A 114,175-nucleotide genomic window follows, 5' to 3' on the forward strand; every position below is an offset into this window, starting at 1 on the left:
TTCCGATCCGCATCGCAATTCGCGTCAGGTTCATGCCGGCGGCCTGATGTTGTCTGTCAGGCGGTTCAGTTCTTCTGAATCGAGCGGATCTGCAACGAACCTGATTTCGGTCGCGTTACATTTTGCGCATTCGAAGGTTCGCTTTTCGGAACGGTCGGCACCCATGACAACGTTGGCCAGTTGCATTCGAGTCAGGCATCTGACGCAATGCGGACATTCGATGGGTAAGAGGGCGGCGAACATCTGGCTAACCTCGGTGCAAGATTAACCCGCCGAGGAACTGTCGTCTGTCGGATCCCTGACATATGCCTTTGCGGCAATGCCGAGCAAAACGCAGGAAAATTTCCTGCAGTGCGAAAACGCGGCCGAACCCGCCGCCGGGATGGAAGCGAGGTGCAAAGGAACCATAGGGAGTATCGCTGATTGATACGGAGCTGTTGCGGGACCTAGCAAGAGATGGCGAAGAAAGCGAAGAAGCGCAAATATTCAAAGGGCGCGGCAAAGAAGGTAGGCCGCGCCATGAAGAAGCGCAAAGCCGGCACGCTGAAGAGCGGCCGCTCCGGCAAGAAGGTAAAGAGCAGGAAACAGGCGATCGCAATCGGCCTGTCCGAAGCCCGAAAAAGGGGCGCCAAGGTGCCAAAGAAGCGTTCGAAGAAGAAGTCCTAGTCCGATCGGGCCAGATCGGTGGCCGGATACGCTACCATCCAATCGTCAAGCAGTTCATCCCCGGAATCGTCGAGCGCACGAGGCCGACAGCGCTCGGGATTTCGGGACGGCGAGATTTTTCGGCTTCGGGGGAACGTTGGCTTTCGTGTCATCGGTCTACGCCGCTCCGTCGGCGTCCCCCCGTCCGCGGGACGACGATTAGAACGGCGAGGGGTTGACCGGGGTTCCTGTCACCCGCGCAAAATCGACGGGGGACGTCTCTACCGGCTTTTCCGCAGATCAAACCTGCGCATGCTGCCCGCCGGGACGTGAAATTCGGCTCAACGCCGCACCCGTCCCGTTGCCGCTTTGCACCAGCGCGATGTCGCCCAGCGCAATGATGCCGACGAGCCGCTTGTCGCGATTGAGCACGGGCAGGCGGCGGACCTGGATGTCACCCATGTTGGCGCACACCTCGTCGAGATCCTGGTCTTCGTAGCAGTACTTGACGTCGGCCGTCATCACGTCGCCGACCCGCGCCTCCGGGCCTCGGCCCATGCCGATCCCGCGGATCGCGATATCGCGGTCGGAAATCATGCCGACCAGGCGTTCATTGTCCGTTACCGGGAGCAACCCGACACCGAGCGCCGCCATGGCCTGCGAGGCGTCTCTTAACGTGTCATCGGGAGTGCAGAGTTGAACCTCGGGTGTCATCGCATCGGAAACTTTCATGTGAGTCCCTCCGCTTGCCGGTTCTTCACCCGCTAACAGGCACGTCGGATCGCCGTTCCAGTAGGGCAAATGCAATATTCCGACACTGGTGGAGAGACCTCAGACAAGCCCGAAGTCTCTCCTCGATTGTCCTACCAGCGGTTGCTGTCCACGCCGACGCCCACGCTTACGCCAGGTGCCCGGAAACCAACGCCGGCTCGCGGCCCGTCGTCCCAATCGCGATCGCGATAATATCGACGCTCGATATATCTTTCGCGCGGTGCATAGGCGTATGAATCGCGGACGATGACGCGGCTGCCGCCGCGGGTGCGATAACAGCGCCCGTCTTCGTCACAGACCATGCGGACCTGTTGTATCAGGTCGGAGTTTTTGTATTCGCTGTCGATGTAGATGTCGGAGGCATTTGCGCTGCCTGTCAGGAGCAGACCCGTGCCGGCCAGCAGGCCGATTGCGATTTTCCTCATTAAAGTTCCTCTCGTTCGAATGCTGCCCGCGGGCACAAAGCCTCGTAACCGCTTTGGTTCCGGGACTAAGTCGATGGAGGAGAAAGTTCCTGCAGAGGCAACCAGCCAGAAATTCATGCGTTGGGCCACATGGAGCACCGAATATGACCTCTGAATCGAAACCCCGCATTTCTCACAACGCACTTGTTCTCATCGGCGATGGCCAAAAGGCCCTCTTTCTCCGCAACAAAGGCACCCCGCAGCAACTCAATTTGGAGGTCGAGCACGTGCTTGAGCAGGAAAATCCGGCGACGCGCGAACAGGGAACCGATCGCCCCGGGCGGTCAGTCCAGAGCGTCGGCGCGGCCCGAAGCGCAATGGAGCAAGCCGACTGGCATTATATCGCCGAAGAGCGGTTCGCTGGCACCATTGCCGACGCGCTCTATCGGCTTGCCCACGGCAATCATTTCGAAAAATTGGTTGTGGTCGCACCGGCGAAAGTTCTGGGCAACCTTCGACAGGCCTTTCATGCCGAAGTGGCAGAGCGGATCGTAGGCGAGATTCCGAAGCAATTAACTTCCCATCCGATACCCGATATCGAAAGGCTGATGGCGGCTTAGCTCTCGCATGTCCCGGACGCGGCGCAGCGCTTAGCGCTGCACCGCAGAGCCGGGACCCACCGCCGCAGCGTGTGGACCCCGGATCAGCAGCGCACCACGCCGCTACCGCGGCGCGCTGCGCAGCATCCGGGGAACGCTGGCCACCGACGGTTCAGTTTTGACTCAGGTCACCGGACCGGGATTGAACAGCGCGAGCGCGTTGGTCAGCTTCCAGTGCTCGGCCCAGGTCTCGCGGCCGCTCGCCACGTCGAGGATCAGGCGGAATATCTCCCAGCCGACGTCCTCGATCGTCGCATCGCCGGTTGCAATGCTGCCGGCATCGACGTCGATCAAGTCGTGCCAGCGTTGCTTCAACTCGCTGCGGGTCGAGATCTTGATGACCGGCACGGCGGCAAGTCCATAGGGCGTGCCGCGGCCGGTGGTGAAGACATGCAGCGTCATGCCGGAGGCCAATTGCAACGTACCGCAGACAAAATCGCTTGCCGGAGTCGCGGCAAAAATCAGCCCCTTTTGGCTAACACGCTCGCCCGGCGCCAGCACGCCCGCGATCGGGCCGGTGCCGGACTTGATCACCGAGCCCATCGCCTTCTCGACGATGTTGGAGAGGCCTCCCTTCTTGTTGCCCGGCGTTGTGTTGGCACTGCGGTCGGCTTCGCCGCCGGCGAGATAGCGGTCATACCAGGCCATCTCACGCACCAGTGCGTCGGCAACGTCCTGGGTCGCTGCGCGCGGCGTCAAGAGATGGATCGCGTCGCGCACCTCCGTCACTTCGGAGAACATCACGGTGGCGCCGGCGCGCACCAGCAGATCCGCAGCAAAACCCAGCGCAGGATTGGCAGTGACACCCGAGAACGCATCGCTGCCGCCGCATTGCATGCCGACAACCAGCGCCGAGGCCGGGCAGGTTTCACGGCGGCGCCGGTCCAAAATCTTGAGGCGCGCATCGGCCATCTGCACGATGTCCTCGACGATCTCGCCAAAGCCGGTGAGGCCTTCGTCCTGCATGCGCATGATTTCGTCATCGGCGCTCATGCCCTCGGGCAGCAGCAGTTCGGGCTGCAGCTTCTCGCAGCCGAGGCCAACGATCATCACCTCACCGCCGAAATTGGGATTGCGCGCCAGGTTCTGCAGCGTGCGGATCGGTACGGCGGCGCCCGGTGCGTTGATCGCAACGCCGCAGCCATAGGCATGCGTGACCGTAACGACGTCGTCGACGTTGGGATATTTCGGCAATAGCTCCTTGCGAATCCGCTCCAGTGCGAATTCGACCGTGCCGGCGACGCATTGCACGCTGGTCGAGATCGCGAGGATGTTGCGGGTGCCGACCGAACCGTCGGCATTGCGATAGCCTTCGAACGTGTAGCCTTCCAGCGGCGGCAGCCGGATCGCGCCGCCGTTCGGCCTTGGCAGATTATCGAACGAGGGCGCGTCGGGCATTTGCACCAGCGATTCCTTGACCCAGCTCCCCTTAGCGATCGGCGCTGCGGCATGACCGATGATCTCGCCGTAGCGGCGAATGGCTTCGCCGTCTCCGATATCGGCGAGGGCAACCTTGTGGCCTTGCGGGATCTGTTCGATCAGCCGCAAACCGCACGAGAACTCAGCGCCCGGATGCAGACCTCCGCGGTTCGCGACGATCGCGACGTTATCGTCCGCGTGCATGCGGATGTAGAGCGGTTTCGCGGTGACGGGCTGCATATCGAATCCTTGTTCGCGGGCGGTATCAGGCAACGCGTAGCTGCGCTGTGTTAGTGAGGCAATCAAGGTCAAACCGCGTGCATGATCAAGCAGCCCCGGGCAAGACGCCGGCCGGGTGAGGGCGCCTGCCCTCCTTTGGGGGAGCAAATGCTCGGCTGGGCATGGGCGTGGGTTTGGAACCAAATAGTCAAATAATATGACTAGTCAGGGCTAATCTTCCGTGAAATATTCCCCAGCGCTGCCGCCAATGGACAGCGCTAGAGGTGCTTTGATACCGATTTCGGTGATGCGAGGCACCCTGACAACATTTTTGGGAGACTGCGCCTCATGACCTCCAAAGCCCTCCTTGCGGCCACCGCCCTGGTCGCCATCACCTTCTCGCTCCCGGCTACCGCCGCTGAATTGACCGTCGGCTTCTCCCAGATCGGATCCGAATCGGGCTGGCGCGCGGCGGAAACCTCAGTCTCCAAGTCGGAGGCCGCCAAGCGCAAGGTCACGCTCAAGATCGCCGACGCCCAGCAGAAGCAGGAGAACCAGATCAAGGCGATCCGTTCCTTCATCGCCCAGGGCGTCGACGCGATCTTCCTCGCGCCGGTCGTGTCGAGTGGATGGGATGCGGTGTTAAAGGAGGCCAAGGAAGCCAAGATTCCGGTCGTGCTGCTCGACCGTGACATCGATCCGTCGGGCAAGGAGCTGTATCTCACCGCCGTCACCTCGGACAGCGTGCATGAAGGTGCGGTCGCCGGCGAATGGCTGGCGAAGACGGTAGCCGGAAAAGCATGCAACGTCGTCGAGCTGCAGGGCACGGTCGGCGCGAGCGTCGCGACCAACCGCAAGAAGGGTTTTGACAGCGTCGTCGCCAAGAACGCCAACCTCAAGGTGGTGCGCAGCCAGACCGGCGACTTCACCCGCGCCAAGGGCAAGGAGGTGATGGAAAGCTTCATCAAGGCCGAGGGCGGCGGCAAGAATATCTGCGCGGTCTATGCCCATAACGACGACATGATGGTCGGCGCGATCCAGGCGATGAAGGAAGCCGGCCTCAAGCCGGGTAAGGACATCCTGACGGTGTCGATCGATGCGGTGCCTGATATCTTCAAGGCCATCGCGGCCGGCGAGGCCAACGCCACCGTGGAGCTGACGCCAAACATGGCGGGGCCGGCACTGGACGCCATCATGGCCTACAAGGGGAAGGGAACGGTGCCGCCGAAGTGGATCCAGACGGAATCGAAGCTCTACACGGCGGCCGACGATCCACAGAAGATTTACGACAGCAAGAAAGGCCTCGGCTACTGATCGGCCGACGCTATGCCGCCGGGTCCCAAGCCAGCCCCGGTCCCGGCGGCAAAAGCCTTCTCGACGAACCCGCCTCATGAGGCGCACATGCCATGCGTTCGCGGTCGACGCGAACGTCGGTGGGAGTAATGCCGGCATGAATGCAGTTTCCGACCCGGGCCCGGCTCTGCTGGAAGTGCGGGGCCTGAGCAAGAGTTTTGGTACGCTGCGGGCTCTGCAGGAGGTGGATTTCACCTTGCAGGCCGGTGAAATCCACGCGCTGCTCGGCGAGAACGGCGCAGGCAAGTCGACGCTGATCAAGGCGGTGACCGGTGTCTTCCCGCGCGATGCCGGCATTGTCAGGCTCAGTGGCACCGAGGTTGCGCTGCGCTCGGCCAAGGCAGCGGTCGATGCGGGGATTGCGACCGTCTATCAGGAGGTCAATCTGCTCCTGAACCTGTCGGTGGCGCAAAATCTTTATCTCGGCAGGCAGCCGACGCGGTTCGGTTTGGTGCGCGAGGCCGAGATGCGCCGGAACGCCACCGCGCTGCTGGCCGAGTTCGATCTGCATATCGACGTCGCCGAGCCGCTCGGAACTTATTCGGTCGCGGTGCAGCACATCGCCGCGATCGCCCGCGCCGTCGACCAGTCGGCGCGCGTGCTGATCCTCGATGAGCCGACCGCGAGCCTCGATCGCCACGAAGTCGAGATCCTGTTCGCGGTGATGCGCAAGCTGGCCACGCGCGGGATCGGCGTCGTCTTCGTCACGCATTTTCTCGATCAGGTCTATGAGATCTGCGACCGCATCACGGTCCTGCGCAATGGCCGGCTGATCGGCGAGCGGAGGACTGCCGAACTGCCGCGGATCGAGTTGATCCGCATGATGCTCGGCCGCGAACTCGCCGAGACGACGAGTGAGCGCGCGGCAGCGCAGGTGCGGCAGGCGGGGGAGCTCTGCGCGCGCTTCGAGGATTACGGCAAGGCCGGCTATGTTGCGCCGTTCGATCTCGCGCTTCGCCGCGGCGAGGTGGTTGGCCTGGCCGGCCTGCTCGGATCGGGGCGCACCGAAACCGCGCGGCTGGTGTTTGGCGCCGAGCGCGCCGACAGCGGCAGCGCCACAGTCGACGGCAAGCCGGTCCGGCTGCAATCGCCGCGCGATGCCGTTGCCCATGGCTTCGGCTATTGCCCCGAAGAGCGCAAGACCGAGGGCATCATTGCTGACCTGACCGTGCGCGAAAACATCGTGCTGGCGCTGCAGGCCAAGCGCGGCCTCGCAAAACCGCTGTCTCGCTCCGAACAGGACGAGATCGCGATGCGGTTCATCCGCCTGCTCGACATTCGCCCGCCGGAGCCGGAGCGGCCGATCGGGCTGTTGTCGGGCGGCAACCAGCAGAAGGTGCTGCTCGCCCGCTGGCTCGCCACGGCGCCGCGCGTTCTGGTGCTGGACGAGCCGACCCGCGGCATCGATGTCGGTGCGCATGCCGAGATCATCCGCCTGATCCGCGAACTGTGTGACGACGGCCTGGCGCTCCTGGTGATTTCTTCCGAGCTCGACGAGATCGTGACCTATTCCGACCGGGTGATCGTGCTGCGCGATCGCAGCCACATCGACGAGCTGGAAGGGGAAGCCATCGACATCTCCAATATTCTAGCGGCGATTGCCGCTAGCAGCACCATTGGCGCGGAAGCCGGGCAAGCATGATGCCAACCGTGATGCAAAGACTGCTGCAAAGCCGTGGCCTCGCCCAGATTGTCGCCTTGCTGGTGATCCTTGCGATCGACCGCGCGGTCTCGCCGCAATTCTTCGATGTGCGGATGCAGGATGGACGGCTGTTCGGCAGCCTGATCGACGTCTTGAACCGCGGCGCGCCGGTCGCGCTGCTTGCGCTTGGTATGGTGCTGGTCATCGCCACGCGCGGTATCGATCTGTCGGTGGGAGCGGTCATGGCGATCGCCGGCGCCATTGCCGCGAGCCTGGCCGACACCTACGGCCTGCCACTGGCGCTTGCCGCCGCGCTCGGCGCCGGGTTGCTGTGCGGGTTGTGGAACGGCTTCCTTGTTGCGGTGCTCGGCATCCAGCCGATCGTCGCCACGCTGATCCTGATGGTGGCGGGCCGCGGTGTTGCGCAGCTTGTTACCGAGGGGCGGATCGTCACCTTCACCGCGTCCGATCTGGTCTGGCTCGGTAACGGCGCCGTGCTCGGCGTGCCGACGCCGGTCGCGGTCGTTCTCGGCATGCTGGTTGTCACCGGCGCGGTGGTCCGCGGCTCGGCGCTCGGCCTGTTGATCGAGGCGACCGGCGGCAACGCAAGGGCGAGCGAACTGGCGGGGATCGGCACCCGCGGCATGATCCTCGCGGTCTATGTTTGGTGCGGCCTGTGCGCGGCGCTCGCCGGCGTTATCGCCGCCGCCGACATCATGGGCGCGGACGCCAACAATGCCGGGCTCTGGCTCGAGCTCGATGCCATTCTGGCCGTCGTGATCGGCGGCACTTCGCTGTTCGGCGGACGCTTTAGCCTCGTGCTGGCGATGGTCGGCGCACTAATCATTCAGGCCATGAACACCGGCATTTTGCTGTCGGGCTATCCGCCGGAGTTCAATCTCCTCGTGAAAGCGGCCGTCGTGTTGATCGTCCTGCTGCTGCAGTCGCCGCGCTTCGCCAGTGCCGGGGCCGTGCTGGGGAGGGCGCGACAATGAGGCGGCTGCCGCCGGTCGCGATAACGGCCATCGTTTTCGTCGTCGGATTTGCGCTCTGCACGGCGCAATTCCCCAATTTTGCTTCCACCCGCGTGGCGGCCAATCTGCTGACCGACAATGCCTTTCTCGGCATCGTCGCCACCGGCATGACCTTCGTGATCATTTCCGGGGGGATCGACCTGTCGGTCGGCTCGGTGATCGGCTTCACCACTGTGTTCGTCGCGCTGGCGATCGAGCGCCTCGGCGTGCCGCCGCTGGTAGCCTTCGCGGCGATCCTCTTGCTATGCGCCGCCTTCGGTGCGGCCATGGGCGCCATCATCCACGTCTTCGACATGCCGCCCTTCATCGTCACGCTGGCCGGCATGTTCCTCGCCCGCGGTGCCAGCTTCCTGATGTCGACGGAATCGACGCCGATCAGCGCGCCGCTCTATTCGACGGTGTCGGATTTCGCGCTGCGGCTGCCCGGGGGAGGCCGGCTCACCGCCATTGCCCTGATCATGCTCGCGGTGGTTGCGGCGGGCGCCGTGTTGCTGCATTTCACCCGCTTCGGGGCCAATGTCTATGCGCTCGGCGGCAGCCGCGCGACCACCGCGCTGATGGGCATACCGGTCGGATCGATGACGGTGCGCATCTACATGCTGTCGAGCATGCTTGCGGGGCTCGCCGGCATTGTGTTCTCCTTCTACACTGCGGCGGGCTATTCCTTGTCCGCGGTCGGCGTCGAACTCGATTCGATTGCGGCCGTGGTGATCGGCGGCACCTTGCTGACCGGCGGTCAGGGATCGGTGGTCGGCACGTTGCTCGGCGTGCTGATTCAGGGCCTGATCCAGACCTACATCAATTTCGATGGAACCTTGTCGAGCTGGTGGACCAAGATCGTGACCGGTATGCTGCTTTTCGCTTTCATCGCCCTGCAGCAGGCCATGCTCGGCATCTCCCGCCGCGCCGGCCCCCGTAAGGCAGGAGTTCTCAAATCATGACCTCCCGGCTTGTCGTCATCCCGACGCGGCGCGCGCATTCCAACCACGCCGAGGTCGCCCGCAGCATCGGCGTCGACATCATCGCTGGCCGCTACGCCGAAGGCGTCCGCCTTCCGGGCGATGCCGAGCTCACGGCGATGTTCGGCGTGTCCCGGCCGGTCTTGCGCGAGAGCGTCAAAACCCTGGTTGCCAAGGGGCTGCTCACCACCAAGGCGCGGGTCGGCACGGTGGTGCGCGAGCGCGGCGCCTGGAACATGTTCGACGCCGACGTGCTGGCCTGGCATCTCGATGCCGGCATCGACCGGCGCTTTCTCAACGATCTCGCCGAAATCCGGCTCGCGGTCGAACCGCGGGCGGCTGCGCTCGCCGCTAGCCGCCGCTCGGAGGCCGACATCGCCGAACTCAATCGGAGCATGGAGCGTATGCGGCGTGAGGCTTCCGACTCCGTCGGTTTTGCCGACGGCGATCTTGCCCTGCATCTGGCCGTCGCCAACGCGTCCGGCAATCTGTTCATGCGCTCGATCGGCAACGTCATCGAGGCGGCGTTGCGCGCTTCGTTCCTGCTCAGCGCCCCGGTCGAAACGCAGGACCGCGAGACCGTGCTGCTGTGGCATCAGCGCATCGTCGATGCGATCGCCAGCGGCGATGCCGAGGCAGCCACCGCAGCCATGACCGAGGTGATCCACAACGGATTGCGCCGTCATGAGGACGTTTCGCCATCGTCCGGCGCCGCGCCTGCGGTCTCCGCGGTGGTCGAGCCTGGAGAGCAATCATGAGCCCGCTTCGCGTCGCCATCGTCGGCTTCGGCAAGATCGCACGCGACCAGCACGTGCCGGCGATTGCTGCAACCGACGGCGTCGAGTTGGTTGCCGTCGCGAGCCGCAATGCCTCGCTTTCCGGCGTGGCGCATGCGGCGACGCTCGATGAGCTCCTGCGCGACGGTCCGCCGATCGACGCGGTAGCGCTGTGCACCCCGCCGCAGGTTCGCCACGCGCAGGCGGCAACGGCCCTTGCTGCCGGCAAGCATGTGATGCTGGAAAAGCCGCCCGGCGCCACGGTGGCTGAGATCAATCCGCTCGTGACCGCCGCGAGGACCGCGCAACGCACGCTGTTCGCCACGTGGCACTCGCGCTTCGCTCCGGCCGTCGAGCCTGCGCGGCAATTGCTGGCCGGGAGGAAGGTCACGGCTGTCAAAATTACCTGGAAGGAAGACGTGCGGGTCTGGCATCCCGGACAGGCCTGGATCTTTGAGCCGGGCGGGCTCGGCGTGTTCGACCCCGGCATCAACGCGCTTTCGATCCTGACGCGTATCTTGCCGCAGCCATTGTTCGTGACCTCGGCTGATCTCGCGTTCCCCGCCAATCGCGACGCGCCGATCGCCGCGACCCTTGCACTCAGTGACGCACAGGGGCTGAAGATCATGGCCGAGTTCGACTTCCGCCAGACCGGTCCGCAAAGCTGGGACATTGATCTCGATACCGACGGCGGTCCGGTCACCCTTTCCATGGGCGGGGCGAGGTTGAGGGCAGGGGGCGTTGAGCTCGTCGATGCCGCTGAGGCCGAGTATGCCGGGCTCTATCACCGCTTTCGCGAACTCGCTGCAACCGGCGACAGCGACGTTGATCTTGCGCCCCTGCAACTCGTCGCCGATGCGTTCCTGCTGGGGCGCCGCCGCACGGTTGAGCCATTCGAGGACGAGACATGAACACGCCGTCCGTTCGTCGCGTGGCGCGCTCCCACTTCGGTGTCCTGCCTGACGGCAGCGAAGTCGAGCGTATCGTCTTGCAATGCGATGGCGGGCTGGAAGCGCGCATCATCACCTATGGTGCAAGCCTGCAGGCCTTGCTGGTGCCGGATGTCGCCGGACGTCGCGACGACATCGTGCTTGGTCACGACGCCTTCGAGGGATATCTCGCCCGGCGGCAGTTCTTCGGCGCCACCGTCGGGCGTTACGCCAACCGTATCGCCGGCGCGCGCTTTGCGCTCGATGGCACTGAGGTGCAGCTCGCGGCCAACAACGGCCCCAATGCGTTGCATGGCGGGCTGGAGGGCTTCGATCACCGCAACTGGCGGATTGCCGGGATCGAGGACGGAGACCGTCCGGCCGTGACGCTCGCCTACACCAGCGCCGATGGCGAGGAGGGATATCCCGGCGCGCTCGATGTGGAAGTGACCTGGCGTCTCACCGGGCCGATGGAACTCTCGCTGGACATGACGGCGCGGACCGATCGTCCCACCGTGGTCAATCTCACCAATCACAGCTTTTTCAATCTGGCGGGTGCGTGCTCCGGCCAGAACATTCTCGATCACCGCCTCACCGTGGCGGCGGATCATTTCCTTGCCATCGATGCCGGCGCGATCCCGCTGCCGCAGCCGCCCACTGCGGTTGCCGGTACGCCTTTCGACTTCCGTGCAGGCGTGGAGATCGGCGCCCGTATCCGCAATGACCATCCGCAGCTCCGTGTTGGCCGCGGTTATGACCATAATTTCTGCCTCGCGCCGCCAAGTGGCGAGCCTCGCTTCGCCGCGCGGCTCGCAGCGCCAACATCCGGCCGCGTCCTCGAACTATTCACCAACCAGCCCGGGCTACAGGTCTATTCCGGAAACTTTCTCGACGGCTCCACCGCTGGAAAAGGCGGCCGCCTGTATCGGCAATCCGATGCCATCTGCCTCGAGCCGCACGCGTGGCCCGATACGCCCAATCGACCGGACTTCCCGACGGCACGGCTTTCGCCGGGCGAGGTCTATCGCCACTCCACGCTGTATCGCTTCACGCATGCGATCGAAGGCGCAATCGGGACACAATCCGTGGTAGAGTTGCCCGGGGAGAGCGGGCGATGATTGGTGGTTGCAAGAAGGAAGACGTGCCGACGACCGTTCTCTGCAGCGAGCGGTGCCATCTTGGCGAAGGGCCGACCTACGACGTCGCCACCGATACCGCGTGGTGGTTTGATATCATCGGGCGCCGGCTGTTCGAGGCGCAGCTCGATACCGGGCGGACCACCATCCATTCCCTCGGAGTGATGGGCAGCGCGCTTGGGCGGATCGACGCGCATCGGCAGTTGCTCGTCGCTGATGACGGCCTCTATATGCGCGGTACCGCGGATGGACGGATGACGCTGTACCGCCCGCTGGAAGCCGACAATGCCGCGACGCGTTCGAACGATGCACGGGTACACCCGTCCGGCACCTTCTGGATCGGCACCATGGGCCGCCAGGCCGAGCGCGGACTGGGCGCCATCTATGCGCTGCACGGCGGCGAGCTATCGCGCCTTTATGATCACATCACGATTCCCAACGCGATCTGCTTCTCGCCGGATGGAACCATCGGCTATTTCGCCGACACCGCGGAGAACGTGCTGTTCCGCGTCGAGCTCGATGCTGCGACCGGCCTGCCATGCCGAGAGCCGAGCGCGCTGGTTACCCGGCGGGGCAGCGGCGGCATCGACGGTGCGGTGGTCGATGCCGACGGGCTGATCTGGAACGCGCGCTGGGGTGGCGGCTGCATTGACGTCTATAGCCCGCAAGGCGAGCATCTGCGCAGTCTCCGCGTTCCGGCACGGCAATCGAGCTGTCCCGCTTTTGTCGGCCGAGATTTTTCGCGCCTGCTCGTTACCTCGGCCTGGCAGGGAATGGGGGAGGACGCGAAACGCGCCGACCCCGATCATGGCCGCACCTTCCTGCTCGACGTTGCAGCGCGTGGCCGCCCTGAACCAGACGTCAAACTTGCAACGGATTGATGGAGGAATACGAGGCGCGGCACAAACGCGCAGAGCGACAGAGTTTCGAGAACCGCAGCCAGCGGTCTGAAAATCCAGGAATCACAGATCCTCGGCGATCAAGGGAGAGAAGCATGATTAGTCTGAAAACCACATTGTCGGCCTTGGCGCTGGCAGCGACCATGGCGACGACGGCGGTGACCGGCGCGTTCGCCCAAAGCAAGGGGACGGTCGGCATCGCGATGCCGACCAAATCGTCGGCGCGCTGGATCGACGACGGCAACAACATCGTCAAGATCCTGAAGGAGCGCGGCTACGGCACCGACCTGCAATATGCCGAGGACGACATTCCGAACCAGCTCTCGCAGGTCGAAAACATGGTGACCAAGGGCGCCAAGGTGCTGGTGATCGCGGCGATCGACGGCACCACACTATCCGACGTGTTGAAGCAGGCCAAGGCCAAGGGGATCATCGTGATCGCCTATGACCGGTTGATCCGCGACACGCCCAATGTCGACTACTATGCCACCTTCGACAACTTCCAGGTCGGCGTGCTGCAGGCCCAATCGATCGAGCAGAAGCTGGGCTTGAAGGAAGGCAAGGGGCCCTTCAACATCGAACTGTTCGGCGGCTCGCCGGACGACAACAACGCCTACTTCTTCTACAACGGCTCGATGTCGGTGCTGCAGCCCTATATCGACAACGGCAAGCTGGTGATTGGCAGCGGCCAGAAGGGCATGGACAAGGTCTCGACCTTGCGCTGGGACGGCGCCACCGCCCAGGCACGGATGGACAACCTGCTGAGCGCGTTCTACGGCCGCAAACGGGTCGATGCGGTGCTCTCGCCCTATGACGGCCTTTCCATCGGCATTCTCTCTTCGCTGAAGGGCGTCGGCTACGGCAGCGGCAACATGCCGATGCCGATCGTCAGTGGCCAGGATGCCGAGGTGCCGTCGATCAAATCGATGCTGCGCGGCGAGCAGTATTCGACCATCTTCAAGGACACCCGCGATCTCGCCCGAGTCACCGCCGACATGGTGGACGCAGCCCTCAGCGGCAAGGAAGTCACCGTCAACGATACCAAGACCTACAACAACGGCGTCAAGGTGGTACCGTCCTATCTCCTGAAGCCCGTCGTCGTCGACAAGAGCAACTGGGAGAAGGTGCTGATCGACAGTGGCTATTACAAGAAGTCACAGATCGACTGAGCAGGACGGCGGCGCCGGCGATAACCGGCGTCGCCACTTGCCTGTCTGTGCGGCGGGCAGAGAGATAAAGGATATGATGGCGCGATGACCGCAATTCTGGAAATGCGCGGTGTGAGCAAGAGCTTTGCCGGCGTGCAGGCACTGCGCGACGTCAATTTCACGGTGGAGGCGGGGCAGATCCATGCGCTGGTCGGCGAGAACGGCGCCGGCAAGTCGACCCTGATGAAGGTCCTCAGCGGCGTCTATCCCCACGGCGATTACGAAGGCAGCATCATATTCGACGGCGAGGAGCGGCGCTTTCGCGACGTCAATGATTCCGAGGCTCTCGGCATCATCATCATCCATCAGGAGCTGGCGCTGATTCCGCTGATGTCGATCGCGGAGAACATCTTCCTGTCGCATCCGCCCTCGCGTCTCGGCGTGATCGACCGCGACACGGTTTACCGCCGCACTCAGGAACTGCTGGCCCAGGTCGGCCTCACAGACTTGCCCGATACGCTGGTGACGGACCTCGGTGTCGGCAAGCAGCAACTGGTGGAGATCGCCAAGGCTTTGTCCAAGAGGGTACGATTGCTGATCCTCGACGAGCCGACCGCCAGCCTGAACGAGAACGATAGCGCTGCATTGCTGGACCGGCTGCTTGCCTTCCGCGCCCAGGGCATCGCCTCGATCCTGATCTCGCACAAATTATCGGAGGTCGCCCGCGTCGCTGACCGGATCACGGTGCTGCGCGACGGCCGCACCGTCGACAGCATCGATTGCCGGGCCGAGCCGGTGGAAGAGGACCGAATCATCAGAAGCATGGTCAATCGCGACCTTGCGCATCGCTTTCCGCAACGCAGCGCAACCATCGGCGCACCGGTCTTCGCCGTGCAGGACTGGACGGTGCATCACCCGTTGCACAGAGATCGCCGGGTTATCAAGGGCGTCGATTTCGAAGTCCGGCGCGGCGAGGTGGTTGGAATCGCCGGGCTGATGGGCGCCGGCCGTACCGAATTCGCCATGAGCCTGTTCGGTCGCGCCTGGGGGGAGCGGATCAGCGGGCGTATCTGGCTCGACGGAAGGGAGGTCAACCTGACGAGCGTGGCGGCGGCGATCGACGCTGGCCTTGCTTACGTCACCGAGGATCGCAAGGAGCTCGGCCTGATCCTGGATGCCGACGTCCGCAAGAACATCACGCTGGCGAGCCTTGGCCGCGTGGCGCGGCAGGGCAGGATCGATGACATGTCCGAGCTGCGTGTCGCGAGCGAGTACCGCAACCGGATGCGGATTCGCTGTTCCGACGTCTATCAGGAGACCGGCCAGCTCTCCGGCGGCAATCAGCAGAAGGTGGTGTTGTCGAAATGGCTGATGACCGATCCGAAAGTATTAATCCTCGACGAGCCTACGCGCGGCATCGATGTCGGGGCAAAATACGAAATCTATTGTATCATCAACGAGCTTGCCGAGGCAGGCAAGGGCGTGGTGATGATCTCGTCGGAAATGCCGGAACTGCTCGGGGTTTGCGACCGCATCTGCGTGATGAATGACGGCGCTTTGGTCGGAGAATTCGCCGCCGCCGAGGCCACCCAGGAAAGGATCATGCGCGCCATCATGCGCAACAAGGAAATGCACAAGAAAGTACTTCAGGGAGATTTGCGGCCATGACCGACAAGACGGTTGCGCTGCCCGGGCACGCCGGCTTCATCAAGAACAATTTGCGCAACTACGGCATGCTGCTGTCGCTGTTTGCGATCATGCTGTTTTTCCAGGTCATGACCGACGGCACGCTGCTGCAGCCGCTGAACCTGACCAATCTGGTGCTGCAGAACAGCTACATCGTGATCATGGCGCTCGGCATGCTGCTGATCATCGTCACCGGCCACATCGACCTGTCGGTCGGCTCGGTGGCGGGCTTTGTCGGCGCCGTCGCAGCCGTGCTGATGGTGCGCTATCACATTGCCTATCCGCTGGCCTTCATCGCCTGCCTGCTGGTGGGCGCCCTGATCGGCGCTGCGCAAGGCTATTGGGTTGCCTATTTCAAGATCCCGTCCTTTATCGTGACGCTGGCCGGCATGCTGGTGTTCAAGGGGCTTGCGCTTGCCATCCTGGCGGGTCAGTCGGTCGGGCCATTTCCGCCGACTTTCCAGAAGCTGTCCTCGGGCTTCATCCCGGAACTGTTTCCCGGCGCCGGCACGCTTTATCCGACGTCACTCTTGATCGGTGCGGTATTGGCGGTGGCGCTGGTCTATACCAGTGCCAAGAGCCGGGCGCGGCAGGCCTCGCATGGCATCGAGGTCGAGCCGTTTGGTTTCTTCGTCGCCAAGAGCGCAGTGCTGTTCGCCGTGATCGTGTTCTTCGCGGGCCTGATCGCCTCGCATCGCGGCCTTCCCAATGTACTGGTGATCATGACGGCGCTGATCGCGCTCTATGGCTTCGTCACCACGCGCACCGTGATCGGCCGCCACATCTATGCCATCGGCGGCAACGCCAGGGCCGCCAGCCTGTCCGGCATCAAGACCGAACGGCTGACGTTCCTGACCTTCGTCAATATGGGCGTGCTGGCGGCTCTCGCCGGTCTCGTGTTCGCCGCGCGGCTTAATACCGCGACGCCGAAGGCCGGCGCCGGCTTCGAGCTCGACGTCATCGCCGCCTGTTTCATCGGCGGCGCGTCCGCCTATGGCGGCGTCGGCAAGGTCGGCGGCGCCGTGATCGGCGCCATGATCATGGGCGTCATGAACAACGGCATGTCGATCCTCGGCATCGGCATCGACTACCAGCAGGTGATCAAGGGCCTGGTGCTGCTCGGCGCCGTCTGCCTGGACGTCTACAACCAGCGACGATAGGGCGTTGCGGCTACGCGGCCGCGAGCTCCCGCTTCGCGAACTCGCTGGTTTTGAGACGCGCGACGAGTGCCGCCACTTCCTCGGTCTCGGCGGGCGTCAGGTCCGTCAGTGGCGAACGCACATGGCCGCTGTCACGGTCGATCACCCTCATCCCCGCCTTGATGATCGAGACAGCGTAGCCGCGTTTGCGATTGCGGATCGCGATCAAGGGGAGGATGAAATCGCGCAGCCCTGCCTGCACCGTCTCGCGGTCGCGGCGGCGCACGGCCGCGTAGAACTTGGTCGAGAACTCCGGGACGAAGTTGAATACCGCGGAGGAATAAGTGGTTACGCCCATTTCCAGATAGGGCAGTGCAAAAGTCTCGGCCGTCGGCAATCCGCCGATGTAGGTCAGCCGGTCGCCCATGCGCAGGTGGATGCGGGTCATCAGCTCGATGTCGCCGATACCATCTTTATAGCCGACCAGGTTGGGGCAGCGCTGGCACAGTCTCTCGAGCGTATCCTCGTTCAGGATCGCATTATCGCGGTTGTAGACGATGACACCGAGCTTGGTCGCGTTGCACACCGCTTCGACATGGGCGGCCAGTCCTTCCTGTTCCGAAAAGACCAGATAGGGCGGCAGCAGCAGCAAGCCGTCGGCGCCGGCCGCCTCGACCCCAATGGCAAGTTGCGTCGCCACCGCGGTGCCATGGCCGATCCCGGCGAGCACCGGCACGCGTCCCTTGGTCTCGTCCACAGCCGTGGCCACGACCTTCGCGACCTCGGCCGGGCTCAGCGAGAAGAATTCGCCGGTGCCGCCGGCGGCAAACAGGCCCGCTACCTCATACCCGCACAGCCAGTCGAGATTGGAGCGGTAGCGGGTCTCGTTGAACGTGTTGTCGGGCCGAAATGGTGTAACGGGGAACGACAGCAGGCCATCGCCGATCCGGCTGGCCATCTCCTTGGGGGTCATCTTGCTCATGCTCTGATCCTTCAGCGGCTTACGCCGAAGGATTAATGCAAGATGCCCACGGACGGAGACCCAATCACTGTATCGATCGATCCATTGATTGCATCGAGCCGGGTTGGCCGGCAAGGTCTCGGGCAATGCCGGCAATGACGGGGAGAAGCGGATTGTCATTGTCGCCGCGCCGGACAAAGAACAATTCGGCCGGGCGCTGCCACTGCATCAGGACGGGCCGCAGCACGACGCCGCTGAAGCGCAGGTTAGCTGCGGTCTCGGGGACTAACGCCACGCCGACACCCGAATGCACCATGGCAAGGATCGAATGGATCTGCGCAAGATGCTGCGCGTAATTCGGCACCAGATTTGCGCGTGAGAACAGCTCGACCAGGAGATCGTGGAAATAGCGGGCTTCATAGGGTTCGTACATGATGAAGGGCTCGCTTGCGAGATCCTCCAGACGTAGCTCGTCCGCCTGAACCAGCGGATGGTCGCTCGGCAGTGCCGCGACCAGCGGCTCCGCCGTCACGCGGAAGGCGTCAAGACCACCGCGCGGTATTGGCGGGCGGAGCAGGCCGATATCGATCTCGCCGGAATCGAGCCGCTTGAGTTGGTCGCTGGAGACCATTTCCTTCAGCGATATCTCGATATCGGGAAGTTCACGCCGGCAGGCCGCGACCAGCGCCGGCACGTAGCTGTAGGCGGATGTGGCCGTGAAGCCGATATTGATCGATCCGGCCTTGCCGCTTGCCATCCGCCGGGCCAGCACGGCCGCGCTTTCCGCCAGCTTGAGGAGATGCCGCGCATCGATCAGAAAACGCTGGCCCGCCGGCGTCAGCCGGACGGCGCGGTTGCTGCGCTCTAGTAGCGTCACATCGAGGACGCGTTCGAGAATCTGGATCTGTCGGCTGAGCGGCGGCTGCGTCATGTTCAGCCGCTGCGCCGCGCGCCCGAAATGCAGTTCTTCCGCAACTGCAACAAAGCAGCGCAACTGGCTCAGCTCAAACATGAAATCTGTATCTTCAACCTGAGACGAAGGGCCGGTGACCGGCCGGATGTCCGACTTCTACCGGCTGATGCGCGGCCGATCCATCCAAAAAAGGTATCGACCTATCCGCAGACTAATTCATAGGCCACCCTGCCCATGACCTATCATTCCTCCCCAACGCTGCCTCGAAGGTCTGCAGCCTGCCGGTGAAAACGGCGGGATCGCGCGGAATTGCGCTTTGAAACGGAGGAACGACCGATGTCTATGCCATCTCTCGCCCGGGCGATTGCCGCCGCTGTCCTTACGGTGTGTGCCTTGGCGCCAAGCGGAGCCGGCGCTCAGAATTTTGAGCGGCCCGTGCGGCTGATCGTGCCGTTCGCTCCCGGCGGCACCTCGGACATTTTGGCGCGCCTGATCAGCCCAAAACTATCCGCCGCCATCGGTCAGTCGGTCGTGGTCGAGAACAAGCCGGGCGCAGCGGGCAATCTCGGGGCCGACGCCGTCGCCAAGGCGCAGCCCGACGGCCACACCCTGTTGCTGATGGATGTCGGATCGCTGGCGACGGCGCCCAGCCTGTTCTCCGATCTCACGTTCGACGTTCAGAAGGACCTCGCGCCGATTTCCATGGTGATGTTCGGCCCCTATGTTCTGGCCGTCCATGAATCGGTCCCGGCGAAGACGTCCAAGGAGCTGATCGAATACGCCAAGGCCAATCCGAACAAACTCACCGTGGCCAATTCCGGCGTCGGCGGCGCCAATCATATCACCGCCGTGGTGATGGCGAAGGAACTGGGAATTCAGTGGAAGAACGTTCCCTACAAGGGCGGGGCGGCCGCCTCGCGCGCCGTCGTGTCCGGGGAGAGCGGCGTGATCATCAACGGCGCTGCGGCGACGATGCCCTTTGTGGTAAACAAGCAGCTTGTCGGACTTGCCGTCACCGGCGAGCAGCGGATTGCCTCGGCTCCCGATCTGCCGACTTTCAAGGAGGCGGGCCTGCCCGGCGGCGATGCCGGGACCTGGCAGGGCATCCTGACCACCGGTGGCACGCCGCCCGCCATGGTCGCGCGATTGAACGCCGAAATCCGCAAGATCCTGGAGCTGCCCGAGATTCAGCAGAAGATCGCCGAGCAGGGTGGCGTGGTGCGCGCCCAATCGCCGGAGGAATTCCGCAACTGGCTCAAGGACGCGACGACGCGCTGGGGCACGATCATTCGCGAGGCCGGCATCAAGGGCAGCTAAGGGCGGGCCGATGACGCGTTCCCGGATCGACGTGCAGGACCTGCTGTTTGGCCTGTTCCTCGTGGCGGTGGCGACGGGTACGCTCGTCGCCACGCGTAATCTGACGGTCGGTCACGCCGCCGATATGGGTCCGGGCTATATGCCCCGCGTCGTCGCACTCGCGCTGATGGCGTTCGGTCTTTTCTTCAGCGGACGTGGGCTCTGGCGCGCGGGTCGCGGCATCGCGCCCATTCAGTTGCGCCCGCTGCTGGCGATCCTTGCTTCTGTCGGCGTTTTCGCGCTGACGGCGGAGCGGTTGGGCCTCGCGATCGCCTCCGTCGCCGCCGTAATTCTCGCCAGCTTCGCCACCCGAGAAGGCCGGCTTGTCGAGACCGTGGCATTTGCCATCGTGCTTTCGGGCGCCGCCGTTCTTCTGTTCGTCAAGTTGCTGGGCTTGCCGATCCCGATCTGGCCCCGCTAGGGCGGCACGCTTCGCAGGCAGACGCATATGGAACTGTTTGACAATTTGCTGATGGGTCTTTCGACGGCCCTTCAACTCAACAATTTGATTTTCTGCCTGATCGGCGTGGTCATCGGGACCGCAATCGGCGTGCTGCCCGGCATCGGTCCGATTCCAACGGTGGCGTTGCTGTTGCCCTTCACCTTCGGCCTGTCGCCTGCGAGCGCCATGATCATGCTGGCCGGCATCTTCTACGGCGCGCAGTATGGCGGTTCGACCACCGCCATCCTGGTCAATGTGCCGGGCGAGACGTCGTCGGTCGTCACCTGTATCGACGGTCACGAGATGGCCAAGCAGGGCAGGGCCGGAACCGCGCTGGCCATTGCCGCGATCGCCTCGTTCTTTGCCGGCACGATGGCGACGATCGTGATCGCGGTACTCAGCGTGCCGTTGTCGGTGCTGGCACTCAAATTCACAGCGGTCGAATATTTCAGTCTCCTCGTGCTCGGCCTGATTGCCGCGGTCGTGCTCGCGCATGGTTCGGTTGCCAAATCGCTGGCAATGGTGCTGCTGGGGCTGTTGCTCGGCCTCGTCGGGATCGATGTCTCCTCGGGCGTCGCACGCATGACCTTCGGCATCGCCGCTCTATCGGATGGTCTTGATTTCGTGCCGATCGCGATGGGCCTGTTCGGGCTGGGTGAAATCATCGCCAATCTGGAGAGACCCGCCGAGCGCCGCGTCGTCAGCCAGTCGATCCGCAGCCTGATCCCGAGCTGGGTGGACTTGCGGGCGGCCTTTCCGGCCGTGGTGCGCGGCACGGCGCTGGGCTCTGTGCTCGGGGTATTGCCCGGCGGCGGTGCTGCGCTTCCGCCGTTCTCCTCCTACGCGCTGGAGAAGAAGCTCGCCCGCGATCCCTCACGCTTCGGCAAGGGCGCCATCGAGGGCGTTGCCGGTCCGGAGGCCGCCAACAATGCCGGCGCCCAGACCAGCTTCATTCCGCTCTTGACGCTCGGCATTCCCGCCAACGCTCTGATGGCGCTGATGATCGGCGCGCTGATGATGCAGGGCATCCAGCCCGGCCCGCAGATCATGACCGAGCAGCCGAAGCTCGTCTGGGGCGTCATCGCCAGCATGTGGGTCGGCAACCTGATGCTGCTGATCATCAACCTGCCGCTGATCGGCCTGTGGGTCTCGATGCTGAAGATACCCTATCGCCTGCTGTTTCCCGCCATCGTGCTGTTCTGCTGCATCGGCACTTACGGGATCGCCAACAGCCTGTTCAATGTCTGGCTGATGATGGGCTGCGCCTTGATCGGCTATTTCTTCATCAAGATCGGCGTCGAGCCGGCGCCGCTCCTGCTTGGCCTCGTGCTCGGTCCGCAATTGGAAGAAAACTTCCGGCGCGCGATGTTGATCGCTGATGGCGATTTCACCGTCTTTCTGTCGCGGCCGATCAGCGCGGTCATCCTCGCAGTCGTCGCCGCCTTGTTGCTGGCAATGCTTTCGCCGGCAATTCTGAGAACGCGGAAAGAGGCGCTGGCGCAATGAGCGGTGTGGGCGTTAGAGCGTTTTCCAGCGAAGTGGACACCGGTTCGCGTCAAGAAAACGCGTCAAAACAAGAATCTAGAGCCCGGTTCTGATTCAATCAGAACCGAAAGCGCTCTAGTCGCGCAATTGCCAGCGGCCGATGACCCGAAACCGCGAATTCGCATTGTCCTGACGACACAAGGCGATGGCGTCGATCGCGATCGGGCCGATGCCAGTTGTCGAAAACCTGCTGCGCAGCATTGCCACAATCGGCTCGCGCCGTTCGGCGGGAAGCCGTCCCGTCAGCGTCATGTGGAAGCGAAATTCTTCGAAGACGTAAGGGTAGCCCCAGCGGTCGAGATAGTCGCGCTGCCGCGGCGTCAGCGCCTCCGGACTTCGCCGCGCGCGATCTTCCGGGCTGAGGGGAGCACGGAACGAATCGAATGCCCTGGTCGCCTGGGCGGCAAGCAGGTCGAGATCTGCCGACCGTTCGCCGGGAATGACCGCAATGAAGCCGCTGATCGAATCGACGACCGGTTGGATCACGGGCACTGGCCGAGCCAGATCGGCGAACAATTCGCACGCCGCAGCAAGCTGCGCCTCGGCCTTGCCGTCGGCCAGCGCTATCGGCGCCTTCAGCGTGGCGTGAAAGCCGTATTTGCGCGGATCGCGCGTCAGCTCGCGCCAGTCCAACGGGAGACCGTCCGGAAAGGACAGGTCTTCGCCGCTATGGGCATCGTAGCCGAGCAGCACGGCGCCGAACCGGTCGAGCGCGCTGTCAGGCCTGGCGGTGTAATAGATTGCGTAACGGGGGTGATTTGCCATTGCGCCAGAATAGGGCCGCCTCACGCGGCTGCAACCGCCTTGCGTGATGCTGCAGACGAATGGATGAGACGGTTCGCCTCCGTCAGATGTACAAGACGCCCCGCGGCAATGACGGCGACGATGCGCGGGCGCAATGGCACCGTGTCATCGACGAGAAGGATGTCGGCGCGCTGCCCCGAGGCGAGCGTGCCGCGATCGGCAAGGCCAGCGGCGCGCGCCGGTGCCGCCGAGATCAATTGCCATGCCGCGGCCAGCGGCAGAACGCCGTCGGCCGCAAGGCGGAACGCCGCCAATAGCGGCGCCGGATAATAATAGTCCGACGCAAGCACCGAACAGAGGCCCTTGGCGATCATGTCGGAGGCCCTGGTCCAGCCTGTATGGCTGCCGCCGCGCACGACATTGGGCGCGCCGAACACGATGAAGTCTCCGGCTTCGGCAGCATCGCGTGCAGTTTCCTCGTTGACCGGGAATTCGGCGATTGCAACGCCCTGCGCACGGAAGGCCTGCCGCATCGCCGGGCTTTCGTCGTCGTGGGAGAGCATCCGGACGTTTGCCGCGCGTGCTGCCTGCGCCAGCCGGGCGATCGAAGCCGGCACGTCGTGGCCGCGGCAGACCACACGTTCCACCAGGCGATCGAACGCCTCATCGCTGAGACCCGTGCGCTCGACCATTCGGCTGCGCTTTTGCGGCTTGGCGAGGCTGGCGACCGTCGAGTCCATGTGGTCGTTGAAGGCGAACAGGTCGACGCGTCCTTCCGAGAGCCAGCCGATGATTTCGCCTTCCGCGTCGAGATTGTAGGTCTCGTGCCGCAGATGGAAGCGGGTGTCGGCGGCGAGCTGCGGCCGCATCTGCTCGATCGCCTCCAGCAAGCGCCTGGCATTGTCGGCGCTGCGCAGGCCAGGCTCCCACGACCAGGTCGTGGCATGATAGACGGTCGTGATCCCGTTGCTGATCGCCTGCCGGTCGCTGTCAACAAGCGCCACATCGATCGGGAAATCGACCCCGGGGCGCGGCATCATCTGCCGCTCGAAGGCATCGCCATGCAGATCGACAATGCCCGGCAATACCAGGAGGCCATCGGCATTGACGCCGCCGATGCCGTGGTTGCTGTCCGCACCTACGGCTGCGATCTCGCGGCCAGCGATCCGCAATGAGGTTTCGACGATTTCGTGGCCGAGCAGGGCCCGGCCACCTTCGATGAACAGTTCAGTCACGATGCGGCACTCTGGTTGAATGAACGGCGAGTAGCTGCTGCGCCGGCTTCGTACTTTTCGAGAAAGCCCTCTACATCGAGCTTGCGGAAATCGGGCAGGGCGCGGCGAAGCGCCTCATGGTCCCAATCCCACCACGCGAGTTCCGCAAGCCGCCCCGCAATGGATTCCGGAAAACGCCGCTTGATCGGCCGTGCCGGATTGCCTGCAACGATCGTATAGGCGGGGACATCCTTGGTCACGATGGCGCCGGCCGCGACCACGGCGCCGGTGCCGATCGAGCGGCCAGGCAGAATAACCGCGCCATGGCCGATCCAGACATCGTGGCCGATATGGACGTGATGCTTGCGGCGCCACGCAAAAAACTCGGCATCGTCGCTCTCGCCCGAAAAGTAGCTGCTGGCGCGGTAGGTGAAATGCGCCTGCGAGGCCCGGTGCATCGGATGATTACCCGGGTTGATGCGCGTCATCGCCGCGATCGAACAGAATTTCCCGATCATCGTATAGGTGATCTGCGAGTCGTTCACGACGTAGGAATAATCGGCCATCGTGACCTCGAGCAGGATGGTCCGGGCGCCGACCTCGGTGTAGGCGCCGAGCTGGCAGTCGCGCACTGACGCGGTGGGGTCGACCAATGGTTCAGTGGAAAGCATCTTGCCGGCCAACGGTAACGTCCATCAACAATCGGGGAAAGGGGCACCGGCTCGTCTTCGATGCGCTTGATGACAAGATCATGACGGATGCGTGACGTCAGTCCCGCTGTGGACGAAGGCCCCCGTTCGGGCCGACTGTCACACAACTGTTGAATCCGGACGCTAGCGATGGCGGCGCTGTAGAGCAATACATGCTGCGTCGTTCTTGATGCACCCGGCGGATTCGCCGGAGTGATCGGACGTTGTTGAAGATCGCCAGGCAATTCATCTGACTGTCACAGGCCGTTGTTAGCGATCGTGACCGCAGACCCACGAGGAGCGTACCGCTTGACATCGCATGCCATGATCGATGCACGAGATATCTCGAAGTCCTATCAGCGTGGCGTGCCTGTTCTGAACGGCGTCACGCTGTCGCTGCGGCGCGGCGAAATGGTCGCGCTGATCGGTGCGTCAGGCTCCGGCAAGTCGACATTGATTCGTGCGATTGCCGGGCTGACGCCGATCGACGGCGGCCGCAATGGCGGAGGCGGCCGAATCGAAGTGATGGGCGAGCCGATCCAGCGGGGTGGCCGCCTCAACAAGAATCGCGGCCTGCGCGCGCGCATCGGCGTGATCTTTCAGCAATTCAATCTTGTGCCGCGGCTTTCGCTGCTGACCAACGTCTGCTTCGGACTGCTGGGGCGATTGCCGATCCTGCGCGGAACCCTTGGTCAATTCAGCGAGGCCGACAAACGCGTGGCCATGCAGGCGCTGGCGCGTGTGGGCATCGCCGAACATGCGCTCAAGCGCGCCAGCGAACTGTCCGGCGGCCAGCAGCAGCGCGCTGCCATCGCGCGTTCGTTAGTGCAGGGGGCCGAACTGTTGATCGCGGACGAGCCGATCGCCTCGCTCGATCCGGCCGCTGCGCGCCGCGTTATGGATTTGCTCGCCGACATGAACCGCAATGACGGCCTGACCGTGTTCATTTCGCTTCATCAGGTCGAATACGCTCTCAAGTATTGCGCGCGCACGATCGCGCTCAAATCCGGCAAGGTCGCCTATGACGGCCCATCCAGCGCGCTGACGCCGGCTTTCCTCAACCAAATCTATGGCGCGGAATCCGAGGAGCTGTTTCTGCCCTCGTTTGAGGAGCAGGCGCGGCTTGCGCAAGAACGCCGAGACAGCGACGAACGGTCAGTAGCGCGCGCGCCGGCGAACCCCCCGGCTTTTGAAGTCGAACGGCTGTCCGCTTGAAGGTACGACCTCGCGCTTGGCGCTACCGAAAATACAACGCGTTCAAAACAGGAGAAGCGATATGCGCAAGCTAGCTCTGATCGGCACGGCCTTGGCCGTGGCGGCAGGCATCTCGGCCAACGTTGCCCGCGCCGAGACGACTGAAATCAATTTCGGCATTATTGCGACCGAAGCGAGCACAAATCTCAAGACCGTCTGGGAGCCCTTCCTCGACGCGATGGCCAAAGGGACGGGCTTCAAAGTCAACGGCTTCTACGCCTCGGACTATGCCGGCGTGATCGAAGCAATGCGCTTCAAGAAGGTGCAATTGGCCTGGTTTGGCAACAAGTCGGCGATGGAAGCCGCCAACCGCTCGAACGGCGAGATATTTGCGAAGTCCGTCGATTCGGACGGCAACCCCGGTTACTGGTCGCATATCATCGTCCACAAGGACTCGCCGATCAAGAATCTGGAAGACGTCCTCAAATGCGACAAGTCGATCGACTTCAGCATCGGCGACCCGAATTCGACCTCGGGCTTTCTTGTCCCGACCAGCTACATTTTCGCTGCCAAGAACGTCGATCCGAAGGCTTGCTTCAAGACCGTTCGCAATGCCTCGCATGAGGCGAACGGCATGGCGGTGGCGAACAAGCAAGTTGATGCCGCAACGAACAACAGCGAAAGCCTGCGCCGTTTGGAAGTCACCGCTCCCGAAGCCCGCAAGAACATCCGTGTGATCTGGACCTCGCCGCTCATTCCGAGCGACCCGCTGCTCTGGCGCAAGGATCTGGCCGCAGACGTCAAAGCCAAGCTCTATACCTGGGTCTTGAGCTATGGCCGCATCGGAACGCCGGAAGAAATCGCATCCGCGAAGAAGGTTTTGTCTGGTCTGCAGTGGGCGCCGTTTATTCCGTCGTCGGACGACCAGTTGCTCCCGATCCGCGTCCTTGAAGCCAACAAGTCGATCATGAAGATCAAGGGTGACGCCAAGCTGTCGGCGGAAGAAAAAGCCACCAAGACCGCCTCGCTCGAGGCTGACATCAAGACGTACCAGCAAGCGGCCGACAAGGCCGAGCATGGCGCGTTCATGAAGCAGGTCGCGCCGTTCTTCGAGGCAGACAAGGCCAAGGATCAGGCCAAGCTCAAGAAGCTTATCGGCGAGCTTGCGGCGAACGCTGCGACTGCGCCTACCAACTGATGCTGACGAAGGGCGCCAGCCGCCGTGGTTCGGCGCCCTTTAGACATTTTAGGCCATGACAGACATCATCGCTCCCATCGAAAGCCGGCCGTCGCGGCAGGCCCAGGAACCTCCAGTCCCGCTTTATCCCTTCGCCCGACGAGTGCGGGGTTGGCTGGGCTGGGCGTTCGTTTTCGGCTTGCTGGCCTGGAGTTGGGCTCCGGCCGAAATGTTCCGTGTGTCGGCGCTGTTCACCGACTGGCGCAATATGGCCGAGTTCGGCAGCGCCTTTCTCCATCCGAATTTTCGCGAATGGGATCAGTACATCAGCGACATGGTGGTGACCATCCAGATCGCGATCTGGGGCACCGCCCTGGCAGTCGTGTTTGGCATTCCGTTCTCAATTCTGTGTTCCGCCAATATCTGTCCGCCTTGGATAGTACAGCCAGTTCGTCGGTTGATGGATTCCTGCCGCGCCATCAATGAGATCGTGTTCGCGTTACTGTTCGTTGTGGCGGTGGGCTTAGGCCCATTCGCTGGCGTGATGGCGTTGTTCGTTCACAATCTCGGCGTGTTCGCGAAGTTGTTTTCCGAAGCGGTCGAAGCGGTCGATCCGCGGCCAGTGGAAGGCATTCGCGTGACCGGTGCGGTGCGCGTGCAGGAGGTGATCTTCGGTGTCATTCCTCAGGTGCTGCCGCTGTGGAGCTCGCTTACCCTCTACCGGCTTGAGACTAACGTCCGCTCGGCGACGACACTTGGCATTGTCGGAGCCGGTGGCATCGGCCAGACCCTGTATGAAAGCATCCGGAGTTTTCAGTACGCCGATACGGCCGCGCAAATCATTATCGTGGTCGTGACGGTGATGGTGCTCGATCTCATCAGCGCCTGGATCCGCAAAGTGCTGGTATGATCGTACGCCTCGTCGACTAGACTAGGCTGACGAGACGGTGCTGCAGCGCTCGGCGTCGTGGCGAAGGCGAATAGCCCCTTACAAATCCATCGATGAAGGGCAATCGATCGGATTTGCAACAAGCTTCGCTTCTGCGATTGCCAGATCGCGCGGTCGTCTAATCGCCGCTATTGACCATTCTCGATTAGAAACTCGACACGCTCCGCGGCGAAGCGCGCGCGTTTCGTTACCAGCGGTTTGCCGTCGGTATCGACATCGGTACTATCGACCACGAGAACGGGACGCCCGAGCGCGAGATCGAGCCTTGCGGCGTCGGAGGCGTCCACGATGGTGGCGGTGACGCGGGTTGAGGCGCGGCGGTAATCGCGAACGCCGTAATGCGCAAGCAGTTTGGTCATTGAGCGTACGTTGGCGAAGACCGCTCCGGCGCCCGGAAAGCGATCGGCGGAAAGCCAATTGGTGCTGACGCAGATCGGAGTGCGGTCAGCGAGCCGCACCGATTCGATCCGGACCAGCGGTGCGCCGGTCTTCAGTCCGAGCTCACGGGCCAGTTCGCGCGTCGCGGGCTCTTCGGAGGCATCGATCAATTGGCCGCGCGGCTCGCGGCCGCCGGCGCCGACGATCTCCGAAAACCGCGTCCGCGAGCGCAAGGGATAGGCGAGGCGCTGCGCCTCGACATAGGTGCCGCTGCCGCGTTCGGCGCGCACCAGGCCGCGTTCGGCAAGCGCAGCCAGGGCACGCCGCACGGTGTGGCGGTTGACCCGATAGGTATCGGCGATCTCGATCTCGCCCGGCAGCTTTTCGCCCGCAGCAAAGCGGCCGTCGGCAATGCCGCGCTCGATACCGTCGGCGACCTGCCGCCACAAGGCGACGCCGGAACTCTCCTGCAGGCTCATGGCGTGGTGATACCAGAAATTATCCGTTTGTCACGAAACAGTCATGGCGCTCCGTTATCAAGTTGTCTATTATCATAGACAACTTGATTCAGGCAAGGTTGCTCATGGGATTGACCGGGCGGAACAGCAGAGAGGCGCAGCGCAAGGCCGCGATGGCGGTGCTGGCGCATTCCGAGGCCGGCGACATTGCGGGCCATCTCGCGGCGATCGCGGTACCTGCGCACGAGAACCTGCGCGAGCCGGAGAATGGCCTTGTGATGGTGCGCGGCCGCATGGGCGGCGACGGTGCGCCGTTCAATCTCGGCGAGGCCACGGTGTCGCGCGCGGCGGTGCGTCTTGCGACCGGCGAGGTCGGCTTCGGCTACGTGCTCGGCCGCGACAGGCAGAAGGCGCAGATGATCGCGCTGTGCGACGCCATGGTGCAGTCGACGGAGCTTTCGGGCGAGGTCGAGACCAAGGTGATCGGGCCGTTGCGCGCCGCCATGATCGCCGATCGCAGCCGCAAGGCGGCCGAGGCTGCGGCGACGCGGGTCGATTTCTATACCATGGTGCGCGGCGAGGGGTGATGCGATGACGACGGTTGCAGAATTGCCCGCAGGGTTTGCCGACAAGGTGTTGTCGGCGCAGTCGACCTTCCGCGCCGTGATGGATGCGATGGCGCGTCCCGGCAGCGCGCAACGGGTCACGGCGTCTGTCGGCGCGCCAGCCGGGATGATGCGCGGCGCGGCCGCCATCGCGCTGACGCTGTTCGATCACGACACGCCGATCTGGCTCGATGCCGCGATGTCGGCCACCCCTGATGTGGCGAAGTGGCTTAAGTTCCATGCCAGTGCGCCGGTGGTCGCGGATTCCTCGATCGCCAGCTTCGCCCTGGTCGGCGACGCCAAGAATCTGCCGGCGCTCGATCGCTTCGCGTTCGGCAGCAACGAATATCCTGACAGGTCGACGACGCTGATCCTGCAGGTCGAGAGCCTGACGCAGGGGCCTACATTCGAGGTGAAGGGGCCGGGCATCGACGGTACGGCGCTGCTGCAGGCGACGCTCCAGCCGCGCGACCTCTTTCGGCGGCTCACCATCAACGAAGCCCTGTTCCCGCGTGGCATCGATGTCGTGCTGGTCCATGACGACTTGATTGTCGCAATCCCCCGAACCACGCGGCTGGTCGCAAGCGGAGCATAGCCCATGTATGTAGCCGTCAAAGGAGGCGAACGCGCCATTGAGAACGCCCACCGCCTGCTGGCGCATGAGCGGCGTGGCGACCGTGATGTGCCCGAACTCTCGCTGGCGCAAATTGCCGGGCAGCTCTCGCTCGGCGTCGATCGCGTCATGACCGAAGGCTCGCTCTACGACCGCGAGCTGGCGGCGCTCGCGATCAAGCAGGCGCGCGGCGACCTGATCGAGGCGATCTTCCTGGTTCGGGCCTTCCGCGCCACGCTGCCTCGTTTTGGCGCGACCGAGCCGGTCAACACCGGCGAGATGCAGGTGCGCCGGCGCATCTCCTCGACCTTTAAGGATATTCCGGGCGGCCAGATCCTGGGGCCGACGTTCGATTATACCCATCGCTTGCTGGACCCGCAGCTTGCGGACGGCTTTGTGCCGGAGCAGCCGGCGACGTCGGAGGCAACGCAGGCGGCAACGCCGCGCGTCACCGACATTCTCGGTCGCGATGGCTTGATCGAGCCTTCGCCGGCAGCGGATGCCGGCGCGCCGGTCGGCGATCTCACGCGCGAGCCGCTGAGTTTTCCGGCCGACCGCGATCTGCGGCTGCAAAATCTTGCGCGTGCCGACGAGGGGTTCCTGCTGGCGCTCGGCTACTCCTCGCAGCGCGGCTATGGCCGCAACCATCCCTTTGCCGGCGAAATCCGCTTCGGCGAGGTGGAGGTGGAATTCTACGCCGAGGATGCGGGCTTTGCTGTCCCGCTCGGCTCGATCGCGCTGACCGAGTGCCAGATGGTCAACCAGTTCAAGGGATCGGCGACCGAAGCGCCGTGTTTTACGCGCGGCTACGGCCTGGCCTTCGGACAAAGCGAGCGCAAGACCATGTCGATGGCGTTGGTCGATCGCAGCCTGCGCGCCCGCGAGCTGGGCGAGGAAGTGATCGCTCCGGCACAGGACGAGGAATTCGTGATGTCGCACTCGGACAATGTCCAGGCGACCGGCTTCGTCGAGCATCTCAAGCTGCCGCATTACGTCGACTTTCAGTCCGAGCTTGGTCTGTTGCGCAAGCTGCGCAAGGAGTTCGCCGAGGCCAATGAGGCGCCGGACATGCAGGAGGCCGCGGAATGAACGCGCCAGCTTACAATTTCGCCTATCTCGACGAACAAACAAAGCGGATGATCCGCCGCGCGATCCTGAAGGCGATCGCGATTCCGGGCTATCAGGTGCCGTTCGCCAGCCGCGAGATGCCGATGCCCTATGGCTGGGGCACCGGCGGCGTGCAGGTGACGGCGGCGATCCTCGGACCCCAGGATGTGCTGAAGGTGATCGACCAGGGTTCGGACGACACCACCAACGCGATCTCGATCCGGAAATTCTTCGGCAAGACCGCGGGCGTCGCAACGACGACCGTTACGTCGGACGCCACCGTGATCCAGACCCGGCATCGGATTCCCGAAGCGCCGCTGCATGCCGGGCAGGTGCTGGTCTATCAGGTGCCGATCCCCGAGCCGCTGCGGTTCCTGGAGCCGCGCGAGACCGAGACGCGGCGGATGCATGCGCTGGCCGAATATGGCCTGATGCACGTCAAGCTGTATGAGGACATTGCGCGCTTCGGCCATATCGCGACCTCCTACGCCTATCCGGTGAAGGTGAATGCACGCTATGTGATGGATCCGTCGCCGACGCCGAAATTCGACAATCCGAAGATGGACAATTGCCCGGCGCTGCAATTGTTCGGCGCAGGGCGCGAAAAGCGCATCTACGCGATTCCGCCGCACACCCACGTGGTGTCGCTCGACTTCGAGGATCACCCGTTCACGCGCTATCGGTTCGACGCGCCTTGCGCGCTGTGCGGCGCCGGCGATTCCTATCTTGACGAGATCGTCACCGACGACAAGGGCGGCCGAATGTTCGTCTGCTCGGATACCGATTATTGCGAGTCTCGCCAGTTGGCCGGCCATCGCGGCAGCGAGAGTGCGGCGCCGCACAAGGAGAGGGCGCATGGCTGAGCCGCAAGACCCCATGCAAGACGACCAGCCGCTTCTGGTCGCCGAAAACGTTGGCAAGAACTATGGCCGGTTGACCGCCTGCCGCGACGTATCGTTTGCGCTCTATCCCGGCGAGGTGCTGGCTGTCGTCGGCGAGTCCGGTTCGGGCAAGTCCACGCTGCTGCAACTGTTGTCCGCGCAGCTCGCGCCGAGCGCCGGGCGGGTGTCATACCGGATGCGGGACGGCGTGTTGCGCGATCTCGCCAGCCTCGGGGAGGCCGAGCGCCGCTTCTTGTTCCGTACGGATTGGGGCTATGTGCACCAGGACGCCGCGCAGGGCCTGCGCATGGCGGTCTCGGCCGGCGCCAATGTCGGCGAACGGCTGATGGCGGTGGGCTGGAATCACTATGGTCGCATCCGCGATACCGCCTCGTCCTGGCTGGAGCGCGTCGAAATCGATACCGCGCGTATCGACGACGCGCCGCGCACCTATTCCGGCGGCATGCGGCAACGGTTGCAGATCGCGCGCAATCTGGTCACCGAGCCGCGGCTGGTGTTCATGGACGAGCCGACCGGCGGGCTCGACGTGTCGGTGCAGGCGCGGCTACTCGATCTGATGCGCAATCTCGTCAGCGAGCTCGGCCTTGCCGCCATCGTCGTCACCCATGACCTCGCTGTGGCCCGGCTGTTGTCGCACCGCGTGATGGTGATGAAGGGTGGGCACGTCATCGAAACCGGCCTGACCGACCAGGTGCTCGACGACCCCCGCGAGCCCTATACCCAACTCCTCGTTTCCTCGATTTTGCCGGCATGAGCACGCCAATGACTGCGATGATCGACATCACCAGCGCCGAAAAGACCTTTACCATGCATCTGCAGGGCGGCGTCGAGCTGCCCGTGGTGCGCGGCGTCTCGTTTCAGGTCGAGCCAGGCGAATGCGTGGTGTTGTCGGGCCCTTCCGGCGCCGGCAAATCCTCGATCCTGAAAATGATCTTTGGCAATTACCGCTGCGATGGCGGCCGGATCGGCATCCGGCATCAGGGCACGGTGATCGATCTTGCTGCGGCCGAACCGCGGCAGGTGCTCAGCGTGCGCCGCACGACCATCGGCTATGTCAGCCAGTTCTTGCGGGCGGTGCCGCGGGTCGCCACCATCGACGTGGTGGCGGAGCCGCTGATCGCGAACGGAATTGCACGCGCGGAAGCCCGCGAGAAGGCGGGCGCGCTGCTGCGCCGCCTCAACATTCCCGAGCGGCTGTGGGCACTGCCGCCATCGACGTTCTCCGGCGGCGAGCAGCAGCGCGTCAACATCGCGCGCGGTTTCATTTCCGATCTGCCAATTCTGCTGCTGGACGAACCGACCGCCTCGCTCGACGCGGCCAATCGCGCTGTAGTCGTTGAGTTGATTGAACAGAAGAAACGACAGCGCGTCGCGATGGTGGCGATCGTCCATGACGATGAAATTCGCCATCTGATCGCCGACCGCATCGTCGACGTGACATCGTTCGCCGCCGCGGCATGAAGGAAGATGTGAGATGACTTCGAAGCACGAAACCATCCTCGGCAATGCCCGCCTCGTACTGGCCGATCGCGTGATCGAGCACGGCTGGATCGCTTTCGCAGATGGCCGCATCGCCGAATATGGCGAGGGCACTGCGCCGTCAGGCAGCGAGGACGCCGGCGGCGACCTGATCATGCCAGGCCTGATCGAGCTCCACACCGACCATCTCGAAATGCACTATGTGCCGCGCCCGAAAGTATTTTGGGATCCGATCGCGGCGGTAGTTTCCTATGACGGACAGTTGGCCACCTCGGGCATCACCACGGTTCTGGATTCGCTCCGGGTCTGGCGCGAGGACGGCGCCGAGGACGTTGACGGCAGGGCAGGCGTGCTCGCGGGTGCGATCACGGCGGCGCGTGAGGCAAACCTGCTGCGCGCAGAACACTTCCTGCATCTGCGCTGCGAAATTCCGATGCCAAGCGTCGTCGAGGAAGCCAAGGAGCTGATCGGCCGGCCGGACGTGCGGCTGATGTCGCTGATGGACCATACGCCGGGTCAGCGCCAGTTCCGCGACGAGGTCAAGCTCCGCGATTATTACCGCGGCAAGGGCGGCGGCATGACCGACGCCGAGCTCGATGTACTGTTCGAGAAGCGCTTTGCCTATCAGAAGGCCTATGCCGCGACCAACATGCGCGAAATCGTGGCGCTTGCCCATCGATATGAAATTCCGCTCGCCAGCCACGACGACACCACTGAGGAAAATGTCGCCGATGCGATCCAGGATCGCGTTTCCGTCGCTGAGTTTCCGACCACGATGGAAGCCGCGCGCGGGCTGCATCAGGCCGGCATCGGCATCCTGATGGGCGCGCCGAACGTGGTCCGCGGCGGCTCGCATTCCGGCAACATCGCCGCCATCGATCTCGCCCGCGAGGGACTGTTGGACATCCTGTCGTCCGACTACATCCCTTCCAGCCTTTTGATGGCAGCCCTGCAGTTGCCGCAGCATGTGCCGGCGATCGATCTTGCCTGCGCCGTCCGCACCGTCACCAAGACACCAGCCGAGGCCGTGGGCCTTGCGGACCGTGGCGAGATCGCAGCCGGCAAGCGGGCCGATGTGATCCGGGTGCATGTCGCCCGCAACATTCCGGTGGTGCGCAGCGTCTGGCGGGAAGGGTGGCGCGTGGCATGACGGAAATCTTGACAACCACAGCGCCGGGCCAGGCCGCCGCAATCGGGCCGGGCCGTTTGATCCTGGTGGTCGGTCCGAGCGGCGCCGGCAAGGATACGCTGCTCGGCCTCGCCACGGCCGCCTGCGCCGATGACAGCAAAATTGTGTTTCCACGCCGCGTGATTACGCGCGAGGCGTCGGCGTCGGAAGAAAACGAACAGGTCAGCGCCGGAACGTTCCGGGAGGCGCTGGCGCGTGGCGAATACGCCATGCATTGGGAAGCCCACGGCCATTGCTACGCACTGTCGCGCGCGATCGACAACGAAATCCGCGCCGGGCGAACCATCGTTGCCAATGTATCGCGCACCGTGATTGGCGCGATGCGCCGCGCCTATGCCGACGTGGTGGTGGTTTCGATCACGGCCCCGCCAAACGTTCTGGCCGAGCGGCTGGCGATGCGGCAGCGGAGCAGCGACGGCAGGCTCGAAGCCCGCTTGGGTCGCACGGTGGAGGATGCGGCCGCGCCCGACGTTACCATCGTCAATACCGGCAGTGCCGAATATCATGCCCGCCAGCTCGTCCGCGTCATCAAGGCCGAGAAATGGGACGATCGACGGGAGAGCTAAAGTGACTGTTATCGCGACCATCGAGCAGCTCGAGGCCATCTACGGCTTTCCCAACGATGCCTCGACCGTCAAGGTCGCGGACAGGATCACGCCAGCCTATCGGGCGTTGATGGACAAATCGCCGTTCGCAGCGCTCGCGACCTGCGGACCCGAGGGGCTGGACTGCTCGCCGCGCGGCGACCTGCCGGGCTTCGTTCGCATCCACGATGAGAAAACGCTGATGATGCCGGATCGCCGCGGCAACAACCGTTGCGATTCGCTGCGCAATATCGTGCGCGATCCGCGGGTGGCGCTGTTGTTTCTCATCCCGGGCTCGGGCAGCACGCTGCGCATCAACGGTCGCGCACACGTCTCCGCCGATCCGGAACTGCTCGCGTCGTTCAAGATGGAGGGCAAGGCGCCGCGCACCGTCATCGTCATGACGGTCGAAGAGGTTTACTTCCAATGCGCGCGCGCCATCGTGCGTTCCGATCTCTGGAATCCCGACAAGCGCGTCGACCCTAGATGCTTGCCGACGCCCGGCCAGATCCTTGCCGAGATGAGCGACAACACCGTCGGTGGCGAGAAGTACGATCGGGAATGGCCGGAGCGCGCGCGGCAGACCATGTGGTGATGCGCTGATGGTCGTCGCTGATCATCCTGCCGGCACATGCGGGCAGGTCATGGATCGCGGCTTGCTGCCGCGCCTGTCGATGGGCACGTTGCAATTGTCGATCCGTTGCTCGTCCATCCACTTTTTTCCCAGGCGCTCTTTTCCGGTCAGCGATGACCCGTCAGCCGGCAGGGCGGTTTCCGCATTCGGTGTGGTTTGGCCAGGCTGCCTTTCCTGCGCAAGCACTCCCGATGCAAAGCACAGCGCGAAAAGAAAACTGATCAACCCTCGGTGAATCGGTTCCATCGGATTGTCCTCATCAGAAATCCATGCGTCAGATTAAACATGTCGATATTTACGTAGCCACCCGGAACCTGCGGACAACGGGTCGGTTGCCTCTCATCGTGTTGCGCGCTTCACAAGAAAAGGAAGGAGAGACAGATGAAAATGAAACGGCTCATTCTTGCTGGTTGCTCGATCCTGGTCTTGAGCTCCGGCGCAGCACTTGCTGGTCCTTGCGAGACGGGACGCGCGGCCAACCTGAAGGATGCTGGCTCCGGACCGGCCAAGATGGGCGACAGCCAGACAACGGGTATGGCTGGCAGCACCGATCAACATCCGCCGACCGATAAGATGAATCGAGCGGCGGGAGACACTGCTGCATCTTCACAAGATACGCAGCGGCAGATGCAAGGCGAACCGACGGCGGCACAGCAGGCTGAAGGTGCCAAGGCCGACAAGGTCACAGAGGCTGACAAGGACTGCTGAAGATACGTATCGACCCTGGTCGTCATACTGCTTCAGCAGACAAGCGCGGATGAATAATAGAAGGTCGTTCGAACTGTGATTGGACGAACCCTCGCGGTGCAAGCGTCGATGCGGCGCCCTCATCCGCAGGGTTTGTCCAAGAGGGAAGTAGGCTTGCCCAAGAGCGAACTTCTTCCTTCGGAGATGGTGCGCATAGTGCGACCTTCGACCTTCCGTACTTGCGCTCTGTCCACGGTGACCCTAGTTTTCATCCCGGCACGAAGGTCGTGCCAGCACTGCTTGGGAGGACCCTGATGAGTTGGAAGACTCCGAAGATCGTCGAAGTGTCGGTGGGCATGGAAATCAACATGTACGCCTGCGCGGCGCGTAAATAGGCGCGTCGAAGCGGTCTGCCCGGCTCCGGCAACAGCATGTTGCTGCGGGCCGGGTAGGCTGTTCAACTACCGCGAAGTCGCCTGTTGCTTGCACCAAGCGTGAGCCCGCGGATCCTGCCAAAGCCAGCGGGATCTCCCGTAGGCGGCCGACGGTGCTGATCCCAGTTTCTCCACTGCTCCACCTGCGTTCTGTGTCTTCCCATGGCTCGCGGAAGATTGCCGCATCATGCTAGGGTATGCTCGGCCCGCACCGCCGGGAATCACCCGTTCAACCCCATGACCCGCTGAATGCGAACGTCTATGCGTGCAAGGACCTTCCAGGCGGCGGTCGTGTCCTTTGCTGCGCTGCTGCCGGCTTGTGGCTATGCCGAGGGCATCGACACCGAGCATCTGTTCGGCTTTATGATCGGGACCGATGTCGGCAATGTCGGCGAACGGGAGTTTCAGAGCGAGACGACCGGGCGCTTCGGCAGGAACGGGGGTACTTACCGGGCGGTCGGCCAGGAATTTGAACTGGAGTTTGTGCCGGCCCGGAATTTTAGAATCGAGGTGGGAAGCACGTTTGCGTCGCATCTGATCAGTGGCGTGCCGGGCATTGACGACCAGCGCGGGCTGTCATGGCAGGGTGGGTCGATCGATTTGCGCTACCGCTTTCTCGATCGGGAAACGGCACCATTCGGAGTTACGTTCGCGACGGAAGCGCACGTGCATCGTGTCGAGGAGACGACCGCCGAAGCGGTCCGGAGTTTCGGGACTGAATTCAGGCTGGCGTTCGATCGCGAGCTCGTACCGAACCGCGTCGTCGCAGCGTTCAACCTGATCTACGAACCAGAGTGGACACGATTGATCGGCAGTGGCGCGATGGAGCGGGAGTCTACCGCCGGCACGGCGCTTGGCGTCATGGCGCAGTTGCTTCCCGGTTTCTTGCTAGGTGGAGAGGCGCGTTACCTGCGAAAATATGAGGGGATCAGTCTGGAAAAACTCGCAGGGCAGGCGTTGTTTGTCGGTCCGACCGCATATTTCCAGTTGTCGAAAAGTTCGCGGCTGACCGCGAGCTGGAGCTTGCAAGCGTGGGGGCGTCCGGTGGGGTCGACTGCCGGTCTTGATCTCGTCAATTTCGAACGTCACCAGGCGCGGCTGGTATTTGGCGTCAATTTTTAGGGCTGGCGGCTGCGCGCGCGGCCCGAGTTCCGGCTTTTTCACGAGGTAGTGAAACCTCGGGCCGCCTATTGCCGTAGCTCTTTGCGTTAATCTGTTCGGGAACAATGCAAGGGATATTAGATATGACTCCAATAGATTTGGTCGTGACCGTTTGTGCGGTGCTCTCGCCCACCACTTGCGAGGAAACCCATTTGGTCTTTTCTTCAAATGCTTCGTTGCAGCAATGTGCCATGAACGCGCAGCCCTACATCGCGCAGTGGATTGGCGAACACCCGAAATGGACCGCGGTCAAGTGGCGCTGCGAATATCCAGGCACCAATCGAAAGGCATCCAGCGACGCCGTGTGGTCGGCGGGCTGAATGGTCGTCCAGCGGCGGCTATTTGTTACAATCCTTTAAATCCTTGTCGGCGATGGAAAACACGGCGTCAGCCTTGATTTCGACGTCGCGAACGAAGCAGTGCTTTGAGCCGCGATAGCCGACCTTGGCATCATAACGTCCCGGCTCCACGCCCGTGATGCGCAGGCGTTCGTCGTGGTCGACTTCTTTGTCCTTGTCGTTCAGGGTGAGGTTGGGACCCCAGTCGTTCTTGCCGGGCGGGGAAAGCTGAAACTCGGAAATGGTCGCCGTCGTAAGATTCCACAACCGGATGCCTTTTCCCTGCGCGGCCACCTCGTTGGCGCTCGTTGACAGCAGTGCCACCAAAGCCAGTATCCATCGCATCGGTCATCCTTTCGTCGCGGGGCGCCCGGAGCCGTCATTGCCTGATCAGACGGTCTCGATTTTTGATTTTATCGAAGTTTCTTGCCCGATCGAGACCGATCGGGGCGATCAACCGGGCCGTATCGAGATCGGCACCCTCGAAATCGGTATCGACGACGGTGATGCCGGTCAGGTCGGCTCCGCCCAGTTGGGCACTCTTGAGAGAAGCGCCGGTGAGGTCGCCGCTCTTCAGCACCGCAAATTCGAGATCGACGCGAGACAGATCGGCGCCGCGCGCGTTCAGGCGTTCCAGATTGGCCGATTTCAGCACCGCGCGCATCAGGCCCATCGATTGGTTGCGCATGTCGGCACCGAGATTTGCGCCCGCGATCGAAGCGCCGACGAGGCTCGCACCGGTGAGGTCGGCAGCGACGCGTGCTCCCGAAAGGTCGGCGCCGTCGAGGCGGGCGCGAGCCATCTGCGAAGCGAACAGATTTGCGTTCCTGAGGCTTGCGCCGGTCAGGTCGGCTTCGACCAGCCATGCCTGGTCGAGGATTGCGCGGTCGAGCCTGGCGCCGGCGAGCTTTGTCTTGTTGAGCCGGGCCGCGCGGAAAGTTGCGCCGGACAGGTTGAGTCCCGACAGGTCCAGGCCGGATAATCTCTTCCCGGTGAAATCGGCGGGCGCGGCGATGGTCGCTGCGGCGAGCGCGGCCTCGACCTCTCCGCGGGTCAATTCGGCCGAGACCATATCGGGCGACGACAGGTCAATATGACGCATCATGTCCTGGGCTGTTGCCGTCATCGCGACAAGAGCAAGACCGAGTGCTGCAGTTCCGATCGAGCGTTTCATCGTCAACCCCAACCGATCACGCATCCTAGCACCGGCCTAAGGCACTGCCTATGACCCATCCTGCTTGGTGGGACAGCCATCGATCCGCCGCATGATTTCCGATTTGATTGCGGCGATCTCGACCTCTCCGCGTGCGCTTCGCGGCGTGCGGATAGGCAGGTCCGCGAGAACCCGGGCCGGGCGCGGCGACAGCAGGATCACGCGATCGCCGAGACGAACCGCGTCGTCTACATCATGGGTGACCAGCAGCGTTATCACGGAGCGACCGTCCATCAACATGGCGATCTCATCGCGCAGGCGGCTCGCAAGAGCGGCATCGAGCGAGGCTAGCGGTTCGTCGAGAATGAGCAACTCCGGCTCAATAGCGAACGCGCGGGCGAGCGCAACGCGCCGCGCGAGGCCGAGCGATAACTCGCCGGGAAAATGGTTGCGATGTGCCTTCAGCTCCAGAATTTCGAAGAGTGCTGAAAGCTTCGGTTCATCGGCAAGAGGCGCGGCAAGTCGCACATTCTCCTCGACCGACCGCCACGGCAGCAGCCGCGGCTCTTGGAACACGAAGCCGATCCGCGCGCCGGCGGGTCGAGAGACGCGCCCTTGAAAGTCGGGGTCGAGACCGGCGAGGATCCGAAGCATCGTACTCTTGCCGCAGCCGGACGGGCCGACCAATACACCAACCTCTCCTGCATTAAGCGCAAAGGCGACGCCCGCGATCACGTCGTGCTGTTCGCCCGCCGCGCTCTTGAACGTTTTGCTGGTGATTTCGACCTCAAGCCGCACGGGGACGCCACCGGGATGACCGGGCCTCGAACGGCTGCACCAACAAGGTTTCAATGAGGAGCACGACTGCGGCGAAGCTCAGCGAGTAGGCAAGCAACAGCGGAATGTCGAATAGCTGGAACGCCACGCCGATCTCGAAACCAACACCGTTTGGACGTCCAAGCAATTCCGCAACAAGTACGATCTTCCAGACCAGGGAAAGTCCTGATCGGGCGGCGGCTGCGATGTAGGGCGCCAGTTGCGGCAAAATGACGTGTCGAAACCTGCTCCAGTGGGGCAACGCGAACACCGTCGCCATTTCGTCCAGCGCCGCGTCGAGGGCACGTGCTCCCTCGCGCAGCGTAACGATGGCGGTCGGGAGCTTGTTGATGGCGATTGCCGCAATTGCAGCGACTTCAGTCAATCCGGCCCAGATGTAGGCGAGCACGATGACCACAAGCGCCGGCAGATTGAGCAGCAGGATCAGCCAGGGGTCTCCAAGCCGATCGGCAAGCCGCACCCGGCCCATCAGGTATCCAATGGCTGCGCCCAGCGCCATCGCCAGCGTGAAGGCGAGCGCAACGCGCGCTAATGTCGCGCCGAGATGGAAGAACAGGTTGCCCGACCTGGCTTCCGCGATCATGGCCGTGAGCACGGTGGGCGGAGGTGGCAGCTTCGCGTCACCGGCAAACAGCGAAGCGATCCACCAGATTGCGACGAACACGGCGAATGACAGCAGGCGAGCCACCTCAATCTCCCGGGATCGCGTGATAGAATGTTCCGGCATCCAGTTCAGGCGCTGGCCCGACAAGTTCACGACCGCCTATTTCAGCCAGCACGCGGTAGAGAACGCGTGCGTCGGCTTCCTCGTCGGCGATCGGGCGACGCGGAATTCCCTCTCGATAGCGATTACGATAGGCGCGCAACGTTGCGGCGTCGGGAGCGCCGGTCAGTGGCGCGATTTTCTCCCACTCGGCATCCGAGGTCGACAGAATCTCCTTCGCCGCGCGGGTCATGGCGATGAAGCGGGCAATTTTGTCCTGGTTTGTGTTCGCCCATGTTTCGTCGAAGACGTAGCCGAGCATCGCAGTGCGGCCTTTGGCGCCCAGTTTCGGCAGCAGGTCCTCGATGCCGGCGATGCGGCGGAAGCCTTTTGCTTCCAGTGCCGCACAGAAATTCCAGTAGTTCACGGTCGCATCCATTTCGCCGCTGAGCGTCTTGGCTGCCAATAGCGGCGGTGCGCCGTAAGCGATTGTTGCGTCGGACTTCAGGTCGATGCCGCCCTGTTTCAACCATGCCAAAAGCAGCAGCCAATTCTTGTCGATCGGCCCGCCCGCGACGGCGAGCTTTCGGCCTTTGAGATCGGCCAAGGTCTCGATCGGGGATGAGGCAGGGACCATCACGGCGCCGAGCGCGCTCGAATAGGGATAGAATGTCAGCTTGGCGCCAAGCCCGCGTTCGCGCGACACCCAAAGCCAGTCGGTGACCACAATGTCGGCATTCCCGGCGCGAAGCGCAATCTTGCCCGCCTCGGGGCTCGCCAGTTCGAGAACCTGGACCGAAAGGTTGGCCTGCTTGTCGAGGCCGTGCGCGCGGATCACTGCAAGTTCCCAGGCGAATGTTCCGGTCTTCTGTACCGCAACGCGTAAGGCCTCGGCGCCGCAGCACGTGCCGAGCGAGACCAAGACAATCGTAGCGAGCAGCGTGCGAACAAAATGCGTCATGGCGCCTTGAGCCGTATCCTTGAACGTCTGCTTTTCAGCGCGCCAGTCATAGCATAGCTTCCACGGTTAACAGCGGGAGGAAGACGATGACGCTTGTCGGATGGGTACGACGTATTGTCGCCACGTTGACAGCGCTGATGACGATTGCGGTGGTCGCGCACGCTCAGGACATCAATGATTATCCGACATCGGCGCGCGTCGAATATGTTTTCGGGTGCCTGAAGGCAAATGGCGAGACGCGGCAGGCGATCGAGCAATGTTCCTGTTCGGTCGACGTCGTGGCTTCACTCTTGCCCTACGAGCGCTATGTCACGGCCGAAACCGTGCTCAGTATGTCGCAGGTCCGGAGCGATCTGGGCGGCCCGTTCCGCACGTCGGAGCAGGCGGCAAGCGCACTCAACGAGCTTAGGCGAGCCCAGGCCGAAGCGGAGGTCCGTTGCTTCTGAATGCGAAGCGGCCGCCGCTTCGAAGACGCGTCCAGGGGCAGAGTGGCATCCGTGTCCCGGACGCGGTGCGCGCTGGTGACATGGGCCCCGCTCTGCAGCGCATCACTCCGTGTTGCGCTGCGTCCGGGGCACGAGAGAAACGGCTGACGCCTGATGGTCGGTATCAAGTCCCTGAATTATCTACCTTCCATTCGCGCTGGAAGACGTGCCCCTCGGTGTCCTTTGCCTCGGCGCGGAAACGTTTCGCACCATTGGAGACGTAGGTGAACCTGATATTGGGGTCTTCTGAAATGGAAATGCCGCCTTCCATCGTCAACACCAGGCTGTCGTCCTGCCAGAGCCGCAGTTCATTGATGAAGAAGGCCGGGACATAGAGGTGCGTGACCTGGTCCATCTGCAGGCCGGAATTGCTGGGATGGCCGATCATGATCTGGGCTTCGCGCGCGCCACCGGCCGGCCCTTCGCCGGCCTTTGCGAACTGCCGATAGCGCATCTGGCCCAGCCTGGCCTTGGCTTCGTCGGCGTTCTTGGCCGCAGGCGCCGAACAGCCGCCGGAGGCCTTCACATAGGTTTTAGTCATGTAAAGTTTGCCGTCGCTGAGTTCGGCCACCGCATGGACATCGGTGTAATTGTTGACGCGGACGCGGGTGGAGATTTCCGAGACGTTGGCGTCCGGTCCAAGCTGGAACTTCGCCGCCATCGGCGCGGGATTCTGGTCGATGACCAGCGTAATGCTCAGCACCTGCCGGCTATCGCCGGGCGAAAGCTTCGTTCGCAAAGTGACCGGGACGATTGCGGCATCCTCGGCACGCGACGGCATTTCGATGCCGATCACGTCGCTGCCATCGTTCATCGGACGATTGTTGAAGATGTCCTGCACCAGTCCGGGCCAGAGATCATTTGCCTCTGCCGCGAGCGCCATCGGTGCGCCGCAGAGTAGCAAACCAACGACGCCGAAGAGGCGGAACAGATATCCGGACATGGTCACGACCTTCGCGCGGATGGAAGCAACGCACGCAATATAGGGCAATGCGCATGCTATTCCCATTCAATTTCGGAGAATGCTGCAGTTGCGTTGCGGGCGTTGAAGTCGTCGAACAATTCCCACCGGGATCGCTCGGAGCTTGCTGCAGTACCCGCTGCTGCCCCTATCGGTTCGCCGCGGGTGATGAGCCCGCGTATATCCGAGGCCAGCGTTTCGAGATAACGACGCTGGTCGGCGAGGGCGGCCGGCCATCCGCTCACGGGACCGTGACCGGGAACCACGCGCTCCGCAGGCAAGGCGCCGAGCTCACCGATGACGGACAGCCAGCCGCGGATGCTGCCGTCCAGCACAGGCGTGTGGGTGAGAAACACGAGGTCGCCCGCGAACAGGGTGCCGGTCTTTTCATCCAGCACCGTGAGATCGCAATCGCTGTGCGCGGCAGGCCACGCCCGTACGGTGAGGATTCGTCCGCCGAGATTGAGCTGGAGCGTGCCGCTGACGAGCAGCGTCGGCGGCACGATGCGTATTTCGTCGATCAATTGATCACCCATCGTGCGGCGAAATGCGTCGAGATAGAATTGACCGCGCGCCGCCAGCGCGCGCGGCAGGTTCGCGTGGCCGACAAACGTTGTTCCGTCCTGCACGAAAGCGCCGTTGCCGAAGATGTGGTCGGGGTGGCCGTGCGTATTGATGACGTAGCGGATCGGCTTGTCTGTCCGGGCGCGAATGGCCGCCAGCAATTGCCGTCCCTCGCGAAGGCTGCCGCCCGTATCTATCACCGCGACGGCATCCTGGCCAACGATGAACCCGACATTGGCGATCGCGCCAGCGTTCTCGCGCGTCATCTGCGCGGTTTGGCCGTTGTGTACGAATACGCCATCCGCAATGGAGTTGACGGGCAGCTCCTGTTCCTGCGCGAAAGAAGCGGTGATTGTCGCGCTCATCGCGAGCGCGGCAAGGATCCATGCGGGCTGAGCCATAATTCGGCCTTCGTCTCTCCACCAAGCGCAGCCGGTAATTCAACGTTTCATTGCGGCTGCGTTTGCGTCGCAGCACGGGCGGCGATTTCGCCAGGATTATTCCTGTTGCGCGCCCCAATTGACAAGCATAGCATTTTGCTTGTCTGCGGCTTCAACGGAACTCTGTTCGTCGAGGTTGCCGATATCTTTTGCGAGTTGGCAACAATAGCGAGCCGGAAGTGCAGCAGCTTTCCATGACATGCGCCAGACAGAAGCGCTGGCTGGCGATCTCAACCTTGGTGATGCTCGCGGTTTTCTTCGGGCGCGATGCTGATGTTGCGCGCGCGCAGATCAAAGAAGGCGGCGATCTGTCGATTGAGCTCGTCGATCCCAAGGTGCTGCGCGTCTGCGCCGACCCGCACAATTTGCCGTTTTCCAACGACAAGGGCGAGGGATTCGAGAACAAGCTCGCCGAACTGTTCGCCGAGAAGCTGAACAAAAAGCTGGATTATATGTACTTCCCGCAGGCGACGGGCTTCGTCCGGATGACGCTTGGCGCCCATCGTTGCGATGTCATCATGGGCTTCCCACAGGGAGATGACCTGGTCCAGGGCACCAATCCCTATTACCGCACCGCCTACGCGCTGGTCGCCAAGAAGGGCAGCGGCCTCGACGAAGTGACCACGCTGGAAGACGAGCGTCTCAAGGGCAAGCATATCGGCATCGTGGCCGGAACACCGCCTGCCACGAATATGGCGGTCAACGGCCTGATGGCGAATGCCAGACCGTATCAGTTGATGGTCGATACCCGTTTGGATTCGTCAGCGGAGGCCATGATAGCCGACCTAAAGTCCGGTAAGATCGACGCCGGCATTCTCTGGGGGCCGATGGCGGGCTTCTATGCGAAGAGGGCGGACCCGCCGCTCCATGTCACGCCCCTCGTGAAGGAAAAGTCAGGCCCTCGATTGGCGTACCGTATCGGCATGGGAGTGCGTGCCGCCGACCAGAACTGGAAGCGGCAGCTCAATCGCCTGATCCAGGAAAACCAGCCGGCCGTCAACAAGATACTGCTGGACTTCGGCGTTCCCTTGCTCGACGAGAATGACCGGCCGATCGGCGCGGAGACGGCAACCAAAACGCCATGAGAGCAGCGCTCGCAGGCCTGATCCTTGCGACATTCCCATTCATCGTCTCGACCTTCGCGCAGGAGAGGCCTCCCGAGCCCGACGGGTATCGCATGGGAGACTACCGTGCGCCGGTTCCCGCGACCCTTGCCGGTGTGCGTGTGCTGACCACCGCAGAGGCCGAGGCGATCTGGCGCGCCGAGGCCGGCGCATTCATCGACGTCATGCCTCGCGCGCCGAAGCCGCAAAATCTTCCCGAAGGCACCATCTGGCGCGACAAGCCGCGGCTCAACATTCCCGGCAGCGTGTGGCTGCCGGACACCGGCTACGGAAGGCTCGCAGCCGTAACGGAAGACTATCTGCAGCGCGGGCTTGTCCGCGCGACGGCAGGCAACAATGCCGCGCTGGTGGTGGTCTACTGCGTTGCCGATTGCTGGATGTCCTGGAACGCGGCCAAGCGCATCCTCACTTACGGCTATTCCAACGTGGCGTGGTACCCTGACGGGACCGATGGCTGGGAACGGGCCGGTCTGGCGCTGGTGGAGTCGCAACCGGAGCCGCGGACAGGCGAGGAGATCGCATCGCCGCGTTAGCGACTACTCGATCTCCTGCTGAATCGTCCGCCCGAGGGCGAACAGCCGCTGGTCGATCGCCGTCGGGACCTCGCAGACGAATTTGATGACGTTCCGCCGGTCTTCGAAGATGCGCGTTTGCCAGACGAGCTGATTGCCGAGCTCGTCGATCTTCGCCTGGTCGGGCGGCGTTTCGCCCTGCAGCGCCTGCAAGGCCAGCGTGTCGGCGCGGATCTTATCTGCCGCTTCGCGCTGTTTGCGGGTGACGCGCTCCAAGCCGTTCATAACCTGGGAGCGTTGGGCATTGAGGGATTCGAACAGGCCGGCAAACAGCAGTTTCCCGCTTGCGGTCTTGTCGGCTGCACCGTTCAGATATTCCGTGATTGCCTTTTGCGCCTCCTCGAGCGGGGTCCGCCTCGCCGCGAGCTTCGCAACCAGCGCGCTGACCTTGGCATCGTCCTTCCACTTGCCGGAGACGTCGTCGAGCGGCGGGCCTGCCCAAACCGCGGCGACGGATATCTCGGGCACCTTGGCCTGCGTGCACGGCCAGTTCGGATAGCGCGGATCGGCGGCATGGCCGTGTCCGCTCATGGCCGTAATGGCGAGGAGCATGGCGATCGCGATCCGGTATTTCATGTCTCGCCTCCGGCCGGGCCGCGGCGGATCAGGCCGCGCGATGGATCGTAGGCGAGGATGGCGCCGATCATGAAGGCGATCGTGCAGCCTCCGACCACCGCGAGCGCGATCCAGTTCATTTGCCCATACAGCGCAAAACGAATCAGCTCCACGGCATGCGTGAACGGATTGAACAGGCAGACATAGTAGAGCATCGGGCTGCTCTCCAGGATGCGCCACAGCGGATAGAGCGCCGAGGAAGCAAAGAACATCGGAAAGATGACAAAGTTCATCACGCCCGCAAAGTTCTCGAGCTGTTTGATGCCGGACGAGATCAGCATGCCCAACGCGCCGAGCATCAGGCCTGAGAGGACCAGCGCCGGCAGCACCGTAAGATAGCCGGTCGGGGGCGCTGCGATATCCCAGAACCAGGCGATCAGCAGGAAGGCATAGACCTGAAGCAGCGAGACCGCGGTTCCCGCCAGAAGCTTGCAGGACAGGAGGAACCATCGCGGCAGCGGGCTCACCAGCAAGGTCCGCATATTGCCCATTTCGCGGTCGTAGACCATGGAAAGCGAGGACTGCATGCCGTTGAAGAGCTGGATCATCGCCATCAGCCCGGGCGCGATATAGACCTCGTAAAGAATGTAGGTCTCATATGGGGGGATGATGGAGAGGCCGAGCACCTGACGGAAGCCGGCGGCGAAGATGAACAGCCACACCAGGGGCCGCACCAGCGCCGAGATGAAGCGTTCGCGCTGGTGCAGGAAGCGAAGCGCCTCGCGCCACACGATGCCGTTCAGGCAGATCAGATATTCGGCCGCCGAGAAGCCGCGCTGGATTGGCGTCATGGCTGTCGATGTCATGACGTTGAACTCCCGCTCTGAGCGGTGGAGCCGGTCAGCCGCATGAACGCCGTGTTGATATCGCTGCCGCCCGCATCGGCGATGACCCGCGCCACTTTGCCCTGGGCCAATACGCGGCCCTGATGCAGCACGACGAGATCGTCGTTCGAACCGATCTCGTCGAACAGATGTGTCGCCCAAAGCACGCTTATTCCCTGTTCGGCAACGAGCTGCCGAACGTGATTGAGGATGTCGGCGCGCGCCTTGACGTCGAGGCCGACGGTTGCCTCGTCGAGCAGGAGCAGGCGCGGGCGATGCAGCAGCGCCCGCGCGATTTCCAATCGTCGCATCTGGCCGCCGGAGAGATCGCGCACCTTGCTGCCGGCGCGGTCGGCAAGGCCGATGCGCGCCAGCACCTCACCGCTGCGCGCGCGGGCATCGCGCCTGCCGATGCCGTGCAAGGCGGCGTGATAAAGCAGATTCTGCGTCACCGAGAGGTCGAGATCGAGCGTGCGGGGCTGAAACACCACGCCGAGCAGCCGCAAGGCTTCGCCGGGTGTCTGCGCGACGTCATGGCCGAAAATCCCGATACGTCCGTGCTGGATTCCGAACAGCCGCGTGATCAGCGAGAACAGGGTGCTCTTGCCGGCGCCGTTCAGGCCGAGCAACGCGGTGAAACTTGCCGGCGCGACGGAAAAGCCGATCTCGATCAGCGCGCGCCGGGTGCCATAGGCATGGCTGACGCCTTCGATCGACAGCGCAGGCATCTCCACGGCATCGGGCCGGGGAGGGAAGCCTTGCGTGCTCTGACCGGCGGAAAAGGCGTCAGTGGCCGTCATGGTTGTGCAATCGTCATACCCCAGGGCAGTTCGCCGACCTGGATCGTCTTGATGACCTTTTGGGCTGCGACATCGATCACCGAGACGTCGTTCGATACGCCATTGGTGGTCAGTAGATATTTCTCGTCGGGCGTGAATGCGAGGTGCCAGACACGCTGGCCCACCAGTAGATATTTGGTGACCTTGTGGCTAACGGCGTCGACGACGGCGACGCGATTGGCCGGGCCGAGTGCGACGAAAGCGGTCTTGCCGTCCTTGGTCATGCCGATGCCGACCGGCTGGATGGCTTCGCTTCGCAGGCCGGGAATTTCGAATGAAATCTTCTTCGTCACCTCCCGCTTGGCCGGGTCGATCACCGAAACGGTACCGCCGATCTCCGACGATACCCACACCTCGGAATTGTCACGTTTGAACTCGGCGAAGCGCGGGCGCGCATCGACCAGAACGTTGGCGACGATCTCGCGCGTTGTGGTGTCGATGAAATGCGCCATGTTGGTCGTCTCGGACGTATTGATCAGGATTTTGCCGTCCGGGCTGATCGCCATGCCTTCCGGTTCTACGCCGACCTGGATCTCGCCGAGACGGGCGCGCTTCTCGACGTCGATGATGGTCACCGTATTGTCGTTCTCATTGGCGACATAGAGAATCTTGCCATCGGCATCCAAGGCGAACAGCTCGGGGTCCGGGCCGGAGGGCAGGGAATCGACGACTTCCTGCTTCGCAACGTCGATGACCTGAATGCTGTCATCGTCGCCGACCGCGACGAACACAAACTTGCCGTCCCTGGTGAACTCGATGCCGCGTGGCCGCTGGCCGACCTTGATGGTCTTGGTGACGGTCCAACTGTTCGTATCGATCACCGATACGGTGTTGCTCTTCTCGTTGGACACATAGGCGATGAAGGCCGATGCAGGCGTCGCCGCCGCGAGCCAGGCAGCCACCCCAAAAAACAGGCAATGACGCCACATATGCAATCCATCCTCCTTCAATTCAGCTTGCATTTGGTTTCCGGCCGATCGACGCCAAGCGTGTCGAGCTCCGACACCTGATGCAGGAATCCCTCCTGCGGAGAAACCGAGACCACCATGCGTCCATCGACCAAAAGGATCGGCTGGCGAAGCTGCAAATTCCAGTCCCGCAGCGTCAACCGCCGGCCTTTGAACGCTGCAACGGAAAAGTCTTTCCCTCTAAGAAAATCCGACACCACCTTTGGGTCGCCGGACTTGGTGCGTGACGCAGCTTCACCGACCATGCGTGCTGCCGTCCAGGCCTGCATGTCCAATGCGGTCATCTGTCGCGAGTTCAGTTTGGCGAACCGGTTCTGAATCTGGATCGCGCCCCACTGATCCTGCGCGGCGTGCCAACTGGTCGGAACGAGGCCCGCCGAGCCGGCAACCGGGCGCGGATCCCAGGTGCGGTAGGGTAGGTAGGACGCGAACACCTCGCTTTCGTCGGCTGCCACGAGGACGTCATAGGCCGGTGCTTGCTGGGTGAATACCGGAATTTGCCGCTGGATCAGGGTGACGCCACTGTCTGTGCGGCGCGCGCCGCCGGTATCGTCAAAGGTTCGCTCCTGAACGATCTTGGCGCCAAAGCGCGTGGCCGCGCGCCGCAGTGCGTCGGCGTAGAGCTTGTCCTGATCATGCGAGCCGACCACGAGCAACCAGCGCTTCCATTGCTTCCACACCAGATATTGCCCGAGCGCATCCGCAAGCATCGAGCGCGTCGGCGCGACATGGATCACGTTGGCGCGGCAATCCTGCTCGCGCAGGCGGTCGTCGATTGCTCCGGCATTCAACAGCAACGTCCCACGTTCGCGAAGCGCGTTGGCGGCCTTCAGCAAGTCGTCTGCCGGAAGGTCGGCAATGATGAAGCCGGTGCGCTCGGCAAGCGCCGCGGCAGTCTTCGCGACGTCCTCATCGTCCTTGAGTCGGACCTCTTCCAGCGTGAAGCGCTGATTGAGGAACTTACCCGTGGTGTTGTTGTCCTCGATGGCAAGGCGTGCGCCGGCAAGCCCATCATTCTCCGCCGGCAGTTCGACGAGGGACAATTTCGCCTTGATGCCGGCTCGGCCAAGATAGCCGACGCCGATCTCGATGGGGGCGGCCGCGAGCACCGAGGTAGCTGCAATGATCAAGCCGATCGCAGCGACCAAGCATCGGATCATGGCTTCTCCCTGACAGGTCTTCTCGACTTGGTATGGAAGACCTTTGGCTTTGAACCATGACCGAATTGTCTGGGCTTGCAACTCAATTCTGTTGCGCCGACTTCGCGTCGTGTCAGCCCTTCAGGCGTGCGGCGTGCCAACGCAGATGATCGGCCATGAATGTGGAGATGAAGTAGTAGCTGTGGTCGTAGCCAGGCTGTCGGCGCAAGGTGAGGGGGATTTTGGCTCTCTCGCAGGTGCCTTGCAGCAGCTCCGGGCGGAGCTGTTCAGTCAGAAACTGATCGGCATCGCCATAGTCGACCAGCAGATCGGGTAATCTGGCGCCGTCCTCGATCAGGGCAACCGCATCGTGCTTGCGCCATGCTTGCCGGTCGCTACCGAGATAACCGCCGAGCGCCTTGATGCCCCATGGCACCTGTGAGGGAGCGACAATCGGCGCAAAGGCACTGGCAGCGCGGTAGCGGCCGGGATGGCGCAGGGCGATCGTCAGTGCGCCGTGGCCGCCCATGGAATGGCCAAGAATGGATTGCCGGCTTGCATCGACAGGAAAGCTTTCGGCGACCAGTTTGGGCAGTTCCTCCGTGACATAGCTCCACATGCGGTAATTGCGGGCGAACGGCTCCTGCGTCGCATCGACATAGAAGCCGGCGCCAAGCCCGAAATCGTAGGCATTGGCTGGATCGCCCGGCACGCCTTCGCCGCGCGGGCTGGTGTCGGGCGCAACGAAGATCAGGCCGAGCTCGGCGCAGGCGCTGCGGAATTCGCCCTTTTCCGTCACGTTGGCGTGGGTGCAGGTCAGTCCTGAGAGATACCAGACGACCGGCAGCCTGGTGCCCGCGGCGTGCGGAGGCACATACACCGAGAACGTCATGTCGGTCCGGGTTTCGCGGCTGGCGTGCCGGTAGACGCCTTGCGTTCCGCCATATGCCTTGTTCAGTGAAACCGTCTGCATGCTCATGGCCTTGCTACTCCGGCGCTGTGCGGCAGGCTTACGCCAATGCCACTTTCGATTGCCAGCCGCACCAGTTCGGCGGAAGTTCGCACGCCGAGCTTTTGGCGCATGATCGAGGATGTGTTGGCAACGGTTTTGTACGAGGAATGAACCAGCCACGCGATCTCGGAAAGACTCTTGCCCGCGCTAAGCAGGCGCAGGATCTCCATCTCCCGCGAGGTGAGTTTTGCAAGCGGACTGCGAGCGAAAGCCGGTCCGGCGAATGCGATGCTTCGCGCAATCGCGGAGGGCAGGTAGACCCCGCCCTTGCCGACTTCGCGGATGGCCTCGACCAGATCCTGCGGATCGCCCGTCTTCGCGACATAGCCTTTGGCGCCGATCTCGATGGCTCGCGCGGCGAAGACCGGATCGTCGTTCATGCTGAACATGATGATTCGTGCCGACGCAGTTCGCGCAAGAATGCGCCGCGCCAGTTCAAACCCCGAGACGGTCGGAAGGTTGATATCGATCACGCAGATGTCGGGACGTTCGGCGACGAATACGCGTTCGCCGCTCTCCGCGTCGGCGGCCTCCAACAGCACGACCTCCGGTTCGTCGGCAAACACGGTGCGGCAGCCCGAAGCAACGATGGGATGATCGTCGACGATCAGTACTCGCATGGCATCGATCCCCGATAGCTGCTTCGATTGCGTTGCTGCATCGCGTCAAGCTGCATAGACATCGGCGCGAGCCCGGTCATGCAACGCCGACACGATTGCTGTACGCTTCAATCTGATCGTCGGTTTTTCGACTGTCAACGGTCCTCTCGACGGGGAACGGATTGCGACGCGATTGGGGCAAACCTCATGTGGCAAAAATTATCGTTGCGCGGGCGGATCAATTTGCTGCTGGCGCTGGGGCTCACGCTTGGCCTGGCGATCAATATCGCGCGGCTGGTGGTCGAAGCGGCGCCCCGTGTCCGGGCCGAAGATCAAAGCGTCATCCGGCTGGCACGCGAATTCGTGGAGACGATCGTTCCCGGCCTGAACGAGGCGGCAGATCCGGAGGCGCGGCTGAACCAGATCGTCCACGACCTCAGCAGGCTCCGTCACGTCAGTATCACACGGCAAGGCGATGCGACCGTGGCCGAGCGCTCGGGCGATGGCGGCGACGAACGATCGCCGCCGGCATGGTTCATCGCGCTCGTGCATCCGGAGACGACCACCGTAAGCGTACCGATCACGATCCACGGAAAGCCGCAGTCGCTCCTGATCACCTCGCATCCAAACGACGAAATGGCCGAAATCTGGGACGGAATCGTCACCCAGCTGGCGGTTAGTTCCGCGCTCGCCATCGCGCTCTTTCTGGTTACGATAGTCGTGGTTGGCCGCGCGCTGGCGCCGCTGCAGGCGCTTTCGCAGACCATGGCAAACATCGAGGCCGGGCACTATGGATCACGCGTCGAGCCCGGCGGCACGCCCGAACTGGCGGCGATCTGTGCCAAGCTGAACCACCTCGCGGGCGCCCTTGGCGAAGCTGTCGAGGACAAGCGGCGGCTCGCCGAGCGCACGGTCTCGCTGCAGGATATGGAACGCAAGGAGATTGCGCGCGAGCTGCATGACGAGTTTGGGCCCTATCTCTTTACGCTGCGTGCCCACGCCGGCGCCCTGATGCGGCTAGCGGAAGATGGGCGCGCGCCGAGCGCGGATGCGTTACGCAAGCATGGCACCGCAATCATGGAGCAGATCAACGCGCTCCAGCAGTTCAACCGCAGGATACTGGAAAAGCTGAAGCCCGTTGGACTTGCAGAGCTTGGATTGCGCGAGGCGCTCGGCGTGCTCTTGCGTTTGTGGCGTGAATCCCGTCCCGACGTAACCATCGACGCGAACATCGCCTGCGCTCCAGGCGAGACCGGAGAAGTCGCGGACTTGACGGTTTACCGCATCGTTCAGGAAGCATTGACGAATGCCTTCCGCCACGCTGAGGCGACCGCCGTCAGCGTCACGGTGGAACACGCTGCGGGAATGCAGGGAAATCGCGCCTGCGCCTTGGTGCGCGTCAGCGACAACGGCCGCGGTTTGGCGCCGGATCACAAACTCGGTTTCGGCTTGATCGGCATGCGCGAGAGAATACTGGCGCTGGGCGGTACGCTGAATGTCGTCTCCGGCAACGGAGGCCTCACGGTAGAGGCGATAGTTCCCCACGGATCGCACTGAGGCGGCGAAGCGATAGGCGGGAATTTTTCCCGGTTTCTTCGGGAAGGAGGACATTTGGGAAGCCCGACCTTTTGCGGCTAGCGCGTGTCGATGTCTTCTCACTAGTATCGTCCGCATCGAACCGGCATCGGCAATGCGCCGGAATGTAGTGGGGGTGGGGACATGGACGTACGCGTACTGGTGATCGGGACAATCTCACTGTGCCTGGTTCCCGGGATCGACCGTGCCGAGGCCCAAACCGCATCTGGCGAGAGTGAGGTCTTGCCCGCCATCGAGGTAGTCGCCCCGCCGACATCAGCCAGACCAGTGGCCAGACCAGCCCGCGGCGGTACCGCACCTCGAGCCACCGGAAACGTGCGCAGGGTCTATGTTTACCCGACCGCGCCGACGCCGACGGCGCGATCGGGAATGGATGTCGATAAGGTACCGGCAGCGATCAATGCGGTTGGAGCCGGGCAGATTGCGCGCACGGGCTCGCTGAACGTTGTAGATGCACTACAGCAACAGGTGCCGGGTATCATCATCAGTGATACGACCGGAAATCCCTTTATGCCCGACGTACAATTTCGAGGTTTCGTTGCATCTCCGGTCTCAGGGACTCCCCAGGGATTGGCGGTTTACCAGAACGGGATGCGCATCAACGAAGCATTCGGCGACACCGTCCATTGGGACTTGATCCCGACCGCCGCAATCAGGTCGGTCACCGTCGTAACCAACAACCCCGCGTTCGGCCTCAACGCGCTCGGCGGTGCTGTCAACGTATTGATGAAGGATGGCTTCAATTATCAAGGCGCTGAAATCAACACCATGGGTGGATCTTTCGGACGGATCCAGAGCTCGGCGCAGTATGGCAAGCAGATCGACAATTTTTCCGTCTATGGCGCGCTCGAAGGCGTGCGTGACAATGGCTATCGCAATTTTTCGGAGTCGGCGATTCGCCGGTTTTACGGCGATGTCGGTTATCGGACCGACAGCAGTGAGTTTCACCTCAACGTGGGCGTCGCCAAGAACAATTTCGGCGCGGCGGCGGCTGTTCCGGTCGAACTGCTCCAGAGATATTGGGGGGCGACCTATACGACGCCGCAGACTACCGACAACCGCGTTGCCTACGCCAATCTGACCGGAAAGGTCGAGGTGACGCCGACCTGGACGATCGAAGGCTCGGCGCGCGTCCGGGCATTCCGGCAGAAGACGGTGGACGGAAACCCGACCGAGACGGCGCCGTGTGACGCCGATCCAATGCTGCTTTGCTTCAACGAGGACAACACCACGCCGGGAGCGCCGGCGAACGGCCTCAACGGAGTCCAGCTTGCAAATCCATTCCCCGCTGACTCGGTACTGGGCCAGATCGACCGTACAACGACCCGTTCGACGACGACTGGCGCGACGCTGCAGGCAACCAACACCGACCAGTTGTTCGGACATAACAACCAGTTCATGGTTGGCGCCAGTTTCGACTCCGGCGTTACCCGCTTCGGGGCCAGCGCGGAACTGGGCACGATCGGCTCGAACTACGTCGTCAGCGGCAGCGGCATATTTCTCGGGCGGTCTGGCGAGCCTGTATCCATCGGCCCGGTCTCGCTCCGCGCCACCAACCGATACACCGGCCTCTATGCGCTCGACACATTCGACGTGACGGACGCGTTTTCAATCTCGGGCGGCGGCCGGTTCAACTATGCAAACATCGTCCTTCAGGATCTGATCGGCACTGACCTCAACGGCAATCACACGTTCAGTCGCTTCAATCCGATGATCGGCGGCACCTACAAGATCACCCCGGGCCTGACGGCCTATGCGGGATATTCCGAAGCCAATCGCGCGCCGACGCCGCTGGAACTCGCATGCGCCGACCCTGCGCGCCCCTGTATCGCTGCGGCATTTCTGATCGCAGACCCGCCGCTGAAACAGGTCGTCTCCCGCACCATAGAGGCAGGTTTCCGCGGAACGAAGGAGCTGAATATCGGAACACTCGGGTGGAAAGTCGGCGCGTTCCGCGCCACCAATGCCGATGACATCCTGGCGATTCCGAGCCCGGAGTTACAGGGATTTGGCTATTTCCAGAACGTAGGCCGGACACGCCGCCAGGGCATCGAGGCCCAGGTCAACCTGACGTCGAAGACGCTGCAACTTTATGCCAGTTACGCCCTCGTGGATGCGCGCTTCCTCGATCCCCTGACGCTCAACTCCCACAGCCCGTTCGCCGATGCCGACGGGAATATCCAGGTTCTGCCGGGCAACCGAATTCCGGCGATACCCCGCAACCGGGTCAAGGTTGGCATTGACTATTCAATCACCGACGCCTTCAAGATCGGAGGCGATGCGTTGTTCGTCGGCAGCCAATATTTTGTCGGCGATGAATCCAACCAGGCGGCGAGGCTGCCGGGGTATTCGGTTTTCAACCTGCACGCCTCGTATCAGATCAACAAGACGTTCCAGCTCTACGGCCGCGTCGACAACATCCTTGACAGCCGCTATGCAGTTTACGGGACGTTCTTCGAGACCGGTGATGTGCCCAATTTCACCAACGGCGGCCAGGACTTTACCGACGCCCGCTCGGTCAGTCCGGCCCGGCCGCGCGCCTTTTACGCGGGCCTGAAGGCAACCTTCTAGAAAGCGGGAGGCGCAAAGGCGGCTCGGCGATGATGCGCGGCTGTTCAGCTTGCCGCGCCACCGGGATGTTCTCGTCAGGGAACATCCGGCGACGGATCGACGCAGTGCGCCTTGTGGATCGCGGACGGAACGAAGCCAAAATGCTTCCGGAACACGCGGCTGAAGTGCGACGAACTCGAAAAGCCCCACGAAAATGCGACATCGGTGATCGTCTTTCCGTGTTGGGTCTCCAGCTCCTGCCGGCAGTGCAGCAGTCTCGCCCGCCAGATGTAATCGCTGACGGTCATGCCCTTGTCGCTGAACAGCATGTGCAGATAGCGCTTGGTGCAGCCCAATGCCGCGGAGATCTGGTCGATGCAAAGATCCGGGTCGCGCAAATGTTCGCGGATGAAGGCTTGCGCGCGAATGTACATCGCTTCGGGACCGACGCGATCGAACATCGTGTCGGCCTCGCGCAGCGGTAACAGCAAGAGATCGATGAGCGAATCGGCGACGCCGATGGCGTTGTGAGGCGACAGTCGCTTTGCTTCATCAAACGCGGTGTGCACGAAGTCATAGGCGATGCGGCCGGTGCCGTTTCGCGCGGAGAGCTTGCAAGGCAACATCTTCGCCGTGCGGAAGCCGCGCTCGTGGAGCAGCTCCTTTGGGACGATCACGACCTCGTGCCGGGTCAATGAGGGGCTCACGATCGTGTGCGGACAGGAGACGTCATAGGCAAGACAATCGCCGGGCATGATGTCGATGCGGCGGCCGTTCTGTTCGAAATGCGAGATGCCGTAGGTCTGGAACAGTATCTTGACGTAGGGATGTTCGCTCAGCTTTGTGCCCGAGATCGTATGCGCGATACGATGCTGGCTCGCCTCGATCTGACAGAGTTTGAGCTGCGAGACGGTCGTGTAATTTATCCGTCCCTCCAGCGAGGAACCTTCCAGCGGATCGACATCAAACTGGCCGCATAGATCGGTCAGTGCGTCTGACCAAGTTTGGATCTGCTTCTTCGGTGCCAACCCGGAAGTGCTGAGTGAACGAACTGTATCAGGCATTGCCCAGCCACCGATTTGAGAACAGACTCCAACCTCCGCCGAGGCGTTGGTCAGATGGTCGCGACATTTGGCCCCAATTTAGGCAGTCGTCAGGAAGCGCGCAGATTCTTCCCAATATCCCTTTGACAATCCTCCAACTTAGTTTCGGCGGCGTCAAGGGAAACCTAGACCGAGAGTCGCGCAGGGAAGGCCGTGGGAACACGCCCACGGCATGATGCTTCGCAGCATCACGGCAGAGCCGAAACAGCGCGTCCAGCGCGAAATTAAAAAATTCAGTTGGGTTTCGCTATTGAGCAAACGCGCTTCGCTCTTGGGCAAGTTTCCCATCTCCGGGCGGGATAGGAATAGGGACCAATAATGGAAGAATGGGCCGTTTCGGCGGAAACCCAAAACTCGTATCCTGGAGGAAACACTATGCGCAAGGTGCTATCCGCAGCCTGTCTTGGCGCTATGGCGACATTCGTTGTCGGCGTCGCATACGCCAACGAAGAACTGATCAAGATGTCGCAGAACCCAAAGGACTGGGTGCAGCCGGCCGGTGACTACGCCAACACACGTTACTCGAAACTGAATCAGATCAACGCATCCAACGTCGGCAAGCTCCAGGTCGCCTGGACTTTCTCGACCGGCGTGCTGCGCGGCCATGAGGGCGGGCCGCTCATCATCGGCAACATGATGTACGTCCACACGCCGTTCCCGAACAAGGTCTATGCTCTTGACCTTTCGCAGGAGAACAAGATCGTCTGGAAGTACGAGCCGAAGCAGGATCCGAACGTCATTCCGGTGATGTGCTGCGACACGGTGAATCGCGGCGTGGCCTATGGCGACGGCAAGATCTTCCTGCATCAGGCCGACACCACCCTGGTCGCCCTTGATGCCAAGACCGGGCAGGTCGCGTGGAGCGTCAAGAATGGAGATCCCGGCAAAGGCGCTACCGGAACCTCCTCGCCGCTGGTCGTCAAGGACAAGGTTCTGATCGGCATTTCCGGCGGCGAGTTTGGCGTGCAGTGTCACGTCACGGCCTATGACCTCAAGAGCGGCAAGCAGGTATGGCGCGCCTTCTCTGAGGGGCCGGACGATCAGATCATGTTCGATGAGAAGACCACCGAGCACGGCAAGCCGGTCGGCAAGGATTCGAGCATCAAGACCTGGCAGGGCGATCAGTGGAAGATCGGCGGCGGCTGCACATGGGGCTGGATGTCCTATGATCCAAGTCTGAACCTCGTCTATTACGGTTCGGGCAACCCCTCGACCTGGAACCCGAAGCAGCGTCCGGGCGACAACAAATGGTCGATGACCGTTTTCGCCCGCAATGCAGATACCGGCGTTGCGCGCTGGGTCTATCAGATGACGCCCCATGACGAGTGGGATTATGACGGCGTCAACGAAATGATCCTCAGCGACCAGAACGTCAACGGCCAGGAGCGCAAGCTGCTGACCCATTTCGACCGCAACGGTTTAGCCTACACGATGGACCGTGCCACCGGCGAACTTCTGGTCGCCGAGAAGTACGATCCCAAAGTGAACTGGACCACCGGCGTCGACATGAACAAGAGCTCGCCGACTTATGGTCGTCCCAAGGTCGTCGATCAGTATTCGACGGAGAAGGGTGGCGAGGACAAGAACACCAAAGGTATCTGCCCGGCCGCGCTCGGCACCAAGGACCAGCAGCCGGCAGCCTACTCGCCCGATACGCAACTGTTCTATGTTCCGACCAACCACGTCTGTATGGACTATGAGCCGTTCAAGGTGAGCTACACCGCGGGTCAGCCCTATGTTGGGGCAACGCTCTCGATGTATCCGCCCCAAGGCGAAAGCCATATGGGCAACTTCATCGCCTGGGACAACAAGACCGGCAAGATCGTGTGGTCGAACAAGGAGCCGTTCTCGGTGTGGTCAGGTGCGCTCGCTACCGCTGGCGGCGTGGTGTTCTACGGAACGCTCGAAGGTTACCTCAAGGCGGTCGATGCCAAGACGGGCAAGGAGCTCTACAAGTTCAAGACCCCGTCCGGTATCATCGGTAACATCAACACCTATGAGCAGGGCGGCAGGCAGTATGTTGCAGTGCTGTCCGGTGTTGGCGGCTGGGCGGGTATCGGCCTTGCCGCAGGTCTGACCGAGCCAACTGAAGGCCTCGGCGCAGTCGGTGGCTACGCCGCGCTGGCCAACTACACCGCGCTCGGCGGCACGCTCACGGTGTTCGCGCTGCCGCAGTAAGCGCTAACTTCGTTCCGACGCGTGGCTCGTGCCACGCGTCGGTTCGTCTGCCATCGAATATTGAGGACAATCTCTTGCGTATAATCTGGTTGTTGGCGGCCACTCTCGTTTTGATGGCCTCCGGAAAGCTCGTTCTAGCCGATGACGCGGTCGATCCGAAGGCCGTCAAGTCCGAGGACGGAAAGTATCTCGACAAGGAAGGCAGTCCTACCTTCAATGTCGGAGCCGACGGTACCGTCGATTGGTACACTTATTCGGGATTTCGTCGCTATCATTCGGAATGCCATGTCTGCCATGGCCCTGACGGGATGGGGTCGACCTACGCGCCGGCGCTAAAGGATTCGCTGAAGACGATGAGCTACGGCGACTTTGTCGGGGTCGTCGCGAGCGGCCGCAAGAACGGCAACTCCGTCATGCCAGCCCTCGGCGACAACCCCAATGTCGCCTGCTACATGGACGACTTTTATGTGTATCTGCGCGCCCGCGCCCATGATGCCGTCGGGCGCGTTCGTCCCGCCAAGAAGGAAGACAAGCCCGACGCGTACACCGAGACAGAAAAGTCCTGCATGGGAAGCAAGTGATCATGCCGAACATGCGAGGTTCACGTCCTGGTACGTCCGTGCAGCGATTTGAAAAGCAAATGTGGAGCTTAAGATAAAAGCAAATGTGGAGCTTAAGATGAAGACCCGCGCCGCTGTCGCGTTCGAAGCCAAAAAGCCTCTTGAAATCGTTGAGGTTGATCTTGAGGGCCCAAAAGCTGGCGAGGTTCTCGTCGAGATCAAGGCGACTGGAATCTGTCATACCGACGCTTACACGCTTGATGGGTTCGACAGCGAAGGAATCTTTCCTTCGATACTCGGTCATGAGGGCGCGGGCATCGTCCGCGAAGTCGGGCCGGGCGTGACGTCGGTCAAGGCCGGCGATCACGTGATTCCGCTCTACACGCCGGAATGTCGCCAGTGCAAAAGCTGCCTGAGCGGCAAGACCAATCTCTGTACTGCCATTCGCGCCACCCAAGGTAAGGGGCTGATGCCTGACGGCACCTCGCGCTTCAGCTATCAGGGCAAGCCGATCTTCCATTACATGGGCTGCTCGACGTTTTCGAACTTTACCGTGCTGCCGGAAATCGCGGTGGCAAAGATCCGCGAGGACGCGCCCTTCGACAAGAGCTGCTACATCGGTTGCGGGGTGACGACGGGCGTTGGCGCCGTGGTTAATACCGCCAAAGTGACACCGGGCGCCAACGTCGTCGTTTTCGGTCTCGGCGGCATCGGCCTCAACGTCATCCAGGGCGCGAAGATGGTAGGCGCCGACAAGATCGTCGGCGTCGACATCAACGATTCCAAGGAGGACTGGGGCCGCCGTTTCGGCATGACGCATTTCGTCAACCCGACCAAGGTCAGTGACATCGTCCAGCATCTGGTCGGGCTCACCGACGGCGGCGCCGATTACACCTTCGATTGCACCGGCAACACCACCGTGATGCGGCAGGCGCTCGAAGCGTGCCATCGCGGCTGGGGCGTCTCGGTCGTGATCGGGGTCGCTGAGTCCGGCAAGGAAATCGCTACCCGGCCATTCCAGCTCGTGACCGGCCGTGTCTGGAAAGGCACGGCCTTTGGCGGCGCGCGCGGCCGCACGGACGTGCCGAAAATCGTTGACTGGTACATGAACGGGAAGATCGAGATCGATCCGATGATCACGCATGTCCTCAAGCTTGAGGAGATCAACAAGGGATTCGACCTCATGCACGAAGGCAAGTCGATCCGTTCGGTTGTCGTATTCTGAATCGGGGAACTTCAAGCACAAGGAGGATAGGCCTATGACTGTTCATATCCACCCATCGATTGACAGCGGCGTAAAGCAGGGGACTGGCAACTTCGCCGGCGGCACCCTGGTCTGCAAATGCCAAGACAAGCCGGTCAAGGTCGCCATCAAGGGCGACGTGGCCCACAACCACGCCTGCGGCTGTACCAAATGCTGGAAGCCCGAGGGGGCGATCTTCTCCGTCGTCGCCGTCGTCTCGCGCGACAATGTGAATGTAGTCGAGAACGGCGACAAGCTGCAGATCGTCGACCAGGCGGCGGCAATTCAGCGTTATGCCTGCAGGGCCTGCGGTACGCATATGTACGGTCGGATCGAGAACACGGGACATCCGTTCTATGGGCTCGACTTCATCCATCCCGAACTGTTCCAGGAAGGCGGATGGGCAGCTCCTGGGTTTGCCGCGTTCGTGTCGTCCGTGCTGGAGTCCGGTGTTCAGCCCGGTGAGATGGATGGCATCAGGGCCCGGCTGAAGGAACTTGGACTGGAGCCGTATGATTGTCTGTCGCCGCCCTTGATGGATGCGATCTCGAGCCACGTAGCCAAGTCCAAGGCCAGGGCTGCTTGAATAAGGCAGCTTGAACAGGGCGGCTTGGACGGGCGCCAGCCTGAGCTCGCGCGATACCAAACAAAGTTGCGCTGATGGCGGTCGCCGTCAGCGCAACCGCGCTCTGAGAGTACGGCGGGGCGGTCCCATGCCTTTCCGTTGGGCCGACAGGTGAGCAGGCCTGCCGGCCTCTAGTCGCTCGGCGATCGGGCCGGCGGTGCGTCCCGCGCCTAATTCCCAGACATCGAAGTCTTCGCGCAGTCGCCATGCGACATAGTTGTTGCAGGGCGTGCAATCGGCTGCACTTGACCGATCGTCTGATTTTGCATGCTGCGGTGCGGTGGCCTTGTCATGGCGGCCGCGATGCTGGAGACGGACATTCCCCGGGAGGTGTTGACCCATTGAGCGGTTCCCTTCTATGGACGGTGCTGACCGCATAGATGCTCGCGAGGATTCCCACGATGCCAATCGTCACAGACGCCGCCTTCATTCTGCCCGACGATTTCGCCGGTGCCGCGCTGATGGGGCGCGTCTGGCGTCCCGATCTTGCCGGCCCGTCGGTGGTCGCGATCCGCCAGGACGGCGTGTTCGACATCACCGAGGACTTCCCCACCGCCAGCGAGCTTGCCGCTGCTGCCGATCCGGCCGGGGCGCTGCGCGCCGCGCGTGGCGAGCGCCTTGGCGCACTGCAGGATCTCCTAGACAACACGCCGCCCGACACCCGCGATCCGACCAGGCCATGGCTGCTCGCCCCGATCGATTTGCAGGTGATCAAGGCTGCCGGCGTCACGTTCGCCGTGTCGATGCTGGAGCGAGTGATCGAGGAGCGGGCACGCGGCAATCCGGATTCGGCCGAGGCGATCCGGGCCGAGGTGACGCGGATCGTCGGCACCGACCTGTCGCAACTGAAGCCGGGCTCGGCCGAAGCGCAGCATGTGAAGGACGTGCTGGTTTCCCAGAACGCCTGGAGCCAGTATCTCGAGGTCGGCATCGGGCCAGACGCCGAGGTGTTTACCAAGGCGCCCGTGCTGTCGGCGGTCGGTACATGCGTGGATGCGGGCCTGCATCCGAAATCGACCTGGAATAATCCGGAGCCGGAGGTCGTGCTGGTGGTGGCGAGCGATGGGCGCATCGTTGGCGCCACGCTTGGCAACGATGTCAATTTGCGTGACTTCGAGGGGCGTTCGGCGCTGCTCCTGTCCAAGGCAAAGGACAACAACGCCTCCTGCGCCATCGGGCCGTTCGTGCGGTTCTTCGACGCGAGCTTCACGCTCGATGACGTGCGGAGAATGGAAATTTCGCTGGAGGTGAAGGGGCCAGAAGGCTTCGTCCTGCACGGCGCATCCTCGCTGACTCAGATCAGCCGCGACCCGGCCGACATCGTCGGGCAGACGATTAACGAGAACCATCAATATCCCGATGGCTTTGTGCTGTTCCTCGGCACGATGTTCGCGCCGATCCAGGATCGTGCCGCGAAGGGACAGGGGTTCACGCATGTCGAAGGCGATTTGGTGACGGTCGCCACGCCGAAACTAGGCCGGCTGACCAACCGGATGCGTCACAGCGGCGATTGCGAGCCCTGGCAGTTCGGCTTGGCCGATCTCTTCGCCGCATTGATGCGCCGTAAGGGCGCCGCCCGAAGCAGCAATAGCAGATAGAAACGGGCTGGGAATCTATGCGCAAGTGGGCAGGAAGATAGTCGGCAGGATCGTCCACGCGATCCCAAGAAGCGAAAGCAGGATCAGAAGGTGTGATACGCCACGCAGGAACCGAGAGCTGCCGCGGCTCTGGGTAGGCCGGGTATTACCGCGATGGAGCGTCCATGCCGTCAGGAGGAGGGCGGTTAAAGCTGCGGCAGTGGCAAGAGTAATCGTCCAGGCCATCATGGTAGCCGCTGCGGCCACTGGTCCAATGCAGATCAGCGCTTCGGTGGCGTAGACGGTAGTCAGATGCAGAAACCAGATAAGGGGCGGAGCAAGCACCTGCAGAAGATTGCCAAGGGATGGCTTGATAGTGTCGCTCATCCTGTAAGCCTCGGAAATCCGTGCACGAGGAAAAGCCCCAGCAGACCGGAATTGCGCATTCCGAATGTAAGAATGGCGTTGGTCAGCGCGAAGTGGCCCCGACTTGCCGCAACGCTGTAAAGACCGGACCATGCGAAGAGAAAGCCGCCGAGCGCGATTGCGATCAGGCCATCGAGAATGAAACTGATGGTTCGTATCAGGCGTGGGCGTGAAACAAGGGGCATCGCTAGCGGCCGATGGGGAGCCTGCCGTCCGGCATGGGAGCCGCCGATACTTCCGCGCGTGTTATTAACTGCACGGTGATGATCACGGCCGCGACCAGGTAGCTGAGTGGACAGGCTGTGATCATGAGCAGGCCGGCTAGATGTTGATCCTCCAGCGCGTGATGCAATGAGACATGTCCAGGAGCGCCAGCAAGATGGCCCGCGAAGCGATAAAGTGTTCTCGGCGCGAAGATGAGCAGCGCCGCAAGCAGACATGTCAGATTTCCGGTAAGCAGAAGCGCCGGAATTGTCTGCCATCGCGACGTGGCGGACGTTGTCAGCAGGGACAACCAGAAGAAGAGCGCAGTTAGCAACAGAGTTGCGTGGAACGTCAAACCAGCCGCCGGAGACTGGAGGAGAAGGTGATGGACCGCGGGCGAATGCCACGTCCAGAGCAGAACAATCTGAAGGAAAGTCGCAGTCCAGAGCCAGAACGGTCGGGTGCCGCCGATGTGCCGGCGAGTAACGATCAGCGCAGCGACCGAGGGCGCGATGATATTCATCGATGCGATATGCAGCACCATATGGGTCGAGAAATGCCCAAGATCGTAAACCAAGAGCACCGCCGCCCCAGTCAAGAGAACGGCAGTAGCGCTCGCTATGGCGGGACTGGTCATCCGGACGTTCAACGGCCTGGCTTATCGCCCTCAACGGGCTTCAAACCATCAAGTCCAAGTTCCCAAAGATGTTCCCCCCATCGCGCGGCGCCGCTTGGCGCAGCAGCACCACTAAAGGAACTTACGGAACAAAACGGAATTGAGAGATGCGGCGTTCATGGCTCGCAAACGCGAAGCAGGAGCATGATATGGCTCGGAGATCGATCTGGACGCGGTACGGGTTCGCCTGGGTTACCGGGGCTTTATTTCTGATTACGCTGACCGGTCACTGGATATTCGGTTGGTATGCCTACGCAAACGAGCAGCTTGCTCTCAAGCAGCCAGTTGAAATCAGCGACTACACCATGCAGATGATGCGTGACATGCTGGAGAACTGGCAATCTGAGTTTTTGCAGTTGCTTTGGCAGGTTGCCGGTCTGGCCATTCTATTGCACGTCGGCTCGCCGCAATCCAAGGAGGGCGAGGACCGGATCGAGGCCAAGATCGACGCTATATTGCTTGCTGTGGAGCCTAAGAAAGGCGACAGCCTCCTGAAGGAAATCGATGACGAATATGAAGGGCGTCATACGGACTCCGGCTTTGTACGGAAGCTGGAGCGTCTACATAGCTGAGCCCACCGTCGGGCGGCCGCATGTTTGGTGCATGTCGAGCTCGCAAGCGGTATGATGTCCGTGAGCCTATCAAGCCAGCCGCGGGCCGGCACATGTGAGCGGCATCGCTGTCGGCGAGAGTGACGTGCCCTGATTCCCTGTTGTACGATCCCGATCAACGACAACCTGGGATGTATCTGCAATGGCGAAAATCAGGATCGGTCTGGCCGGCTGCGGCTTCGTGTCCGAGCTGCACATGCATGCCTATCGGCGCGTTTATGGCGTGGATGTCGAGGTCAGGGCTGTTGCAGCGAGGGGCAGTTATGTCCTCGAGTTTGCCAATCGTCACCAGATCCCGGCGGTCTATCGCAGCTTTGGCGATCTGATCGCCGACGGCGAGATCGATGTGATCGACATCTGCACGCCGCCCAACTTGCACACTTCAATGATTGTCGATGCGATGCAGGCCGGCAAACACGTTATCTGCGAAAAGCCGTTCGCCGGCTATTTCGGCCGGGATGGTGACAAGGCGCCGATCGGCAAGCACGTGCCGAAGGCATTAATGTATGAGCGCGTGCTGGACGAAATGGCGGAGACCCGCGCGGCGATCAACAGGACCGGCAAGCTCTTCATGTATGCGGAGGACTGGATTTACGCGCCGGCGGTGACCAAGACCGCCGAGATCCTCAAGGCCACGAAAGACAAGATCCTGTTCATGAAGGGGGAGGAGAGCCACTCCGGCTCGCATGCGGCGCACGCCGCGCAGTGGGCGCTGACCGGCGGAGGCTCGCTGATCCGGATGGGATGTCATCCGCTTTCGGCGGTGCTTTATCTCAAGCAGGTTGAGGCGAAGGCGCGCGGAGAGACGATCAGCGTTGCGAGCGTGATGTGTGACGTCGGCAATGTCACGGCTATCCTCAAACCGGAGGAGCGCACCTACATCAAGGCCAATCCGGTCGACGTCGAGGATTGGGGCACGCTCACGGTGACCTTCTCCGACGGCACCAAGGCGACGGTGTTTTCCGGCGACATGATCATGGGAGGCGTCCGCAACCTGATCGAGACCTATACCAGCGGCGGCTCGCTGTTCGCCAACATCACGCCGAACACGCACATGATGAGTTACCAGACCAGTGAGGAGAAGCTCGCCGGCGTCTATATCACCGAAAAGGTCGACCGCAAGACCGGCTGGCAATATGTCTGCCTCGAGGAGGAATGGACGCGCGGCTATACGCAGGAAATCCAGGACTTCATGGAGTGCGTCGCCGGCGGCCGGCAACCGCTCTCCGATCTGGCGCTGGCCTTCGAGACGATTAAGGTCAACTACGCCGGCTATTGGGCGGCTGAGGAGGGACGGCGCGTCACGTTGTGAGCCGCTGGCGAATGATCCGATCGTGGCGCGCCCGCCACATGGTTCGAGACGCCGCTTCGCGGCTCCTCACCATTAGGGTCTGGGAGCTTGCGCGATGCGATACCTCATCCTGAGGAGCGCGCAACGCGCACGTCTCGAAGGATGAAGCCCCGAACGTTCTACGCCGCGTAGACCGATGACTTCGGCAGCGGGAACACTGGATCCCGCGTCCTGATATTGGTGGGCCAGACCACCGAGATATGCTCGCCGGCATTTTGCATCACGACCGGCGTCGAGCGCTCGTTCTGGCCGGAGAGCGGCGTGCCAGGCCGATAGAATTTCACGCCATAGCCCTGGATAGTGCCGCCCGGCGGGATGTCCACGTCGAGCGCCGCCTTGCGAACCGCTTCGGGATCGAAGCCGCCGTATTTCTCCTTGGCCACGGGCAGTACGTTGTTGAGCAGGATCCAGGTTTGGTTGAAACCCATCGAGCAATGCGGCGGAACGTCGGTTGCGCTGGTTTTTTCCTTGTAGCGGGCGACCATGACCTTGGTGAGATCGCCGATCCCGGGCGCGAGTTTCGCGGGATCAAGCAATTGGGCCGGCACCGGATCGATGTTGCAGAAATTGTCGATGTCCGCGCCGAAGGTCGCGCGCAACTTGTCGAGCTGGCTGTAGCCTGCGCCGGCTCCGAACAGCATCTTAAACTTGAGGCCGTTCTCGCGCGCCTGCCGCAGGAACAGAGTGATGTCCGGATTGTATCCGGCATGGGAAATCACGTCCGCCCTGGCGCGCTTGATCTTGGTCACCAGCACTGACAGGTCGGGGGCGGACGCAGAATAGCCTTCCTTGAGCACGACTTGCAGGCCGGCCTCCTTCGCATAGGCTTCGTCGGCCACGGCGACGCCGACCCCGTAAGGGCCATCTTCGTGAATCAGCGCGACCTTGACGTCCTTGGGCTCCATGCCGAGCTTGGCTTTGGCGTGCTCGCTGATGAAGCTCACAAAGGCCTGGCCATACTGGTCGGAATGAATCTGTGCGCGGAAGACGTATTGCAGGTTCTTGTCCTTGAACACGGCGGTCGAAACCGCAGTTGTGATCCAGAGAATCTTTTTCTGCTGTTCGACCTTGGCTGAGAGCGGGACCGCGTGCGAACTCGCATAGACGCCGTTGATGATGTCGATCTTCTCCTGGTCGATCAGGCGATTGGCCTCATTGATCGCCACATCCGGCTTGCTCTGGGAATCGGCAGCGACAGGGGCAACCTTGTACTTGCCGCCGATGCCGCCCTTTTCGTTGACGAGATCGATGGCAATCTGCGCGCCGATCGAGGAGGCGACCGACCCGCCCGCGGCAAAAGGCCCGGTCAAGTCGTAGATCAGGCCGATGCGTACCGTCTCGGCTTGTGCCTGCGCGCGGGTCCAATCGAAGCTGAATGCAGCGGCGGCCGCCGCAGAAGTCTTCAGCAGTGTTCTGCGTGAAGTCGGCATCGTGTCCTCCCACTGAATTATTATTATCGCCGGGACTGGTTCTTCCCGGTTTTCAGTCAAGTATTTGGAGAATACGGCGAGAAGTCAACCTGCGCGCATGCTCGTCATGGGGCGCTTGTGGCAGTGCAAACGTGTGGTTGGGCAAGCGCGAGGGCAGGGCTCGCCGACTAAAGTCTGGTAGAGGATGGATGTGGAGCAAGGAGATCGCGCCGCGTGCATTTTCGTGTATCGGGAGAATCCGATGTTGATGATGACCAGCACGGGCGCGGCGATCACAGGCGACTGCATTGAACGCCATGTCGAAGGCGATCGGGGTGAACTGACCGAGGTTGCGTTTGAACTGACTGCCCGCTTTCGGGCGAAGGCTTGCCGATCTCGCGCAGCGCCTGGAGCGCAGCAAAATGCAATTTGCTGCGGTTGGGTCAGATAAACCGAGTGGTGTTGAAAACAGGAAGGCTGCACGTGACAATTTGTCCGCTGCCTCTTTTTGGCCGGGTTCGCCCTTTCAGTTTGTGATATCTGAATCCACTTACGCTTTACACCATCGCCCGATGGCATCAATGCAGAACGCGAGACGAAAATGTCATCGCCTTCAGATCAGACCCGGCGCACGATTATCCTGACCGCTCTTGCCACCGCGATGCACGCAGCGGCGCCTAGACCGGCCGCGGCCGAGGAGGACCAGCCCGGCAGCGACCTGCGACCGCAAAAAGCCGACGTCCTGGTCTTCGCCGAGGGGGATCATGCGGGTGAGGTCATCAAGCCGCAGGACCTGAAGGTTGGCGAACCGTTCGTTCGCGCCTGGCCAAAGGATCCCAAAACTTCGGTGGTCCGAAAAGGTTCGCGGTTGAATGAGGTGGTGGTCGTAAAACTTGATCCGGCCGAACTTGATGACGACACGCGCGCGAGGTCGGCTGACGGCATCGTTGGGTATTCGGTGATTTGTACCCACGCCGGGTGCCCTATCACTGCCTGGGGCAAGGCGGCGCAGGGCGAAAAAGACGTGCTCAAATGCGTTTGCCATAATTCCGAGTTCGACCCCCGGCAAAACGCGCAAGTGGTGTTTGGACCGGCGCCTCGACGCCTTGCGGCACTTCCGTTGGCGATAGCTGACGGTTCGCTCACCGTCGCTGGAACATTCGTTGGAAAGGTAGGAGCACAGCAAGGAGGGTGATCGCACCCCGCATCAAATGCCGCACAACCACCAAGAAAGATGAAGAGAACAAACAGGGAGGTAGCGTCTATGACCATGAAGCAATGGCTATTGTCGAGCTTTGTCGCGTCCACGTGCCTGTTCTCAATCGCTGCCTTTGCCGGCCCGATTGAGAAATACACCCCAGTGACCGCCGACCGCCTGAAGAACCCGGAACCCGGCAATTGGATGCTCTATCGGCGAACCTATGACGGCCAGGGATATAGCCCGCTCGACCAGATCAACACCTCGAACGTGAAAGACCTGGTACCGGCGTGGACCTTCTCCACCGGCGTGGTTGAAGGGCACGAGGCTCCCCCGATCGTGAATAACGGCGTGATGTTCGTCGCGACTCCGATGGGCCAAGTGATCGCCCTCAACGCCAAGACAGGCGAAGAGTACTGGCGTTACAAACGCCAGCTCCCCGACGATCTCTTCCAATTGCACCCGACGAACCGCGGGGTGGGATTGTGGCAAGACAAGCTGTACCTGGCTACAACGGATGACCATGTGGTCGCGCTCGACGCCAAAACGGGCAAGGTCCTCTGGGATACCAAAGTCCAGGACTACAAGAAGGGTCAGTACCTGACCCTGATGCCGCTCATTGTCGACGGAAAGGTTATCGTCGGTGCTGCCGGCGGTGAATTCGGCGTGCGGGGCTATGTCGTCGCGTATGACGCCAATGATGGCAAAGAACTATGGCGGACCTTCACCATTCCCAGCAAAGGCGAGCCTGGCAACGAAACGTGGAGCGGCGACGACTGGAAAACGGGCGGCGGCTCTGCGTGGATGACGGGCAACTACGATCCCGACACCAGGACCATTTACTGGGGCACCGGCAACGCCGCGCCTTGGCCGGGAGATACTCACCCCGGCGACAATCTTTACACAACCTCGGTGCTCGCGCTCGACCCGGATAGCGGCAAGATCAAAACCTATTTCCAGTACCATCAAAACGATTCCTGGGATTGGGACGAGGTGGAAGCACCAATGCTGGTCGACGTGCAGAGGGATGGACGCATCTTCAAGGGCCTCATCCATCCGGGACGCAACGCGATCTTCTGGGTACTCGAGCGCAAGCCGGACAGCATCAAGTATGTAGCCGGCTGGCCTTATGTCTATACCGACGTCTGGAAGGGCATTGAGCCCGAGACCGGCAAGCCGATTGTCGATCCGGCTCACAAGCCAGTTATGGGCAAGCGGGTTGACTTCTGTCCGTCATTGTGGGGCGGCAAGGATTGGCCGTCGGCGGCCTATAGTCCGAAGACCCGCTTTGTCTATGTTCCGGCCAACGAGAATTTCTGCGGCGGCTTTACCGGCGAGAAGGTGCCGTTGGTTCCCGGTCAGCTTTGGCTCGGGACCAAGCCCGAAGATATCGGCCTGAAGGTTCGCTCCGGCGCCACTCATTTTGGCGAGCTGCAGGCCTGGGATCCGGGCACGGGAAAGAAGGTCTGGTCGCACAATTTCCCCAGATCGCAGCTGTTTGGTTCGGTGACGGCGACCGCGGGCGATCTCGTTCTGGTCGGCGGTACCAACGACCGGATGTTCCGCGCCTTTCATGCCAAGACAGGCGAACTGCTTTGGGAGCAGAAGACCAATTCCGGCATCGTGGGCATGCCGGTCGCGTACGAAGTCGACGGGACACAGTACATCGCGATCCAGTCCGGGTGGGGCGTGGACGCCCAGCGCATCCAGGACTCATTGGTGACTCAGAACAATGTCGGTCTTGAGAATAACGTGCCCCAGGGCGGCGTTGTCTGGGTATTCGCCGTCAAGAAGTAACTGGCGATAATCTAAAGAAGAGCGGCGGACGAGATGCCCGCCGCTCTTTTGCTGCAACCGGCTAACCCGCCTCAGGCTTCAAGTTGCTTGCCGATCGGCAGTGCGCGGATGCGCTTGCCGGTCGCGGCGAAGATCGCGTTGATCAGCGCCGGCGCAACGGGCGGCAGCCCTGGCTCGCCAACGCCACTGGGCGGCGTGTCGGGGTCGGCAGGCGCGATATAGACGTTGGTCACAGCAGGGGATTCGTCGATCCGAATTACCGGGAAATCGTCGAAATTGCCCTGTTGCACCTTGCCGTCCTTGAAAGTGATCTCGCCATACTTGGCGAAGCTCATGCCCATGATTACAGCGCCTTCCATCTGCGCCTGGATTCGCTCCGGATTGACGTGGGTTCCGCAATCGATCGCGGTATCCACCCGGGACACGGTGAGCTTGCCCTTGTCGTCGAAAGCTACCTCGACAATGGTCGCGATATAGCTGACGAAACTGCGGTGCGCGGCAATGCCGAGCCCGTGGCCCTTGGGCACAGACCGTCCCCAACCGCCCTTGTCCGCGACCAGCTCAACGACCTTGCGAAGGCGCGCGGTGTCGATCGGATAGCTGTCATAGGGCTCACCATAGTTCCAGAGGTCCTTCACGGAATCCAGCTTGAGGATCCGGGGAGAGCCGATCAGCTCCAGCAGCATGGTCTTTTGATCGCGGTTGGTGGCATGGGCGAGTTCGCCCACCATCGATTGCACCGCAAAGGCGCGCGGGATATTCGACACCGAGCGGAACCAGCCGATCCGGGTACGCGCGGCCGCTTCCGGATTCTCGCACTGGACGTTGGCGATCTCAAAGGGCATGTCGACCAGCCCCATGCCGAGTTCGAACGGCGCCTGATGCAGCGCACCGGCGGCAAATGTCGAGGCGATGCTCGGCGCGACGCTGCGATGCCGCCAAGCCGTCACCTTGCCGTTCTTGTCGAGGCCAGCCTCGATGCGTTCGACCGAGACGGTGTGCAGGAAGCCATTGCGAATGTCGTCTTCCCGCGTCCATTGCACCTTGACGGGGGCCCCGAGCTCCTTTGAAAGCAGTGCCGCCTCGAGGGCGAAATCGCACTTCGACTTGCGCCCGAAGCCGCCGCCGAGCAGCGTGACGTTGACGGTGACATTCTCCTGGGGAATGCCGAGCGTTTTGGCGACGTCTTCGCGCGTTCCGCCCGCGCTTTGCACTGGTGCCCAGATCTCCGCCTTGTCGCCCTTGACGTCCGCGACCGCGACCGGCGGTTCCATGCTGGCATGGGCATGATGCGGCACGTAATACTCACCGACGATCACCTTGTCGGCGCCCTTCAAGGCGGCCTCGACGTCGCCCTCCTTGCGTACCACCAGGCCGGGTTTCCGTGCGGCTTGCTCCAGTTCGGCGCGGTAGGCGACCGACTCGTATTTGCCGTTGGCGCCATCGTCCCAGACGATCTTCAACGCGTTGCGGCCCTTGATGGCCGCGCCGGTGTTGCGCGCGATCACAGCGATCCCGCCGAGCGGCTGGAATTTTGAAGGCCACGGCCAGCCCCTGACTTCCATGACCTTCTCGACGCCGGAAACCTTCATCGCTTCCGCCCCATCGAACGACGCGACCTTGCCGCCGGTCACCGGCGGCCGGGCGATGACGGCATATTTCATGCCGGGCAGGCGGACGTCGGCGCCGTAGCGCGCGGTGCCCACCGTGATGTCGCGACCGTCGACGATGCCGATCGCGCCCTTGCCGAGATAACGGAAGTCCTTCGGGTCCTTGAGCCTCAGGCCTTCGACACTCGGCACCGACTCCTTGGCGGCATCGGCTGCTAGCTCGCCGAAGCCGATGCGGCGTCCGCTCGCATTGTGGACGACCTCGTGATTGATCGCCTTCACTTCGGTCGCTGGCACGCCCCAACGTTTCGCCGCTGCGGTTTCGAGCATCGTGCGGGCCGAAGCGCCGATCTGGCGCATCGGCATCAGATAGTGCCGCGTGCTGCGCGATCCGTCGGTATCCTGGTTGCCAAATTTGACCTCGTCGCCAGGCGCCTGCTGGACGCGAACGCGCGACCAGTCGGCTTCCATCTCTTCGGCGACGATCATCGGCAGGCTGGTGCGGACACCCGTTCCCATCTCGGCGCGGTGCGCGACGATCGTCACTGTTCCGTCGGATGCGATAGAAACGAAAACGCGCGGGTTCACCACGGTACCGTGCGGCATCTTGTCCGCACCGGTCTGGTACGCAGCAAAGCCGGGGCGTGACATCACGGGAGCGGCGAGCACAAAACCGCCGGCCAGCCCGAGGCCCTTCAAGATACTGCGGCGTGAAACGTTGTCGACCTTGATGTGCCGTTCGAAGCCACGGAGCTTGTTGGGATTGGTGAGGATATTCATGGTTACACCCCCGTCGATGCGAGATGCACGGCCTTCTCGATGCGTTGATAAGTGCCGCAACGGCAGATGTTGCCCGCCATCGCTTCGCGTATCTGGTCGTGATTGGGCTTTGGATTTTCCATCAACAGGGCCGCGGCCTGCATGATCTGGCCGGCCTGGCAAAAGCCGCATTGCGGGACATTAAGCTGACGCCAGGCCTTCTGGACCGCGTGATCCCCGGCCGGATGAAGGCCTTCGATGGTCGTGACCTCGCGGCCGACCACGTCGGAAACCGAGGTGATGCAGGCGCGGACGGCCTGCTTGTCCACGATAACCGTGCAGGCACCGCACAGCGCCTGGCCGCACCCGTATTTGGTGCCCGTCAAGCCGGCCTCATCGCGCAGAAACCAGAGTAATGAAAGGTCCGGGTCGCCGTCCCAGCTATGCTCCTGGCTATTGATCTTCACCTTGATCATGATCGTTCCTCGCTCTTCATAAGCTGCTGAATGTTTCTTCGACGTGAGCGAGAACATTTTTCCTGACCGCTCAACGCCGTGGCTTGACGAGTTTGATCGCAACGGCCGGCGCCGGAGCCGGCCTTGCTTGGCAATCCCTGGCTGAATCGTACGATTTGCTTTGAATTTTCGTGTGCTGCCATCCTCCTGCTTAAACATTTATCCGTGTTTACAGGACGGCGCGGCGAGACAGGCGCCTAGCGGACGCTATCAGAAAGCGCGCCGGATCGAATTCACAACGTGTTGTCTTTGCACTCCATTTTGGACGAAAGCGGGGCCGCCCCTTGCGGACTGCCAATTTTTCCTGGCGGTCCTTATGCAGAACGCACTTTGCAAGGAATTCAGGGCAGACCGGTGCGATCAGCACTCCGTCGCGGACCAGCCTGTCCCGTTACCTTGCGAGCTGCGCCAACCCTTTCCAGTCGAATGCGATTCCATGGCCGGGCCGCGTCGGCGCCAATGCCATGCCTTCCTGGAGGACAAGCTGGTGCTCGATGTAACTATCGAGCCCAAATCCGTGGGCTTCGAGATAGGAGCGGTTCGGACACGCCGCGAGCAAATGCACGGTAACGTCATGTGCGCCGTGGCTGGTCACCGGTAGATTGAACGCTTCCGCCAGCCGCGCGATCTTCATAAAGGCCGTAACCCCGCCGCAATTGGTGACGTCGGGCTCCGGATAGGACACCGCGCCGGCCGCGATATAGTTCTTGAACTCCCAGGGCGTTCGCAGGTTTTCGCCGGCCGCGATCGGGACGCCGCCGGCAGCCATGATGCGGGCGTGACCGGCAATATCGTCGGGAATGATCGGCTCTTCGAGCCAGGTGAGATCGTATGGTTGCAGCGCACGTGCCGCGCGGATGGCTTCCTCCACCGTCCATTTCATGTTGGCATCCGCCATCAGGGGAAAGCCATTGCCAAGATGTTGGCGCATCGCCTGCACGCGTGCGACGTCGGATGCGAGATCGGGGCGGCCCACCTTCATCTTGATGGCGCGAAAGCCCTTGGCGAGATTGTCGTCGGTTTGCCTCACAAGCTGCTCGATGGACAGATCGAGGTCGATGCCGCCGGCGTAGCAGGGCACGCAGGCGTCGAAGCCGCCTAACATGCGAAACAGCGGCAGGTTGGCGCGGCGCGACTTCAGGTCCCACAGGGCGATATCGAGCGCCGAGAGCGCAAGCACCGGTGGTCCGCCGCGCCCGCCGTAATGCAGGCTCCACCAGACGTGATGCCAGATGGCTTCGGTGTCATCGGCCTCGCGGCCCTCGATCAGTTCGGGGATCTCCCGCCGGAGGATGTCGGCAATCGCGCCGCCATTGCGGCCGACGGTGTATGTATAGCCGACACCTTCGGCCCCGTCCGAATCGCGGACACGGCATGTCACCAGTTCGAAGGCTTTGAGTTCGCCGTGCGTGCTGTCGGAGAGGGTAATGGGCAGGGGGATCCGGTAGAGTCCGGCCTCGGTTGTCTTGATACGCGCCATTGTTTCCACCCGATCTCTTTCATTGCACGCTAAATCGATCTTGTCGGCAGAGCAATTGCTTGCTGCGGCCCCTCAGACGGGAACCACCTCGCAGTCGTTCGTCCGCTGTTTTCGAAGCGGGCGTGCGGCTAAGTCGCGTTCAAGGCCTGGGCGATATCAGCGATCAGATCGGATGGGTGCTCGATGCCGATCGACAGCCGGATCGTGCAGTCGAGAACGCCTATTTTTTGGCGGATGTCAGCCGGAACGCCGGAGTGGGTCATGCTTGCAGGCAGGCTGGCAAGCGATTCGGTGCCGCCCAGGCTCACGGCCAGCTTGAAGATCTGCAGCGCGTTCAGGAATTTGAATGCGGCGGCTTGGCCGCCGACGATGTCGAAGGAAAATGTTGAGCCGGCACCAGTGCATTGCCTCGCAAACAGGCGGCCGGCAGGGGATGCCTCATCGTGGTGACCGAGGTAATGGACCTTTGCCACTTTTGGGTGGTCGCGCAGGTAGTCTGCGACGAGGCGCGCGTTTGCGTCAGCCTTCTCCATGCGGATGCCCAATGTTTCAAGCGACCGGCTGATCATCCAGCACGAATGGGGGTCTAGTTGGGTGCCAATCGCGCCGCGCAACGCTTTGACTTCCTTCATGAGCGCCTTTGAGCCAAGCGCAGCGCCTGCGATCAAGTCGGAATGACCGCCGATATATTTGGTCAGCGAGTACAGCGAAAGATCTGCGCCGTGTTCGATCGGTCGCTGAAACACCGGTCCGAGCAACGTATTATCGCATGCGATGATCGGCGTACTCCCCTGGGTTTGGCCGATCATCTCGGCGATCCGGCGGACCATTGCTACGTCGACCAGGCCATTGGTTGGATTGGCCGGTGTCTCAATGAAAATCATCGCAAGCCGGCCTTTGCGCATGGCGTCACCCGCTGCCGCTCTGACCGCCGCTTCGTCAATGCCATCGGAGAAGCCGACCGCGCCGATGGAGAGGTTCGCAAGCGTCTTCGCAAACAGGGTCTCCGTCCCGCCATACAGTGGCTGTGAGTGCAGAATGACGTCGCCAGGGCGGACGAAGGCCAGGATTGTGGTCGAAATCGCGGCCATGCCCGAAGAGAACAGCGCGCAATTCTCGGCGCGCTCGTACACCGACAGCCTGTCCTCAACGATCTCGCTGTTAGGGTGATTGAACCGCGAGTAAACCAGACCGGCGCCCATCCCCTCGGGCGGCTCGCGCCGGCCCGCAACGTAGTCGAAGAAGTCCTGTCCGTCTTCGGCGGTCCTGAAGACGAAGGTCGAGGTCAGGAAGACCGGTGGTTTGACGGCTCCTTCCGACAGTTGCGGATCGTAGCCGTAGTTCAGCATCAGCGTTTCCGGATGCAGCATGTGGTTGCCGATGTGGGTTTTCGACGGAAACGGTTTCACCATGGGCTGTCTCCCTGTCGGGGATGCGGAACGTCGCACTGCGTTGGAAGTGCGCAATCGCGAGGGCGATCAGGAGTGATGGATGCGATCGCATCCAGCGGCTCCAGTTGACGTTGTTAAGCTGGGATCAGCGTAGCAAAATTCGGGACTGATTTCACCGCATCCGGAGCGGATTTCGCAGTGCTCGATCGTCAGGCATGAACCGCGACCTTCAACGCCTCGGCGCGGATCTCTTCGACGAGCCGTTCCTTCAGGCTGACGAATTCGGGCGTGGTCTTGATCTTGTAGGATCGCGGGTGGGGTAGATCGACCGCGATCTCGGCCTTGATGCGGCCGGGACGGGCGCTCATGACGATGACGCGGCTGCCGAGAAAGATCGCCTCCTCGATATCATGGGTGACGAACAGCACGGTTTTCTGCTCGCGCTCCCAGATGCCGAGCAGCATTTCCTGCATCAACACGCGGGTTTGATTATCCAGCGCGCCGAACGGTTCGTCGAGCAACAGGATTTTTGGATCGTTGGCGAGCGCCCGGGCGATCGCCGTGCGCTGCTGCATGCCGCCGGAGAGTTGCTTCGGCCAATGATTCTCAAAGCCTGATAGGCCGACCCGTTGGATGAAGCCGTCGGCGATCTTGCCGCGATCCGCCTCGGAAACCCCGCGCTCGCGCAGGCCGAACGCGATATTTTCGCGCACGGTCAGCCACGGAAACAGCGTGTAGGACTGAAACACCATGCCGCGATCGGCGCCAGGGCCAGCCACCTCTTGCCCATCAAGAATGACCCGGCCGCTGGTCGGCCGGTCAAGACCGGCGACGATGCGCAGCAACGTCGATTTTCCGCAGCCTGACGGGCCGAGGATCGTGACGAAGTCATTGTTGCCGACGTTGAGGTCGATCGGCTCCAGCGCGCGTGTCGGCGCATGACCTTGGCGGGCAGGGAAGGTGCGGGCGACCTGATCGATTTTCAGCTCGGTCATGCCAGTTTCCACGGAAACAGCCAGGCGTTGAAGGCCTTGAACAGGAAGTCCGACACCAGCCCGATCAGCCCGATGACGATGATGCCGAAGATGATCTGGCCGGTGTTGAGCAGGGCCTGGCTGTCCGTGATCATATGGCCGATGCCCGACGATGAGCCGATCAACTCGGCTACGATGACGTAGGTCCACGCCCAGCCGAGTACGAGCCTAAGGATCTCCGCGACCTCGGGCGCGGAGGAGGGCAGCAGCACCCGGTTGATGATGCCGCGGTCGCTGGCGCCCAGTGTGTAGGCGGCTTCAACGAGGTCGCGCCTGGTGTTTCCGACCGTCACGGTGACCATCAGGATGATCTGGAAAACCGAACCGATGAAAATGACCAGGAGCTTCTGCAGTTCGCCGATGCCCGCCCACAGGATCAACAGCGGGATAAAGGCCGAGGCGGGCAGGTAACGTGCGAACGAGACGAACGGCTCCAGTAAAGCTTCGATCGGCTTGTAGGCCCCCATCAGAACGCCGAGCGGCACAGCGATGATGGCCGCCAGCACAAAGCCGCCGACGACACGCCAGATCGTCATGCCGATGTCGAACAGGAAGCCGTGCTTTGTCAGCAGCTCCCAACCTTCCTGCAGCATCGTCAGCGGGTTGGCGAGAAACGTCTTCGAGACGTAGCCGCCGAAGGTCGCCCAAGCCCACACGGCAACGAAAAGCACGAAGAACGCCAGGCCATAGGCCGCGCGCTGCCTCGATGTCACGGGATCCAGGGGACGTATCACAGGCATATCCTAAAAAGCTGTGCGGTGATCGCCGTCGTCCCGCTCTCATGACCGAAAGCGGGACTGGCGCGCCACGCACAAAACTACTTGATGAAGCTCGCGTCGTAGAGGTCGTCGATCTTCGGAACCGATTTGATGATGCCGATCTCGAGCAACAGCTCTGCAGCTTCCTTGTTGAAGGTCAGGAATTCACCGGCGAAGAATTTCTGGTTCGCGGCTTTGTCCTGCCAGCGCAGGAATTTGGCCGAGTTGCCGAATTGGTCGCCGGACTGTTTTACGTCGGCACCCATGATCTCGTACGACTTGGCCTGATCCTTTTCGATCAAGGCGATCGCCTCGAAATAGCTGTCGGCCAACGCCTTGGCGGCTTTCGGGTTTTCAGTCAGGAACTTCGGCGTGCAGCCGAACGTGTCCATCACCATTGGATAGTCGAGCGTGGTGGCGATGATCTTGCCCTTGTCGGGTGCTGCGCGCACCGTCGAGAGGTAAGGCTCATAGGTCATGGCCGCATCGTTCTGGCCCGAGACGAATGCCTGCGCTGCCGCCGCCGGCTCCAGATTCACGATCGTGACATCCTTGACCGAAAGCCCGTTCTTCTTGAGCATCCAGGCCAAAGCAAAATAGGGCGAGGTGCCGGGCGCGGACGCGGCAACCGTCTTGCCCTTGAGGTCCTTGATCGAGGCGATATTGTTTCGCACGGCCATGCCGTCGGCGCCGTAGCTCTTGTCGAGCTGGAAGATCTGCTTGGTGGCGACGCCATTGGCATTCCAGGATATCCAGGTCTCGACAGTGGTCGCCGCGCATTGAATGTCGCCCGACGCGATGGCGAGATGGCGATCCTTCTGCGGGATCTTCTTGATCGTCACATCGAGACCGTTCTTCTTGAAGATGCCCGCCTGATTGGCGAGCGTGAGCGGGGCAAAACCGGTCCATCCGGAAATGCCGATGCCGACCTTGACGTCCTGGGCGGCGGCCGGTGCGGCCACCAGGAGAGCGGCGGTTGCCGCGAAAATTCCAAAATTACGCATGGCTGTATCCCTTTTGCTGGTTCATGGTCTTCATGCTGGTTGCGGCGAAGCTGTTACCAAAACTGCTGCATAGCTTGTGCCAGATATCGCGCGCATTGCTATCCCTCCAAGCCGCCTTTGAAGCGAGCAATCAGTTTATGGGACTCACCCGGATAGAGCAGGCGCACGGCCGTCAGCGGCCGGGCGCTGCGCCAGGTGTGCCGGTCGATCACCAGGCAGGGGGCTCCGATCGCGATATCCAGCGCCGCCGCAGCCTGTTCGTCAGCCACGATGGCACTGATCGAATGCTCGGCTTCCGTCCATGGCACATGGTGCAGCAGCCACGAGCCGGGCGGCTCGGCCGCAAAATCCGCTGCAGCCGCTTCGGGCACGGCGTCGAGATCGATCAGCCTGTCCTCGATGGCGAACGGCACGCCGTCGGCGCTGTGACGGCATGCAATCGCGATCACCTTTCCGGCTTTCCCCGCGCCAAGGCGGGCGCGGTCGGTGGCGTTTGCAGTGCGCCGCGAGCACTGGATCAACTCATAGCCGTAACTGCGGCCAAGCGCGTTTATCTCGGCGCGGATGTCGGCGATCTTGAGCACCGCTGACAGAAATGTGGGACGGCGGACGAAACTGCCGGCCTTGCGCCGCCGCTCGATGAGATCGGCTTGCGCAAGTTCCGACAGCGCCTTGCTCACCGTCATGCGCGAGCAGCCATAGCGCGACATCAGCTCGTGCTCGAACGGGATGCGGTGACCGGGCGGCCATTCTCCGGTCAGGATGCGGCGCTCGATGTCGATCCGGATCTGCTTGTACAGCGTCGGCTTGTCGGCCGACTGGAGTTTGCCGCGTTCGGTGGCGAGGCTCATGCCACGAGCCTCCGCACCGCTGCGTTGAACGCATCGCGCGCGCTCTCGCGGAGCCGGTGACGCCCATGCTCGACGACCTTGGCGCCACCGGCCCAGACCGTGTCGACGGCACTTGCGCCTGCTGCAAAAATCCAGCCGTCGAGGACGGCATCCCCCCGACGCCCGGCAAGCGAAGGATGGGTGGTGTCGAGAGTCACGATGTCGGCGCGTGTACCGGCCTGGAGGCCAGCAGTTGGCTGTGCGAGCGCCTGGGCGCCGCCGGTGAGCGCGGCGTCGAACAGCGCTCGGCCGGTCGACAGGCCAGGACCGCCGGACAGCACATTGCGCTCACGGTGTTTCAAGCGCTGGCCATATTCGAGCTGACGCAGTTCGTCGGTGACGCCGACCAGCACGTTGGAGTCCGTCCCGATGCCGAACCGCCCGCCGGCATCGAGGAATTCGCGAGCCGGAAAAATGCCGTCGCCAAGACTGGCTTCGGTGACCGGGCAAAGTCCGGCGACCGCACCGCTTATTGCCAGCGCGGTGGTTTCCGCTTCGGTCATATGGGTCGCATGGATCAGGCACCAGCGCTGATCGACGGGCGCATGTTCGAGCAGCCACTCAACCGGCCGCCGGCCCGACCAGGCGATGCATTCCTCGACTTCCCTGGTCTGTTCGGCGGCATGGATATGCATCGGCCCGGCTTCGGCCAATGGCGCGATGGCCGCTAATTCGTTAGGCGTCACGGCGCGCAGGCTGTGCGGGGCGATGCCGATATTGGCTCCGGGCAGCGTGCGGACGGCTGTCCGTGTGGCGTCAGTTAGTTTAGCAAACTGATCGACCGAGCAGATGAACCGGCGCTGGCCGGCATGTGGCGCCGCCCCGCCGAACGAGCTGTGTGCATAGAAACTCGGCAGCAGCGTCAGTCCGATGCCGGAGATTTCGGCGGCCCGCGCAATCCGCGTCGCCATCTCCGCAGGGTTGGCGTAGGGCGCGCCGTTGTGGTCGTGATGGAGATAGTGGAATTCGCCGACGCGCGTATAGCCTTGCTCGAGCATCTCGACATAGAGCAGCGTGGCGACGGCTTCGACGTCTTCTGGCGTCATTTCGAGTGCGAAGCGATACATCGTCTCGCGCCATGTCCAGAACGTATCCGCGGAATTGCCGCGCGTTTCGGCGAGCCCCGCCATGCCACGCTGGAACGCATGGCTATGCAGGCTCGCTATGCCCGGAATCGCCAGCTTGTAGCGCTCGTCCTGCGGTCCCGGCGCCACGCCGGCCGTAACCTTGGTGATGGTCTGGTCCGTCACCCCCACCTGCACGTCATCGGCCCACCCCGAAGGGAGCAGCGCTGATGCGAAATGCAGTGTCGACATGTTTCGAAACCGGCTGGACAGAACACCCACGCGATTTTATGTATAGACATATAGATACGTCAAGCTCCTGCCGCTGAAGGAGAGCTGCATGGCCGACCGCTTCGATCGAATCTGGCTCAACGCCCGGCTCGCCACGGTTCGGGAGGATATGCCCGGGCTCGGTGTAATCGAGGACGGCTTGGTCGCGGCGCGCGACGGACGCATCGCGTTCGTCGGTAGCCGTTCCGACTTTCCATTGGACGCTGATGTGGCCGAGCGGATCGATTGCGCGGGGCGCTGGATCACGCCGGGATTGGTGGATTGTCACACCCATCTGGTTTTTGGCGGAAACCGCGCCCACGAGTTCGAGCTGCGGCTGCAGGGAGCGAGCTATGAAGAGATCGCGCGCGCCGGCGGCGGCATTGTCTCCACGGTCGCGGCGACGCGGGCGTCCAGTGAGGCCGAGCTTGTTGCCGACGCGCTGCCAAGGTTCGATGCCCTGATCGGCGAGGGCGTGACGACGCTGGAGATCAAATCCGGCTACGGGCTCGATACCGAAACCGAGATGCGTCAGCTCTCAGCGGCGCGCGCGCTCGGTGACAAGCGTCCGGTCGCTATCAAGACGACATTTCTCGGCGCGCACGCGACGCCTCCGGAAGCTGACGGTGACAAGGATCGGTATATCGATCTTATCTGCCGCGAGATGTTGCCAGCGGTGGCGCAGGCCGGATTGGCCGATGCCGTCGATGCCTTCATGGAAGGCATTGCGTTCTCGGGAGAGCAAACGGCACGGGTGTTCCGCGCGGCAAAGGGGCTTGGATTGCCGGTCAAGCTGCATGCGGATCAGTTGTCGAACCTTGGCGGCGCCGCGCTTGCCGCGGAATTCTCGGCCTTGTCGGCAGATCATCTGGAGCACACCGATGATGCCGGCGCCGCGGCAATGGCGCGGGCAGGGACGGTGGCGGTACTGCTGCCGGGCGCATTCTATTTTATTCGCGAGACGACGAAGCCGCCGATCGAACTATTCCGCGCCTACGGCGTCAACATGGCACTTGCGACAGACTGCAATCCCGGCAGTTCGCCGCTGACGTCGCTTCTCCTGGCAATGAATATGGGCGCAACGCTGTTCCGGCTGACCGTTGCCGAATGCCTCGCTGGCGTAACGCGGGAAGGTGCGCGCGCACTCGGAATTCTCGGTGAGACAGGAACGCTTCAGGCGGGCAAATGGTGTGATCTTGCGATCTGGGAGATCGAGCGGCCGGCCGAGCTCGTTTACCGGATCGGCTTTAATCCGTTGCACAGCCGGGTGTGGAGGGGACAGTGAGCCGCCCCGACGCCCCCATTTTGGTTTCGCCTGGAAGGGTCAGCCTCGACGATCTGGCGCAAGTCCTGGCCGGGGCTCCGGTCGTGCTCGATCCGTCGTTCTGGTCGCGCGTTGAAGCTGCATCTTCGATTGTCGCCGCGGCCGCGCGTGCGGAAGCCCCAGCGTACGGCATCAATACCGGATTTGGAAAACTGGCGTCGAAACGGATTGCTGCCGACCAGACGGCGCTGCTGCAGCACAATCTCATTGTGTCGCATTGCTGCGGGGTAGGGCCGCCGACGCCGGAGCCGATCGTTCGTCTGATGATGGCGCTGAAGATCGTCTCGCTCGGACGAGGCGCATCGGGCGTGCGCCGCGAAATCATCGAGCAGCTTCAGGCCATGCTGGCGAAGGGCATTTGTCCGCTGGTGCCGCAGCAGGGATCGGTCGGAGCCTCCGGCGATCTGGCGCCGCTCGCGCATATGACGGCGGTCATGATCGGCGAGGGGCAGGCGCTGGTCGGCGGAAGCGTTGTGCCGGCCCGCGATGCACTGGCCGCCGCCGGTCTTGCGCCGGTGGCGCTCGGTCCGAAAGAAGGCCTCGCGCTGATCAACGGAACGCAGTTTTCGACCGCCTATGCCATTTCCGGTTTGTTGCGCGCCCATGGCCTGGCCAGTGCGGCGCTAGTGACGGGCGCGTTGTCGGTCGACGCCGCGATGGCTTCGACGGCGCCGTTTCGTCACGAGATCCAGCAACTGCGCGGGCATGCCGGGCAAATCGCCGCCGGCGCGGCACTGACGGCGTTGCTTGAGGGTAGCGATATCCGCATGTCGCATTTGGAGGGCGACGAGCGCGTGCAGGATCCCTATTGCCTGCGCTGCCAGCCCCAGGTCGCCGGCGCTGCGCTCGATCTGCTGACGCAAGCCGCCCGCACGCTGACGATCGAAGCCAACGCCGTCACGGATAACCCGCTGGTGCTGGTCGAGACCGGAGAGATCGTCTCGGGGGGCAATTTTCACGCGGAGCCGGTCGCCTTTGCAGCCGACCAGATTGCGCTGGCACTCTCCGAGATCGGGGCGATCAGCGAGCGACGCATCGCTACCCTTGTCGATCCCGCGCTCAACTTCGGCTTGCCGCCGTTCCTGACCCCAGATCCCGGCCTCAACTCCGGATTCATGATCGCCGAAGTGACGGCGGCCGCGCTCTATGCGGAGAATAAACAGCGCGCCGCGGCCTGCTCGATCGATTCGACGCCAACCAGCGCCAACCAGGAAGATCACGTGTCGATGGCCGCACACGCGGCGCGCCGCTTGTCTGACATGGAGGACAATCTCGCCACCATCCTCGGCATCGAGCTATTGGTTGCGGCGCAAGGTATCGGGCTGCGCGCTCCGCATTCGACCAGTCCCGCGCTTGCGGCTGTCATTGCAGCGTTGCGCGAGCAGGTGCCGGCGCTTGGCGGCGATCGCTACATGGCCGATGACCTCGCGCAGGCAACGGCGCTGGTGGAAGCCGGCGCGTTGCCGACGGCCGCTATGTCGGTACTTGAGAGCAACCCGTTTCCAATCCTTGCCGAGAGAGGCTCTTTGTCATGAACCGACGACTGGACAATGACCGCATCATCCGGGCGCCCCACGGGCCCGAGATCAGCGCCAAGAGCTGGCTGACGGAAGCGCCGCTTCGAATGCTGATGAACAATCTCGATCCCGACGTTGCCGAACGTCCGAGCGAACTCGTCGTCTATGGCGGAATCGGCCGGGCCGCCCGCGACTGGGACAGCTTTGACCGAATCGTTGCCTCGTTGCGCAAGCTCGAAGGCGATCAGACGCTGGTGGTGCAGTCGGGCAAGCCGGTCGGAATTTTCCGCACCCATGCCGATGCGCCGCGCGTGCTGATCGCGAACTCGAATCTGGTGCCGCACTGGGCGACGCTCGATCACTTCAATGAACTCGACAAGCAGGGGCTGATGATGTTCGGCCAAATGACGGCGGGATCGTGGATCTACATCGGCAGCCAGGGCATCGTGCAGGGGACGTACGAAACGTTTGTCGAGGTCGGGCGGCGTCACTACGGCGGCAACCTCGCGGGCAAGTGGATCTTGACGGCGGGTCTCGGCGGCATGGGCGGCGCGCAGCCGCTCGCCGCAACCATGGCCGGGGCGTCGATGCTCGCGATCGAATGCCAACCGAGCCGCATCGAGATGCGGCTGCGCACGGGTTACCTCGACCGACAGGCAAGCTCGCTTGACGAGGCGCTCGCGATCATGACGGAGGCGAAGCAGAACAAGAAGCCGGTTTCCGTCGGCCTGCTTGGCAATGCCGCCGAGCTCTTTCCAGAGCTGGTGCGTCGCGGCGTCAGGCCGGACATCGTTACCGACCAGACCAGCGCGCACGATCCGATCAACGGCTATTTGCCGAAGGGATGGACGCTTGCCGAGTGGGAATCGAAACGCGAGGCCGATCCGAAAGCGGTTGAAGTCGCGGCCAAGACCTCCATGGTCGGTCATGTCCAGGCCATGCTGGATTTCCACGCGCAAGGTATTCCCACGCTCGACTATGGCAACAACATCCGCCAGATGGCGAAGGACATGGGATTGAAGAACGCGTTCGATTTCCCGGGCTTCGTACCGGCCTACATCCGTCCGCTGTTTTGCCGCGGCGTCGGCCCGTTCCGGTGGGCGGCGCTATCAGGAGATCCCGAAGATATTTTTCGGACCGACGCCAAAGTCAAGGAGCTGATGCCGGACGATAGGCATCTCCATAACTGGCTCGACATGGCGAAAGCACGGATCAAGTTCCAGGGGCTGCCGGCACGAATCTGCTGGGTCGGTCTGGGTGATCGCCACCGGCTCGGCATGGCGTTCAACGACATGGTGGCGCGCGGCGAACTGAAGGCGCCGATCGTCATCGGCCGCGATCATCTCGACAGCGGCTCGGTTGCGAGCCCGAACCGCGAAACCGAAGCTATGCTCGACGGCTCGGATGCAGTGTCGGACTGGCCGCTGCTCAATGCGCTGCTCAATTGTGCCAGCGGAGCCACCTGGGTCTCGATACATCATGGCGGCGGCGTCGGGATCGGCTATTCGCAGCACGCCGGCATGGTTATTGTCGCCGACGGAACGCAAGAGGCGGCGCGTCGACTTGAACGCGTGTTGTGGAACGATCCGGCATCGGGCGTCATGCGTCATGCCGACGCCGGCTATGAAAGCGCGATTGCATGTGCCCGCGCCAACGGGCTCGATCTGCCCGGTCTGACGTTGTAGCTCCGGACTTTCTTGCGCCGGTGCTTCCAGAGGGGAGGATTTCCTTCCTTGTTGTAAATGCACACAGTTTACCTATATAGTACTGCAGGGGTCACTGACCCGCATAATTCATTTGGTTCTCCGGTCAGGCCCGTCATTAAGGCGGGCCGTTGCCGTTTTGGGACTACCGAACGATGAGCAATTCCAATCGTATCGACCATATTCGCCTGACATCGCATCCGGTGCCTGGTGCAACACATGAATTCCCGATCGTGTGGGGAGCGCCGACCGCGCGTGAACGTGGTCCCATCATCGGGACGGTATCGCGCCCGCAGGATCGCAACGTGATTGGCACTCACGGGGGCTCCTATGCGGTCTACCGCGCACTTGCCGTTTCTTCCGGTGCGCTGGATCCGATCCGTCGTCCCGACCTGACCAACACACACCCGGCCGCGACCGTTGGGCCGTTCTCGCAATGGATAGATCCGGAACGCATTGTTGCGCTCGATCCGTGGGGACATCTCGTCGCGGAGAACTTTCGCGCCGAAATCACGGAAGGCATCGATATCCGGCCGAGCATCGCGATCACGCGGGCCAGGCTCGACCTGCCGGAAATTCAGGCGGCTCTGGCCGCCAAGCGGCTGGTGCCCGATGGCGAGTTCGTTCACGCCAGCGGTTCCGTCTCCGTTGTCAAGATTGCGATCGATCCGGTCTGGCACTTGCCCGGGATCGCGCGACGCTTCGGCACGAGCGTGACCAATCTGCGGCGTGCGCTGTTCGAACAGACCGCGGGCATGTTTCCCGAGCTTGTCACGCGCCCCGATCTGCAAGTCTTTCTTCCGCCGATCGGCGGAACGACCGTCTATCTGTTCGGCGATGTCACGAAGCTTTCGGACCATCGGACCAAAATCACCTGTCGCGTCCATGACGAGTGCAACGGTTCGGATGTTTTCGGCTCGGACATTTGCACCTGCCGTCCATATCTCATTCAGGGCATCGAGGAATGCGCGCGCGCCGGACAATCGGGGGGGCTGGGCGTTATCGTCTACAATCGCAAGGAAGGCCGGGCGCTCGGCGAGGTCACGAAGTTTCTGGTCTACAATGCGCGCAAGCGCCAGGAAGATGGCGACGATGCATCCGCCTATTTCGAACGAACGGAATGCGTTGCCGGGGTGCAGGATGCGCGTTTCCAGCAACTGATGCCGGATGTCATTCACTGGCTGGGATTGAAGCGCATCGACCGCTTCATCTCGATGAGCGACATGAAATATGATGCGCTGACGGGGCAGGGTATCGACATTGTCGAGCGCGTCGCCATTCCCGATTACATGATTCCCGCCGACGCCCATGTGGAAATCGCCGCCAAGAAAGCCGCGGGATATTTTTCACCTGACACAAAGCCTGAGGACCTGATCGCCTCCGGTCGGCCGCTCGAAAAATACTAGGGCGAGCCAGGGCCATTGATCGTGACAGCAGACGCGACGGCAGACGGCTTATCTCCCTTAAGTGCGGAAGCGGTGCGCAGTCGCGCGCACCGGATGCTGGAAATCGGCTTGAACGACCAGCTTCAGCATTTCAAGGTCGATCTTGGCCGGCTCGACGAGGCGGTTGATCTCGTGCTTGCGACAACGCGCAAGGCCTATCCGACGTTCGATATTCCCTTTCATTCGCGCTGGCGCCATTTTGTCGTCGGCGGCATCGATCGCTGGGCGGTCCTTGCCGACGCCAAGAACTGGCGCGGCAGGAAAGAGCGCGCGCGCGCCGAGTTTGACCTTGCCATGATCAGTGTGCTGCTCGATGCTGGAGCAGGTCCGTCGTGGCGCTATCGCGATCCCTTGACGGGCGCAAGTATCGGCCGTTCGGAGGGGCTGGCGCTTGCCAGTCTGGACATGTTTGCGCGTGGCGTCTTCTCAGCGAAGGCTGACGAACCGTTGCGAGCGGATGTCGCTGTGCTTCAGCGGCTGACTGTTGCCGATCTGCAGACTGGCTTTCAGATTGCGGACGAGAATCCGCTGGTTGGCCTCGAGGGCCGTATCAGCCTTCTTCGCCGGCTCGGCGACGTAGCATCGGCGTCGCCGCAGATATTCGCCCGCGACGACACGGCTCGGCCGGGTGGATTATTTGATCACCTCACAGCGACGGCCGACGCGGGGGTGATCGCTGCCTCGACGATTTTGTCAGAACTTTTGCGCCAATTGGGGCCGATCTGGCCGTCGCGCATAACGTTCGGCGGAATTCCGTTAGGAGATTGCTGGCATCATCCGGCGCTCAAGACCGAGGATGCGACCAGCGGGCTGGTGCCGCTGCACAAATTGTCGCAGTGGCTATCGTATTCGCTGATCGAGCCGATACAGCGGGCGGGGCTGCAGGTGACGGATATCGACGGCCTGACGGGCCTCGCGGAATACCGCAACGGTGGATTGTTCGTCGACGCCGGGGTACTGGTGCTGCGCGACCCCATGGACGCGCAACGCGAACATGATGTCGCGTCTCTGCTCGTGGTCGAGTGGAGGGCGCTGACCGTCGCGCTGCTGGACCGGCTGGCGGATCTGCTGCGGCAACGCGTTGGTCTTGACGCGGTCTCTCTTCCACTGGCGAAGATTCTGGAAGGCGGCACCTGGGCGGCGGGCAGGGCACTGGCGTTCGCGCGCCGGCCTGATGGTTCGCCGCCCGTCAAAGTCATTAGCGACGGTACGGTTTTCTAGTATCTGTTGACGCGTTTTCTTCATGCGAACAGGCTATCCGGTTCGATCAAAAATGCTATGGAACGCGATTCGATTACCCGCAGGGAGCAAAAGCATGGAAGGCGTTACGATCGTGGATCACCCGTTGGTCCAGCACAAGCTTACGCTGATCCGCGACAAGACGATTTCGACAAAGTCTTTTCGCGAGCTCCTCAAGGAAATCGGAATGCTGCTTTGTTACGAGGTGACGCGCGACCTGCCGTTGACCGATGTGGAGGTCGAGACTCCGCTTGCACGAATGCACTCCGCCAAGATCGCAGGTAAGAAACTGGTTTTCGTGCCGGTGTTACGGGCAGGGGTGACCTTTGTCGACGGAATGCTGGACCTCGTTCCGACCGCCCGCGTCGCGCATATCGGGCTCTACCGCGAACCGCATTCGTTCGTGGCGGTCGAATATTTCTTCAAATCGCCGTCCGATCTTCACGAGCGACTGGCAATCGTGGTGTCGCCGGTTCTTGCGACGGCGAACACGGCGGTGGCGGCGGTGGATCGGCTGAAGGAACGCGGCGCGAAGGATATTCGGCTGGTATGCCTGCTTGCCGCGCCGGAAGGTGTAGAGCGCTTCCGGGGCCTGCATCCCGACGTGCGATTGTGGACGGCCGGTATCGACGAGGGGCTCGATGCAAACGCCTTTATCCTGCCTGGCCTTGGTGATGCCGGGGATCGCGCCTACGGAACGCGGTAAGGTCCCGACAGGTCTCGGCGCGCCTTACTGGAAGGCCGTTTCCGAGAAGTTTCTGAGCTTGCGCGAGTGCAGCCGTTCCAATGGCATGTCCGCCAACTTCTCCATCGTGCGGATGCCGATGGTCAGATGCTGGGCGACCTGCCGCTTATAGAATTCGGTGGCCATGCCGGGCAGCTTCAGTTCTCCGTGCAACGGCTTGTCGGACACGCATAGCAAGGTGCCGTAGGGTACGCGGAAGCGGAATCCGTTGGCGGCGATGGTCGCCGATTCCATATCGAGCGCAATGGCGCGCGACTGCGAGAGCCGCTGGATCGGACCACGCCGGTCGCGCAATTCCCAATTGCGATTGTCGATGGAAGCAACGGTGCCGGTGCGCATGACGCGCTTCAGGTCATATCCGGATAGCCCGGTCACTTCCGCCACGGCCTCCTCGAGCGCGACCTGGATTTCGGCCAGCGCAGGAAGGGGCACCCATAGCGGGAGGTCGTCGTCGAGAACATGGTCCTCCCGCATGTAAGCATGCGCCAGCACGTAGTCGCCAAGCGCCTGGGTGTCGCGCAATCCGGCACAGTGCCCGAGCATGAGCCACGCATGCGGCCTGAGTACGGCGATATGGTCGGTGATCGTCTTGGCGTTCGCGGGCCCGACACCGATATTGACCATGGTGATGCCTGCGTTGTCCGGCCTCTTCAGGTGATATGCCGGCATCTGCGGCAGACGCGCCGTTGTCACGCCGGCGGCCGCTCGCTGTTCCCCGCGTCTGATGATGACATTGCCGGGCTCGACGAATTCGGCATAGCCGGTATCGCCGTTCGCCATCAGGTCCCTGGCGCGAGCACAGAACTCGTCGATGTAGAATTGGTAGTTGGTGAACAGCACGAAGTTCTGAAAGTGGTTGGGGCTGGTGGCCGTGTAGTGCTGCAGGCGATGCAGGGAATAGTCGACGCGCTGCGCGGTGAATTGCGACAGCGGCCTCGGCCGGCCGACCGGTGCTTCGTATGTGCCATTGGCGATCTGATCGTCGGTTCCATCAAGATCTGGAACGTCGAACAGGTCTCGGATCGGTCGCTTGATGTTCCTGGCAGCGGCGCCGTCAACGTAGGTGCCTTCCTGAAATGCAAAATGCAGCGGGATGGGGGTTTCCGATTCCGACACGACGACCGGAACGCCATGGTTGCGCATGATCAAATCGAGCTGCTCGATGAGATAGGTTTCGAACAGGTCGGGCTGGGTGATCGTGGTCGAATACTGCCCGGGCGTCGGCATGTGGCCATAGGACTGACGAGAATCGACCTGGGTGTATGAGCTCGTGGTGACGCTGATTTCCGGGTAGAACGCCCGGTATCGCCGGTTACTGTCGCTGCCAGCCGCGAGCGCGGCGAAGGAATCGCGCAGAAACTGGGTATTTCGGGCATAAAGTGATCGCAAAGCCGCGACCGCCTTGCGCGCGTCGTCGAAGCTTTGCCGCACGAAGGGCTCTGGTGTGGCTATTGGCCCGATGGCTTGGGGACGGCCGTGATTCTTCATGACCCTAACCTAGTATCTTGGACCCGCCTTGGGGAGGCTTGGCAAGGGAACCTTCCCGGCCCGCGGCGCGTCAGCAGTAGCGACAAGACTTCCCTGGAAGCAAACCCGGTAAGAAATCATGAGTTTCTTCGAGCGCCTAAAGACAGCAGCATCCGCCGAGTGGCGGGCCTACACCGAACATCCCTTCACGAACGGGTTGGCGGACGGTTCGCTCGCCGAGGGGGCGTTTCGTCACTACCTCGTCCAGGACTACCTTTTTCTCATCGAGTTTGCCCGCGCCTACGCGCTCGCCGTCTACAAGTCGCCCAAGCTTGCCGACATGCGTGAAGCGGCCGCTGGCCTCTCGGCCATCCTCGACGTCGAGATGAACCTGCATGTAAAGCTGTGCGCCGGCTGGGGCCTGTCGCCCGGCGATCTCGAACAGGCCCCGCCTGCCGTCGAGATGCTGGCCTATACACGCTACGTACTTGACGCTGGAATGCGCGGCGATCTGTTGGCACTCAAGGTGGCGCTTGCGCCTTGCGTGATCGGCTACGCGGAGATTGCGACGCGGCTTGCGTCGCGACCCGATGCGCTCGCTGCAACGAACCCATATCGGGTTTGGATCGCCGAGTATGCCGGCGCGCCATATCAGGAGGTCGCGGCGAAAGCGCGGGCTCATTTGGAGAATCTCGCCGATCTCTACGCCACGCCCGCCCGCGAGGCCGAGCTGATCGCGATCTTCAAGGAAGCTACGCGACTCGAGTCGGACTTCTGGGAAATGGGCTGGCGCGCGGGCCAGCGTGCACAATAGTCAGTGACAGCGGACTGCGTTTGGCTTCCAAGTTGAGCGAGTACGACGGTCGTCGAAAGCGGGCCGCCCTCCCGATCCTGCACTCCACTTGCCGGGATCTGCAGCGTTCTGAGGCTATTTCAGCCTAATACTTGTGCGACCGGATCAATTCGTCGCGTGGACGTCCAACAATGGCGAAGTCGATCCGGAAGCAGTTCTCAAGCGAGTGACAGCTTGGGAGCAATGACGGTCCTGGCTGCCGAGGCCTAGGCTGAGGCGAGCGGGCAATCGTCAGGAATCGGGAACCTACTATCGGGCGGAGAAGGGGACGATCGAGACGTCTCCGCTCCCAAACGACGTCTCACTGGACGACTAGATTGGATACGTGCGTCCGCGATCAAATTCGCATATGTACGCAGCCCGAGGCGTAGCTCTCGCATCGGAGCGGGCCTGTTCGAAGCAACACTCGCCATCAGCCACAGTTGGTGGCGAATCAACGACGGGTTCAAGGTGGGCCATTCCAGCAAAGCGCGTGTTGCCAGCCGGGCAACGAAGCGAACGAATTCTTCATCGCGGACTGCGATCTCTTCTTCGTCGCCCCTAGGCATGGTGGCCCTCCATCTGCTCGCACAGTGGAGGAAGTCGGGTCGCAAAGGCGTCGTCTTTCTTGCTGAAAGCGAGAATAGGGCCGAGCGGCTGGGTGCCGTCATTCATGCCCTCGCGCCTTCGTGCGATGTGCTTGTTTTTCCAAGACTGAATACGCTGCCGTTCGATCAGCTGGAGCCGTCGCACGAAATCGCGGGTAGACGAAGCTCGGTCTTGAGGCGCCTTGCCAAGCCTGAGAAGCCGATCCTGCTCGTATCCACGGCAGAGGCCGTGATGGAGCGCCTTCCCACTGTGGCGAGTTGGTCCCGGGTCATCCTCCGTTTGAAAGTCGGTGCCGCGTTCTCTGAACAAGATCTCCGGGCGCGGCTTGAGGCCCTCGGATACGACGTCGATGACGAGGCGGACTATCCCGGCGGCGCGCTGTTTCACGGGAAGACATTCGAGATTTTTCCCGCCGGCGCGCTCGGTCCGTTCAGAGTAGAGCATTCCGGCGGGCTGATACGTCGGATCGTGGCGTTCGATCCGATAGAGCATGACATCGTTTTTGAGACGAAAGAGCTTCTCATCGACCCGATGTCGGAGCGGCTGGCGTTCGGGAACATACGCGGAAAGCGCTCGACCCTATTCGACTATTGTGGTCGAGCCAAGTGGATCGCGGATGCCGGCGTTTCAGCGCACGCTGATAGCTGGCTCAGCACGATCGAGGAGGCGGCGGGTCGCACGGACAGGGGCGGAGAATACCTCGGAAGACGCGAATGGAAGCAGGCGACCAGGCGTATGAACGTGCTGTCGCAAAAGGCACGTTTCGCTCCCTCACCGGACTTTTCGCAGGTTGCATCGCCCAGGAAGGCGCTTCGTGCGTTCGTCGACGATACGCGGCGCGCCGGTTCGCGCCTGGTTTTCGTCGCAGCGCATGAGGACGATCTGCGCGTGCTGGAACGGATGAGCGGAGTCAAGGCTGAGCACTTTGCGGATTGGAACGAGGCGACGGCCGGACGCCACCGTGAGGCGGCGCTTCTGGCCGACTTCGATAGGGGTTTTGTCGTGCCTGGTCGGAAACCTCTCGTCGTCGTAACGGCTTCCGATGTGCTCGGCAGCAGGGCTCATCATCCGCAGCCCCTGGCCAGAAGCTGGAGTGCGGCTTTCGACCACGCAGATGTGCCGGAGCAAGGGACAGCGGTTGTTCATTTGCAGCGAGGGCTGGCCTTGCTCGACGGCTTGCAGACCGTGGCAACGGGAGGCGGGTCGTCGCGCGAAATGATCAGGCTCGTATTTGCGGGAGACGATGCCGTTCTCGTTCCTCCCGCCGACCTGGCCTTGATCTGGCCGTATGCGTCGGAGCGCGGCGAACTCGCCCTCGACAAAGCGGATGGAAGTACATGGTGGAGCCGGCGTACCGAGGCGGAGCACGAAATTCAAATCGCCGGCAAGCAGCTCGCCAAACACATCAGCCAGCGGCGCCGCCGGCGGGCTCCGAAACTTGTACCTCCTGGCCCCATCTATGAGAGGTTTGTCGCGCGTTTTCCGTATTTCACGACAGTCGACCAAGCGAAAGCCATTCGGGACGTCTTGAATGATCTTGCGTCGGGCCACCCCATGGACAGGATCATTTGCGGCGACGTCGGATTCGGCAAAACCGAGGTGGCGTTGCGAGCCACGGCTGCCGTCGTATTGTCAGGGAAGCAGGTGGCGATAGCGGTGCCGACGACCGTCCTGGCAAGACAGCATGTCGCGACTTTCCGCAAACGCTTCGCTCCGTTTGGCATCGAAGTGGGGAGTTTGTCGCGAACCGGTTCGGGCGCAGAGACAAGAGAGGTGAAGGAGGGACTGAAGAGTGGCAAATTGAAGGTCGTGATCGGAACGCAGGCCCTCGCCTCGAAGGACGTGAAGTTCGCCCGCCTCGGCCTTGTCGTCATCGATGAGGAACAGCATTTTGGGGCGGCGGAGAAGGCGAGACTTTCCGGGCTGGCCAAGAGTATTCATGCCCTTTGGATGAGCGCCACGCCGATTCCGCGGACTCTCGCGGGCGGTCTTGCTGGCTTCAGAGATCTTAGCGTCATTGCCTCTCCGCCCATTCATCGACTCCCGGTCGTCACAAAGGTCGCTCCTCTTTCCGATGCTGCTATTGCCTCCGCATTGCTGCGCGAGCAAAGGCGCCACGGGCAAAGCTTCTTGATCTGTCCGCGAATTCAGGATCTCGATCCGATGCTGGCGCGCGTTCAATCGATGGCCCCGGATCTCCGCATCGTCTGTCTGCATGGCAAGTTGCCCGCCGACGACATAGATGACCGAATGATGAGCTTCGTCGAAGGCGCGGCAGACGTGCTGCTGGCGACCAACATCGTGGAGAGCGGTCTCGATATCCCGCGCGCAAACACGATCGTGGTTTGTTGGCCCGAAAAGTTCGGTCTTGCGCAACTTCATCAACTCAGAGGAAGGGTGGGTCGCAGCGGGATACGTGCGTTTGCGCATTTGCTGACCGATTCGGGCTCGGAGCGATCTGAGAAGCGGTTGGCCGTTTTGGAGGAATTTAACAGACCGGGCGCGGGTTTCGCGATCAGTGCGCGGGATCTGGACCTCAGGGGAGCGGGGGATGTGCTTTCAGAGCGACAGTCGGGTCATGTGCAGGTGTTCGGACCCGTGCTCTACAGCCACCTTCTGAAATTGGCCTCGGAGAAAGCCGACGACAGAACAGCCGACCTGTGGGTGCCTGACCTGAATCTGCCGGTAGGGGACATGTTGCCCGCAGGCTACGTGCAATCGGAGGCGGTTCGGCTGGAAATCTACGGCCGCGTCGCCAGATGCCGAAGCGAAGATGAACTGGACGATCTCGAGGAGGAGACCTCTCGTCGCTTCGGCAGATTGCCTCCAGCGGCTCGCGAGTTCTTTGCCGCAGCAAGGCTCAGAATCGACTGCAGGCGAAGAGGAATCATAAGACTTGATGTCGGCCTGGATGCCGTAGCCGCGACATTCCTGCCGGGACGACTTCGGAAATCCAAGGCGCGATCCCTGCAAAGCGATGGCGATCGGGTTGTCTACATCAGCAACGGACGCGAGGGACCGCTTAGAAAGGTCGAAGAGTTCCTCGACCTTCTGGATGAGTAATCGCGGCGCTGCTATTCAACCAGAGACAACCGATCCTCCGGCGTGCGGCAACGCCGAATGATGCCGATCTCGACCGAATGAGGTTCCGGCAGGCGCGCTCAGCCTTTAGCGAAAGGGAGGCGTCGTGCTTGCCGGCTCATCGGACTACCGCGCCAATTCCGGTTAGCGGTTCTGGACGGCAAGATTACACACTAGGTGCACAGCCTTCCGTCTTAAATGCATCCGACGAAGGAACCCGTTTGTTGAGCTATCATGCGAAACGAAAATACCGCCCGCCCGATCGTGACTGCCTCGTTCAAGCGACCGCCTGAAACAGCAATTTGAGATGGTTCTCAAATCGCCTTGCCGTCTCTCGCCAGGCAGAACAGGTCGACGCCGCCGACCTGTCCGCCCTTGAGCGCGATATCAACGTTTGCGTGCTCACGGTTCGATGCGGCACGGCAAAGCGGCGCCCCCGAAACCAGCGGGGCGATCGCGCTGAGAGCATAGATGCCCATGGCCTGGAGCGCGTGGCCGGAGGTGTCGCCGCCGGCGACCACCGCGCGCTGCAGGCGAGTCGTTTGCAGGATGCGATCGAGTGCCCAGCCAAGCCCGGCGCCGATCCGGTCGTTAATTGCCGCCGTGCTTACTCCACTCGCTTCGATCGCGGCGTTAAGAGCGCAGATCGCCGGATCGTCCGGCCCGCTTGCAGTGATTAGAAGCGGATCGCGCCCGGCAGAAACAGCCGCAAGGCCGCGGTCGGCGCCGCGACCGATTTCCTTTGTCCATTCGGCCGTATCGACGGCGCGGGCTGCATCCAGCCGCACGACTTCAAACCCATTCTCGGCGGCATAGGCAATTTGCGCGGCCGTGACAGGCGAACACGAACCGGAGATGCAGGCGATCCGCTGCACGGCAGAGAACGACATCTGGGGCCCGGTGTCCGCGATCAGGCCAAACGACCGCCAATAGGCAACCAGCGCCTGCTCCACACCCTGAGAGCCCACCGCGAACAACCGATCGCCACGGTGCTCCCACATGAGGCGTCCGGCCTCGATCAGAGACGACTGGTCAAGCACATCGAGCGAGATGATTTCAGCGCCGCCGGCGCTCACACGCGCCAACGTCCGGTCTGCCTCGCCATTGGCCATGGTTACGAAATCGACAAGCCCGATCCGCCGCGCAGTCTGACGGGCGAGATGACGGCCAAGATCGGCCTCGTCCATCGGCGTCACCGGATGGCGCGACATCGTCGGATGGCGGTCGAGCCGATGGCCGACGGCGTTCACGGTCGCGAAGAGATTGCCGAAAACCTGGTAGCGGCCCATCGCGGGCGAGGCGACCAGCAGCGGATGCCAGGCACCGCCAAGACGCGGCACCGCCAGATCGATCGCCCGCCCGATCGAGCCAATATGCGGCGCGGAGTCGAAGGTAGAGCAGACCTTGTAGTGCGAAATCGGTGCGCCAATGCCGGCGAGCATGTCGAAGGCGGGCGGGAGGTTGAGCTCCATCCAGGCCGGATCTTTCGCGCGCGCGGTGCCGGCGATGCCGATGCCGCGGAATTGCACTGCTGTGGCAAGTTGCTCCGGACTTGGAAGCTCCAGGAACAAAATCGTCGGAAGGCCAGCGAAGGTCAGCGCTTCCATCGCGGCCGAAGAGCCGGTGTAGTCGTCGCCATAAAATGCGATCAGCGGGCCATCGGGAAGGCTTAAGGAGGGTGTCATGGGCTGCGCGGCGCCTTGCGGGACATGGCGTCGTCCCATGCCGCACGCAGTTCGGCTACCCCAGCGGCAGGTCCGTCGGGATGTGCCAGGATGCCGCCGCCAGCGGCGAAGATCAGATCGGTTGATCCCAGTGCATGATAGGTTGGAAGCGCCTGCGCGGCGGTCTGGCCCGATGAAAACACCGGCATGGCGACGCAAGGCCTTTGCTCGAACAAGGGCGTGAGTGTGGCTTGGGCGGATGCGATCACGCTGTCATCGGACTCGCTGAACTTGTTTCCGATGCCGTTGACATGAATGTGATCGGCGCCGGCAAGCCGCCAGATCTTTTGCCAGGCTGCAAACTGCCAGCCGAGCGCCGGATGCCGGTTCAACGCGCCCCAGCCGTTGCGATGCGCATGAAGCGGAAGCTGGGTGTAGCGACCGAGTTCGATCATGCCGGCGAGCCCAATCGAGTTGATGCTCGCCATCACGCAACTGCCGCCTTGCGTCAGCACGAAATCATGGCGGCGGCGCATCTGGTCGATCTCGCCGGTGAGGTTGAAGGCGAGCATGACTTTCTTGCCCGTCCGCCCGGCATGATCGTTCACCACGCGCATCACCGCGCGCACGCGTTCATCGAATGGGCAAGAAGACCCATCGGACTGCAACTCATCGTCCTTGATGAAATCGATACCGGCCTCGCAAAGAGTGGCAACGAGGCTTGCCGTCTCCGCTGCATTGAGCCCAACGCTCGGCTTGATGATGGTACCGATCAGCGGACGGCCGCGCACGCCGGTCAGCTCGCGCGTTCCGGCAACACCAAACTTGGGCCCGGCATAAGCGGATGCGAATGCGAGCGGCAGCCGCAGATCGAGCAGCCGCAGCCCGGTGAGCTGGCGCAATTCCCAGAGATTGCCGGCAACTGTCGTCACCAGATTGGGCAGCGACGCGCCGATATTGTCGAGCGGCCAGGACAGCGTCACCAGCGCGCGCCGCCAGGGACCCTCCGAATTGACTGGCCGCGCCACCGGCAATGACGGCGCAGACAATGGATCAAGCAATTCGATGCGCTCGACGCGGGCTGCGGCTCTTTGCTTGAGCTCAGGCGTTTCGCCGGGCACGGCGACGAAGGTGCCGCTGGATTGTTCGCCCGCCATGATTTCTGCGGTCGCGCGCGGATCGCAGGGCGTCTCGATCAGATAATCCGCCTCGATGCGAACAGGAGCTGTCACCGGATCAGGTCCGCGCTAGAGCTTGCTGAGATCGGGAAAGGCGCGCACGGGATCGCTTCCATCCCAGCCTCGCGCCGCCTCACGGATCAGATCGAACATCTTGCCCTTGGGGCCGGCGACCTCCGACAATTCGATCACGGTTCCTGGGTGATATTCGGTATCGAAATAGACGAAGCGGCCGCGGGGACCGACTTCGCCGCTCATCACTGGTCTGAAGCCCTGGGCTTCGAGACGGGCCAGGTCGGCGTCGTAGTTTTCAGTCCAGTAGGCGACGTGCTGCAAGCCAGTATGCCCCGCCTTGAGGAAATCGGCATACATCGACGGCGCATCGTTGCGGATCTGGATCAATTCCATCTGCAACGGTCCGGAGTTCGCCAGCGCGACCGAATTGTGCGGCTCATAAGCCTCGCCGCGATAGCGATAGTTCACGATCGGCACACGCGGATTGTAGAACCACGGCCCGATCCCGAGTTCGCGGCTCCAGTAGTCCATGGCTTTTTCGATGTCGTTGACGACGTATCCGGCCTGCCGGATCTCGCCAAAGAAGCGGCTCATGCTTGCATCCCGTTGGTTCAGAATTTGAGAAATCCGGTCGACAGCCACGGCACCGCGGCGACAATGAGGAGCCCGACAAACAGCGCGACGACATAGCCCCAGATGTGCTTCAGGCCCTCATCCGGCGAGATCCTGCTGATGGCGCAGGCGCCGTAATACCCGACGCCGAATGGCGGCGAGAACAAGCCGATGCCCATCGCGAAGATCACCACCATAGCGTAGTGCACCTCGTGCACGCCGGCCTGCTTGGCGATCGGAAACAGCAGCGGCCCGAACAGGACGATCGCCGGAATGCCTTCCAGCACGCTGCCGAGGATCACGAAGGCGGGAATCGAGATTGCGAGGAAGCCATTGGCACCGCCCGGAATCGCCGCCATCGCCTGCGCCAGTTGTTGTGAAAAGCCCGATTGCGTCAGGCCCCATGCCATCGCGGTGGCGCTACCTACGATGAAGATAATGGCGCCGGTCAGCGAAGCGGTCTCGACCAGCATCGGCTTGAGGCGCCTCCAGGGAAACTGGCGATAGACCAAAAGTCCCATCAGTACGGCGTAGACGATCCCGATGGTCGACACTTCCGTCGCGGTGGCGACGCCCTCGACGACGGCGGTGCGGATCACAAAAGGCAGCAGGATTGCGGGCAGGGCGGGCAGAGCCAGTTTTGCGATCTCGCGCGCTGAATGCCGCCGCACGTGACTGAGATCCTCATGCCGATAGCGTCGCCACACCACCACGCAAAGGGCGGCGCCGACAACCAGCGCCGGCAACAGGCCACCGGTGAAGAGCGCGGCAATCGAGATGCCGGTCACCGAACCGATGGTAATCAGCACAATGCTCGGCGGAATGGTTTCGGTCTGTGCGCCCGTGGCGGCGAGCAATGCCACGAGATCGCCGGGCTTGGCACCGCGCCGCTGCATTTCCGGCAGCAGCACCGGCGCAATCGCCGCCATGTCGGCGATCTTCGATCCTGAAATGCCGGACACCAGATACATGGCGCCGATGAGAACATAGGACAGGCCGCCTCTGACATGGCCGAGCAGGCTCGCCAGGAACTGGATCATGGCGCGGGCCATCCCGGTCATTTCGATCAGCGCGCCCAGGAAGATGAACAGCGGCACCGCGAGCAGAATGAGGTGGGACATGCCCTCGTCGAGCCGGCCGACCATCACCATCATCGGCGTGGTCGTCGTCAGTGCGAGATAGCCGAAGGTTGCCAGCGCAAAGGAGAAAGCGATCGGCACGCCTGCGAACACATTGGCCGCCACCACGCCGATAAAGAAGATGATCAGATTAGAGCGGCCCAGCGGCTGCAGGGCTGGTCCGGCCAGCCAGAATGCAGCGACGATACCCGCGGTGGCGATGAGACCTGCGAGGATGAGCGGGGCGCGATGACGGCGCGCCAGACCGATCGCGGCGGTGATGGTCATCAGTACCAGGCCCACGGGAATTGCCGCAGCGCGCCAGGCGTTGCTGATCTCGAGCGCAGGGGTCACGATGAAGCGCTCCTCGCTCGCATAGTCGAATGCGGGATACAGGATCAATGCCAACAATGCGAGCGGTGCCGTCGTGGCCATCACCTCGAAAAAAGCCCGTGCGCGCTGACCGAGATAACGCATGAGCCCCGTCATACGCATGTGCTCGCCGCGGCGCAGCGCGATCACGGTGCCGAGCATAGAAAGCCAGAGAAACAGGATGGAGGCCAGCTCGTCGGACCAGACCAGCGGACTGCGGAAGACATAGCGGCTGATGACGCCGGCGAGCAGAATGATGATCTCGATCACGACGAGGCCGGCGGCGGCGGTTTCGACCGCTGCGCCCAGCCCGCGATCGAGGGCGGCAAACGCCCGCGCGTGACCGCGCGTCGATGCAGAGGCGGGGCCATGCCCGGCCTCCAAATAGCCGCTCACCGGATGCTCGGCAATCGTCATCGCACGCTCAGGCCAGCTTGCCGATTGCATTTTCGAGCAGGCCCCAGGCCTCCTCGCCGAAGCGGGTCTTCCACTCGCCGTAGAAGCCGGTCTCGCGCAGCTTGGAGCGGAAGCTGTCCGGCGCCGGCTTGGTGAAGGTCAGCCCCCTGGCCTGCAGGTCCGATTGCACTGTCGCATTAAACGCCTTGATGTCCTCGCGTTGCTTCAGGCCAGCGTCGTTGATGGCGTCGGCGACGATGGTCTTGAGGTCGGCCGGCAAGGCCCGCCAGGCGCGGCCATTGGCGATGAACCAAAAGCCGTCCCAGATATGGTTGCTGATGGCGCAGTACTTCTGCACTTCATAGAGTTTGGCGACCTGGATGATCGGCAGCGGGTTTTCCTGCGCATCGACGATGCGGGTCTGCAGCGACGAATAGACTTCGCTGAACTGCAGGCTGGTCGGCGATGCCGCGAGCGCCTTGAACATGGAGATGCTGAGCGGGCTCACCGGCACGCGGATCTTCAGCCCGTCCATGTCCTTGGCGGTCTCGATCGGTTTGGCGCCGCTCGTAATCTGGCGAAAGCCGTTGTCCCACATCTTCTCGAAAGCATGGAGGCCGACCTTGGCCATCGCGGTGCGGACATGCGCGCCGAGCGGGCCGTCCATCGCCTTCCAGACCTGGTCGTAGTCGGCAAAAGCAAAACCCACGGCATTAATCGCGGCGACCGGCACGAGGGTCGCGGCGACAAGCGCCGATGGCGTGAAGAAGGTGATCGCGCCGCTGCGCACCTGTGCCAGCATATCGGTATCGCCGCCAAGCTGGTTGTTGGGGAAGATGGCGATCTCGACGCGGCCGTCAGTTTCCTTGGCGATCCGTTCGGCGGCTTCCTGCGCCCGGATGTTAAGCGGATGAGTGAGCGGCAAGTTGTTGCCGTATTTCAGCGAGAATTCCGCGGCGCACGCGACGCGCGGCATGGCGCCAATGAGACCCGCTGCGGGAAGAGCCGACAGGGCCTGCAGGGCACGCCGACGAGACAGGATCATGGGCTTCCTCCGGTAATCTTTTTGATGCCAATTGATGGCTTGGTGAGTAGTCTGGCTCGAAAATCACAGGCGTCGACCAAGGTGTCAAACGACCAAAATGATGGTTTTTGATGTATTCGAACCCGGAGCGTTTCGAGATGGACAAGCACGCAGCGCCGCCGCTGAGCCGCATTGTCGACGTGGCACGCCGTGCCAACGTGTCCACCGCAACCGTCGACCGTGTACTCAATCGCAGGCCCGGCGTGCGACCGATCACGCAGCAGCGCGTGCTCGCTGCTGCGTCCGAGTTGAACTACATGCCAGCCGAGGATTTGCTTGCGGCGATGAAGCCGAAGCCGATGCGGCTTCTGTTCCTGCTGCCGGCGGGCACCAACCGGTTTCTCGCGACGCTCGGACAGTTGATCGCCCACTCCGAGGCGCGCCTTGCACCTTTCAATATTCGTTGCCAGGTCGATTACATCAAGAGCTTCAACGCCGAACTGCTGGCGCGGCGGCTCTGGCATTACCGCGACAAGGTTGACGGCATCGCCTTCATGGCGCTGGAACATCCTGCCATTCGCGAGACCGTCGATATGCTCGCCGAGCGCGGCGTGCCGACCGTCACCGTGATCTCGGATATCCTCAATGCGCGCCGGGTCGCCTATCTCGGCTTGGACAATCGCTCGACCGGACGAACGGCCGGCTACCTGATCGCGCGGTTCATCGGAGCGCGGCCTGCGAAGGTGGCCATGATCGCAGGCAGCCTGAGCTACCGTGCCCACGAGGAGCGTGAGATGGGCTTCCTGCACGTCTTCGAGGAGTTGTTTCCCCTGATCAAGGTCGTAGGCCTGCGCGAGGGACATGACGATGCCGACAGGAATTATCGCCAGACGCGCATGTTGCTCGCTCGGCACCCGGATCTTGCGGGGATTTACAACATCGGCGGTGCGGCTGATGGCGTCGGACGGGCACTGAAGGAGATGAACCGCGCGCGCGAGACCGTGTTCGTCGGGCATGGTCTGACGTCGGACACGCGCAGCCTCCTGATCGATGGGACCATGGACGCGGTCATTACCCAAAATCAGCTACATACGATGATGAACTGCATCGGCATCTTCGACAATCTGCGCGCCGGCCGAAGCGCCATGCACGGCATCGAGACGCCGCGCAGCGAGATCATTTTTCGCGAGAATATTCCGGGATCAGGCGTCTCAGCATGACTCGGCTGTCGCTGTTTGGCGGAAACGAGCTCAAATTGGCTGATCTTGAGTTCTCACAAGCCTCGTTGGCGCGAAGTCCCGAGCAATTTCATGGTTGATCACGCAGCCGAGCCAGCAGGGTGGAAAATCAATAGGGGCTGAGGGGTACACCGAGCGCTGATCCACGGCGATCCCGGTGGCAATCGCGATTTCGGCACAATCAGAGCGATCGCGGCGGCTGAGCCGCGGAACGCGCCGGTGCCGACAGTGATGTCATAATGCAAGCAGTTTCGTTTTGACATTATTGGGAGCGGCGATGCGGGAAGATCAACGGTCGGCCTGTCCGATAAACCTGGCGCTCGAGGTGTTCGGAGATCGATGGTCGCTGCTGATCATTCGAGACATGATCTTTGCCGGTAAGCGCCACTTCAGAGAGTTCCTCGTCGGACGAGAAGATCTCGACCAGAATCCTGAGCGACCGGCTTGCATCGCTGGTCTCGCAGGGGATCCTGACGAAGACAGACGACCCAGCCCACAAGCAGAAGGCGATCTACAGTCTGACAGAAAAGGGGATCGCGCTCCTGCCCATCCTGGCTCAGATCGGCATTTGGGGACGGGAGTACTGTCCCGTCACGGATGAGAGTGCGGCCAATGCAGCTCGCCTAAAGAAGGGTGGTCCAGACTTGTTGAAACGGATGATCATCGAATTGCGGCGAGTGCATCTGCCGGCCGGTTCATGAAGGCTTCTGCGGTGTAGGTCGCGTTGCCGTTGGGTCAAGCCGCCCTTCGCCAGCAGCGGAACGTTGGCTCGTTCGTAGTGGGGTTTCGCGATGTAGCGGACCAGTGACTCGAACCCCCGAGGCGAAACCGAGCGTCGTGCGGATATCAATCGCGCAACGCCTGACCGGGGCGGGGCTAGCTCCGTAGATTCCTCAAGCGCGACGGCTAAACTTGTCGGACGCTGAGAACTCCGGACAGTGGCGTGGGCATGAGTGGTTTCGGCGTGCGCAGTATTCGGACTTCCCTTTACTGATGTGGCCGCCGAATCGTGGCGCCGTCCTTTCCTGCGATACAAGCCCCGGGGCTAACAGCCTCCTTCTCGGCGGACATGTCGATGGACTGCACCCTGCGGCTTGCAATGATCACGATGGCGCAGACCGCATAAGAGCACACCCCTAGCGCATAGGTCTTGGCGATGCCGAATTGGATCGACAACGCCACACCCAGCACAGACGCCAGCATCGACGTAATTCCGTTGGTGCTCCAGAAGAACGGCAGTAGTTCATGATGGCGGCGCCACACACCGAGGCCGAGCGGGAACATCATCCCCATGCAGAATGCAGGAAGAGCCAGCAGCAGGACGGACACCAGAATACGCATGTCGGTTGACAGCGACCGAGCCCAGGCGGTGACCAGCGGCGTCAGCAGCGCTGCCACCACGAGCGTGGTGAGGAGGGCGGCAATCCTGAAGACGGTGACGCGTGATCGGGAGGAGGTATCCGCACCGACCGTGGCGCTGCCAATCCCGCTAAAGAGAAGAATTGTGAATAGCACGACGCTCAGCCCATAAACGGGATGTCCGAGAAAGACCATGAGGCGCTGCATCTGCGATATCTCGATCAGCATGAAGCCCATCCCGATCGCGCTGAAATAGGCCACGGGCGGCGTCAGCGTCGCCATTGGCATCCGCCTCGCAAGACGGAGGAAGGGCAGCACGATGTAGTATCCGCAAGCGCAGAGCGCTACGATGATGAGCAAGCCGGTGATGCCGATCGCTACATTGTTGCTCATGATGTCCCAACTTTGCGTGCTCACGAAATCGCTGAAGCGGGACGTATAGAAGAAGAACGGATTGTCGTCGGTCGAAGCGACGATGTTTTCCGGCAGCGAATCGAAGAAGGCCTGGTTCGCCTTGTCCGACAGCAACGTTGAGGTGACGGCATCGAAGGTGATGTCCGGCCCCAACAATATCTTGAAGCCCTGCGCCTGAATTCTCGCGCGCGCGCCTTGCCATTCTGCGTCGCTGAACGCGTCAGGCCGGGTAATCACCGTCACGATGCCGCCGACGTTGACCGCGACGACGTGATGCCGCAGCTCCCCGGCCGACACCCCTTTGCGCTGCAGCGCGCTCGCGCCAATCGCAATCAGCCGGTATAGCTCGCCACGGTGCTTCTCGGCATCGTACCAGCGTGATACCGACAACAGCCCGCCAGGCTTGAGCGCCCGGTAAAAATCATCCCACGCCTCCACGGTATAGAGACGATTTTCGGTGAGCGTCAGGCCACCGGCCGCCGTCGCCGCCCAGGTGTCGATGAGTGAAATCTGCACCAGGTCGTACCGCTCGGGCGAGTGGTTGATGTAGCTTCGCGCCTCGGCATTGACCAATGATACGCCGGGCTGGCGATCGAGATGGCCGGAGAAATCGGCGAATTTTTGGGTGAGCACTTCGAAGATCGCCGGGTTGATCTCAATTGCGCGAATCCGGCTGGCGCCGAAGAGCAGACCGGAAAGGATGTCACGACCGCCGCCGACGCCAACGACAGCGACGTCGGCCGCCGGCTGCACGAAGTAGGCTGCATTGATGACATCATCTTTCAGGTAACCGAGTTTTCCGATGTCGCCATCATACCTGGTGATGACCGTGCCTGCATCGGCATCGATGTCGAGGTAGTGTTGGTCGATCCGGGTATCCGGAGTGCCAACCAGACCCCAGCCAAACGGGACCTTGTCGGCCAGCTCCCGCACCCTTACCCGCGAATAGGTATTCCAGCGTTCGAACAGCGTGCCGGTCTGCTCAGCGCCCTTGGCCCAGAACACACCGAGATGGCTTCGACCTGTCAGGTCAAGGCCGGAGTGCACGGTGGCCGCGACGGCCAGTGTTAGCGCGACAGCCCCGCTCAAACGCACACTGCGGGCGTCTTCGCTGCGTCTCACGACGATCCAGCCAACGCCGGCAGCAAGGGCTCCGATCCATAGCGTGGCGCTTACGGGATCAATCACCAGCAGTATGAAGATTACCCCGAGACATCCAACTGCGGCGCCCAGGAGGTCGGCTGCGTAGAGCCACCCGCCGCCATATGGCAAACGCGTCAGCAACACCGTGATGCAAACCCCGCCTTCCGTGAACGGAGCCACGAAGGCGATGATCGCCAGCGCCAGAGCGAGGGGCACATTTTCTGCGGATACAACGAGCGGCACGCACAGGAAGACGATCATTGCGCCAACGCTGCTGAGCGCGAACCATGACGCATGGCGGGCGAATTCGATTCCGACCCGATCGGCGGCATAACGGGCGGGTTTGCCGTAGACCTCCATCGCTCCGCGCGTAAGCCCGAGCATGGCAAGTGAAATGGCGGCAAATGCGAAATGATGATGGAGCATAACGCTGAAGAAGCGCGTTATCAGAATCTGGTAGGAAAGCGTCGCGAACGCCAGCACAAAGATTGCCAGATAATAGCGACCGTGAATCTTGGATATGGATTGCAATGAGCTACCCTCTCAGTGGAGCCCTGATGGGCTCTATTGGGTGCGCTTTGACCAACTCGCGCTGCGTCGCTGCTTAAGCATGTCATCGCGACTATTTGTAGCGATCAACCAATCCAAATTCTACGAGCAAACAAGGCGGTGTTCATGAACAAGGATGCGCCGAAGAGTCCTATCACTCCTGCCAAAAGCCACTTTGCTCGCAATCCTAAATCAGCCAACGTCACAAACAGGGGAAATGAAACGAGATTAAATCGACTCATAGAGACGAAGCCTGCTGGCCCACCGCTGAGTGTTAGATATGGCAGAAGCAGGACAGCCATGGCGAACAGTGTCCAGCTTGAGCGCAGTCGAGACCAGCCAAAAACAATCAGGACAATGAACAATAATGTAAACCAGCTAGCTTGTCCCCAAGGATTCCAGTCGTTGAGCATCATTCGCGTGAACGGCTCAAGCTTTAGTGCCGCAATTAATCTTGTTGCCAGCGTCGTTCCTTGATGGAAAGCCGCCTGCCCATCCACAAAAGCAAGCGGAGTTCCGAAAGCGCTCCAGAGGTAGATCATGAATAGCCAGATGCCCGACGTCGCAAGAAGGACGCATGGCAGGAGGGCAAGAAGGAACTTCGTCTGATCGCGATTGGCCCACATCTCCCAAAGAAGGACGGGCAATAGGACGACGCCCGTCGATCGAGTAGAGACTGCCAGGCCTGCAAGCAGTGCTGCCGACAGGTAGTACTTTCGTTTCAAAGCATGAAAAAACGAGACGATTAGCAACAGTGCCAAGGGCTCGGTATACCCGGCCGATAGCAAGACCGAAGCGGGAAAAAAGCTGAGCAGCGCCGTTGTGGCGAGAGCCAGTTGATCGCCAAATTCCTCGCGAACCAGCTTGAAAAGGACGACGATCGCGAGCAATCCCGCGACGTTCGATACCAACAGCAATGCATCCGCTGGCGCGAGACCGCTAATCGTCGCCAAGCCCCGTGCGAGCATCGGATACAGCGGGTAAAATACGATGTTCTGTTGAACAGTCGGATCGCCGTTATACTGATAGCCATCTGTGACGATCTTGAAATACCATTCCGAATCCCATTGCAGCAGTTGGTGGTACCAGATCGGTCCCGCAGACCAGACATCTGGCCCGGAGGGCAAATATTTTTGGGAGAAAACCAGTCCGAGCGCGACCACCACCCGCGAACAAAAAAATATCAGGATGGCCAAACAATAGGGAAGCCAAGAAGGATCTTTCCAGGTTTGATAGCGCATCTCCATTCCATATTGTCGCTCGGTAAGAGCCCAAGATCAATTGCCCCAAGTGTACCGCCTTGACATTTGGCGGGCATGACGCGGCAGACTAGGTGCCGACCCAGGTCCCGTCGGTCATGACGCCGGCGTTTGTCAATCACCGGAATGTCCGCTGCTGGCTCACGCGCCCTGCTGGTCTCCCACTGGCCGATCAATTCGGAGCTGCCGTCGCCATCACCACGGGTTCAACCAGTGCGATGACGTCACATCCCGATATAGGCCCCCGCCGAGGCGCTTCGGCTACATGCATCTGCCGCAGTTCGGCGATTACAACCCTAAAAACGGCACCGAAGCCGTCAAGTTTTCGAAGTCATCACTTTCTGAGCGATCTTCCAGGTTCCGTTGACCTTTAAGCATGACAACATGTCGGTGAAGTAACGTGGCGGAATCTGCAATTTCAACTTCACGAGTGCTCTCCTTCAACGTCTATCGATAGGAGCTGATCGTTGCGCTCTAGGCCCTGTTGTTTCGGAGCTTTCAGGTTCCGGACGGCTGCTAGCCACGTCGCAATTGGCGTCACGCTCACATTGCCGTCGTCGCCGACCTTGGTCACGGAACTGGATGGGTGAAATATCGTAGCAAATTTGTCTGCATCCATTTCATAGGCCCCGTCGAAATAGGTCTGCGCTAGAGCGCGCAAGGCACGAGCATCGGTATCCATAAGGTTGTTATCCATGAGGTTGTTATTTGGAACGGTAGGAGACTGCGCATGGCTGATCGACCGATCTCCAAGCATCAAACCAGGAGCGCTGACGAGCGTGGCTCCAAAAGCTACGCTGGCAGATCGACTCAAAAATGCTCGTCGATCCATTTTGAACATTCTGCTCTCCCAAAAGTCCACGAGCTAAGTTGCATTCTTCAGATGAAGACTGAAGCCGCCCGGTACAAACGCCCAGGTTGTTACTACGAACAGCTCTTAGGCCGAATGTCCCGTGCCGAGCGTCAAGCTGGCCACAACGTGCGGAACGTTGCTCCTTCTCGTTGTTGGCCAAACGTAGGACAAAGTGATCTATGAAACTAGTCGTGTTGCGTAGCATGGGGTTATGAGCAATAATCATAAATCATGAAAAACGAACTGAACGAACTCGCTACCTTTGCAATCGTCGCCAGCGAACGAAGCTTTACGCGGGCCGCGGCAAAGATTGGTGTGTCTCAGTCTGCCCTGAGTCACACGATACGGGGACTTGAGCAGCGGCTCGAGTTGCAGCTTCTTGCTCGAACGACCAAGAGCGTCGCGCCAACCGCTGCAGGGGCCGCTCTTTTGAAAGAATTGTCTCCGGCGCTCGACCAAATTGCGCGTGCTATCAACAATGCCCGAAGCGTTCGGCACCGACCTGCCGGACGCCTTCGTATTGTAATGTCCCGGTCGGCTGCCGTGATGGTGTTGTTGCCACGGCTCACGGCATTCGCAGAGGCCTACCCCGACATCGTTCTTGACGTTGTTACCGTCACTGGCCCAGTAGACCTCGTTGCGGGTGAGTTCGATGCCGGTATTCAACTCGGTGAGTATATTCAAAAGGACATGATCGCGGTGCGGGTCACGAAGGAGCTGCGATTGGCGGTGGTCGGATCGCCAGGCTATTTCTCATCACGAAACATTCCTCGGAAGCCCAAGGATCTCAATGACCATCGATGCATAGGCCTGCGTCTTCCGGGCGGTCCATATCGTTGGGAATTCGAGAAAGGCCGAAAGACGGTCACGGTTGGCGTGAATGGCCCACTCATAATCGATGATACCCACCTAGTGATTCAGGCGGCACTCGCTGGCGCCGGCCTAGGACTCGCATTCGAAGAGCAGGTCGCAGAGTATATTGCGAAGCGTCGTCTTATTCGTGTGCTCGAGGACTGGACGCCGCCAATTCCCGGATTCTTCATGTATTACCCCAGCCGTCAGCATCAGCCGGCCGCGCTGTCTGCATTAACGAACGCGCTGCGGCTTTCTCAGCCATAGTTGGCTTGCGACGACAGGTAATCGTGGTGATTTAAACTGACACGTGGAGCGTGCTGGTGGCCCGGCTGGATGGCCGTCTTTAATGCTTATCCGCTCCGCTATCCGACTTTACATCCATTTCTCGGCGAAGCCTTGGCGAACGCGCCGGAAGCAGCCATCGATGCATAGGTCGATGCGATCAAGCTGTTTCCTCATCAGGTCAACCAAATGGACGAGGGTCGGAGAAATATCGCGGTTTACGGGCATTTCGAGCCCACGCGTCGACCAAGTGGCGAAAGAGGTTGTGGCGACGCGCCCATGAACGATGGTTAGCATGAGGGTTTGATGCGGCAAGCGGCAATACCCATTTGCTGGGAATAAACCAGTCAGAGCTTCGCGTCGCCCGAAGCGTCCTTGCAACCGCGGTGCTACTTTGCATGGGGTTGTTTTCGATATTTTAGTTGGGTCGGAGATGCTCCGCGGACGGGGGGTTAAAAACATCAAGTTGCATTGCAATTCATTCAAATGATTAGAGCGCCGCGTGTGCACGACGTGTGCACTGGGAGATCAAGAGAAATCTATTAATGGCAAATCTGAGCAGCTCTCTCCGAGGCGTGTTGTAGACGTCGGGGTGCGTGCGACGCGGACGGATCGGATTGATTGGAGCAGAATGCTCCGCTTTCGATCGAGAAGCTGAACTCACTCGTCTGAAATGGAGAACGGGACCGACCTTCGTCTTTGCCGGCGGGGCAGGGGGTTGGCTGGTTCAGCGTTAGAGCGACGAATTTTAATGACTGGAGCTCGAGTCGCTCCCCCGCTACTCAGTTCCACGATGTTGCATATTTTTCTTCGATGTTCTGAGGAGTGCGAGCCTACATGCCTCATCGTCGAAAATGTCCGAAATCACAGTCCTTGAAGGTGACAAGCCAACTCCTCCTGTGCCCACTCGCGATCGATCCTTCGCGGCAACTCGCGCCTTCAGGATGCCGTCCGGATCTACGCGCTCATCTGCACGAGCGCCCGGTCCTCGCGCGGCAGGTCGAGCCGCTCCCAGACAACGATCAGCGCCCTGGCGAGCGCTTCGATCATGTCGTCGTCGTGATGGGGCGAAGGCGTGATGCGCAGCCGCTCCGTCCCGCGCGGCACGGTCGGGTAGTTGATCGGCTGGATATAGATTCCATGCTCGGTGAGCAGGAGGTCGCTTGCCTCCTTGCAGTGCTCTGGGTCGCCGACGAGGACGGGTATGATGTGCGTCTCGCTCGGCATGACCGGGAGCCCGGCCGCCCTAAGTACTGCCTTCGTGCGCGCTACGCGGCGCTGATGCTGCTCGCGCTCCCAGTTGGAGCTTTTGAGGTGGCGAATTGCTGTGGTTGCAGCGGCACAAATCGGGGGCGGAAGGGCTGTGGTGAAAATAAAGCCAGGCGCGTATGAGCGCACCGCATCGATCAGCGCGGCATCGCCCGCAATGTATCCGCCAAGACAGCCGAAGGCCTTGGCAAGCGTTCCCTCAATGACGTCGACGCGCTGCGCGGCGCCTTGGTGTTCTGTGATGCCGCCGCCTCGCGGGCCGTACAGGCCGACCGCATGCACCTCGTCGCAATAGGTCATTGCATCGTAACGCTGGGCAAGATCACAAATGCCGTTGATGGGTGCGACGTCACCGTCCATGGAATAGACGCTCTCGAACACAACCAGCTTCGGCCGTTGGGGATCGGCCCGTTTGAGCAGCTCTTCGAGGTGTCCGAGATCGTTGTGGCGCCAGATATGCTTTTCCGTCCCGGACTGGCGCACGCCCTCGATCATCGAGTTGTGGTTGAGCTCGTCGGACAGGATCACACGCCTGACATCAGCCGGGCAATCGTAGCAATACCGGTCTGGTTCGAGATGTAGCCGGAAGTGAACACTAGCGCCGCCTTCTTGCCGTGCAGGTCGGCCAACTCGCGTTCAAGCTCGACCAGCGGATGACTGGTGCCGGCGATGTTGCGCGTGCCGCCGGCTCCGGTGCCCATGCGGGTCGCGGTTTCAACCATAGCGCCGATCACCTTCGGGTGCTGCCCCATGGCAAGGTAGTCGTTGGAGCACCAGATCACGACGCTGCGCGGGCCCGCAGGCGAGTTCCAGATGGCGCGGGGATAACGCCCGGCGATGCGCTCAAGATCAGCAAAGACGCGGTAGCGCCGTTCGTCCCGTAACCGCGCGAGGGCATCAAGGGAATAGCCATCGTAATTCATGACAGCCTCCCTGGCTGCGACAGTCTCAAGCGCCCCGCGCAACCCCTTTGGTCAAGACACGCTCTCATTGCGTTGATCGTCCCTGATGACTTGCATTCTCGCGAGCCTTTGCCATCGCGCCGCGCACCGCCTCGGCGATGCGGTCGCCTGGCGTGTTGGCGTCGAACCCGCGCGCGAATTTGCCTTCAGGGTCCATCAGGTAGAGATAGGTGCTGTGGTCAATGAGGTCGTTCTTAGCGTCCGGCCCGCTCTTATGAGGTGCGTAGTAGACCCCATACTCCTGGGCAACGGCAGCGATCTGCTGCGGCGTGCCCGTGAGCCCGACGATCCTAGGATCAAATGAGTGGGTGTAGTTCCCCATGACGGCCGACGTATCGCGCTGCGGATCGACGGTGATGAACAGCGGTTGGAGCTTGTCGGCATCGGGGCCGAGCTTCTCGAGCGCGGCGGCAATCTCAAGGAGCGCCGTCGGGCAGCTATCGGGACACGAGGTGAAGCCGAAATAGACCAGAAGCCATTTCCCACGGTAGGTCTGTTCCGTGACCGTTGCCCCATCAGGTGAGCTGAGTGTGAACGGGCCGCCGATCGTCACCGGCGAGTTGGCTGCGCGCACGAGCGGTTGGCTCAACACCAACGCGGTGGCGACAGCAATCCCGAAAGGCATTGGCCGCCCGAGGGCCGAAAACACGGAACGGCGACGCATCAAATGCCCCCGCGGCGGTGCATATGCGGTGCGTATCTCGATTCAGCACGCATTTCTTATACGATTTTTGCTCTCAAGCTTCATAAGCTTTGCTTAAGGTTTCGCAAAGGAGTTCTGATTTTCCTAGTCCCTGTAAATGGCTGTTAGCTCTCTACGAATTTTCCTGCTGACATCAACAGAGAGAGTGCTGCGATGACTGGCTTAGCCATGAAGTGGCTGATCGGGGTGTCGTCGATGGTCATGGTGGTGGCAACCCCGGTTCCGGTGCAAGCCTACGAAGCGGGCCCGGTCGCCGGCGGCGGATCGATCACCGGCAAGGTCGTGTTCAACGGAACCCCCGGCACCCGCAAGGTCATTCCAACAAAGGACATCGAGGTGTGCGGCGGTCCCTACGAGGAGACGCTCATCCAGGTCGGGCCAGACAAGAGCGTCCAGAACGCCGTCGTGTATCTGGCCGACATCGCGAAAGGAAAAGCCTGGCCGGCGGAAGCCAAGAAGCCGGAGATCGACAACAAGAAGTGCAAATTCGAACCCAACATTCAGGTGATACGTGTGGGCGGCCTGGACGTGGTCAATAGCGATCCGATGCTGCACAACACGCACGGCTATTACGGCAAGCGCACCGTGTTCAACCTCGCTCTGCCTAATCAGGGTCAGCGAATTCCCGTCGAGTTGCCGCGGCCAGGCGAAGTGCGCATCGATTGTGACGCACATGGCTGGATGGAAGCGTTTATCTATGTC

104 protein-coding genes and 3 pseudogenes (1 of these 107 only partly in view) are annotated in these 114,175 nt (G+C 62.0%); 59 read left to right on the forward strand and 48 right to left on the reverse strand.

Annotated elements, in window-relative coordinates:
* The first annotated feature begins 456 nt into the window (after positions 1 to 456).
* Entirely contained in the window at positions 457 to 666 is a 210-nt protein-coding gene (locus tag V1290_RS31840; RefSeq protein WP_057847722.1) for a DUF6496 domain-containing protein, read from the forward strand.
* 279 nt (positions 667 to 945) lie between these two features.
* On the opposite strand, the gene V1290_RS31845 is transcribed toward V1290_RS31840, so the two are convergent.
* Positions 946 to 1,377: a CBS domain-containing protein gene (locus V1290_RS31845; protein WP_334368021.1), complete on the reverse strand. Its 432-nt coding sequence runs from the start codon at positions 1,375 to 1,377 to the stop codon at positions 946 to 948.
* A gap of 131 nt (positions 1,378 to 1,508) precedes the next feature.
* Positions 1,509 to 1,841, reverse strand: coding sequence for a hypothetical protein (locus V1290_RS31850; protein WP_334369237.1), 333 nt, complete (start codon positions 1,839 to 1,841; stop codon positions 1,509 to 1,511).
* Between the two features lie 143 nt (positions 1,842 to 1,984).
* Here V1290_RS31850 and V1290_RS31855 point away from each other — a divergent pair, with 143 nt between their 5' ends.
* On the forward strand, positions 1,985 to 2,440 hold the full coding sequence (locus V1290_RS31855; protein WP_334368022.1) for a host attachment family protein: 456 nt from the start codon (positions 1,985 to 1,987) through the stop codon (positions 2,438 to 2,440).
* 162 nt (positions 2,441 to 2,602) lie between these two features.
* Here V1290_RS31855 and garD read toward each other — a convergent pair whose 3' ends face one another.
* Positions 2,603 to 4,138 (reverse strand): galactarate dehydratase, encoded by a 1,536-nt coding sequence (garD, locus tag V1290_RS31860; RefSeq protein WP_334368023.1) that lies wholly within the window; start codon positions 4,136 to 4,138, stop codon positions 2,603 to 2,605.
* 327 nt (positions 4,139 to 4,465) lie between these two features.
* Between garD and ytfQ the strand changes: the two genes are divergently transcribed.
* The 11 genes from ytfQ (at position 4,466) to mmsB (ending at position 16,839) form a co-directional block, all read left to right on the forward strand.
* Positions 4,466 to 5,431: a galactofuranose ABC transporter, galactofuranose-binding protein YtfQ gene (ytfQ, locus tag V1290_RS31865; protein WP_334368024.1), complete on the forward strand. Its 966-nt coding sequence runs from the start codon at positions 4,466 to 4,468 to the stop codon at positions 5,429 to 5,431.
* A gap of 136 nt (positions 5,432 to 5,567) precedes the next feature.
* Positions 5,568 to 7,112, forward strand: coding sequence for a sugar ABC transporter ATP-binding protein (locus V1290_RS31870; protein WP_334368025.1), 1,545 nt, complete (start codon positions 5,568 to 5,570; stop codon positions 7,110 to 7,112).
* Between the two features lie 11 nt (positions 7,113 to 7,123).
* On the forward strand, positions 7,124 to 8,107 hold the full coding sequence (locus V1290_RS31875; protein WP_334369238.1) for an ABC transporter permease: 984 nt from the start codon (positions 7,124 to 7,126) through the stop codon (positions 8,105 to 8,107).
* A complete protein-coding gene (gene yjfF, locus V1290_RS31880; RefSeq protein ID WP_334368026.1) occupies positions 8,104 to 9,087 on the forward strand; it encodes a galactofuranose ABC transporter, permease protein YjfF in 984 nt (327 codons plus the stop codon). Before V1290_RS31875 ends, yjfF begins: the two co-directional genes overlap by 4 nt.
* A complete protein-coding gene (locus V1290_RS31885; protein ID WP_334368027.1) occupies positions 9,084 to 9,863 on the forward strand; it encodes a FadR/GntR family transcriptional regulator in 780 nt (259 codons plus the stop codon). The genes yjfF and V1290_RS31885 overlap by 4 nt, the downstream gene beginning before the upstream one ends.
* The gene (locus tag V1290_RS31890) at positions 9,860 to 10,792 is read left to right on the forward strand and encodes a Gfo/Idh/MocA family protein (RefSeq protein ID WP_334368028.1); all 933 of its coding nucleotides are present in this window, start codon (positions 9,860 to 9,862) and stop codon (positions 10,790 to 10,792) included. Before V1290_RS31885 ends, V1290_RS31890 begins: the two co-directional genes overlap by 4 nt.
* The gene (locus tag V1290_RS31895; protein WP_334368029.1) at positions 10,789 to 11,928 is read left to right on the forward strand and encodes an aldose epimerase family protein; all 1,140 of its coding nucleotides are present in this window, start codon (positions 10,789 to 10,791) and stop codon (positions 11,926 to 11,928) included. The genes V1290_RS31890 and V1290_RS31895 overlap by 4 nt, the downstream gene beginning before the upstream one ends.
* Positions 11,925 to 12,827 (forward strand): SMP-30/gluconolactonase/LRE family protein, encoded by a 903-nt coding sequence (locus V1290_RS31900; RefSeq protein WP_334368030.1) that lies wholly within the window; start codon positions 11,925 to 11,927, stop codon positions 12,825 to 12,827. Before V1290_RS31895 ends, V1290_RS31900 begins: the two co-directional genes overlap by 4 nt.
* A gap of 113 nt (positions 12,828 to 12,940) precedes the next feature.
* Complete coding sequence (chvE, locus tag V1290_RS31905; protein WP_334368031.1) at positions 12,941 to 14,014, forward strand: multiple monosaccharide ABC transporter substrate-binding protein; 1,074 nt, start codon at positions 12,941 to 12,943, stop codon at positions 14,012 to 14,014.
* Positions 14,015 to 14,098: 84 nt separating this feature from the next.
* Positions 14,099 to 15,661 (forward strand): multiple monosaccharide ABC transporter ATP-binding protein, encoded by a 1,563-nt coding sequence (gene mmsA / locus V1290_RS31910; protein WP_334368032.1) that lies wholly within the window; start codon positions 14,099 to 14,101, stop codon positions 15,659 to 15,661.
* Positions 15,658 to 16,839: a multiple monosaccharide ABC transporter permease gene (gene mmsB, locus V1290_RS31915; RefSeq protein WP_213252346.1), complete on the forward strand. Its 1,182-nt coding sequence runs from the start codon at positions 15,658 to 15,660 to the stop codon at positions 16,837 to 16,839. Before mmsA ends, mmsB begins: the two co-directional genes overlap by 4 nt.
* A 10-nt stretch (positions 16,840 to 16,849) precedes the next feature.
* Here mmsB and kdgD read toward each other — a convergent pair whose 3' ends face one another.
* Together kdgD and V1290_RS31925 are read right to left on the reverse strand one after the other, a co-directional pair.
* Positions 16,850 to 17,800, reverse strand: coding sequence for a 5-dehydro-4-deoxyglucarate dehydratase (gene kdgD / locus V1290_RS31920; protein WP_334368033.1), 951 nt, complete (start codon positions 17,798 to 17,800; stop codon positions 16,850 to 16,852).
* 64 nt (positions 17,801 to 17,864) lie between these two features.
* Complete coding sequence (locus V1290_RS31925; protein ID WP_334368034.1) at positions 17,865 to 18,791, reverse strand: LysR family transcriptional regulator; 927 nt, start codon at positions 18,789 to 18,791, stop codon at positions 17,865 to 17,867.
* A 237-nt stretch (positions 18,792 to 19,028) separates the two neighbouring features.
* On the opposite strand from V1290_RS31925, the gene V1290_RS31930 reads away from it, so the two are divergent.
* Genes V1290_RS31930 through V1290_RS31940 form a run of 3 tightly spaced genes read left to right on the forward strand, consistent with a single transcriptional unit; the run spans position 19,029 to position 21,996 of the window.
* Positions 19,029 to 20,009 carry a Bug family tripartite tricarboxylate transporter substrate binding protein gene (locus tag V1290_RS31930; protein WP_334368035.1) on the forward strand — a complete coding sequence of 327 codons (981 nt, stop codon included), beginning with the start codon at positions 19,029 to 19,031 and terminating at the stop codon, positions 20,007 to 20,009.
* Positions 20,010 to 20,040: 31 nt separating this feature from the next.
* Complete coding sequence (locus tag V1290_RS31935; RefSeq protein ID WP_334368036.1) at positions 20,041 to 20,469, forward strand: tripartite tricarboxylate transporter TctB family protein; 429 nt, start codon at positions 20,041 to 20,043, stop codon at positions 20,467 to 20,469.
* A gap of 27 nt (positions 20,470 to 20,496) precedes the next feature.
* On the forward strand, positions 20,497 to 21,996 hold the full coding sequence (locus V1290_RS31940; protein WP_334368037.1) for a tripartite tricarboxylate transporter permease: 1,500 nt from the start codon (positions 20,497 to 20,499) through the stop codon (positions 21,994 to 21,996).
* Between the two features lie 114 nt (positions 21,997 to 22,110).
* On the opposite strand, the gene V1290_RS31945 is transcribed toward V1290_RS31940, so the two are convergent.
* The 3 genes from V1290_RS31945 to V1290_RS31955 are packed head-to-tail and all read right to left on the reverse strand — an operon-like array spanning position 22,111 to position 24,676.
* Entirely contained in the window at positions 22,111 to 22,800 is a 690-nt protein-coding gene (locus tag V1290_RS31945) for a DUF1045 domain-containing protein (protein WP_334368038.1), read from the reverse strand.
* Between the two features lie 20 nt (positions 22,801 to 22,820).
* Complete coding sequence (locus V1290_RS31950; protein WP_334368039.1) at positions 22,821 to 24,014, reverse strand: alpha-D-ribose 1-methylphosphonate 5-triphosphate diphosphatase; 1,194 nt, start codon at positions 24,012 to 24,014, stop codon at positions 22,821 to 22,823.
* Positions 24,011 to 24,676: a transferase hexapeptide repeat family protein gene (locus V1290_RS31955; RefSeq protein WP_334368040.1), complete on the reverse strand. Its 666-nt coding sequence runs from the start codon at positions 24,674 to 24,676 to the stop codon at positions 24,011 to 24,013. The genes V1290_RS31950 and V1290_RS31955 overlap by 4 nt, the downstream gene beginning before the upstream one ends.
* Positions 24,677 to 24,991: 315 nt before the next feature.
* Here V1290_RS31955 and phnC point away from each other — a divergent pair, with 315 nt between their 5' ends.
* The 3 genes from phnC (at position 24,992) to phnE (ending at position 27,963) form a co-directional block, all read left to right on the forward strand.
* On the forward strand, positions 24,992 to 25,897 hold the full coding sequence (gene phnC / locus V1290_RS31960; protein WP_334368041.1) for a phosphonate ABC transporter ATP-binding protein: 906 nt from the start codon (positions 24,992 to 24,994) through the stop codon (positions 25,895 to 25,897).
* Positions 25,898 to 25,958: 61 nt separating this feature from the next.
* Positions 25,959 to 27,074, forward strand: coding sequence for a phosphonate ABC transporter substrate-binding protein (gene phnD, locus V1290_RS31965; RefSeq protein WP_334368042.1), 1,116 nt, complete (start codon positions 25,959 to 25,961; stop codon positions 27,072 to 27,074).
* A 55-nt stretch (positions 27,075 to 27,129) separates the two neighbouring features.
* Positions 27,130 to 27,963: a phosphonate ABC transporter, permease protein PhnE gene (gene phnE, locus V1290_RS31970; protein ID WP_334368043.1), complete on the forward strand. Its 834-nt coding sequence runs from the start codon at positions 27,130 to 27,132 to the stop codon at positions 27,961 to 27,963.
* Between the two features lie 167 nt (positions 27,964 to 28,130).
* Here the strand turns inward: phnE and phnF are convergent, their stop codons facing one another.
* Positions 28,131 to 28,859, reverse strand: a complete 729-nt coding sequence (phnF, locus tag V1290_RS31975; protein WP_334368044.1) for a phosphonate metabolism transcriptional regulator PhnF — start codon at positions 28,857 to 28,859, stop codon at positions 28,131 to 28,133.
* 104 nt (positions 28,860 to 28,963) lie between these two features.
* Between phnF and phnG the strand changes: the two genes are divergently transcribed.
* Genes phnG through V1290_RS32020 form a run of 9 tightly spaced genes read left to right on the forward strand, consistent with a single transcriptional unit; the run spans position 28,964 to position 35,912 of the window.
* Entirely contained in the window at positions 28,964 to 29,425 is a 462-nt protein-coding gene (phnG, locus tag V1290_RS31980; protein ID WP_334368045.1) for a phosphonate C-P lyase system protein PhnG, read from the forward strand.
* 4 nt (positions 29,426 to 29,429) lie between these two features.
* A complete protein-coding gene (phnH, locus tag V1290_RS31985) occupies positions 29,430 to 30,038 on the forward strand; it encodes a phosphonate C-P lyase system protein PhnH (RefSeq protein WP_334368046.1) in 609 nt (202 codons plus the stop codon).
* Positions 30,039 to 30,041: 3 nt separating this feature from the next.
* Positions 30,042 to 31,145 carry a carbon-phosphorus lyase complex subunit PhnI gene (locus tag V1290_RS31990; protein WP_334368047.1) on the forward strand — a complete coding sequence of 368 codons (1,104 nt, stop codon included), beginning with the start codon at positions 30,042 to 30,044 and terminating at the stop codon, positions 31,143 to 31,145.
* Positions 31,142 to 32,026, forward strand: a complete 885-nt coding sequence (locus V1290_RS31995) for an alpha-D-ribose 1-methylphosphonate 5-phosphate C-P-lyase PhnJ (RefSeq protein ID WP_334368048.1) — start codon at positions 31,142 to 31,144, stop codon at positions 32,024 to 32,026. The genes V1290_RS31990 and V1290_RS31995 overlap by 4 nt, the downstream gene beginning before the upstream one ends.
* Complete coding sequence (phnK, locus tag V1290_RS32000; RefSeq protein WP_334368049.1) at positions 32,019 to 32,819, forward strand: phosphonate C-P lyase system protein PhnK; 801 nt, start codon at positions 32,019 to 32,021, stop codon at positions 32,817 to 32,819. Before V1290_RS31995 ends, phnK begins: the two co-directional genes overlap by 8 nt.
* An 8-nt stretch (positions 32,820 to 32,827) precedes the next feature.
* Complete coding sequence (gene phnL, locus V1290_RS32005; RefSeq protein WP_334368050.1) at positions 32,828 to 33,526, forward strand: phosphonate C-P lyase system protein PhnL; 699 nt, start codon at positions 32,828 to 32,830, stop codon at positions 33,524 to 33,526.
* Positions 33,527 to 33,539: 13 nt separating this feature from the next.
* The gene (locus tag V1290_RS32010) at positions 33,540 to 34,694 is read left to right on the forward strand and encodes an alpha-D-ribose 1-methylphosphonate 5-triphosphate diphosphatase (RefSeq protein WP_334368051.1); all 1,155 of its coding nucleotides are present in this window, start codon (positions 33,540 to 33,542) and stop codon (positions 34,692 to 34,694) included.
* A complete protein-coding gene (gene phnN, locus V1290_RS32015) occupies positions 34,691 to 35,299 on the forward strand; it encodes a phosphonate metabolism protein/1,5-bisphosphokinase (PRPP-forming) PhnN (protein WP_334368052.1) in 609 nt (202 codons plus the stop codon). Before V1290_RS32010 ends, phnN begins: the two co-directional genes overlap by 4 nt.
* A gap of 1 nt (position 35,300) precedes the next feature.
* Positions 35,301 to 35,912, forward strand: coding sequence for a pyridoxamine 5'-phosphate oxidase family protein (locus V1290_RS32020; RefSeq protein ID WP_334368053.1), 612 nt, complete (start codon positions 35,301 to 35,303; stop codon positions 35,910 to 35,912).
* Positions 35,913 to 35,933: 21 nt separating this feature from the next.
* Here the strand turns inward: V1290_RS32020 and V1290_RS32025 are convergent, their stop codons facing one another.
* Positions 35,934 to 36,197: a hypothetical protein gene (locus V1290_RS32025; RefSeq protein ID WP_334368054.1), complete on the reverse strand. Its 264-nt coding sequence runs from the start codon at positions 36,195 to 36,197 to the stop codon at positions 35,934 to 35,936.
* 135 nt (positions 36,198 to 36,332) lie between these two features.
* Here V1290_RS32025 and V1290_RS32030 point away from each other — a divergent pair, with 135 nt between their 5' ends.
* From V1290_RS32030 to V1290_RS32045, 4 genes are all read left to right on the forward strand, one after another.
* Positions 36,333 to 36,659, forward strand: coding sequence for a hypothetical protein (locus tag V1290_RS32030; RefSeq protein ID WP_334368055.1), 327 nt, complete (start codon positions 36,333 to 36,335; stop codon positions 36,657 to 36,659).
* A 293-nt stretch (positions 36,660 to 36,952) separates the two neighbouring features.
* The gene (gene pqqA / locus V1290_RS32035; protein ID WP_035728097.1) at positions 36,953 to 37,033 is read left to right on the forward strand and encodes a pyrroloquinoline quinone precursor peptide PqqA; all 81 of its coding nucleotides are present in this window, start codon (positions 36,953 to 36,955) and stop codon (positions 37,031 to 37,033) included.
* Between the two features lie 300 nt (positions 37,034 to 37,333).
* On the forward strand, positions 37,334 to 38,194 hold the full coding sequence (locus tag V1290_RS32040; RefSeq protein WP_334368056.1) for a hypothetical protein: 861 nt from the start codon (positions 37,334 to 37,336) through the stop codon (positions 38,192 to 38,194).
* A gap of 122 nt (positions 38,195 to 38,316) precedes the next feature.
* Positions 38,317 to 38,553, forward strand: a complete 237-nt coding sequence (locus V1290_RS32045; protein WP_334368057.1) for a hypothetical protein — start codon at positions 38,317 to 38,319, stop codon at positions 38,551 to 38,553.
* A gap of 18 nt (positions 38,554 to 38,571) precedes the next feature.
* Here V1290_RS32045 and V1290_RS32050 read toward each other — a convergent pair whose 3' ends face one another.
* From V1290_RS32050 to V1290_RS32070, 5 genes are read right to left on the reverse strand one after another with little or no spacing between them, the layout of a single operon-like run.
* Positions 38,572 to 38,916, reverse strand: a complete 345-nt coding sequence (locus V1290_RS32050) for a hypothetical protein (RefSeq protein WP_028350821.1) — start codon at positions 38,914 to 38,916, stop codon at positions 38,572 to 38,574.
* A gap of 34 nt (positions 38,917 to 38,950) precedes the next feature.
* Entirely contained in the window at positions 38,951 to 39,745 is a 795-nt protein-coding gene (locus V1290_RS32055) for a pentapeptide repeat-containing protein (RefSeq protein ID WP_334368058.1), read from the reverse strand.
* A 48-nt stretch (positions 39,746 to 39,793) separates the two neighbouring features.
* Complete coding sequence (locus V1290_RS32060) at positions 39,794 to 40,522, reverse strand: ABC transporter ATP-binding protein (RefSeq protein WP_334368059.1); 729 nt, start codon at positions 40,520 to 40,522, stop codon at positions 39,794 to 39,796.
* Positions 40,512 to 41,249 carry an ABC transporter permease gene (locus V1290_RS32065; RefSeq protein WP_334368060.1) on the reverse strand — a complete coding sequence of 246 codons (738 nt, stop codon included), beginning with the start codon at positions 41,247 to 41,249 and terminating at the stop codon, positions 40,512 to 40,514. Before V1290_RS32065 ends, V1290_RS32060 begins: the two co-directional genes overlap by 11 nt.
* A gap of 1 nt (position 41,250) precedes the next feature.
* Positions 41,251 to 42,225, reverse strand: a complete 975-nt coding sequence (locus V1290_RS32070) for an ABC transporter substrate-binding protein (RefSeq protein ID WP_334368061.1) — start codon at positions 42,223 to 42,225, stop codon at positions 41,251 to 41,253.
* An 86-nt stretch (positions 42,226 to 42,311) separates the two neighbouring features.
* Here V1290_RS32070 and V1290_RS32075 point away from each other — a divergent pair, with 86 nt between their 5' ends.
* Positions 42,312 to 42,671: a hypothetical protein gene (locus tag V1290_RS32075; protein WP_334368062.1), complete on the forward strand. Its 360-nt coding sequence runs from the start codon at positions 42,312 to 42,314 to the stop codon at positions 42,669 to 42,671.
* Between the two features lie 163 nt (positions 42,672 to 42,834).
* Here the strand turns inward: V1290_RS32075 and V1290_RS32080 are convergent, their stop codons facing one another.
* Together V1290_RS32080 and V1290_RS32085 are read right to left on the reverse strand one after the other, a co-directional pair.
* The gene (locus V1290_RS32080; RefSeq protein ID WP_334369239.1) at positions 42,835 to 43,653 is read right to left on the reverse strand and encodes a quinoprotein dehydrogenase-associated SoxYZ-like carrier; all 819 of its coding nucleotides are present in this window, start codon (positions 43,651 to 43,653) and stop codon (positions 42,835 to 42,837) included.
* A 56-nt stretch (positions 43,654 to 43,709) separates the two neighbouring features.
* Positions 43,710 to 44,636, reverse strand: a complete 927-nt coding sequence (locus tag V1290_RS32085) for a quinoprotein relay system zinc metallohydrolase 2 (protein ID WP_334368063.1) — start codon at positions 44,634 to 44,636, stop codon at positions 43,710 to 43,712.
* 281 nt (positions 44,637 to 44,917) lie between these two features.
* Here V1290_RS32085 and V1290_RS32090 point away from each other — a divergent pair, with 281 nt between their 5' ends.
* A complete protein-coding gene (locus V1290_RS32090) occupies positions 44,918 to 45,760 on the forward strand; it encodes a substrate-binding domain-containing protein (RefSeq protein ID WP_442894152.1) in 843 nt (280 codons plus the stop codon).
* Positions 45,757 to 46,332 (forward strand): PQQ-dependent catabolism-associated CXXCW motif protein, encoded by a 576-nt coding sequence (locus V1290_RS32095; protein ID WP_334368065.1) that lies wholly within the window; start codon positions 45,757 to 45,759, stop codon positions 46,330 to 46,332. The genes V1290_RS32090 and V1290_RS32095 overlap by 4 nt, the downstream gene beginning before the upstream one ends.
* 3 nt (positions 46,333 to 46,335) lie before the next feature.
* On the opposite strand, the gene V1290_RS32100 is transcribed toward V1290_RS32095, so the two are convergent.
* The 7 genes from V1290_RS32100 to V1290_RS32130 all read right to left on the reverse strand — a co-directional run bounded on the left by V1290_RS32100 (position 46,336) and on the right by V1290_RS32130 (position 52,388).
* Positions 46,336 to 46,947 (reverse strand): hypothetical protein, encoded by a 612-nt coding sequence (locus V1290_RS32100; RefSeq protein WP_442895029.1) that lies wholly within the window; start codon positions 46,945 to 46,947, stop codon positions 46,336 to 46,338.
* Entirely contained in the window at positions 46,944 to 47,792 is an 849-nt protein-coding gene (locus tag V1290_RS32105) for an ABC transporter permease (protein ID WP_213285361.1), read from the reverse strand. The genes V1290_RS32100 and V1290_RS32105 overlap by 4 nt, the downstream gene beginning before the upstream one ends.
* Positions 47,789 to 48,538, reverse strand: coding sequence for an ABC transporter ATP-binding protein (locus V1290_RS32110; protein WP_334369242.1), 750 nt, complete (start codon positions 48,536 to 48,538; stop codon positions 47,789 to 47,791). The genes V1290_RS32105 and V1290_RS32110 overlap by 4 nt, the downstream gene beginning before the upstream one ends.
* A 68-nt stretch (positions 48,539 to 48,606) precedes the next feature.
* Positions 48,607 to 49,611: a YVTN family beta-propeller repeat protein gene (locus tag V1290_RS32115; RefSeq protein ID WP_442893726.1), complete on the reverse strand. Its 1,005-nt coding sequence runs from the start codon at positions 49,609 to 49,611 to the stop codon at positions 48,607 to 48,609.
* Entirely contained in the window at positions 49,596 to 50,777 is a 1,182-nt protein-coding gene (locus V1290_RS32120; RefSeq protein WP_334368066.1) for an ABC transporter substrate-binding protein, read from the reverse strand. Before V1290_RS32120 ends, V1290_RS32115 begins: the two co-directional genes overlap by 16 nt.
* A 112-nt stretch (positions 50,778 to 50,889) precedes the next feature.
* Positions 50,890 to 51,735 (reverse strand): S-formylglutathione hydrolase, encoded by an 846-nt coding sequence (fghA, locus tag V1290_RS32125; protein ID WP_334368067.1) that lies wholly within the window; start codon positions 51,733 to 51,735, stop codon positions 50,890 to 50,892.
* A complete protein-coding gene (locus V1290_RS32130) occupies positions 51,732 to 52,388 on the reverse strand; it encodes a response regulator transcription factor (RefSeq protein ID WP_334368068.1) in 657 nt (218 codons plus the stop codon). Before V1290_RS32130 ends, fghA begins: the two co-directional genes overlap by 4 nt.
* 186 nt (positions 52,389 to 52,574) lie before the next feature.
* On the opposite strand from V1290_RS32130, the gene V1290_RS32135 reads away from it, so the two are divergent.
* Entirely contained in the window at positions 52,575 to 53,924 is a 1,350-nt protein-coding gene (locus V1290_RS32135) for a histidine kinase (protein WP_334368069.1), read from the forward strand.
* Between the two features lie 162 nt (positions 53,925 to 54,086).
* Positions 54,087 to 56,534: a TonB-dependent receptor gene (locus V1290_RS32140; RefSeq protein ID WP_334368070.1), complete on the forward strand. Its 2,448-nt coding sequence runs from the start codon at positions 54,087 to 54,089 to the stop codon at positions 56,532 to 56,534.
* Positions 56,535 to 56,608: 74 nt separating this feature from the next.
* On the opposite strand, the gene V1290_RS32145 is transcribed toward V1290_RS32140, so the two are convergent.
* Entirely contained in the window at positions 56,609 to 57,577 is a 969-nt protein-coding gene (locus V1290_RS32145; protein ID WP_334368071.1) for a helix-turn-helix domain-containing protein, read from the reverse strand.
* A 414-nt stretch (positions 57,578 to 57,991) separates the two neighbouring features.
* Here V1290_RS32145 and xoxF5 point away from each other — a divergent pair, with 414 nt between their 5' ends.
* From xoxF5 to V1290_RS32170, 5 genes are all read left to right on the forward strand, one after another.
* Positions 57,992 to 59,794 (forward strand): lanthanide-dependent methanol dehydrogenase XoxF5, encoded by a 1,803-nt coding sequence (xoxF5, locus tag V1290_RS32150; RefSeq protein WP_334368072.1) that lies wholly within the window; start codon positions 57,992 to 57,994, stop codon positions 59,792 to 59,794.
* 113 nt (positions 59,795 to 59,907) lie between these two features.
* Positions 59,908 to 60,375 carry a c-type cytochrome, methanol metabolism-related gene (locus V1290_RS32155; protein ID WP_334369244.1) on the forward strand — a complete coding sequence of 156 codons (468 nt, stop codon included), beginning with the start codon at positions 59,908 to 59,910 and terminating at the stop codon, positions 60,373 to 60,375.
* A gap of 97 nt (positions 60,376 to 60,472) precedes the next feature.
* Positions 60,473 to 61,579, forward strand: a complete 1,107-nt coding sequence (locus V1290_RS32160; protein ID WP_065748431.1) for an S-(hydroxymethyl)glutathione dehydrogenase/class III alcohol dehydrogenase — start codon at positions 60,473 to 60,475, stop codon at positions 61,577 to 61,579.
* Positions 61,580 to 61,613: 34 nt separating this feature from the next.
* On the forward strand, positions 61,614 to 62,183 hold the full coding sequence (gene gfa, locus V1290_RS32165; RefSeq protein WP_334368073.1) for an S-(hydroxymethyl)glutathione synthase: 570 nt from the start codon (positions 61,614 to 61,616) through the stop codon (positions 62,181 to 62,183).
* A gap of 440 nt (positions 62,184 to 62,623) precedes the next feature.
* A complete protein-coding gene (locus V1290_RS32170; protein WP_334368074.1) occupies positions 62,624 to 63,820 on the forward strand; it encodes a fumarylacetoacetate hydrolase family protein in 1,197 nt (398 codons plus the stop codon).
* 15 nt (positions 63,821 to 63,835) lie between these two features.
* Here V1290_RS32170 and V1290_RS32175 read toward each other — a convergent pair whose 3' ends face one another.
* Together V1290_RS32175 and V1290_RS32180 are read right to left on the reverse strand one after the other, a co-directional pair.
* Positions 63,836 to 64,186: a hypothetical protein gene (locus V1290_RS32175; protein WP_334368075.1), complete on the reverse strand. Its 351-nt coding sequence runs from the start codon at positions 64,184 to 64,186 to the stop codon at positions 63,836 to 63,838.
* A 226-nt stretch (positions 64,187 to 64,412) separates the two neighbouring features.
* Positions 64,413 to 65,066 (reverse strand): cytochrome c oxidase assembly protein, encoded by a 654-nt coding sequence (locus tag V1290_RS32180; RefSeq protein ID WP_334368076.1) that lies wholly within the window; start codon positions 65,064 to 65,066, stop codon positions 64,413 to 64,415.
* Between the two features lie 188 nt (positions 65,067 to 65,254).
* On the opposite strand from V1290_RS32180, the gene V1290_RS32185 reads away from it, so the two are divergent.
* Positions 65,255 to 65,677, forward strand: coding sequence for a DUF6766 family protein (locus V1290_RS32185; RefSeq protein ID WP_334368077.1), 423 nt, complete (start codon positions 65,255 to 65,257; stop codon positions 65,675 to 65,677).
* 181 nt (positions 65,678 to 65,858) lie between these two features.
* Positions 65,859 to 67,028, forward strand: a complete 1,170-nt coding sequence (locus tag V1290_RS32190) for a Gfo/Idh/MocA family protein (RefSeq protein ID WP_334368078.1) — start codon at positions 65,859 to 65,861, stop codon at positions 67,026 to 67,028.
* A 158-nt stretch (positions 67,029 to 67,186) separates the two neighbouring features.
* Here V1290_RS32190 and V1290_RS32195 read toward each other — a convergent pair whose 3' ends face one another.
* Positions 67,187 to 68,497, reverse strand: coding sequence for an ABC transporter substrate-binding protein (locus tag V1290_RS32195; RefSeq protein WP_334368079.1), 1,311 nt, complete (start codon positions 68,495 to 68,497; stop codon positions 67,187 to 67,189).
* A 241-nt stretch (positions 68,498 to 68,738) separates the two neighbouring features.
* On the opposite strand from V1290_RS32195, the gene V1290_RS32200 reads away from it, so the two are divergent.
* The 3 genes from V1290_RS32200 to V1290_RS32210 all read left to right on the forward strand — a co-directional run bounded on the left by V1290_RS32200 (position 68,739) and on the right by V1290_RS32210 (position 71,471).
* The gene (locus V1290_RS32200) at positions 68,739 to 68,927 is read left to right on the forward strand and encodes a hypothetical protein (protein ID WP_334368080.1); all 189 of its coding nucleotides are present in this window, start codon (positions 68,739 to 68,741) and stop codon (positions 68,925 to 68,927) included.
* Positions 68,928 to 69,077: 150 nt separating this feature from the next.
* Positions 69,078 to 69,671, forward strand: a complete 594-nt coding sequence (locus V1290_RS32205; protein ID WP_334368081.1) for a QcrA and Rieske domain-containing protein — start codon at positions 69,078 to 69,080, stop codon at positions 69,669 to 69,671.
* A gap of 69 nt (positions 69,672 to 69,740) precedes the next feature.
* Entirely contained in the window at positions 69,741 to 71,471 is a 1,731-nt protein-coding gene (locus V1290_RS32210; protein WP_334368082.1) for a methanol/ethanol family PQQ-dependent dehydrogenase, read from the forward strand.
* A 71-nt stretch (positions 71,472 to 71,542) separates the two neighbouring features.
* On the opposite strand, the gene V1290_RS32215 is transcribed toward V1290_RS32210, so the two are convergent.
* From V1290_RS32215 to V1290_RS32255, 9 genes are all read right to left on the reverse strand, one after another.
* Positions 71,543 to 73,861, reverse strand: coding sequence for a xanthine dehydrogenase family protein molybdopterin-binding subunit (locus V1290_RS32215; protein WP_334368083.1), 2,319 nt, complete (start codon positions 73,859 to 73,861; stop codon positions 71,543 to 71,545).
* 2 nt (positions 73,862 to 73,863) lie between these two features.
* On the reverse strand, positions 73,864 to 74,316 hold the full coding sequence (locus V1290_RS32220) for a (2Fe-2S)-binding protein (RefSeq protein ID WP_334368084.1): 453 nt from the start codon (positions 74,314 to 74,316) through the stop codon (positions 73,864 to 73,866).
* Positions 74,317 to 74,746: 430 nt separating this feature from the next.
* Positions 74,747 to 75,835, reverse strand: coding sequence for a mandelate racemase/muconate lactonizing enzyme family protein (locus V1290_RS32225; RefSeq protein WP_334368085.1), 1,089 nt, complete (start codon positions 75,833 to 75,835; stop codon positions 74,747 to 74,749).
* A gap of 128 nt (positions 75,836 to 75,963) precedes the next feature.
* Positions 75,964 to 77,247, reverse strand: a complete 1,284-nt coding sequence (locus V1290_RS32230; RefSeq protein ID WP_334368086.1) for a cystathionine gamma-synthase family protein — start codon at positions 77,245 to 77,247, stop codon at positions 75,964 to 75,966.
* Between the two features lie 188 nt (positions 77,248 to 77,435).
* Complete coding sequence (locus V1290_RS32235) at positions 77,436 to 78,221, reverse strand: ABC transporter ATP-binding protein (RefSeq protein WP_334368087.1); 786 nt, start codon at positions 78,219 to 78,221, stop codon at positions 77,436 to 77,438.
* Positions 78,218 to 78,991, reverse strand: a complete 774-nt coding sequence (locus V1290_RS32240) for an ABC transporter permease (protein ID WP_334369245.1) — start codon at positions 78,989 to 78,991, stop codon at positions 78,218 to 78,220. The genes V1290_RS32235 and V1290_RS32240 overlap by 4 nt, the downstream gene beginning before the upstream one ends.
* An 86-nt stretch (positions 78,992 to 79,077) precedes the next feature.
* A complete protein-coding gene (locus V1290_RS32245; RefSeq protein WP_334368088.1) occupies positions 79,078 to 80,022 on the reverse strand; it encodes an ABC transporter substrate-binding protein in 945 nt (314 codons plus the stop codon).
* Between the two features lie 98 nt (positions 80,023 to 80,120).
* Positions 80,121 to 80,873 (reverse strand): histidine utilization repressor, encoded by a 753-nt coding sequence (hutC, locus tag V1290_RS32250; RefSeq protein WP_334368089.1) that lies wholly within the window; start codon positions 80,871 to 80,873, stop codon positions 80,121 to 80,123.
* Positions 80,870 to 82,228: a formimidoylglutamate deiminase gene (locus tag V1290_RS32255; protein WP_334368090.1), complete on the reverse strand. Its 1,359-nt coding sequence runs from the start codon at positions 82,226 to 82,228 to the stop codon at positions 80,870 to 80,872. The genes hutC and V1290_RS32255 overlap by 4 nt, the downstream gene beginning before the upstream one ends.
* 88 nt (positions 82,229 to 82,316) lie before the next feature.
* On the opposite strand from V1290_RS32255, the gene hutI reads away from it, so the two are divergent.
* The 6 genes from hutI (at position 82,317) to upp (ending at position 90,180) form a co-directional block, all read left to right on the forward strand.
* Complete coding sequence (gene hutI, locus V1290_RS32260; protein ID WP_334368091.1) at positions 82,317 to 83,531, forward strand: imidazolonepropionase; 1,215 nt, start codon at positions 82,317 to 82,319, stop codon at positions 83,529 to 83,531.
* On the forward strand, positions 83,528 to 85,105 hold the full coding sequence (hutH, locus tag V1290_RS32265) for a histidine ammonia-lyase (protein ID WP_334368092.1): 1,578 nt from the start codon (positions 83,528 to 83,530) through the stop codon (positions 85,103 to 85,105). The genes hutI and hutH overlap by 4 nt, the downstream gene beginning before the upstream one ends.
* A complete protein-coding gene (gene hutU, locus V1290_RS32270) occupies positions 85,102 to 86,772 on the forward strand; it encodes a urocanate hydratase (protein ID WP_334368093.1) in 1,671 nt (556 codons plus the stop codon). The genes hutH and hutU overlap by 4 nt, the downstream gene beginning before the upstream one ends.
* 173 nt (positions 86,773 to 86,945) lie before the next feature.
* A complete protein-coding gene (locus V1290_RS32275; RefSeq protein ID WP_334368094.1) occupies positions 86,946 to 88,196 on the forward strand; it encodes a GTP cyclohydrolase II in 1,251 nt (416 codons plus the stop codon).
* Between the two features lie 21 nt (positions 88,197 to 88,217).
* On the forward strand, positions 88,218 to 89,456 hold the full coding sequence (locus V1290_RS32280) for a URC4/urg3 family protein (RefSeq protein WP_334369246.1): 1,239 nt from the start codon (positions 88,218 to 88,220) through the stop codon (positions 89,454 to 89,456).
* Between the two features lie 94 nt (positions 89,457 to 89,550).
* Positions 89,551 to 90,180: a uracil phosphoribosyltransferase gene (upp, locus tag V1290_RS32285; protein WP_028350870.1), complete on the forward strand. Its 630-nt coding sequence runs from the start codon at positions 89,551 to 89,553 to the stop codon at positions 90,178 to 90,180.
* Between the two features lie 24 nt (positions 90,181 to 90,204).
* Here the strand turns inward: upp and V1290_RS32290 are convergent, their stop codons facing one another.
* Entirely contained in the window at positions 90,205 to 91,707 is a 1,503-nt protein-coding gene (locus V1290_RS32290) for an AMP nucleosidase (protein WP_334368095.1), read from the reverse strand.
* A gap of 118 nt (positions 91,708 to 91,825) precedes the next feature.
* On the opposite strand from V1290_RS32290, the gene tenA reads away from it, so the two are divergent.
* Together tenA and V1290_RS32300 are read left to right on the forward strand one after the other, a co-directional pair.
* Positions 91,826 to 92,500 carry a thiaminase II gene (gene tenA, locus V1290_RS32295; RefSeq protein ID WP_334368096.1) on the forward strand — a complete coding sequence of 225 codons (675 nt, stop codon included), beginning with the start codon at positions 91,826 to 91,828 and terminating at the stop codon, positions 92,498 to 92,500.
* A 585-nt stretch (positions 92,501 to 93,085) separates the two neighbouring features.
* A complete protein-coding gene (locus V1290_RS32300) occupies positions 93,086 to 96,190 on the forward strand; it encodes a DEAD/DEAH box helicase (RefSeq protein ID WP_334368097.1) in 3,105 nt (1,034 codons plus the stop codon).
* Positions 96,191 to 96,522: 332 nt separating this feature from the next.
* On the opposite strand, the gene V1290_RS32305 is transcribed toward V1290_RS32300, so the two are convergent.
* From V1290_RS32305 to V1290_RS32325, 5 genes are read right to left on the reverse strand one after another with little or no spacing between them, the layout of a single operon-like run.
* Positions 96,523 to 97,893 carry a four-carbon acid sugar kinase family protein gene (locus V1290_RS32305; RefSeq protein WP_334368098.1) on the reverse strand — a complete coding sequence of 457 codons (1,371 nt, stop codon included), beginning with the start codon at positions 97,891 to 97,893 and terminating at the stop codon, positions 96,523 to 96,525.
* Positions 97,890 to 99,104 (reverse strand): ribulose-bisphosphate carboxylase large subunit family protein, encoded by a 1,215-nt coding sequence (locus tag V1290_RS32310; protein WP_334368099.1) that lies wholly within the window; start codon positions 99,102 to 99,104, stop codon positions 97,890 to 97,892. Before V1290_RS32310 ends, V1290_RS32305 begins: the two co-directional genes overlap by 4 nt.
* Positions 99,105 to 99,119: 15 nt before the next feature.
* On the reverse strand, positions 99,120 to 99,659 hold the full coding sequence (locus V1290_RS32315) for a VOC family protein (RefSeq protein ID WP_334368100.1): 540 nt from the start codon (positions 99,657 to 99,659) through the stop codon (positions 99,120 to 99,122).
* A 17-nt stretch (positions 99,660 to 99,676) separates the two neighbouring features.
* Entirely contained in the window at positions 99,677 to 101,584 is a 1,908-nt protein-coding gene (locus tag V1290_RS32320) for a TRAP transporter large permease (RefSeq protein ID WP_334368101.1), read from the reverse strand.
* A 7-nt stretch (positions 101,585 to 101,591) separates the two neighbouring features.
* Positions 101,592 to 102,608: a TRAP transporter substrate-binding protein gene (locus V1290_RS32325; RefSeq protein ID WP_334368102.1), complete on the reverse strand. Its 1,017-nt coding sequence runs from the start codon at positions 102,606 to 102,608 to the stop codon at positions 101,592 to 101,594.
* Between the two features lie 137 nt (positions 102,609 to 102,745).
* Here V1290_RS32325 and V1290_RS32330 point away from each other — a divergent pair, with 137 nt between their 5' ends.
* Positions 102,746 to 103,807, forward strand: coding sequence for a LacI family DNA-binding transcriptional regulator (locus tag V1290_RS32330; protein ID WP_334368103.1), 1,062 nt, complete (start codon positions 102,746 to 102,748; stop codon positions 103,805 to 103,807).
* Between the two features lie 295 nt (positions 103,808 to 104,102).
* Positions 104,103 to 104,511: pseudogene (locus V1290_RS32335) on the forward strand (winged helix-turn-helix transcriptional regulator); the annotation flags it as partial.
* 301 nt (positions 104,512 to 104,812) lie between these two features.
* Here the strand turns inward: V1290_RS32335 and V1290_RS32340 are convergent.
* From V1290_RS32340 to V1290_RS32350, 3 genes and pseudogenes are all read right to left on the reverse strand, one after another.
* Complete coding sequence (locus V1290_RS32340; RefSeq protein ID WP_334368104.1) at positions 104,813 to 107,272, reverse strand: hypothetical protein; 2,460 nt, start codon at positions 107,270 to 107,272, stop codon at positions 104,813 to 104,815.
* 104 nt (positions 107,273 to 107,376) lie between these two features.
* Positions 107,377 to 108,531 (reverse strand): mannosyltransferase family protein, encoded by a 1,155-nt coding sequence (locus V1290_RS32345; RefSeq protein WP_334368105.1) that lies wholly within the window; start codon positions 108,529 to 108,531, stop codon positions 107,377 to 107,379.
* Positions 108,532 to 108,866: 335 nt separating this feature from the next.
* A pseudogene (locus V1290_RS32350) lies at positions 108,867 to 109,390 on the reverse strand (nuclear transport factor 2 family protein).
* Positions 109,391 to 109,633: 243 nt separating this feature from the next.
* Between V1290_RS32350 and V1290_RS32355 the strand changes: the two are divergent.
* Complete coding sequence (locus V1290_RS32355) at positions 109,634 to 110,521, forward strand: LysR substrate-binding domain-containing protein (protein ID WP_442893730.1); 888 nt, start codon at positions 109,634 to 109,636, stop codon at positions 110,519 to 110,521.
* Positions 110,522 to 111,496: 975 nt separating this feature from the next.
* On the opposite strand, the pseudogene hemA reads toward V1290_RS32355, so the two are convergent.
* Together hemA and V1290_RS32365 are read right to left on the reverse strand one after the other, a co-directional pair.
* Positions 111,497 to 112,731 (reverse strand): annotated as a pseudogene (hemA, locus tag V1290_RS32360) (5-aminolevulinate synthase).
* A 64-nt stretch (positions 112,732 to 112,795) separates the two neighbouring features.
* Positions 112,796 to 113,434, reverse strand: a complete 639-nt coding sequence (locus V1290_RS32365) for an SCO family protein (RefSeq protein WP_334368106.1) — start codon at positions 113,432 to 113,434, stop codon at positions 112,796 to 112,798.
* 192 nt (positions 113,435 to 113,626) lie between these two features.
* On the opposite strand from V1290_RS32365, the gene V1290_RS32370 reads away from it, so the two are divergent.
* Positions 113,627 to 114,175, forward strand: partial view of a carboxypeptidase regulatory-like domain-containing protein gene (locus V1290_RS32370; protein WP_442893731.1) — the 5' portion only. The gene runs 207 nt beyond the window's last position; the window shows 549 of its 756 coding nt (coding positions 1–549); it begins with the start codon at positions 113,627 to 113,629; its stop codon lies beyond the right edge, outside the window.

The sequence above is a fragment of the Bradyrhizobium sp. AZCC 1578 genome (genome assembly GCF_036924675.1).
Taxonomy (GTDB): domain Bacteria; phylum Pseudomonadota; class Alphaproteobacteria; order Rhizobiales; family Xanthobacteraceae; genus Bradyrhizobium.

Coding starts and splice junctions, on each gene's coding strand:
- V1290_RS32110 (WP_334369242.1), bottom strand. CDS start 48,538: ATGCCTGCGCTGTCGATCGAAGGCGTCAGCCATGCCTATGGCACCCGG.
- phnD (WP_334368042.1), top strand. CDS start 25,959: ATGCGCAAGCTAGCTCTGATCGGCACGGCCTTGGCCGTGGCGGCAGGC.
- V1290_RS32080 (WP_334369239.1), bottom strand. CDS start 43,653: ATGTCCGGATATCTGTTCCGCCTCTTCGGCGTCGTTGGTTTGCTACTC.
- xoxF5 (WP_334368072.1), top strand. CDS start 57,992: ATGCGCAAGGTGCTATCCGCAGCCTGTCTTGGCGCTATGGCGACATTC.
- phnF (WP_334368044.1), bottom strand. CDS start 28,859: ATGAGCCTGCAGGAGAGTTCCGGCGTCGCCTTGTGGCGGCAGGTCGCC.
- V1290_RS31870 (WP_334368025.1), top strand. CDS start 5,568: ATGAATGCAGTTTCCGACCCGGGCCCGGCTCTGCTGGAAGTGCGGGGC.
- V1290_RS32070 (WP_334368061.1), bottom strand. CDS start 42,225: ATGACGCATTTTGTTCGCACGCTGCTCGCTACGATTGTCTTGGTCTCG.
- tenA (WP_334368096.1), top strand. CDS start 91,826: ATGAGTTTCTTCGAGCGCCTAAAGACAGCAGCATCCGCCGAGTGGCGG.
- V1290_RS32010 (WP_334368051.1), top strand. CDS start 33,540: ATGACTTCGAAGCACGAAACCATCCTCGGCAATGCCCGCCTCGTACTG.
- V1290_RS31990 (WP_334368047.1), top strand. CDS start 30,042: ATGTATGTAGCCGTCAAAGGAGGCGAACGCGCCATTGAGAACGCCCAC.
- V1290_RS32140 (WP_334368070.1), top strand. CDS start 54,087: ATGGACGTACGCGTACTGGTGATCGGGACAATCTCACTGTGCCTGGTT.
- phnH (WP_334368046.1), top strand. CDS start 29,430: ATGACGACGGTTGCAGAATTGCCCGCAGGGTTTGCCGACAAGGTGTTG.
- V1290_RS32275 (WP_334368094.1), top strand. CDS start 86,946: ATGAGCAATTCCAATCGTATCGACCATATTCGCCTGACATCGCATCCG.
- V1290_RS32315 (WP_334368100.1), bottom strand. CDS start 99,659: ATGAGCCGCTTCTTTGGCGAGATCCGGCAGGCCGGATACGTCGTCAAC.
- V1290_RS32095 (WP_334368065.1), top strand. CDS start 45,757: ATGAGAGCAGCGCTCGCAGGCCTGATCCTTGCGACATTCCCATTCATC.
- V1290_RS32160 (WP_065748431.1), top strand. CDS start 60,473: ATGAAGACCCGCGCCGCTGTCGCGTTCGAAGCCAAAAAGCCTCTTGAA.
- fghA (WP_334368067.1), bottom strand. CDS start 51,735: ATGAGCATGCAGACGGTTTCACTGAACAAGGCATATGGCGGAACGCAA.
- V1290_RS32045 (WP_334368057.1), top strand. CDS start 38,317: ATGACTCCAATAGATTTGGTCGTGACCGTTTGTGCGGTGCTCTCGCCC.
- V1290_RS32090 (WP_442894152.1), top strand. CDS start 44,918: ATGCTCGCGGTTTTCTTCGGGCGCGATGCTGATGTTGCGCGCGCGCAG.
- garD (WP_334368023.1), bottom strand. CDS start 4,138: ATGCAGCCCGTCACCGCGAAACCGCTCTACATCCGCATGCACGCGGAC.
- V1290_RS32225 (WP_334368085.1), bottom strand. CDS start 75,835: ATGGCGCGTATCAAGACAACCGAGGCCGGACTCTACCGGATCCCCCTG.
- chvE (WP_334368031.1), top strand. CDS start 12,941: ATGATTAGTCTGAAAACCACATTGTCGGCCTTGGCGCTGGCAGCGACC.
- V1290_RS31900 (WP_334368030.1), top strand. CDS start 11,925: ATGATTGGTGGTTGCAAGAAGGAAGACGTGCCGACGACCGTTCTCTGC.
- V1290_RS32050 (WP_028350821.1), bottom strand. CDS start 38,916: ATGCGATGGATACTGGCTTTGGTGGCACTGCTGTCAACGAGCGCCAAC.
- hutC (WP_334368089.1), bottom strand. CDS start 80,873: ATGAGCCTCGCCACCGAACGCGGCAAACTCCAGTCGGCCGACAAGCCG.
- V1290_RS31940 (WP_334368037.1), top strand. CDS start 20,497: ATGGAACTGTTTGACAATTTGCTGATGGGTCTTTCGACGGCCCTTCAA.
- V1290_RS32235 (WP_334368087.1), bottom strand. CDS start 78,221: ATGACCGAGCTGAAAATCGATCAGGTCGCCCGCACCTTCCCTGCCCGC.
- V1290_RS31885 (WP_334368027.1), top strand. CDS start 9,084: ATGACCTCCCGGCTTGTCGTCATCCCGACGCGGCGCGCGCATTCCAAC.
- upp (WP_028350870.1), top strand. CDS start 89,551: ATGGAAGGCGTTACGATCGTGGATCACCCGTTGGTCCAGCACAAGCTT.
- V1290_RS31890 (WP_334368028.1), top strand. CDS start 9,860: ATGAGCCCGCTTCGCGTCGCCATCGTCGGCTTCGGCAAGATCGCACGC.
- V1290_RS32195 (WP_334368079.1), bottom strand. CDS start 68,497: ATGCCGACTTCACGCAGAACACTGCTGAAGACTTCTGCGGCGGCCGCC.
- hutI (WP_334368091.1), top strand. CDS start 82,317: ATGGCCGACCGCTTCGATCGAATCTGGCTCAACGCCCGGCTCGCCACG.
- phnN (WP_334368052.1), top strand. CDS start 34,691: ATGACGGAAATCTTGACAACCACAGCGCCGGGCCAGGCCGCCGCAATC.
- V1290_RS32180 (WP_334368076.1), bottom strand. CDS start 65,066: ATGACCAGTCCCGCCATAGCGAGCGCTACTGCCGTTCTCTTGACTGGG.
- V1290_RS32245 (WP_334368088.1), bottom strand. CDS start 80,022: ATGCGTAATTTTGGAATTTTCGCGGCAACCGCCGCTCTCCTGGTGGCC.
- V1290_RS32135 (WP_334368069.1), top strand. CDS start 52,575: ATGTGGCAAAAATTATCGTTGCGCGGGCGGATCAATTTGCTGCTGGCG.
- V1290_RS32330 (WP_334368103.1), top strand. CDS start 102,746: ATGGACAAGCACGCAGCGCCGCCGCTGAGCCGCATTGTCGACGTGGCA.
- V1290_RS32145 (WP_334368071.1), bottom strand. CDS start 57,577: ATGCCTGATACAGTTCGTTCACTCAGCACTTCCGGGTTGGCACCGAAG.
- phnL (WP_334368050.1), top strand. CDS start 32,828: ATGACTGCGATGATCGACATCACCAGCGCCGAAAAGACCTTTACCATG.
- V1290_RS32200 (WP_334368080.1), top strand. CDS start 68,739: ATGTTGATGATGACCAGCACGGGCGCGGCGATCACAGGCGACTGCATT.
- V1290_RS32170 (WP_334368074.1), top strand. CDS start 62,624: ATGCCAATCGTCACAGACGCCGCCTTCATTCTGCCCGACGATTTCGCC.
- V1290_RS32305 (WP_334368098.1), bottom strand. CDS start 97,893: ATGACACCCTCCTTAAGCCTTCCCGATGGCCCGCTGATCGCATTTTAT.
- yjfF (WP_334368026.1), top strand. CDS start 8,104: ATGAGGCGGCTGCCGCCGGTCGCGATAACGGCCATCGTTTTCGTCGTC.
- V1290_RS32030 (WP_334368055.1), top strand. CDS start 36,333: ATGAAAATGAAACGGCTCATTCTTGCTGGTTGCTCGATCCTGGTCTTG.
- phnG (WP_334368045.1), top strand. CDS start 28,964: ATGGGATTGACCGGGCGGAACAGCAGAGAGGCGCAGCGCAAGGCCGCG.
- V1290_RS32205 (WP_334368081.1), top strand. CDS start 69,078: ATGTCATCGCCTTCAGATCAGACCCGGCGCACGATTATCCTGACCGCT.
- V1290_RS32175 (WP_334368075.1), bottom strand. CDS start 64,186: ATGAGCGACACTATCAAGCCATCCCTTGGCAATCTTCTGCAGGTGCTT.
- V1290_RS32100 (WP_442895029.1), bottom strand. CDS start 46,947: ATGAAATACCGGATCGCGATCGCCATGCTCCTCGCCATTACGGCCATG.
- V1290_RS31925 (WP_334368034.1), bottom strand. CDS start 18,791: ATGTTTGAGCTGAGCCAGTTGCGCTGCTTTGTTGCAGTTGCGGAAGAA.
- V1290_RS31875 (WP_334369238.1), top strand. CDS start 7,124: ATGCAAAGACTGCTGCAAAGCCGTGGCCTCGCCCAGATTGTCGCCTTG.
- V1290_RS32025 (WP_334368054.1), bottom strand. CDS start 36,197: ATGGAACCGATTCACCGAGGGTTGATCAGTTTTCTTTTCGCGCTGTGC.
- V1290_RS31850 (WP_334369237.1), bottom strand. CDS start 1,841: ATGAGGAAAATCGCAATCGGCCTGCTGGCCGGCACGGGTCTGCTCCTG.
- V1290_RS31840 (WP_057847722.1), top strand. CDS start 457: ATGGCGAAGAAAGCGAAGAAGCGCAAATATTCAAAGGGCGCGGCAAAG.
- V1290_RS32075 (WP_334368062.1), top strand. CDS start 42,312: ATGACGCTTGTCGGATGGGTACGACGTATTGTCGCCACGTTGACAGCG.
- V1290_RS32365 (WP_334368106.1), bottom strand. CDS start 113,434: ATGCGTCGCCGTTCCGTGTTTTCGGCCCTCGGGCGGCCAATGCCTTTC.
- V1290_RS32190 (WP_334368078.1), top strand. CDS start 65,859: ATGGCGAAAATCAGGATCGGTCTGGCCGGCTGCGGCTTCGTGTCCGAG.
- V1290_RS32355 (WP_442893730.1), top strand. CDS start 109,634: ATGAAAAACGAACTGAACGAACTCGCTACCTTTGCAATCGTCGCCAGC.
- V1290_RS32290 (WP_334368095.1), bottom strand. CDS start 91,707: ATGAAGAATCACGGCCGTCCCCAAGCCATCGGGCCAATAGCCACACCA.
- V1290_RS32325 (WP_334368102.1), bottom strand. CDS start 102,608: ATGATCCTGTCTCGTCGGCGTGCCCTGCAGGCCCTGTCGGCTCTTCCC.
- kdgD (WP_334368033.1), bottom strand. CDS start 17,800: ATGAGCAAGATGACCCCCAAGGAGATGGCCAGCCGGATCGGCGATGGC.
- V1290_RS32230 (WP_334368086.1), bottom strand. CDS start 77,247: ATGGTGAAACCGTTTCCGTCGAAAACCCACATCGGCAACCACATGCTG.
- V1290_RS32040 (WP_334368056.1), top strand. CDS start 37,334: ATGCGTGCAAGGACCTTCCAGGCGGCGGTCGTGTCCTTTGCTGCGCTG.
- V1290_RS32255 (WP_334368090.1), bottom strand. CDS start 82,228: ATGTCGACACTGCATTTCGCATCAGCGCTGCTCCCTTCGGGGTGGGCC.
- V1290_RS32185 (WP_334368077.1), top strand. CDS start 65,255: ATGGCTCGGAGATCGATCTGGACGCGGTACGGGTTCGCCTGGGTTACC.
- V1290_RS31945 (WP_334368038.1), bottom strand. CDS start 22,800: ATGGCAAATCACCCCCGTTACGCAATCTATTACACCGCCAGGCCTGAC.
- gfa (WP_334368073.1), top strand. CDS start 61,614: ATGACTGTTCATATCCACCCATCGATTGACAGCGGCGTAAAGCAGGGG.
- V1290_RS32220 (WP_334368084.1), bottom strand. CDS start 74,316: ATGATCAAGGTGAAGATCAATAGCCAGGAGCATAGCTGGGACGGCGAC.
- V1290_RS32105 (WP_213285361.1), bottom strand. CDS start 47,792: ATGACATCGACAGCCATGACGCCAATCCAGCGCGGCTTCTCGGCGGCC.
- V1290_RS31845 (WP_334368021.1), bottom strand. CDS start 1,377: ATGAAAGTTTCCGATGCGATGACACCCGAGGTTCAACTCTGCACTCCC.
- V1290_RS31930 (WP_334368035.1), top strand. CDS start 19,029: ATGTCTATGCCATCTCTCGCCCGGGCGATTGCCGCCGCTGTCCTTACG.
- V1290_RS32345 (WP_334368105.1), bottom strand. CDS start 108,531: ATGCGCTATCAAACCTGGAAAGATCCTTCTTGGCTTCCCTATTGTTTG.
- V1290_RS32120 (WP_334368066.1), bottom strand. CDS start 50,777: ATGATCCGATGCTTGGTCGCTGCGATCGGCTTGATCATTGCAGCTACC.
- mmsA (WP_334368032.1), top strand. CDS start 14,099: ATGACCGCAATTCTGGAAATGCGCGGTGTGAGCAAGAGCTTTGCCGGC.
- V1290_RS32130 (WP_334368068.1), bottom strand. CDS start 52,388: ATGCGAGTACTGATCGTCGACGATCATCCCATCGTTGCTTCGGGCTGC.
- phnK (WP_334368049.1), top strand. CDS start 32,019: ATGGCTGAGCCGCAAGACCCCATGCAAGACGACCAGCCGCTTCTGGTC.
- V1290_RS32215 (WP_334368083.1), bottom strand. CDS start 73,861: ATGAATATCCTCACCAATCCCAACAAGCTCCGTGGCTTCGAACGGCAC.
- V1290_RS31855 (WP_334368022.1), top strand. CDS start 1,985: ATGACCTCTGAATCGAAACCCCGCATTTCTCACAACGCACTTGTTCTC.
- pqqA (WP_035728097.1), top strand. CDS start 36,953: ATGAGTTGGAAGACTCCGAAGATCGTCGAAGTGTCGGTGGGCATGGAA.
- hutU (WP_334368093.1), top strand. CDS start 85,102: ATGAACCGACGACTGGACAATGACCGCATCATCCGGGCGCCCCACGGG.
- V1290_RS32320 (WP_334368101.1), bottom strand. CDS start 101,584: ATGACGATTGCCGAGCATCCGGTGAGCGGCTATTTGGAGGCCGGGCAT.
- ytfQ (WP_334368024.1), top strand. CDS start 4,466: ATGACCTCCAAAGCCCTCCTTGCGGCCACCGCCCTGGTCGCCATCACC.
- V1290_RS32210 (WP_334368082.1), top strand. CDS start 69,741: ATGACCATGAAGCAATGGCTATTGTCGAGCTTTGTCGCGTCCACGTGC.
- mmsB (WP_213252346.1), top strand. CDS start 15,658: ATGACCGACAAGACGGTTGCGCTGCCCGGGCACGCCGGCTTCATCAAG.
- V1290_RS32085 (WP_334368063.1), bottom strand. CDS start 44,636: ATGGCTCAGCCCGCATGGATCCTTGCCGCGCTCGCGATGAGCGCGACA.
- V1290_RS32115 (WP_442893726.1), bottom strand. CDS start 49,611: ATGCAAGCTGAATTGAAGGAGGATGGATTGCATATGTGGCGTCATTGC.
- phnE (WP_334368043.1), top strand. CDS start 27,130: ATGACAGACATCATCGCTCCCATCGAAAGCCGGCCGTCGCGGCAGGCC.
- V1290_RS32300 (WP_334368097.1), top strand. CDS start 93,086: ATGGTGGCCCTCCATCTGCTCGCACAGTGGAGGAAGTCGGGTCGCAAA.
- V1290_RS32055 (WP_334368058.1), bottom strand. CDS start 39,745: ATGAAACGCTCGATCGGAACTGCAGCACTCGGTCTTGCTCTTGTCGCG.
- V1290_RS31895 (WP_334368029.1), top strand. CDS start 10,789: ATGAACACGCCGTCCGTTCGTCGCGTGGCGCGCTCCCACTTCGGTGTC.
- V1290_RS31995 (WP_334368048.1), top strand. CDS start 31,142: ATGAACGCGCCAGCTTACAATTTCGCCTATCTCGACGAACAAACAAAG.
- V1290_RS32155 (WP_334369244.1), top strand. CDS start 59,908: ATGGCCTCCGGAAAGCTCGTTCTAGCCGATGACGCGGTCGATCCGAAG.